The organism is Pseudomonas sp. 22515 (genome assembly GCF_052044625.1).
Classification (GTDB): domain Bacteria; phylum Pseudomonadota; class Gammaproteobacteria; order Pseudomonadales; family Pseudomonadaceae; genus Aquipseudomonas; species Aquipseudomonas alloputida.
The window spans coordinates 1-111264 of the sequence record NZ_JBQENN010000005.1 but is presented as its reverse complement, the minus strand read 5'-3'; the positions used below and the strand labels follow the sequence as shown (position 1 = coordinate 111264).

General features: G+C 61.1%; 104 protein-coding genes, 8 pseudogenes and 1 other annotated feature (1 of these 113 only partly in view). Of the genes and pseudogenes, 55 read left to right on the top strand and 57 right to left on the bottom strand.

Going from position 1 to position 111264, the window contains the following annotated elements; translation table 11 throughout:
- Positions 1 to 489: the 5' portion of a DUF4142 domain-containing protein gene (locus ACTJJN_RS07255; RefSeq protein WP_088513193.1), read on the bottom strand. Its footprint begins 12 nt before the window's first position; only the first 489 of its 501 coding nucleotides appear in the window; the start codon lies at positions 487 to 489; the stop codon falls past the left edge of the window.
- A gap of 152 nt (positions 490 to 641) precedes the next feature.
- On the opposite strand from ACTJJN_RS07255, the gene ACTJJN_RS07250 reads away from it, so the two are divergent.
- A complete protein-coding gene (locus ACTJJN_RS07250) occupies positions 642 to 2210 on the top strand; it encodes a sensor domain-containing diguanylate cyclase (RefSeq protein ID WP_440781158.1) in 1569 nt (522 codons plus the stop codon).
- A 43-nt stretch (positions 2211 to 2253) separates the two neighbouring features.
- Here ACTJJN_RS07250 and ACTJJN_RS07245 read toward each other — a convergent pair whose 3' ends face one another.
- Positions 2254 to 2757: a GNAT family N-acetyltransferase gene (locus tag ACTJJN_RS07245; RefSeq protein WP_047602828.1), complete on the bottom strand. Its 504-nt coding sequence runs from the start codon at positions 2755 to 2757 to the stop codon at positions 2254 to 2256.
- 17 nt (positions 2758 to 2774) lie between these two features.
- Positions 2775 to 3488: an MgtC/SapB family protein gene (locus ACTJJN_RS07240; RefSeq protein WP_004374444.1), complete on the bottom strand. Its 714-nt coding sequence runs from the start codon at positions 3486 to 3488 to the stop codon at positions 2775 to 2777.
- 397 nt (positions 3489 to 3885) lie between these two features.
- Here ACTJJN_RS07240 and ACTJJN_RS07235 point away from each other — a divergent pair, with 397 nt between their 5' ends.
- Entirely contained in the window at positions 3886 to 4353 is a 468-nt protein-coding gene (locus ACTJJN_RS07235; RefSeq protein ID WP_004374446.1) for a sterol desaturase family protein, read from the top strand.
- Between the two features lie 34 nt (positions 4354 to 4387).
- Here the strand turns inward: ACTJJN_RS07235 and ACTJJN_RS07230 are convergent, their stop codons facing one another.
- Positions 4388 to 5281: a bile acid:sodium symporter family protein gene (locus tag ACTJJN_RS07230; protein ID WP_012052327.1), complete on the bottom strand. Its 894-nt coding sequence runs from the start codon at positions 5279 to 5281 to the stop codon at positions 4388 to 4390.
- A 184-nt stretch (positions 5282 to 5465) separates the two neighbouring features.
- On the opposite strand from ACTJJN_RS07230, the gene ACTJJN_RS07225 reads away from it, so the two are divergent.
- From ACTJJN_RS07225 to ku, 10 genes and pseudogenes are all read left to right on the top strand, one after another.
- Positions 5466 to 6329, top strand: coding sequence for a Dyp-type peroxidase (locus ACTJJN_RS07225; protein ID WP_012052326.1), 864 nt, complete (start codon positions 5466 to 5468; stop codon positions 6327 to 6329).
- A gap of 89 nt (positions 6330 to 6418) precedes the next feature.
- A complete protein-coding gene (locus ACTJJN_RS07220) occupies positions 6419 to 7330 on the top strand; it encodes an aldo/keto reductase (protein ID WP_440781157.1) in 912 nt (303 codons plus the stop codon).
- A 4-nt stretch (positions 7331 to 7334) separates the two neighbouring features.
- Complete coding sequence (locus tag ACTJJN_RS07215; RefSeq protein ID WP_440781156.1) at positions 7335 to 8618, top strand: NTP/NDP exchange transporter; 1284 nt, start codon at positions 7335 to 7337, stop codon at positions 8616 to 8618.
- 204 nt (positions 8619 to 8822) lie between these two features.
- Positions 8823 to 8948 (top strand): annotated as a pseudogene (locus ACTJJN_RS07210) (general stress protein); the annotation flags it as partial.
- Between the two features lie 58 nt (positions 8949 to 9006).
- Positions 9007 to 9204 (top strand): hypothetical protein, encoded by a 198-nt coding sequence (locus tag ACTJJN_RS07205; protein ID WP_014756700.1) that lies wholly within the window; start codon positions 9007 to 9009, stop codon positions 9202 to 9204.
- A gap of 18 nt (positions 9205 to 9222) precedes the next feature.
- Positions 9223 to 10554: an iron-containing redox enzyme family protein gene (locus ACTJJN_RS07200; RefSeq protein WP_440781155.1), complete on the top strand. Its 1332-nt coding sequence runs from the start codon at positions 9223 to 9225 to the stop codon at positions 10552 to 10554.
- On the top strand, positions 10554 to 11507 hold the full coding sequence (locus tag ACTJJN_RS07195; RefSeq protein ID WP_440781154.1) for a methyltransferase: 954 nt from the start codon (positions 10554 to 10556) through the stop codon (positions 11505 to 11507). The genes ACTJJN_RS07200 and ACTJJN_RS07195 overlap by 1 nt, the downstream gene beginning before the upstream one ends.
- 6 nt (positions 11508 to 11513) lie before the next feature.
- Complete coding sequence (locus ACTJJN_RS07190; protein WP_440781153.1) at positions 11514 to 12620, top strand: carboxylate-amine ligase; 1107 nt, start codon at positions 11514 to 11516, stop codon at positions 12618 to 12620.
- Between the two features lie 56 nt (positions 12621 to 12676).
- Positions 12677 to 13264, top strand: coding sequence for a phosphorylase family protein (locus ACTJJN_RS07185; RefSeq protein ID WP_221100367.1), 588 nt, complete (start codon positions 12677 to 12679; stop codon positions 13262 to 13264).
- 85 nt (positions 13265 to 13349) lie between these two features.
- Positions 13350 to 14171: a non-homologous end joining protein Ku gene (gene ku, locus ACTJJN_RS07180; RefSeq protein ID WP_221100366.1), complete on the top strand. Its 822-nt coding sequence runs from the start codon at positions 13350 to 13352 to the stop codon at positions 14169 to 14171.
- 21 nt (positions 14172 to 14192) lie between these two features.
- Here the strand turns inward: ku and ACTJJN_RS07175 are convergent, their stop codons facing one another.
- From ACTJJN_RS07175 to ligD, 5 genes are read right to left on the bottom strand one after another with little or no spacing between them, the layout of a single operon-like run.
- A complete protein-coding gene (locus tag ACTJJN_RS07175; protein ID WP_440781152.1) occupies positions 14193 to 14852 on the bottom strand; it encodes a glycosyltransferase in 660 nt (219 codons plus the stop codon).
- Positions 14849 to 15448, bottom strand: coding sequence for a class I SAM-dependent methyltransferase (locus ACTJJN_RS07170; protein ID WP_012052318.1), 600 nt, complete (start codon positions 15446 to 15448; stop codon positions 14849 to 14851). The genes ACTJJN_RS07175 and ACTJJN_RS07170 overlap by 4 nt, the downstream gene beginning before the upstream one ends.
- A gap of 11 nt (positions 15449 to 15459) precedes the next feature.
- The gene (locus ACTJJN_RS07165) at positions 15460 to 16215 is read right to left on the bottom strand and encodes a PIG-L deacetylase family protein (protein WP_012052317.1); all 756 of its coding nucleotides are present in this window, start codon (positions 16213 to 16215) and stop codon (positions 15460 to 15462) included.
- Complete coding sequence (locus ACTJJN_RS07160; protein ID WP_012052316.1) at positions 16212 to 17255, bottom strand: acyl-CoA dehydrogenase family protein; 1044 nt, start codon at positions 17253 to 17255, stop codon at positions 16212 to 16214. Before ACTJJN_RS07160 ends, ACTJJN_RS07165 begins: the two co-directional genes overlap by 4 nt.
- Before the next feature lie 40 nt (positions 17256 to 17295).
- A complete protein-coding gene (gene ligD, locus ACTJJN_RS07155; RefSeq protein WP_440781151.1) occupies positions 17296 to 19797 on the bottom strand; it encodes a DNA ligase D in 2502 nt (833 codons plus the stop codon).
- Positions 19798 to 19924: 127 nt separating this feature from the next.
- On the opposite strand from ligD, the gene ACTJJN_RS07150 reads away from it, so the two are divergent.
- Both ACTJJN_RS07150 and ACTJJN_RS07145 read left to right on the top strand, forming a co-directional pair.
- Positions 19925 to 20389: a hypothetical protein gene (locus tag ACTJJN_RS07150; protein ID WP_012052314.1), complete on the top strand. Its 465-nt coding sequence runs from the start codon at positions 19925 to 19927 to the stop codon at positions 20387 to 20389.
- Complete coding sequence (locus ACTJJN_RS07145) at positions 20386 to 20610, top strand: metallothionein (protein WP_017148353.1); 225 nt, start codon at positions 20386 to 20388, stop codon at positions 20608 to 20610. The genes ACTJJN_RS07150 and ACTJJN_RS07145 overlap by 4 nt, the downstream gene beginning before the upstream one ends.
- Positions 20611 to 20700: 90 nt before the next feature.
- On the opposite strand, the gene ACTJJN_RS07140 is transcribed toward ACTJJN_RS07145, so the two are convergent.
- From ACTJJN_RS07140 to ACTJJN_RS07120, 5 genes are read right to left on the bottom strand one after another with little or no spacing between them, the layout of a single operon-like run.
- Entirely contained in the window at positions 20701 to 21117 is a 417-nt protein-coding gene (locus ACTJJN_RS07140) for a hypothetical protein (protein WP_012052313.1), read from the bottom strand.
- A 28-nt stretch (positions 21118 to 21145) separates the two neighbouring features.
- A complete protein-coding gene (locus ACTJJN_RS07135) occupies positions 21146 to 22099 on the bottom strand; it encodes a lysylphosphatidylglycerol synthase domain-containing protein (RefSeq protein ID WP_012052312.1) in 954 nt (317 codons plus the stop codon).
- Positions 22099 to 23301, bottom strand: coding sequence for a cardiolipin synthase ClsB (clsB, locus tag ACTJJN_RS07130; protein ID WP_440781150.1), 1203 nt, complete (start codon positions 23299 to 23301; stop codon positions 22099 to 22101). Before clsB ends, ACTJJN_RS07135 begins: the two co-directional genes overlap by 1 nt.
- Positions 23298 to 24071: an endonuclease/exonuclease/phosphatase family protein gene (locus ACTJJN_RS07125; protein ID WP_324736993.1), complete on the bottom strand. Its 774-nt coding sequence runs from the start codon at positions 24069 to 24071 to the stop codon at positions 23298 to 23300. Before ACTJJN_RS07125 ends, clsB begins: the two co-directional genes overlap by 4 nt.
- Entirely contained in the window at positions 24068 to 25120 is a 1053-nt protein-coding gene (locus tag ACTJJN_RS07120) for a DUF72 domain-containing protein (protein ID WP_440781149.1), read from the bottom strand. The genes ACTJJN_RS07125 and ACTJJN_RS07120 overlap by 4 nt, the downstream gene beginning before the upstream one ends.
- 124 nt (positions 25121 to 25244) lie before the next feature.
- On the opposite strand from ACTJJN_RS07120, the gene ACTJJN_RS07115 reads away from it, so the two are divergent.
- Positions 25245 to 25796, top strand: coding sequence for an ATP-dependent Clp protease proteolytic subunit (locus tag ACTJJN_RS07115; protein WP_014862002.1), 552 nt, complete (start codon positions 25245 to 25247; stop codon positions 25794 to 25796).
- A gap of 1 nt (position 25797) precedes the next feature.
- Here ACTJJN_RS07115 and ACTJJN_RS07110 read toward each other — a convergent pair whose 3' ends face one another.
- Positions 25798 to 26196: an NUDIX hydrolase gene (locus ACTJJN_RS07110; protein WP_012052307.1), complete on the bottom strand. Its 399-nt coding sequence runs from the start codon at positions 26194 to 26196 to the stop codon at positions 25798 to 25800.
- A 235-nt stretch (positions 26197 to 26431) separates the two neighbouring features.
- Between ACTJJN_RS07110 and ACTJJN_RS07105 the strand changes: the two genes are divergently transcribed.
- On the top strand, positions 26432 to 26641 hold the full coding sequence (locus ACTJJN_RS07105; protein ID WP_012052306.1) for a general stress protein: 210 nt from the start codon (positions 26432 to 26434) through the stop codon (positions 26639 to 26641).
- A 166-nt stretch (positions 26642 to 26807) separates the two neighbouring features.
- Positions 26808 to 27077, top strand: coding sequence for a DUF6555 family protein (locus tag ACTJJN_RS07100; RefSeq protein ID WP_004374494.1), 270 nt, complete (start codon positions 26808 to 26810; stop codon positions 27075 to 27077).
- Positions 27078 to 27155: 78 nt separating this feature from the next.
- Here the strand turns inward: ACTJJN_RS07100 and ACTJJN_RS07095 are convergent, their stop codons facing one another.
- The 16 genes and pseudogenes from ACTJJN_RS07095 to paaF all read right to left on the bottom strand — a co-directional run bounded on the left by ACTJJN_RS07095 (position 27156) and on the right by paaF (position 43062).
- Positions 27156 to 27326 carry a hypothetical protein gene (locus ACTJJN_RS07095; protein WP_181318761.1) on the bottom strand — a complete coding sequence of 57 codons (171 nt, stop codon included), beginning with the start codon at positions 27324 to 27326 and terminating at the stop codon, positions 27156 to 27158.
- Between the two features lie 244 nt (positions 27327 to 27570).
- Complete coding sequence (gene paaZ, locus ACTJJN_RS07090; RefSeq protein WP_047602813.1) at positions 27571 to 29625, bottom strand: phenylacetic acid degradation bifunctional protein PaaZ; 2055 nt, start codon at positions 29623 to 29625, stop codon at positions 27571 to 27573.
- Between the two features lie 37 nt (positions 29626 to 29662).
- Positions 29663 to 30895 carry an OprD family porin gene (locus ACTJJN_RS07085; RefSeq protein ID WP_004577384.1) on the bottom strand — a complete coding sequence of 411 codons (1233 nt, stop codon included), beginning with the start codon at positions 30893 to 30895 and terminating at the stop codon, positions 29663 to 29665.
- 39 nt (positions 30896 to 30934) lie between these two features.
- Positions 30935 to 32503 (bottom strand): annotated as a pseudogene (locus tag ACTJJN_RS07080) (cation acetate symporter); the annotation flags it as partial.
- Entirely contained in the window at positions 32494 to 32802 is a 309-nt protein-coding gene (locus tag ACTJJN_RS07075) for a DUF485 domain-containing protein (RefSeq protein WP_004374508.1), read from the bottom strand. The gene ACTJJN_RS07075 and the pseudogene ACTJJN_RS07080, both read right to left, overlap by 10 nt.
- 152 nt (positions 32803 to 32954) lie before the next feature.
- Positions 32955 to 34031: a 1,2-phenylacetyl-CoA epoxidase subunit PaaE gene (gene paaE, locus ACTJJN_RS07070; protein ID WP_179052854.1), complete on the bottom strand. Its 1077-nt coding sequence runs from the start codon at positions 34029 to 34031 to the stop codon at positions 32955 to 32957.
- Between the two features lie 15 nt (positions 34032 to 34046).
- Complete coding sequence (gene paaD, locus ACTJJN_RS07065; protein WP_161773755.1) at positions 34047 to 34580, bottom strand: 1,2-phenylacetyl-CoA epoxidase subunit PaaD; 534 nt, start codon at positions 34578 to 34580, stop codon at positions 34047 to 34049.
- The gene (gene paaC, locus ACTJJN_RS07060) at positions 34567 to 35325 is read right to left on the bottom strand and encodes a 1,2-phenylacetyl-CoA epoxidase subunit PaaC (protein ID WP_004374516.1); all 759 of its coding nucleotides are present in this window, start codon (positions 35323 to 35325) and stop codon (positions 34567 to 34569) included. Before paaC ends, paaD begins: the two co-directional genes overlap by 14 nt.
- An 8-nt stretch (positions 35326 to 35333) precedes the next feature.
- Positions 35334 to 35615, bottom strand: a complete 282-nt coding sequence (gene paaB / locus ACTJJN_RS07055; RefSeq protein WP_004374528.1) for a 1,2-phenylacetyl-CoA epoxidase subunit PaaB — start codon at positions 35613 to 35615, stop codon at positions 35334 to 35336.
- Positions 35616 to 35640: 25 nt separating this feature from the next.
- Entirely contained in the window at positions 35641 to 36630 is a 990-nt protein-coding gene (gene paaA, locus ACTJJN_RS07050) for a 1,2-phenylacetyl-CoA epoxidase subunit PaaA (RefSeq protein WP_004374531.1), read from the bottom strand.
- Between the two features lie 226 nt (positions 36631 to 36856).
- On the bottom strand, positions 36857 to 38176 hold the full coding sequence (paaK, locus tag ACTJJN_RS07045) for a phenylacetate--CoA ligase PaaK (protein WP_088513232.1): 1320 nt from the start codon (positions 38174 to 38176) through the stop codon (positions 36857 to 36859).
- Between the two features lie 121 nt (positions 38177 to 38297).
- Positions 38298 to 39518, bottom strand: a complete 1221-nt coding sequence (pcaF, locus tag ACTJJN_RS07040) for a 3-oxoadipyl-CoA thiolase (RefSeq protein WP_010954159.1) — start codon at positions 39516 to 39518, stop codon at positions 38298 to 38300.
- Positions 39511 to 39951, bottom strand: coding sequence for a hydroxyphenylacetyl-CoA thioesterase PaaI (gene paaI / locus ACTJJN_RS07035; protein ID WP_019751540.1), 441 nt, complete (start codon positions 39949 to 39951; stop codon positions 39511 to 39513). The genes pcaF and paaI overlap by 8 nt, the downstream gene beginning before the upstream one ends.
- Positions 39944 to 41461: a 3-hydroxyacyl-CoA dehydrogenase PaaH gene (gene paaH, locus ACTJJN_RS07030; RefSeq protein WP_440781148.1), complete on the bottom strand. Its 1518-nt coding sequence runs from the start codon at positions 41459 to 41461 to the stop codon at positions 39944 to 39946. Before paaH ends, paaI begins: the two co-directional genes overlap by 8 nt.
- Position 41462: 1 nt before the next feature.
- Positions 41463 to 42254 carry a 2-(1,2-epoxy-1,2-dihydrophenyl)acetyl-CoA isomerase PaaG gene (gene paaG, locus ACTJJN_RS07025; RefSeq protein ID WP_012052297.1) on the bottom strand — a complete coding sequence of 264 codons (792 nt, stop codon included), beginning with the start codon at positions 42252 to 42254 and terminating at the stop codon, positions 41463 to 41465.
- Positions 42255 to 42288: 34 nt separating this feature from the next.
- Positions 42289 to 43062 carry a 2,3-dehydroadipyl-CoA hydratase PaaF gene (gene paaF / locus ACTJJN_RS07020; protein WP_019751537.1) on the bottom strand — a complete coding sequence of 258 codons (774 nt, stop codon included), beginning with the start codon at positions 43060 to 43062 and terminating at the stop codon, positions 42289 to 42291.
- 346 nt (positions 43063 to 43408) lie between these two features.
- Here paaF and paaY point away from each other — a divergent pair, with 346 nt between their 5' ends.
- Together paaY and paaX are read left to right on the top strand one after the other, a co-directional pair.
- Positions 43409 to 44008 carry a phenylacetic acid degradation protein PaaY gene (paaY, locus tag ACTJJN_RS07015; RefSeq protein ID WP_004374546.1) on the top strand — a complete coding sequence of 200 codons (600 nt, stop codon included), beginning with the start codon at positions 43409 to 43411 and terminating at the stop codon, positions 44006 to 44008.
- Between the two features lie 77 nt (positions 44009 to 44085).
- Positions 44086 to 45009 carry a phenylacetic acid degradation operon negative regulatory protein PaaX gene (gene paaX, locus ACTJJN_RS07010; RefSeq protein ID WP_185968733.1) on the top strand — a complete coding sequence of 308 codons (924 nt, stop codon included), beginning with the start codon at positions 44086 to 44088 and terminating at the stop codon, positions 45007 to 45009.
- Between the two features lie 39 nt (positions 45010 to 45048).
- On the opposite strand, the pseudogene ACTJJN_RS07005 reads toward paaX, so the two are convergent.
- Together ACTJJN_RS07005 and fnrC are read right to left on the bottom strand one after the other, a co-directional pair.
- A pseudogene (locus tag ACTJJN_RS07005) lies at positions 45049 to 46286 on the bottom strand (MgtC/SapB family protein).
- Complete coding sequence (gene fnrC / locus ACTJJN_RS07000) at positions 46271 to 47092, bottom strand: Crp/Fnr family transcriptional regulator FnrC (protein ID WP_088513174.1); 822 nt, start codon at positions 47090 to 47092, stop codon at positions 46271 to 46273. The pseudogene ACTJJN_RS07005 and the gene fnrC overlap by 16 nt, the downstream one beginning before the upstream one ends.
- A 539-nt stretch (positions 47093 to 47631) precedes the next feature.
- Here fnrC and ACTJJN_RS06995 point away from each other — a divergent pair.
- Positions 47632 to 48558: a universal stress protein gene (locus tag ACTJJN_RS06995; RefSeq protein ID WP_004577372.1), complete on the top strand. Its 927-nt coding sequence runs from the start codon at positions 47632 to 47634 to the stop codon at positions 48556 to 48558.
- A gap of 29 nt (positions 48559 to 48587) precedes the next feature.
- On the opposite strand, the gene ACTJJN_RS06990 is transcribed toward ACTJJN_RS06995, so the two are convergent.
- Positions 48588 to 49136, bottom strand: a complete 549-nt coding sequence (locus tag ACTJJN_RS06990) for a GNAT family N-acetyltransferase (protein WP_012052291.1) — start codon at positions 49134 to 49136, stop codon at positions 48588 to 48590.
- 182 nt (positions 49137 to 49318) lie between these two features.
- Here ACTJJN_RS06990 and ACTJJN_RS06985 point away from each other — a divergent pair, with 182 nt between their 5' ends.
- The 4 genes from ACTJJN_RS06985 (at position 49319) to ACTJJN_RS06970 (ending at position 53024) form a co-directional block, all read left to right on the top strand.
- Positions 49319 to 50245, top strand: a complete 927-nt coding sequence (locus ACTJJN_RS06985) for a universal stress protein (protein ID WP_014756727.1) — start codon at positions 49319 to 49321, stop codon at positions 50243 to 50245.
- Entirely contained in the window at positions 50236 to 51603 is a 1368-nt protein-coding gene (locus ACTJJN_RS06980) for an MBL fold metallo-hydrolase RNA specificity domain-containing protein (RefSeq protein WP_004374564.1), read from the top strand. Before ACTJJN_RS06985 ends, ACTJJN_RS06980 begins: the two co-directional genes overlap by 10 nt.
- Before the next feature lie 158 nt (positions 51604 to 51761).
- The gene (locus tag ACTJJN_RS06975; RefSeq protein ID WP_004577369.1) at positions 51762 to 52268 is read left to right on the top strand and encodes a hypothetical protein; all 507 of its coding nucleotides are present in this window, start codon (positions 51762 to 51764) and stop codon (positions 52266 to 52268) included.
- Positions 52269 to 52331: 63 nt separating this feature from the next.
- Complete coding sequence (locus tag ACTJJN_RS06970; RefSeq protein WP_088513170.1) at positions 52332 to 53024, top strand: phosphoribosyltransferase; 693 nt, start codon at positions 52332 to 52334, stop codon at positions 53022 to 53024.
- Between the two features lie 149 nt (positions 53025 to 53173).
- Here ACTJJN_RS06970 and ACTJJN_RS06965 read toward each other — a convergent pair whose 3' ends face one another.
- Positions 53174 to 54541 carry an erythromycin esterase family protein gene (locus ACTJJN_RS06965; protein WP_440781147.1) on the bottom strand — a complete coding sequence of 456 codons (1368 nt, stop codon included), beginning with the start codon at positions 54539 to 54541 and terminating at the stop codon, positions 53174 to 53176.
- Between the two features lie 59 nt (positions 54542 to 54600).
- Positions 54601 to 55170 carry a GNAT family N-acetyltransferase gene (locus tag ACTJJN_RS06960; protein ID WP_004374572.1) on the bottom strand — a complete coding sequence of 190 codons (570 nt, stop codon included), beginning with the start codon at positions 55168 to 55170 and terminating at the stop codon, positions 54601 to 54603.
- A gap of 224 nt (positions 55171 to 55394) precedes the next feature.
- Here ACTJJN_RS06960 and ACTJJN_RS06955 point away from each other — a divergent pair, with 224 nt between their 5' ends.
- Entirely contained in the window at positions 55395 to 56126 is a 732-nt protein-coding gene (locus ACTJJN_RS06955) for a cyclic nucleotide-binding domain-containing protein (protein WP_029611845.1), read from the top strand.
- On the opposite strand, the gene ACTJJN_RS06950 is transcribed toward ACTJJN_RS06955, so the two are convergent.
- On the bottom strand, positions 56095 to 56829 hold the full coding sequence (locus ACTJJN_RS06950; protein WP_017148343.1) for a hypothetical protein: 735 nt from the start codon (positions 56827 to 56829) through the stop codon (positions 56095 to 56097). The genes ACTJJN_RS06955 and ACTJJN_RS06950 overlap by 32 nt on opposite strands.
- Positions 56830 to 57019: 190 nt before the next feature.
- On the opposite strand from ACTJJN_RS06950, the gene ACTJJN_RS06945 reads away from it, so the two are divergent.
- Both ACTJJN_RS06945 and ACTJJN_RS06940 read left to right on the top strand, forming a co-directional pair.
- Entirely contained in the window at positions 57020 to 57580 is a 561-nt protein-coding gene (locus tag ACTJJN_RS06945; RefSeq protein WP_012052284.1) for an Hsp20/alpha crystallin family protein, read from the top strand.
- Positions 57581 to 57909: 329 nt separating this feature from the next.
- A complete protein-coding gene (locus tag ACTJJN_RS06940; RefSeq protein WP_014756732.1) occupies positions 57910 to 60285 on the top strand; it encodes a phosphoketolase family protein in 2376 nt (791 codons plus the stop codon).
- A 7-nt stretch (positions 60286 to 60292) separates the two neighbouring features.
- On the opposite strand, the gene ACTJJN_RS06935 is transcribed toward ACTJJN_RS06940, so the two are convergent.
- The 3 genes from ACTJJN_RS06935 to ACTJJN_RS06925 are packed head-to-tail and all read right to left on the bottom strand — an operon-like array spanning position 60293 to position 63262.
- The gene (locus ACTJJN_RS06935) at positions 60293 to 60718 is read right to left on the bottom strand and encodes a potassium channel family protein (protein ID WP_088513168.1); all 426 of its coding nucleotides are present in this window, start codon (positions 60716 to 60718) and stop codon (positions 60293 to 60295) included.
- A 28-nt stretch (positions 60719 to 60746) separates the two neighbouring features.
- Positions 60747 to 62588 (bottom strand): ATP-dependent zinc metalloprotease FtsH, encoded by a 1842-nt coding sequence (gene ftsH / locus ACTJJN_RS06930; RefSeq protein ID WP_440781146.1) that lies wholly within the window; start codon positions 62586 to 62588, stop codon positions 60747 to 60749.
- A 26-nt stretch (positions 62589 to 62614) separates the two neighbouring features.
- Positions 62615 to 63262, bottom strand: coding sequence for a BON domain-containing protein (locus tag ACTJJN_RS06925; RefSeq protein WP_088513166.1), 648 nt, complete (start codon positions 63260 to 63262; stop codon positions 62615 to 62617).
- Positions 63263 to 63450: 188 nt separating this feature from the next.
- On the opposite strand from ACTJJN_RS06925, the gene ACTJJN_RS06920 reads away from it, so the two are divergent.
- The 4 genes from ACTJJN_RS06920 to ACTJJN_RS06905 all read left to right on the top strand — a co-directional run bounded on the left by ACTJJN_RS06920 (position 63451) and on the right by ACTJJN_RS06905 (position 68143).
- Positions 63451 to 63705, top strand: a complete 255-nt coding sequence (locus ACTJJN_RS06920) for an outer membrane lipoprotein OprI (protein ID WP_108078689.1) — start codon at positions 63451 to 63453, stop codon at positions 63703 to 63705.
- A gap of 6 nt (positions 63706 to 63711) precedes the next feature.
- A complete protein-coding gene (locus ACTJJN_RS06915) occupies positions 63712 to 65994 on the top strand; it encodes a heavy metal translocating P-type ATPase (RefSeq protein WP_440781145.1) in 2283 nt (760 codons plus the stop codon).
- 161 nt (positions 65995 to 66155) lie between these two features.
- Positions 66156 to 67046, top strand: a complete 891-nt coding sequence (locus ACTJJN_RS06910) for a universal stress protein (RefSeq protein ID WP_440781144.1) — start codon at positions 66156 to 66158, stop codon at positions 67044 to 67046.
- Positions 67047 to 67264: 218 nt separating this feature from the next.
- Positions 67265 to 68143, top strand: a complete 879-nt coding sequence (locus ACTJJN_RS06905) for a universal stress protein (RefSeq protein WP_012052277.1) — start codon at positions 67265 to 67267, stop codon at positions 68141 to 68143.
- Between the two features lies 1 nt (position 68144).
- Here the strand turns inward: ACTJJN_RS06905 and ACTJJN_RS06900 are convergent, their stop codons facing one another.
- Entirely contained in the window at positions 68145 to 68717 is a 573-nt protein-coding gene (locus ACTJJN_RS06900) for a bifunctional pyr operon transcriptional regulator/uracil phosphoribosyltransferase PyrR (RefSeq protein WP_012052276.1), read from the bottom strand.
- A gap of 315 nt (positions 68718 to 69032) precedes the next feature.
- Between ACTJJN_RS06900 and ACTJJN_RS06895 the strand changes: the two genes are divergently transcribed.
- From ACTJJN_RS06895 to ACTJJN_RS06875, 5 genes are all read left to right on the top strand, one after another.
- Positions 69033 to 70226: a cation:proton antiporter gene (locus ACTJJN_RS06895; RefSeq protein ID WP_221100353.1), complete on the top strand. Its 1194-nt coding sequence runs from the start codon at positions 69033 to 69035 to the stop codon at positions 70224 to 70226.
- 429 nt (positions 70227 to 70655) lie between these two features.
- Positions 70656 to 71093, top strand: a complete 438-nt coding sequence (locus ACTJJN_RS06890) for a YeeE/YedE family protein (RefSeq protein WP_017148341.1) — start codon at positions 70656 to 70658, stop codon at positions 71091 to 71093.
- A 1-nt stretch (position 71094) separates the two neighbouring features.
- A complete protein-coding gene (locus ACTJJN_RS06885) occupies positions 71095 to 71523 on the top strand; it encodes a DUF6691 family protein (RefSeq protein ID WP_012052273.1) in 429 nt (142 codons plus the stop codon).
- Between the two features lie 1953 nt (positions 71524 to 73476).
- Entirely contained in the window at positions 73477 to 74817 is a 1341-nt protein-coding gene (gene potE / locus ACTJJN_RS06880) for a putrescine-ornithine antiporter (RefSeq protein ID WP_004374854.1), read from the top strand.
- Positions 74818 to 74865: 48 nt separating this feature from the next.
- Entirely contained in the window at positions 74866 to 75774 is a 909-nt protein-coding gene (locus ACTJJN_RS06875) for an amino acid ABC transporter substrate-binding protein (RefSeq protein ID WP_012052272.1), read from the top strand.
- 225 nt (positions 75775 to 75999) lie between these two features.
- Here the strand turns inward: ACTJJN_RS06875 and ACTJJN_RS06870 are convergent, their stop codons facing one another.
- From ACTJJN_RS06870 to ACTJJN_RS06860, 3 genes are all read right to left on the bottom strand, one after another.
- Entirely contained in the window at positions 76000 to 76362 is a 363-nt protein-coding gene (locus ACTJJN_RS06870) for a histone-like nucleoid-structuring protein, MvaT/MvaU family (RefSeq protein ID WP_014756834.1), read from the bottom strand.
- A gap of 258 nt (positions 76363 to 76620) precedes the next feature.
- Positions 76621 to 77034: an alternative ribosome rescue aminoacyl-tRNA hydrolase ArfB gene (gene arfB, locus ACTJJN_RS06865; protein ID WP_012052270.1), complete on the bottom strand. Its 414-nt coding sequence runs from the start codon at positions 77032 to 77034 to the stop codon at positions 76621 to 76623.
- Between the two features lie 323 nt (positions 77035 to 77357).
- Positions 77358 to 78341: a TerC family protein gene (locus ACTJJN_RS06860; protein WP_012052269.1), complete on the bottom strand. Its 984-nt coding sequence runs from the start codon at positions 78339 to 78341 to the stop codon at positions 77358 to 77360.
- Between the two features lie 821 nt (positions 78342 to 79162).
- Here ACTJJN_RS06860 and ACTJJN_RS06855 point away from each other — a divergent pair.
- Positions 79163 to 79543 carry a hypothetical protein gene (locus ACTJJN_RS06855; RefSeq protein ID WP_012052267.1) on the top strand — a complete coding sequence of 127 codons (381 nt, stop codon included), beginning with the start codon at positions 79163 to 79165 and terminating at the stop codon, positions 79541 to 79543.
- A 42-nt stretch (positions 79544 to 79585) separates the two neighbouring features.
- Here ACTJJN_RS06855 and ACTJJN_RS06850 read toward each other — a convergent pair whose 3' ends face one another.
- Positions 79586 to 80104, bottom strand: a complete 519-nt coding sequence (locus ACTJJN_RS06850; protein ID WP_012052266.1) for a hypothetical protein — start codon at positions 80102 to 80104, stop codon at positions 79586 to 79588.
- Between the two features lie 148 nt (positions 80105 to 80252).
- On the opposite strand from ACTJJN_RS06850, the gene ACTJJN_RS06845 reads away from it, so the two are divergent.
- From ACTJJN_RS06845 to ACTJJN_RS06830, 4 genes are all read left to right on the top strand, one after another.
- Positions 80253 to 82040 carry a thiamine pyrophosphate-requiring protein gene (locus ACTJJN_RS06845; RefSeq protein ID WP_012052265.1) on the top strand — a complete coding sequence of 596 codons (1788 nt, stop codon included), beginning with the start codon at positions 80253 to 80255 and terminating at the stop codon, positions 82038 to 82040.
- Between the two features lie 98 nt (positions 82041 to 82138).
- Positions 82139 to 82666, top strand: a complete 528-nt coding sequence (locus ACTJJN_RS06840) for a (2Fe-2S)-binding protein (RefSeq protein WP_012052264.1) — start codon at positions 82139 to 82141, stop codon at positions 82664 to 82666.
- Positions 82663 to 83664, top strand: a complete 1002-nt coding sequence (locus tag ACTJJN_RS06835; protein WP_440781143.1) for an FAD binding domain-containing protein — start codon at positions 82663 to 82665, stop codon at positions 83662 to 83664. Before ACTJJN_RS06840 ends, ACTJJN_RS06835 begins: the two co-directional genes overlap by 4 nt.
- Complete coding sequence (locus ACTJJN_RS06830; RefSeq protein ID WP_440781142.1) at positions 83661 to 85859, top strand: xanthine dehydrogenase family protein molybdopterin-binding subunit; 2199 nt, start codon at positions 83661 to 83663, stop codon at positions 85857 to 85859. The genes ACTJJN_RS06835 and ACTJJN_RS06830 overlap by 4 nt, the downstream gene beginning before the upstream one ends.
- Before the next feature lie 467 nt (positions 85860 to 86326).
- Here the strand turns inward: ACTJJN_RS06830 and ACTJJN_RS06825 are convergent, their stop codons facing one another.
- Positions 86327 to 86485 (bottom strand): hypothetical protein, encoded by a 159-nt coding sequence (locus ACTJJN_RS06825; RefSeq protein ID WP_012052261.1) that lies wholly within the window; start codon positions 86483 to 86485, stop codon positions 86327 to 86329.
- A 207-nt stretch (positions 86486 to 86692) separates the two neighbouring features.
- On the opposite strand from ACTJJN_RS06825, the gene ACTJJN_RS06820 reads away from it, so the two are divergent.
- The 5 genes from ACTJJN_RS06820 (at position 86693) to ACTJJN_RS06800 (ending at position 90657) form a co-directional block, all read left to right on the top strand.
- A complete protein-coding gene (locus ACTJJN_RS06820; RefSeq protein ID WP_012052260.1) occupies positions 86693 to 87196 on the top strand; it encodes a CinA family protein in 504 nt (167 codons plus the stop codon).
- A gap of 319 nt (positions 87197 to 87515) precedes the next feature.
- The gene (locus tag ACTJJN_RS06815) at positions 87516 to 87761 is read left to right on the top strand and encodes a hypothetical protein (protein WP_041168594.1); all 246 of its coding nucleotides are present in this window, start codon (positions 87516 to 87518) and stop codon (positions 87759 to 87761) included.
- A 77-nt stretch (positions 87762 to 87838) separates the two neighbouring features.
- Positions 87839 to 89041, top strand: a complete 1203-nt coding sequence (locus ACTJJN_RS06810) for a zinc-dependent alcohol dehydrogenase (RefSeq protein WP_440781141.1) — start codon at positions 87839 to 87841, stop codon at positions 89039 to 89041.
- Positions 89042 to 89059: 18 nt separating this feature from the next.
- The gene (locus ACTJJN_RS06805) at positions 89060 to 89293 is read left to right on the top strand and encodes a PLD nuclease N-terminal domain-containing protein (protein WP_221100306.1); all 234 of its coding nucleotides are present in this window, start codon (positions 89060 to 89062) and stop codon (positions 89291 to 89293) included.
- A 35-nt stretch (positions 89294 to 89328) separates the two neighbouring features.
- Positions 89329 to 90657 (top strand): SDR family oxidoreductase, encoded by a 1329-nt coding sequence (locus tag ACTJJN_RS06800; protein ID WP_324736977.1) that lies wholly within the window; start codon positions 89329 to 89331, stop codon positions 90655 to 90657.
- A gap of 119 nt (positions 90658 to 90776) precedes the next feature.
- On the opposite strand, the gene ACTJJN_RS06795 is transcribed toward ACTJJN_RS06800, so the two are convergent.
- On the bottom strand, positions 90777 to 92240 hold the full coding sequence (locus tag ACTJJN_RS06795) for an efflux transporter outer membrane subunit (protein WP_440781140.1): 1464 nt from the start codon (positions 92238 to 92240) through the stop codon (positions 90777 to 90779).
- Positions 92241 to 92321: 81 nt separating this feature from the next.
- Between ACTJJN_RS06795 and ACTJJN_RS06790 the strand changes: the two genes are divergently transcribed.
- The 3 genes and pseudogenes from ACTJJN_RS06790 to ACTJJN_RS06780 form a co-directional block, all read left to right on the top strand.
- The gene (locus ACTJJN_RS06790; RefSeq protein ID WP_012052254.1) at positions 92322 to 92936 is read left to right on the top strand and encodes a TetR/AcrR family transcriptional regulator; all 615 of its coding nucleotides are present in this window, start codon (positions 92322 to 92324) and stop codon (positions 92934 to 92936) included.
- Between the two features lie 77 nt (positions 92937 to 93013).
- Complete coding sequence (locus ACTJJN_RS06785; RefSeq protein ID WP_012052253.1) at positions 93014 to 94117, top strand: efflux RND transporter periplasmic adaptor subunit; 1104 nt, start codon at positions 93014 to 93016, stop codon at positions 94115 to 94117.
- A pseudogene (locus ACTJJN_RS06780) lies at positions 94114 to 96972 on the top strand (efflux RND transporter permease subunit); the annotation flags it as partial. The gene ACTJJN_RS06785 and the pseudogene ACTJJN_RS06780, both read left to right, overlap by 4 nt.
- A 372-nt stretch (positions 96973 to 97344) precedes the next feature.
- Here the strand turns inward: ACTJJN_RS06780 and ACTJJN_RS06775 are convergent.
- From ACTJJN_RS06775 to ACTJJN_RS06755, 5 genes and pseudogenes are all read right to left on the bottom strand, one after another.
- Positions 97345 to 97650 carry a DUF6088 family protein gene (locus ACTJJN_RS06775; RefSeq protein ID WP_221036211.1) on the bottom strand — a complete coding sequence of 102 codons (306 nt, stop codon included), beginning with the start codon at positions 97648 to 97650 and terminating at the stop codon, positions 97345 to 97347.
- Positions 97651 to 97870: 220 nt separating this feature from the next.
- Positions 97871 to 97999: pseudogene (locus tag ACTJJN_RS06770) on the bottom strand (CopG family transcriptional regulator); the annotation flags it as partial.
- A gap of 67 nt (positions 98000 to 98066) precedes the next feature.
- Positions 98067 to 98546, bottom strand: a complete 480-nt coding sequence (locus tag ACTJJN_RS06765; RefSeq protein ID WP_010953884.1) for a hypothetical protein — start codon at positions 98544 to 98546, stop codon at positions 98067 to 98069.
- Positions 98527 to 99171 carry a DUF6036 family nucleotidyltransferase gene (locus ACTJJN_RS06760; protein ID WP_011005888.1) on the bottom strand — a complete coding sequence of 215 codons (645 nt, stop codon included), beginning with the start codon at positions 99169 to 99171 and terminating at the stop codon, positions 98527 to 98529. Before ACTJJN_RS06760 ends, ACTJJN_RS06765 begins: the two co-directional genes overlap by 20 nt.
- A 39-nt stretch (positions 99172 to 99210) precedes the next feature.
- Positions 99211 to 100209 (bottom strand): DNA-binding protein, encoded by a 999-nt coding sequence (locus ACTJJN_RS06755; RefSeq protein ID WP_010953882.1) that lies wholly within the window; start codon positions 100207 to 100209, stop codon positions 99211 to 99213.
- A 306-nt stretch (positions 100210 to 100515) separates the two neighbouring features.
- Here ACTJJN_RS06755 and ACTJJN_RS06750 point away from each other — a divergent pair, with 306 nt between their 5' ends.
- The 5 genes from ACTJJN_RS06750 to ACTJJN_RS06730 all read left to right on the top strand — a co-directional run bounded on the left by ACTJJN_RS06750 (position 100516) and on the right by ACTJJN_RS06730 (position 105640).
- Positions 100516 to 101361 (top strand): site-specific integrase, encoded by an 846-nt coding sequence (locus ACTJJN_RS06750; protein ID WP_208325339.1) that lies wholly within the window; start codon positions 100516 to 100518, stop codon positions 101359 to 101361.
- A gap of 426 nt (positions 101362 to 101787) precedes the next feature.
- Complete coding sequence (locus tag ACTJJN_RS06745; protein WP_256222126.1) at positions 101788 to 101994, top strand: hypothetical protein; 207 nt, start codon at positions 101788 to 101790, stop codon at positions 101992 to 101994.
- Between the two features lie 103 nt (positions 101995 to 102097).
- On the top strand, positions 102098 to 103597 hold the full coding sequence (gene istA, locus ACTJJN_RS06740; protein ID WP_219412205.1) for an IS21 family transposase: 1500 nt from the start codon (positions 102098 to 102100) through the stop codon (positions 103595 to 103597).
- Positions 103590 to 104393, top strand: coding sequence for an IS21-like element ISPst3 family helper ATPase IstB (istB, locus tag ACTJJN_RS06735; protein ID WP_011911830.1), 804 nt, complete (start codon positions 103590 to 103592; stop codon positions 104391 to 104393). Before istA ends, istB begins: the two co-directional genes overlap by 8 nt.
- 818 nt (positions 104394 to 105211) lie before the next feature.
- Positions 105212 to 105640: a YkvA family protein gene (locus tag ACTJJN_RS06730; protein ID WP_010953879.1), complete on the top strand. Its 429-nt coding sequence runs from the start codon at positions 105212 to 105214 to the stop codon at positions 105638 to 105640.
- Here ACTJJN_RS06730 and rloA3 read toward each other — a convergent pair.
- From rloA3 to ACTJJN_RS06705, 5 genes and pseudogenes are all read right to left on the bottom strand, one after another.
- Positions 105546 to 106116: pseudogene (gene rloA3, locus ACTJJN_RS06725) on the bottom strand (retropepsin-like aspartic peptidase RloA3). The gene ACTJJN_RS06730 and the pseudogene rloA3 sit on opposite strands and share 95 nt — an antisense overlap.
- Before the next feature lie 39 nt (positions 106117 to 106155).
- A protein-coding gene (locus tag ACTJJN_RS06720) for an IS3 family transposase (protein WP_088171445.1) occupies positions 106156 to 107369 on the bottom strand; the annotation gives its coding sequence in 2 pieces (ribosomal slippage) (positions 106156 to 107099 and positions 107099 to 107369; 1215 coding nt in all).
- Positions 106984 to 107100: a sequence feature (AL1L pseudoknot), on the bottom strand. (Overlaps the previous gene by 117 nt.)
- Before the next feature lie 52 nt (positions 107370 to 107421).
- Positions 107422 to 107783, bottom strand: a pseudogene (locus ACTJJN_RS06715) (transposase); the annotation flags it as partial.
- A 68-nt stretch (positions 107784 to 107851) separates the two neighbouring features.
- Positions 107852 to 109501, bottom strand: a pseudogene (locus tag ACTJJN_RS06710) (LTA synthase family protein); the annotation flags it as partial.
- A gap of 34 nt (positions 109502 to 109535) precedes the next feature.
- The gene (locus ACTJJN_RS06705; protein ID WP_031297681.1) at positions 109536 to 109922 is read right to left on the bottom strand and encodes a diacylglycerol kinase; all 387 of its coding nucleotides are present in this window, start codon (positions 109920 to 109922) and stop codon (positions 109536 to 109538) included.
- A gap of 140 nt (positions 109923 to 110062) precedes the next feature.
- Here ACTJJN_RS06705 and ACTJJN_RS06700 point away from each other — a divergent pair, with 140 nt between their 5' ends.
- Positions 110063 to 111100, top strand: coding sequence for an IS5 family transposase (locus ACTJJN_RS06700; protein WP_023082810.1), 1038 nt, complete (start codon positions 110063 to 110065; stop codon positions 111098 to 111100).
- Positions 111101 to 111264 lie beyond the last annotated feature (164 nt).

Sequence of the window (111264 nt, the reverse complement as noted above, 5' to 3'; positions counted from 1 at the left end):
CTTGGACTGAAGTGCCTTGGCATGCTCCAGGTGCTGTTCGAGTTTGGGCAACGTTTCGCTGGCAAAGGCCTTCAGTTCAGCCTTGTCGGACGATGCAGCCTCCTTCTTGAACAGTTCCACCGCTTTTTCGTGAGCGTCTACCTGGTTGTTGAGGTACGACTTGTCGAAGGACTCATCGCGCCATTCCAGGATCATTTTCTTGACCTTGTCGGTCATGGCGGCCTCATCCGGCACGGAAATGTCCAGCTTGCGGGCAATGTCGCCGAGTTTCTGGTTGGCCTGGGTGTGGTCGGTGACCATTTGCTGGGCAAATGCCTTGATCTCGGCGTTCTGGCTTTTCTCCTGAGCCAGATTGCCGGTCACCACTTCGGCAATGCCGGCCTCGGTGGCCGCTTCGACGAAATCATCGGAAGTCGCGGCCATTGCGTGCACCGATGCCAGGCCCAGCACCATGGAAAAACCGATGCGTCTGATGAAGAGGCTATTCATGCTTCACTCCTTTTAACCGTGGCGCGACCTCAGTGTCGCGTACGGTTGAGGGTGAAGGCATGGCAAAGGTTTAATCTTTTTTGCCGCCGGGTCCGATATTCGACGCTGAACTATAGTGAAAGGCGGCGAACGCGGTATGGCCAGGGATTCCAATGTGCGCAGCCCGGAAACAGGATAACGATGGGGTTTTCGCCATCAGTGGCGAGGGGCGCGCGGTGCCGCTGTTCCGCCTGGTACTGGCGTTCATGCTGGTGGTGATGCTGGCATTCGTGCTGGTGGAGGGCTGGCGCATCTGGCGTGACTACCGTTTTGCCTATAACAACGCCGAGAACATGGTCAGCAACCTGGCTCGGGCCACGGCACAGCACGCCGAGGACGCTATCCGCCAGGTCGACGTCATTACCGCGGCCTTGGCCGAGCGCCTGGAAGGCGACGGTTTCGATCACATCGACCGGCCGCGCCTGCATGCCTTGCTGGCGCAGCAAAAAAGCATCATGCCGCAGTTGCACGGGCTTTTCGTTTACGGCCCGGACGGCAGCTGGATCGTCACTGATCAGGCGGCCATCCCGCCCAACGCCAATAACGCCGACCGGGACTACTTCGTCTATCACCGCAGCCATACCGACCCCGGTGTACGTATCGGTTCGGTGGTGCGCAGCCGCTCCACCGGCGACCTGATCATTCCTATTTCCAGGCGCCTGGAGTATGCCGACGGCCGCTTCGCCGGCGTATTGCTCGGCACCATCAAAGTGGCGTGGTTCGTGCGTTACTACGGCGACTTCAAGATTGACGAACGCGGTGCGCTGGTGCTGGCCAAGCGCGACGGCACCCTCCTGGTACGGCGCCCGTTCGTGGAACAGGTGATAGGCCGAAGTCTTGCCAACAGTGAGATCTTCCGCAACCACTTGCCGTATGCCACAGAAGGGGTAGCGGAGGCGGTAGCGGTCGTCGATGGTACACCTCGGCTGTATGGCTACCGCGCGTTGTCCAGCTACCCATTGGTCGTGGAGGCGGGGCTGTCGCGTGAGTCCATTGTCGCGCCCTGGCGGTACGATGCGATCAAGTCGGTGGCGGTATTGCTGCTGTTGTTGGTCGGGCTGGCAGCGTTTGGCGGGGTGGTGCTGCGCCAACTGCGCGAGCGGATCGCCATCGAGCGGGCGCTGCTCCAGGCGCATCAGACGCTGAAAGCGTTGGCCTTGACCGACAGCCTTACCGGGCTGGGTAACCGTCGGCGGCTGGATGGGGTATTCGAACCTGAGCTGCGCCGTGCACGGCGCCAAGGCTACCCCCTGGCGCTGGTGATGCTAGACCTGGATTACTTCAAGGCCTACAACGACCGCTACGGTCACCCGGCTGGCGACCAGTGCTTGCGACGCTTTGCCGACGTGCTGCAGCAGGCCTTGAAACGGCCGGCCGATCTGGCGGTGCGCTATGGTGGGGAGGAGTTTACGCTGTTGCTGCCCGATACCGATGGCCGCGGGGCGGAACTGCTGGTGCAGGAGTTACAGCAGCTGGTGCGCCGACAGGCACTGGAACATGCCGCTAGCCCATTGGGGAGGGTATCATTCAGTGCCGGGGTCGCGGTGGTCGACCTGGCGCGGGAGGGCGTCACTGCCGAGGCGCTGGTCGCGGCGGCGGACAGGGCGTTGTACCAGGCCAAACAGCAGGGGCGGGACGGGTATTGCGTGGCGGGTAGTGTGGCGGCGGGGCAGGGTTGCTGACCTGGCTGGAGCGCGCGGGGGCGCCATGCGTCGCGATGAAACGCTAAAGCCCCAGGCGCATTGCACAACGCCCGCTGAGACCGTGAGCATGCTCGCTCGCGAGGATGCTCTGGAGTCGTTCGCAAAGCCGGCTTTCCTGAAGCATCTCGAACCCGAAACGTGCATAGAACGGCGCATTCCAAGGCACATCCACAAAGGTGGTCAGCGTCAGCTCGCGTACACCGGCGCAGCGGCCTGCATCGACCACTTGCTGCAGCAACCGGCGCCCGACACCTTGCCCTTGGGCCTCCTGGCGAACCGATATCTCATGAAGGTGCAATGCCTGATCCGCCAGCCGGGCGCAGGCAAAACCCACAATGCGCCCAGCCGGGTCCTGCGCCACCCAACTACCACCTGCCTCGACGAAAGCCCTGTGCGCCGCGCAATCCATGACTTCGCCTTGCGCCAGCCAGGCCAGTGCCGGCCAACTGGCAAAAGCCTGGGCTGCCGAGCGCTCGACGTCCGGCAGCGACGTGATGTCCCGGTCAAGGGTAGGGCGGATAAGCATGAGTCACTCCTGTCGTTCTAATCCGTCGCCAGCACCTGCGGCTGTAATTGCCAGCGCACCGAGCTTACACCTTTCTCCAGGCTGACCCTGCTGACCAGGCGCTCCAATTGCGCCGGCGCCTGCGCGGTGCCCAATAGCTCGGCGCGCACTTCCAGGCGCGCAGGGTTGTCCAGGTCCTGGCTCTGCAACGACTGCAGGCGCAGTTGTGGATCGCCCAGGCTGTGCAGCATCAGGCTACGCACCTGGATCTCGTCCTCGCCGCGGCAGACGATACGGACTTCGAAGTGCTGTTCCACCTCGCTGGCCGGCACCACGTCCTGACGGTCCAGGCGCTGGGCGATATCACGCAACAAGATGTTGGCGCAGAGCACCACCAGGCTACCCAGTGCCGCCTCCATCATCAGCCCTAGGCTGCACAGCACGCCGACCGCAGCCGTGCACCACAAGGTGGCCGCGGTGTTCAGGCCACGTACATTGAAACCATCGCGCATGATGACACCACCGCCGAGAAAGCCGATGCCCGACACCACATAGGCTGCGACCCGCGACGCATCGGCAGGCGCCATGCCTGGCACCGCCTGGGTCATCAATACGAACAGGCAGGCACCGGTACTGACCAGCGCATTGGTGCGCAGCCCGGTCAGGCGTTGCCGCAATTGCCGTTCGGCACCGATCAGCGCCCCCAGCACCAGGGCAATGCTGACGCGCAGCAGAAATACTTTCCAATCCATAGCAAACCTCTTCCGCAGGCACACGCCCGCATGAACGCCATCAGTTGGCGCGGTTGAAATAACCAGAAATTGCGCAGGACCACGCGGAGGGAAGGAGAAGCGGGGGTTACAGGAAACCACCGTCTTGCCAGAGCGGCCAGACAGTGCAAAACACTGCCGGGCTAGCGCGCCACGCGGGCCTGTCGCAAGCGACTGGGGCTACTGTCCAAGGCAGGTCTCCTGTTGAGGAAGGCAAAATTGCGTCGCGGACCATACGCCGCAGGGCAGAGCAGGTCAAGGGCAAAAACATGACAATGGCTTCATCCGAGAACGGCCTGCTGCCGGTCACGCCCACATGGAAAAAACCCTGGGCAGCCAGTAACCTTGCGCCTTCCTTTGCCATCACCCGGACCGTTCCATGCTGTTCAATCTCGCCATATTGTTCGGCACCCTGGTGGCCATGGAGGGCGTTGGTACGCTGGCTCACAAGTACATCATGCATGGCTGGGGCTGGTGGCTGCACCGATCGCACCATGAGCCACACCTGGGCATGCTCGAAACCAACGACCTGTACCTGGTGGCCCTGGGGCTGATCGCCACGGCGCTGGTGGCGCTGGGCAAAAGTGGTTATGCGCCTTTGCAGTGGGTAGGCGGTGGTGTGGCAGGGTATGGCGCACTGTATGTACTGGCCCACGACGGTTTCTTTCACCGGCATTGGCCGCGCAAGCCGCGGCCGGTCAACCGCTACCTGAAACGCTTGCACCGCGCGCACCGCCTGCACCATGCGGTGAAGGGGCGCACAGGGAGCGTGTCGTTCGGGTTTTTCTATGCGCCGCCGCTGAAGGTGTTGAAGCAGCAACTGCGCAGCAGGCGCAGCCAATCGTGACGCATCCCCGGCACCTGCCGGGCATTGGGTGACGTCAGTTCACGGTTTCACCTTTGGGCTCTGCCGCCACATGCCCGCGGCTCACCCACCAGCCAAACCCGGCCGCAGTAAAGAACATGATCAAGCTGTACAACGCAGCCGGCACCGCCATGGTCGCGTTGTTCAGCAGCGAAGGGCTCAACGCCAGGGCAATCGCCAAGGTCCCGTTATGGATGCCAATTTCCATACCAATGGCAATCGCCTGGCGCTTGGGAATGTTCAACAACCGCGGCACCCAATAGCCCACCGTCAGGCTCAGCAGGTTGAACAGCAGCGCCGCCAGGCCCACCACCGGTGCGTACTCGACCACTGTCTGCCAGTCCTTGGCCAGTGCCAGGACGATGGTGAAGGCCAGGAACAGCGCAGCCACCAGCTTCATCGGTTTCTCCATACGCGCAGCGAATGCCGGGGCAAAATGGCGAATCAGCATGCCCAGCGCCACCGGCAGCAAGACGATGGCGAACACCTGCATGACCTTGGCGAACTGCAGTGGAATAGCCTGGTCCGAGGCCATGAACCAGCTCAGCGACAGGTTCACCAGCAACGGCATGGTCAGGATCGCGATCAGTGAGTTGACCGCCGTCAGGGTGATGTTCAACGCCACGTCACCGTGGGCCAGATGGCTGAACAGGTTGGCCGTGGTACCGCCCGGCGAAGCCGCCAGCAGCATCAACCCCACTGCCAGGGCAGATTCCAGGCCAAAGCCGTTGGCGATCAGGAAGCACACCAGCGGCAACAGCAGGATCTGGCACACCAGGCCCACCACCACGGGCTTTGGGTATTTCACCACGCGAGCGAAGTCGGCCAGGGTCAGCGACAACCCAAGGCCAAGCATGATGATGCCCAGTGCAAGCGGCAGAAACGCAGTGAGCAGGGGCGAGGCGGTCATGAGGGGTATCTCGGGCGAAGGATCCGAAGCAGTGTAGGTCGGCCTTGATCGATAGCTAATTGCAAAGGGCCAGCTCTTGGTAACCGTTTGTTACCACGTGCAGCGGCTGGCGAGGCTGCATGCCGCATTGCAGCAGGCATGCAGGCGAAGTAGCATTCCGTTTTTACCTTAGGATTAGCCTGATATGCCGTTCCAGCAAGGTCTGCTTGCCACCCCGGTGCCGGTCCACGCCCGTCACCTGTTCTTCACCCTGCAGTCGCCCGAGGCGTTGCCTGCCGCGCTGGATGCCTTGCTGCCGCAGGTCGATGGCAAACAGTTGCTGCTGGGTGTAGGCGCCCCGCTGGCCAAGGCCCTGGGCCGTGAAATACCCGGCCTGCGCCCGTTCCCGCTGCTGGATGCCGCGGTGGAGAACCCCAGCACCCAACACGCCCTGTGGCTGTGGCTGCGTGGCGATGAACGTGGCGACCTGCTGCTGCGCGCCCAGGCTCTGGAGCAGGCGCTGGCACCCGCCCTGGGCCTGGCCGACAGCGTTGATGGCTTCCTGCACCGGGGCGGCCATGACCTTACCGGTTATGAAGACGGCACCGAAAACCCGGTAGACGAAGAAGCGGTGCAAGCGGCCATTGCCGCAGATGGCTCCAGCTTTGCCGCGTTCCAGCTGTGGAAGCACGACCTGCAATACTTCAAGTCGTTACCCCAGGCAGACCAGGACAACATCATCGGCCGTCGCTTGAGCGATAACGAAGAACTCGACGACGCCCCCGAGTCCGCGCACGTCAAGCGCACCGCCCAGGAAAGCTTTGAACCCGAGGCGTTCATGGTCCGTCGCTCGGTAGCCTGGGCCGACCAACGCGGCGCCGGCCTGGCCTTTGTCGCGCTGGGCAAGAGTTTCGAGGCATTCGAAGTGCAGCTGCGGCGCATGAGTGGCCTGGAAGACGGCATCATCGACGGACTTTACCGCTTTAGCCGCCCGCTGACGGGGGGCTACTACTGGTGCCCGCCAATGAACGAGACGGGTGTCGATCTGAGCCCCTTGCTGCGGGCCTGATCTCTAAACATCCAGATACAGAAACACCCGCAGGCGAGGGACAGAGCGGCTAGGCTTGAAAATTTCCGATTCATGACGGGAGATTTTCCATGTACGCACGTCGTGAAGTCCTACGCGCCGGTGCAACATTGGGGTTGCTGGCCGCCGCCAGCCCTTGGCTGCACGCTGCCGTGCCGGCGGGTTTGCTGGCCCGTAAAGTCCCGTCCACCGGTGAAGCGTTGCCGGTGATCGGTGCCGGTACTTCGGGTAGTTTCGAAGTAGAAAGCGGTTCGCCCCAATACCTTCAGCTCAAAACGGTGCTGAAGGCATTTTTTGAAGGCGGCGGCCGGGTGATCGACACCTCGCCCAACTACGGGGGCGCCGACAGCATTCTCGGCCAGTTGCTGGAAGAGGGCGGCTGGCACCGCCAGTGCTTCCTGGCCACCAAGATCGCCGCCAATAGCCGGGCTGAAGCCCAAGCGCAGTGGGCCGGCAGCCTCAAGAGCCTGCGTACCGACAAGGTCGACTTGCTGCAGATTCACAACCTGCGTGACTGGCAGACCCAGCTGCCTTATGCCCGCGAGCTGAAGCAGCAGGGCGGGGCACGTTATGTCGGCATCACCCATTACCTGAACAGTGGCCACGACGACGTCGCCCGTATCGTGCGCAGCGAGCCGCTGGACTTCATCCAGATCAACTACTCGGTCAACGCCCCTGATGCTGCCCGGGAACTGCTGCCGCTGTGCCAGGACAAGGGCGTTGCGGTGTTGATCAATCGGGCCTTTGACGATGGCCGGCTGTTCGCCCGGGTCAAGGGCCAGGCCTTGCCGGGCTGGGCCGCCGAAGCAGGCATCGGCAGCTGGGCACAGCTGTTTCTCAAGTTCGCCATCAGCCACCCGGCAGTGACCACGGTCATACCCGCTACCAGTCGGCCTGACCGCCAGCTCGATCAGCTCAAGGCCGGGCATGAGCCAATGCTCACCCCGGCGCAGCAACAGGCGCTGATCACGCAGTTTGCCTGACATCATGCAAGCCTGGCGGCGGCGCCTGGACCAAGGGCTGAATATCCAGCCTGGTGAGGGGCCGGCGGTCATCGCCGGCTTGTTGCTGTTCTACCTGCTGTTCACCGGTTACTTCATGCTGCGCCCGGTGCGCGAAACCATGGGCGTTGCCGGTGGCGTGGAAAACCTGCAGTGGCTGTTCACCGGCACCTTCATTGCCACGTTGGCGTGCCTGCCGCTGTTCGGCTGGCTGGCATCCAGGGTGCAGCGCAGGCATATCCTGCCTTGGACTTATGGTTTTTTCGCCAGCAACCTGTTGCTGTTCGCGGCACTGTTGGCCGGTAACCCTGACGATCTCTGGACCGCCCGGGCCTTCTACATCTGGCTGTCGGTGTTCAATTTGCTGACGATCTCGCTGGCCTGGAGCGTGCTTGCCGATCTGTTTTCCACCGCCCAAGGCAAGCGGCTGTTCGGTCTGCTGGCAGCCGGGGCCAGCCTGGGCGGGCTCAGTGGCCCCCTGTTTGGCACCCTGCTGGTGGCGCCGCTCGGCCATGCCGGGTTACTGGTGCTGGCGGCGGTATTCCTGCTGGGCAGTATCGGCGCGACACTGTTCCTGCAACGCTGGCGAGCCCGTCAACCCATTGCGATGCAAACCGAACATCAGGACGCGCGGCCACTGGGTGGCAACCCCTTTGCTGGCGCCACCGCCGTCCTGCGTTCGCCCTATCTGCTAGGCATCGCCTTGTTCGTGGTATTGCTGGCCAGCGTCAGCACATTCCTGTACTTCGAGCAGGCGCGTATTGTCAGCGAAACCTTCACGGACCGCACCCGACAGACACAGGTGTTCGGCCTGATCGACACGGTTGTGCAGGCCCTGGCCATCCTCACCCAGGTCTTTCTTACCGGGCGCCTGGCCCGTCGGCTGGGTGTCGGTGTGTTGCTGGTTGCAGTGCCGCTGGTCATGGCTGTCGGCTTCTTGTGGCTGGCACTGGCCCCGGTGTTTGCCCTGTTCGTGGTGGTGATGGTGGTGCGCCGGGCAGGTGAATACGCACTGGTACGGCCAGGGCGGGAGATGCTGTTCACCGTGCTGCCCGCCGAGGACAAGTACAAAGCCAAGAACTTCATCGACACGGTGGTCTACCGTGGTGGCGATGCACTGAGCGGCTGGGTCAAGCGTGGGTTGGACGTCATGGGCGAGCACCCGCAATTGGCGATGCTGATCGGCGCGCTGCTTGCCGTGGGTTGGGCCGCGACGGGTGGCTGGCTAGGCCGGCGCCAGGCGCGCATGGATCGCCCGCCGCACCACTGACACGCGCACCAAATACGGCGATGCCGTTTATTTAACGCCACCGGTCCGAACCTCTCGTAATAAAGCGAATCTGCCGATATCGCCGAACTCCGAATCTGTGTACGGCATCTTGCCGTGCATTCCGAAGTCATATGAGGTTTGAACACCATGGCCACTAAAGACAACAGCCGCACCGGCAATCAACAAGGCAGCCAAGGCGGTAACAAGAACCCGGGCAATTTCGCCAATGACCGTGAAAAAGCTTCCGAAGCCGGTCGCAAGGGCGGCCAGTCCTCGGGCGGCAACATGCCCCACGACCGCGAGTCGGGCCACAAGGGCGGCCGTTCGTAACTGACCAAGGCGCAGTGCCGGGGCGACCTGGCACTGCAATTATCCAAGGAGGTACTCCATGCGACTGACTCCACTGATCATCCTGATGGCCGCGCTGAGCTTGGTCGGCGGCTGTTTCGACCGCGACAATGACCACCCTGGTAAAGATTCCGACCCCAGCAAGCCTTCGCTGCAGATGCAGCAACCTGATTCCAAGCCTGCACCGCAGCCTGCGCCCGACCCCGAGCCGATGCCTGGCCAAAAGCCGAGCCAGTAAGAAGACAAGGAGCACGGCATGACGGTGATGAACCGCAATACTGCAAGAACTGCGCAAGTGGTCACCGAATCGACCAGCCTGCGACAACGCTACCAAGCAATGCTCGCAGGCCAGGATGCTGGCAGCGGCTCATGGCTCGAGGAACAACTGGCGGGGGCTGCGAGCATGCCGGACGACTTGCCCGACATACCGTCCGAGTTGCCGGCCTGGAGCAAGAAGCATACCGCCGAGGTCGCCAAGGCCTACACCGTTTACCGGGCACAACGCCGTCAAGGCATGCCCCGGCGTTACTTTTCCAACCGCGCCCACGCATTGTGGTTCCTGCAACAGGTTGCGCCGACCAAGGCCGTCGATGGCGCCTGGCTGCAGGGCACCCTGCATCACTGGCGCGATCCACGTTATCACGGGCTGATTCGCACCTATCTGGAAGAGCTCGGCAACGGTGATCCACGCTGCAACCATGTGCTGATCTATCAGCGCCTGCTTGGTCGCCTGGGTTGCGTAGAGGCCATGCCCCTGGATGACACGCGGTATCTGCAAGGGGCCCTGCAACTTGCCCTGGGGCAGCACTGCGACACTCACCTGCCAGAGGTGGTTGGCTACAACCTCGGTTATGAGCAGCCACCGCTGCATCTGCTGATCACCACGTACGAGCTGGCCGAACTGGGCATCGACGGGCAGTATTTTCAGCTGCACGTGACCATCGACAATGCCGCCAGTGGCCACGCCCGCCTGGCAATTCAGGCGCTGAATCAGCTAAGCCCCGCGCATGATCCGCAGGCGTTCTACGCCAGGGCGCGCTTAGGCTACCGCCTGAATGACCGGGGTATCGCCACGCCAGACCTCATCCGCCAGTTCGACCTGCAAGGCGAACTGTTTGCAGCTCTTGAACGCAAGCGGGTCTATGGCCAATTGATGCATGCCGACCATTGCCGCCTGCAGCAGCGTACGATCAATCAATGGCTGGCCGAACCCGGCGCCATGCCCGCATTCGTTGCCGCATTGCAGGCTCAGGGTTGGATCCGCAGAGGGCAGCCGCCAGCGAACAGCCGCTGGTGGACGCTGATCGACGGGCCGACCGCGGCGATGTTCGGGGTGTTCAACGCCTATGAAAAACAGCTATGGCATGACTGGATCGCCGACGATTGGCAGCCGTCCATCCGCCGTGTGTCACCTGGCAGTTGGGGGCTGCCCGACGAACCTGAAGACATACCCAATGACACCTTGAATGTGGCCGCCAAGGCCTTGATCCAGAGGATGGCCGGCAATCGCCACGCCACGCCGGACGGCTTGTGTGCCACGCGCGCCTACATGCGCGTAACCGGGCTGCGCCAGGAGGAACCGCGTTGATGATGCTCACTCACAGGCAAATGGAGGCAGACCAGGCGTTGCTACAACTGGGACAGCGCCTGCGCGCCGATGGATACCGCTTTACCTGCGTGACACCCGCTACCCACGCGCGCGTCAATGCCCGCGAGGGCTGCGGGCAGGCCAGCACCCTGCGCGATATATTCGGCTGGAGCCGACCTTTCGAGCCAGGTTTGCTGTCGGCAGATCAGTTACTGTTGCTCGAACGTGCGCAGGCGTTGGGTGCACAGGGTGAACGGCTGATCAGCACGGTACGCTGGTCCAGCCTGGATGATTTACTGTTGCTGCATTCGGCGTATCCAACCGACGCCAGCGATGCCGTGTTCTTCGGCCCGGACAGTTACCGCTTTGCCCAGGTCATTCGCGATCACCTCCAGCACTGCCCCGAGCGGGTCGAGCATGCAGTGGATATCGGCTGTGGCAGCGGGGTGGGCGCCTTGCTGATTGCCCGCGCCGCCCAGCACGCACAGGTCAGCGCCGTTGACATCAACCCCCTGGCGCTGCGCTATACGGCAATCAATGCAGCCCTGGCGGGCGTGAGTAATCTGTCGGTCGAGCCCGGTGACTTGCTGAACGGTATCAGCGGCACGTTCGACCTGATCGTTGCCAACCCGCCCTACATGCTTGACCCCAACGCCCGCATCTACCGTCACGGTGGCGGCGTGCTAGGCGCCGACCTGTCACTGCGTATCGTGGAGCAGGCTCGCGAACGGCTGAGCCGCCACGGTACATTGCTGCTGTACACCGGCGTGGCCATTGTCAAAGGCCGCGACGCCCTGCTCGAAGCCATCCGCCTGCGCCTGGCCGGTCCGGATTGGGCCTGGGTGTATCGGGAAATCGACCCCGACGTATTTGGCGAGCAACTGGCTGAGCCAGGCTACGAACAGGTCGAACGCATCGCCGCCGTGGCGCTCACCGTTACCCGCAGCCGCTGAGGCAGCATGATCCGGCCCTGTACGTTCGGCATCGAGGAAGAGTACCTGCTGGTGAACCTGGGCTCGGGTCAGGTTCCGGCCACACCGTCACTCGCGGTGATCGGGCGCTGCCGTGAAGCACTTGGCCGCTATTTCGCCCAGGAAATGTTCCGCAGCCAGATCGAGCTGGCGTCGCCGGTGTTCATCAACCTGCATGAAGCGCGTGAATTCTTCCAGCGCAGCCGTCAGCGGCTGCGCGTGGCATTGGCCGAAGAGGGGATGGGGCCATACGCTGCGGCCAGCCACCCCTGCGCCGCGTGGCTGCGGCAGAAGCCCGCGGCACAAGGGCACTATCAGCAGCTGTTCGATGACTACCGCCATGTGGCAAGGCGTAGCCTGCTCAATGGCCTGCATGTGCACGTTGGCGTGCCGCCAGCTTGTGACCGCATGCAACTGATCAACCGCCTTTTGCCCTGGTTACCGTTGTTGCTGGTGTTGAGCACTTCGTCGCCCCTGTGGGCTGGCCAGGCTACCGGGTACATGAGCTATCGCCGTGTGATCTGTGGTGAGTGGCCGCACATGGGCTTGCCCGAAGCGTTGCCGGATTGGGCCGCCTATCAACGCTACCGTACCCTGTTGCAGCGCACCGGTGCACTGGCTGCCGATGGCGACCTTTGGTGGGCACTCCGGCCTTCGCGGCGCTATCCGACAGTGGAGTTGCGCATCTGCGATGGCTGCCCGAATCTGGAAGACGTTCTGTGCATTGCAGCACTGTTTCGCCACCTGGTTGAACACAGCATTGCCTACCGCCATGACCCGCTACCCTGCAGCCGCGAATTGCGCTGGATCGCCCAGGAGAACTACTGGCGTGCCATGCGCCATGGGCGCCACGCACACTTCATAGGTTGTCACGAGCAGCAGCCGGTCACGGCGCAAGGCTGGCTCGCCCAACTGCAGGCCCAGATACCCATAGACAGCGCGGACGCCGAGCGCGCCTGCCAGCACGCCCTGCACGTGCTGCGCCATGGTACCCATGCCGATCAGCAATTGCGCTGCCTGGCACAGGCCAGGGCAGACGGGCTTGGCAAAGGGCAGGCGCTACGCGCCGTGGTGGCTGCCGGGACTTGCATTTAGCCCGGGTTGACCGACAATGGCCGCGCCCTTTGCAGCCACTCGGAAACACCTGCTCCATGATGCTGATCAAGCAATTCCCCGACATTTCCCTGAATGACACGCTGTTCGTCTTTGCGCTTGAGGCCGAGGCTGGCGATGTCTTTACCGAGGTGAACACCGTGTTCACCGGCATTGGCAAGGTCAATGCCGCAATCGCCCTGACCAAGGCGATCGCCACGCGCAGGCCCAAGCTTATCGTCAACTTGGGCTCGGCTGGCAGCCAGCGTCATGGCAAGGGCAAAGTCGTGTGCTGTAACCGCTTCGTACAACGCGACATGGATGTGACCGCGCTGGGCTTTGCCCGTTATGAAACACCCTTGTCCGACACCCCGGTGGTGCTCGAACACGGGGCGGCAATACCCGGCCTGGCTGTGGAAACCTGTGGCAGCGGTGACAGCTTCGAGATCAACCATGGCGACGCGCCTTACGACGTGGTCGACATGGAAGCCTACGTGCTGGCATTGATCGCGCGGGGCGAAGGTATCCCGTTCGTGTGCCTGAAATACATTTCCGATGATGCAGGCAGTGAAGCCGCAGGGGATTGGGCGGTACAAGTGCACCTGGCGGCCGAAGCGTTCAAGCGGGTGCTGTTCAGCCAGGCGTGACGGTTGCCGCAGGGCAGGGCAGCTAAACCTTTGTCGCCCGGCGCAGTCACTTCTGGTATCAGCAGGCAACCCTGGGAGCACCCTCATGGCTCGGGCAATCTGGAAAGGCGCCATCAGTTTTGGCCTTGTGCACATCCCCGTGGCACTCAATACCGCCGTGCGCACCGAGCGCGTGGACTTCGACTGGCTGGACAAGCGCAGCATGGAGCCGGTCGGCTACAAGCGGGTGAACAAAGTGACCGGCAAGGAAATCGACAAGGACAATATCGTCAAGGGCGTAGAGTTCGAGAAGGGCCGCTATGTGGTGATCAGTGAAGAGGAGATCCGCAAGGCCCGGCCCGAAGCGACCCAGACGATCGATATCTTTTCCTTTGTGGAAGCGGGCGATATTCCGCTGCAGCATTTCGATACGCCGTACTACCTGACCCCGGACCGCCGTGGCGGCAAGGTGTACGCCTTGCTGCGCGAGACGCTGGAAAAGACCGGCAAGGTGGCACTGGCCACCGTGGTATTGCATACCCGGCAGTACTTGGCGCTGCTGCGGCCTCTGGACCATGCGCTGGTGATGATCACCTTGCGCTGGCCTGAAGAGGTGCGCGGGCTGGAAACGCTGGAGCTGGATGCCAGCGTGACCGACAGCAAGGTGGAGAAGCGTGAGCTGGAGATGGCCAAGCGCCTGGTAGAGGACATGAGCGGGCCCTGGAAGCCTGAGGATTATCACGACGCCTTCCGCCAGACGATCATGGACCTGGTGGAAGAGAAGGCCAGCAAGGGCAAGATCGAGGCGGTGGAGAAGGGCGACGCAGGAGGGGCCGAGAAAGGTGCGGACATCCTCGACCTGACCGAACTGCTCAAGCGCAGCCTGGGTGGCAAGAAACCGGTGAAGAAGACGCGAAAGGCTTCATGAACACGGCCAATGCCATTGAGTTCAAGACTGCGCCTGCAACCCCGCCAGGTAATCACCAAACCCCTCGCGGGCGCGGCTGTCACGTCGACTGCTGGTGGCCACACTATGCCTGGCGGTCCAGACGATCTGGGCGCCGCTGGCCTGCAGGTCGCTGACCAGCTGCACATCTTCATGCGCCGCCAGGGGCTGAAAGCCACCCACACGCTCATAGGCATTGGCACATACCCCCAGGTTTGCGCCGTGCACATGCCGATGCCCTTCACACGCCTGGTAGCGGCTCTGGTACAGCTTGCGCAGCGCGGCTGTCTGCCAGGGTTGCCAGTACTCGACATGCACGGTGCCGCAAACCACCTCGGCGCTGCAGGCCAGCTGCGACAGCAGCCAGTGCGCCGGGACCCGGCTGTCCGCATCGGTGCACGCCAACCACGAGGCGCCCCGCTCGACCATGTGCGCCGCGCCCACGCGACGTGCCATGCCGACATTACCGGCATCCACCTCCAGTAGGTGTACGCCGAAACGCCGCGCCACGGCGGCGCTGCCGTCATTGCAGCGGTCCAGTACCACCAGCACTTCCACGTGCATTCCCGCATGCTGCGCCTGCTGGGCAGCGATCAGCACTGCCCGCAGGCATCGCCCAAGGCGGCGGGCTTCGTTGTGTGCAGGGATGACAACGGCAATCATGGGCACGTCTCGTCGAGATCGACAACGCTTGGCTGGCATGACCAGTACTCCAGCAAAAAGTCCGCCTCCTCATGGCGGAACTGCTGATGCAACGGCAAATGCCGGGTCAACAGGCGGTGCACGTCGCGACCGTCCTGCGGGCAACCCGCGATAGGGTGCTTCCAGTGGCATGCCAGTAACGCGCCGTCGTAGGTAAGGCTGGCCACCGATTGTTCGATCACCTGCAGCCAGTCGGTGGGATCAAGGTAGTAACCCACCTCGCTGAGCACGATCAGGTCAAAGCGGCCGCCGGGCCAGTCCCCCGGTAACCGGGCCCGTTCGACCGAAGCATTGTGCACGTGAGCCAGGCGTTCACGGGCCAGGCCTACGGCCGTCGGGTCCAGGTCCTGGCACAGCAGTTCGGCGCAACGCTCGGCCAGCAGCGCGCTGAGCTCGCCATTTGCGCAAGCTGGCTCGAACACGCGCTGATAGCACTGGCGTGGCAGGCTGGCCATCACCAGCTCGCGTTTGCGCCTCTCGTACCAGCGGGTGCGAAAGGCCCAAGGGTCTTCATTGGTGGCGTATAGCTCGGCAAAATACTGTGGATCGAGGCTCATGACAGCTCCATTCAAAGAAACACCAGTTCGAAAGGTTGCAGAAGGCAATCCAGCAGGTGCGGCGGTAGCACCGGCGGCTGCTCGCCGTCCGGCTGCAGCTGGCTGACGTGGGCGGCCAAGGCCTTGCGCTTGCGTGCCAGACGGCTTTCATCGAGCTGCACGCGGTGCGCACGGGGCCATGGCAGGCGCGGGTCGTCAGGCTCGGCCCAGTGCCAGGCCCAGACCGGTACCTCAGCCAAGTGCACCCCACGGGTTGCCGCCGCCTGCGCAGCGGCGCGGCCGACGGCCTCGTGATCGCAATGGCCATCACTGCGCCAGGTGGCCATCAGCAGGTCATCGGCGCGCAGTAACTGGGTGAGGTGACGGGTCAGAAACGCTTCTTCGCGCGGCAACTGGCCGTCCTTCAGATGAAGCCTGCGCCAGTCCAGGCGTTCAAGGTCCAGGTCGAGCTGCTGCAGGGCCAGTCGGCTTTCCTGGGGGCGCTGGCGGCGCAATCGATGTTCGGTCCAGTGACTGGAGCCGGGGTGGCTGCCTTCGCCGTCGGTGGCGGAGATCAGCACGAGCTCATCCTCACGCCCCTTGAAGCCTGCCAACAGGCCGCCGGCCATGAGAATCTCGTCATCCGGGTGCGGCGCAATCAATACCAGCCGGCGCCCCGGCGGGCACAGTTGGCGTGAGTCGAGCCAGGTCGCACGCGCCAGGTGCGCGCTTTGCTGCCAGGCTGCCCAAGGCGTGCCACCCGCGGCCTGGATCAGGTTCTGGCTCATAGTTGCCACACCCCGGCTGGCAACTGGGCCAACTGCTGGCCCAGCATCGCCAGATCGCGCTCGGCGTGGCTCTGACGCAGGAACACCGGCAGGTCGGCGCTCAGCCGGGCAAAATGACTGCTGCGACAGAACGGCGTGGCCCCCAAGGCACGCCCGACGTGACTGATAACCTGCTCTACGGCCTGTTCTACCTGGGCGCGGGTGCGGCGAACTTCGAAACTGGCATCCACACCGGGCTGCTGATCGATCCAGGCAGCACATTCACGCAATGACGCACGGGCGCCATGCAACGCAGCATCCACAGCGCCCAGATGCGCATCGGCATGCGGGTCTGGGCGGGGTTTGCGGCACTGTTCACGCAGGTAATCCGCCAGCGCCTCGGCCGCGCCGTACCAGCAGGCAGCGATACCTGCACCGCCTTGCCAGAAGCCAGGGCGCGAGAGGTATTGGCCCGGCGTGCCGATGAGCGTGCCTGGGGTATCGTTGAACGCCACCTCGACACTGGCGGTAGTGGCCATGCCAACGGCCTGCCAGTGCTCGATGTTCAGGCCCTGGCTCGGCTGCGACAGCTCGATTGCCACCAATTGCGGCTGCTCGGCCTCATCCCAGGCAGTAATCAGCGCGCGATCGATCTGCAAGGCACCGGAACACCAGGCCTTGGTGCCACTCAGGCGCACCTGGTCGCCTTCACGCGCAGTGATGTGGACCCGCGCATCGGGCGGCTCTGCCGCCCATACGCCCCAGATGCCGTCGTTGGCGTGGTGCGCTGCGCCGCATTCCGCCAGGATCGCCAAGGCATCGGTATGGCCCTCATAGAGCTTGGCCAGTGCCAGGTCACAGCCGGCCACCCGTGCCAAGGTCTGCCAGCGACGCAAGGTGTTGCCTTGCCCCGGCAACGGTAGCAGGTCGAGGTGATCAGCTTGCAGCGCCTGGATCAGTTGCGGCAATTGGGTATCGAGGTTGAGCGGTAGCTGGCGTTCGCCAAAGGCGCGTAAAAGGCGGTCAAGGGTGGTCAGGTTGAAGTCCTGAACGATGCTCATGGGCGTGGCTCCCGGGTCGTGTCCAATCGCAGGGGCATCATCATTCGAGCCCTAGCTGCTTGCGCATGCGCGCGGTGATCGACTGGCGTACCTTGCCCATGTCGGCCCAAGGGTCGTCGACCTCCGCCAGACGCTCGTGCAGGTTTGTGATGTTCCATTGGTTGGCGGCCTTGATTTGCGCCAGTTCCTCACGCCAGATAGGTACCGATACTGGCAGCCCGTCACGGGCTCGCAGTGAATAGGCGCACGCCGTGGTAGCGCCCTTGCCATTGCGCAGGTAGTCGATGAAGATGCGTCCCACGCGATTTTTCGGCCCCGACACCGCGCTCAGGCGCTCCGGAAACAGCTTGGCCAGGTAATTGACGATGGCGTGGCTGAAGTCCTTGACTTCGTCCCAGCCGGCACGCCGGGTCAAGGGCACAACCACGTGAATACCCTTGCCACCACTGGTTTTCAGGAACACCTTCAGGCCCAGTTCATCCAGCAGGGTGAGGGCCAGTTGGGTCGCCTCCACCATCGCCTTCCAGGGCAGCGCAGGATCAGGGTCCAGGTCGAGGACAAAACGGTCCGGCTTGTCGAAATCCTTGTCCGTGGCGTTCCAGGTGTGCAGTTCCAGCGTATTCATCTGCACCGCGCCCAGCAGCGTGTCCGGGCGATTAATGACCATCGCCGCCTGGCCTGCCTCGGCCTTTTCATAACTGAGTACGTTGGGTATGTGCAGCTGGCCCGCGTTTTTCTGGAAGAACAGCTCGCCACCCAGGCCGTCCGGGGCGCGCACCAATGCCACCGGGCGGTGCTTGAGCTGTGGCAGGATCCACTGGCTGATGCCAGCGTAATACTCGGCGACTTCGCGCTTGGTCACACCCGTGGTGGGGTCGATGACCCGGTCGGGGTGGGTCAGCCGCAGTTCACCCAGGTTCTCAGACGCCTTGGCCTGCTTGTTGCGGTTGGATACAGTTTTTGCGGGCATGGCGCGCTCCAGGTCAATGGCGGTGGCCGCCTTGTCATCGCGCAGGCCGTGGAACACCGAATGCCGCACGATGCCGTCACGGGTCATCTGGGCAAAGGCGACTTCAGCCAACAACTGCGGCCGCAGCCAGTGCACACCACGCGCTTCGGCTCCGGCAGGTGGCGAGGGCAGGGCAGGGCTGGCGATTTCCAAGGGCTTGAGCCGCGTGTGGATGCTGGCCAGTGTCGTGGTGTTGAAGCCGGTACCAACCTTGCCGGCATAGCGCAGCTCGCCACGCTCATTGTCGTGCAGGGCCAGCAGCAGGGCACCGAAGCCGCTGCGACTGCCTTTGGGGTCGGTGTAGCCGACGATCACGAATTCCTGGCGTTGCTTGCACTTGAGCTTGATCCAGTCTGGGCTACGGCGGCCGCTGTAAACACTGTCAGCACGCTTGCCGATCAGGCCTTCCAGCTTCAGCCGGCAGGCACTGTCGAGTAGCGATTCGACAGGTTCGTCGAAGTCGGCGGAATACTTGATGAAGTCGGAATGGTTGTGCTCAAGCAGTTGGCGCAACGTATCGCGGCGGTGCTGCAGCGGTAGCTGTCGCAGGTCCTGACCGCCCAGAAATGGCAGGTCGAACAGGTAATAGGTGATGCGTTCGTCGTGCTCGGTATCGAAGGCGTTCTGCAACGCCTGGAAGTCAGCCATGCCATTCTCATCAGCCACCACCATTTCGCCATCGAGCCAGGCCGAGTCGATACCGAGCGCGCGCAGGGCAGCCACCTGCCGGGGCATCTTGCTGCTCCAGTCATGGCCGTTGCGGGTGAACAGGCGGATGTCCTGGCCCTCGATTCGGGCCAGGATACGGTAGCCATCGAACTTGACTTCGTAGCGCCAGTCGCCGCTGGGTGGAGAATCCACCAACGTTGCCAGCTGTGGCTGTAGCTGTGCTGGCAAGGGTGCAGCCTGAACTTTGTCGGCGCGTTTACGGCTGCTGCGCGGGGCAGTGGCTTTTTTTGCAGCGGATTTGCGTGGCACCAGCGTGCGCTCGCTGAGCACGCTGTCGGGCAGGGCCTCGACAATGCTGTACTCGGTTTCGCTGCGCGCCTGGGCGTCGTGCGACTTGACCAGCATCCATTGTTCTTTCTTGCCGGCCAGGTGGGTGCGAAACAGGTTCCACACGCCGGCTAGCTTCTCGCCTTGCAGGCGGAAACGCAGCTTGCCTTTGACATAGGCTTCATGGGCATCGCCTTCAGGCTCCCAGATACCGCGGTCCCAGACGATCACATCGCCTGCACCATAGTGGCCTTCAGGGATATGGCCCTCGAAATCGGCGTAGTCCAACGGATGGTCCTCCACATGCACTGCCAGGCGGCGCACCTTGGGGTCCAGCGATGGGCCTTTGGGGATCGCCCAGCTTTTCAGGGTACCGTCGAGCTCGAGGCGGAAGTCGTAATGCAGGTGACTGGCGTCGTGCTTCTGGATGCAGAACTGCAGCGCATGGGCCCGCTTGCCACGTTTGCGTTTGCCGCTGGGCTCGGGCGTGGCGTTGAAGTCGCGCTTGCGCGCATATTCCTGCAGGGGCTTGGCCATGGCGGGCTCCGGGCAGATCACAGTCTCTAAGGTGGGAGGTGCCGGCCGAGGCGGTAGTTCAAAAAACTCTGAATCTTCCGTGAGCTGGCGTAGTCGACCGAATGAAGCCACCTGATGGAGAACGCACATGACCCGACCCGATGCACCTAAGCCATACACCCCCACCGAAGTCGATGACACTGAGGACCGCATGGGCAGCGTGCATGAACTGGATTTCGATGAACGCCTGGACGAACGCGAAGGGCGTGTGGGCGACGAGCGACCCGCCGCCGAGGTCGCCCGTGAGTTCCCACCCCAGCGCGTGGCACAAAGTGGCATGACCGGCGGCGAAACGCTGAGTGACAGCCTGCATGAGGACAATGTCACCTATGACGATTTGAGCCCGGACACCCTGCTGGACGAAACCGGCGCACGCGACCCCCACGAGCCGGGCGGCAGTGGCGGCCCGGCAGACCAGCGTTTGCGCCAGGTGGATGCCGACGAGATCGGTGGCGGCATTGGCCTGGACGAGGCCGAATTGGCCCGATCCGCTCCGCTGGATGGGGTGCCCTGGACCGATGAAGTGATTGACGACGAGGAGAGCAAGCCATGAACGATCAACGCTGCGCGTGTACGCACTGCTCCTGCACGGTGGATGCCAATGCCTTGCAGCGCGACGGCAAGGCCTATTGCTGCGAGGCCTGCGCCAGCGGCCACCGCAAGGGTGAGCCATGCCGGATGCAGGACTGCCATTGTGGTGATAAGCCGGGCGAGAGCGCGGTAGACAATGCGCTGGATGAAACCTTTCCAGCGAGTGATCCGATCTCGCCCTGAAGCAGATAGGCGGGCTGCCCTTGCAGGCGATCGCCCCGCCCTTTGATCTTATTCTGGGAGCGGGCTTGCGCTGGCTCCCAGCCTTTTGTACTAGTGGGTCTGCCAGACCCCGTTATTTCGCTCACAGTCGCTACGGGCCTGGCCGAGGCTCGGGGTGTCGTAATAGTAAGTGATCACCCGCGCATCCTTGGGTAACGCCGGCTTCTCGCCACCGATTGCCTTGGGATTGGCCAATGCCTCTGGGGTCAGGGGAGCGATGCAGCTGCCGACACTCCCATCGGCACACCGCGCTACTTTGCTCTTTTCGCTATTGAGCATGTCCTTGCTTTCGTTGCTGCATGACCAGTTGATCGCTTCGGCGGGCATGTTGCTGTAGCTGTAACAGGTGTGCCGCTCCACCGGCGTCACGGCGTCGCTGGAGGAGCGAGTCAGCACATTGCAAGCTTCGGCCCAGGCCTGGCCGCTGGCCAGGCTGGCAACCATCATCATCAAGGCAGGAACACGCATTTTCCACCTCCAGGGCACAAGGCCCACGTCAGGTCTGAGCAGGCTTGTCGCGCCGGCGCATGGCTTTGGCGCGCTTTTCCAGGATCAGGTAGGTCACCACTGCCAACAGCAGCGGAATCAGGTAGTACAACGTGCGGTAGCCGAGCAGGGCAGCCACCAGCGTGCCCTGGGCCATCTGCCCATGCAGCAGGGCCAGAAACACCGCTTCCAGCACGCCCAGCCCCGCAGGGATATGCGCCACCACACCGGCCACGCAACTGATCAGCAGGATGCCGAGAATCGATGGGTAGAACGCTTCGCCCGGCAGCAGCCAGAAGATCAGCAGCGCCATCAGTGCCCAGTTGCTGGCACCCAGCGCCACCTGGCACAGCGCCAGACGCAGCGAGGGCAGCGTCACCTCGTGGTCGCGCCAGCACCAGGTGCGCTTCTTGGCGAAACCACAGGCCAGCAGGTAGCCGCCCGCAATCGCCAGCAACAGCAGGCCGATCAGGCGCAGGCCTGTAGTGCCCACCGCCCAGTTACCGGGCATCTCCACCAGGCCCAGGGCGAATACGGTGCCGGCCAGCAGCATATAGCCCATCCAGTTGGTCAACAGCCCCAAGGTGAGGATTCGTGTAATGGTCGCGGTATCCAGGCCCAGCCGGCCATAAAGGCGGTAGCGCAAGGCAACCCCGCCTACCCAGGTCGTGAAATTGAGGTTGAACGCGTAGCACACGAACGCGACGGGCAATACCTGCCGGGCAGGTAGCGTGTGGCCGGTGTAAGCCCGGGCCAACAGGTCGTAACTGGCAAACGCGAGGTAGCTGCTCAACGCGATCGCCAAGCCGATGGCAAGGGTGCCAGGCTTGTAGGCCAGCAAAGACTGGCGCACTTCGTTCCAGTCCAGGTTGCGCGCCAGCAGGTACAACAGCACAGGGATCAGGATCAGAAACGCCAGTGTGAGCAGACGTTTGCCCCACGTTTGCCAGCTTTTGCGCGCCATCAGGAGTTGCCCTCGTGCAAGTTGCCATGAGGTTCGGCTTCCGGCTGCACCGAGCGCAAACGCTGCCGGTGCGCTGGGAACCAGCCCGCAATGCGCGGGAAGTGGCGGATCACGTGGAAGCACACGAAGATCAACGGTGCTCGCCACCAGTAGCCGCGAATCATGCGCTCCAAGGTGACCGGTTTGCATTGCTCGCTGGCCAGTGCCTGCAGATGCTGGTGCAGTTGCTGGTTGAAGGCCCGATCACGAATGAACAGGTTGGCCTCCAGGTTGAACGACAGGCTCAGGGGGTCGAGGTTGCTGGAGCCGACGGTGGCCCATTGGTCGTCCACCAGTGCCACCTTGCCGTGCAACGGCCGCTGGCAGTACTCATGGATCTTCACCCCGTCGCGCAGCAGGTAGTTGTACAGCAGGCGCGACAATGCGCGTACCCAGCGCATGTCGGGTTGGCCCTGCAAGATCAACTGAACCTCTACGCCACGCCGGGCCGCATTGCGCAGCTCGCGCATCAATCGGTAGCCTGGGAAGAAGTAGGCGTTGGCGACGACAATGCGTTGCCTGGCTTTACGAAACGCCTGAAGGTAGTGCGCCTCGATATCAGTGCTGCGCATGCCGTTGTCGCGCTCGATCAATACAGCACTGGTGCTTCCGGCGGGCTCGGTAACCGGGCGTACCGCACTGGGTGGCTGCAGAACAGGAGACATCAGGCGCTTACTGGCTGCATGTACCTGCGCCACTACCGGCCCAGTGACCTCCACGGCATAGTCCTGCTTGGCCATGGCACCAAAGTCGCCTAAATGGTCGGCGCTGTAGTTGATACCGCCGATGAAGGCCCGTTCACCATCAACCACCACGATCTTGCGGTGCAAACGGCGAAACAGGTTGGTGCGCATGCCCAACAACAGGGGCTGTGGATCGAACGCGTGAAAGCTTACACCCGCGTCGGTCATCGCTGAAATGAATGCAGCCGGCAGCTCGGCTGTGCCGTAGCCATCTGCGGCCACTTCCACGCGCACACCGCGCCGGGCCGCCTCGATCAACACCTGCTGCAATTGCTTGCCCACTTTGTCGTCGAAGATGATGAAGGTTTCCAGCAATATTTCTTCCCGCGCCTGGGCCATGGCCTCGAACACGCGGGGGTAGTACTGCTCGCCATTGATCAGCAACTGCACACTGTTGCCATCTACCCAAGGTCGGTTCACAGGTTGATCTCCGCAGCCAGTGGTACGTGGTCGGACAGATGCGACCACGGGTATTTGGACAGCACCTGGGCCGCGCCCGGCATCGCGTTTCGCAAGTAGATGCGGTCCAGGCGCAACAACGGCAGGCGCGCGGGAAAACTGCGCGCCGGGGTGCCGAAGGCTTCTGTCAGGTGTTCGCTGAGCACCGCGTCCGCCTTCAGCCGCCAGTCGTTGAAATCGCCGGCGATGATGACCGGCGCGTTGGGCGGCAGGCTGGCCAGCAGGTCCAGCATCAGCTTCACCTGGCGTTGCCGGTGTGCTTCGCGCAGGCCCAGGTGTACGCATACCGCATGCACCTCGTCATGGCCCGGCACCTCCAACTGGCAATGCAGCAGGCCACGTTGTTCATTGCCCTGCACCGACACATCCAGGTTGTTGAAGCGGCTGATGGGGAATTTCGACAACAGCGCGTTGCCGTGGTCGCCATGGGGATACACCGCATTGCGGCCATAGGCGAACTGCGGCCACATGCTGTCGGCCAGAAACTCGTACTGCGGTGTTTCGGGCCAGGCAGGGTGGCGCAAGGCGTGCTGCTGGTGACTGCCGTGCACCTCTTGCAAAAACACCAGGTCGGCGCCGGTGGCCCGTACGGCCTCGCGCAACTCGGGCAAGATGAAGCGCCGGTTGAAGAAGGTGAAGCCTTTGTGCACGTTCAGCGTCAACACATTGAGCCGGCGTACAGCGGTCACCTTGTCGATGATGCCGCGTGGGGCGGGCAGGGGCTTGTTCACAAGGCCACCTCCGGCACCACGCCTGGCTCGGTCATCAACTCATGGTCCAACGACAGCTTTTGCAGCAAGCGCCTGGCGTCGTATGGCGCGTGAACCTTCTGGTCGTTGTCGAAATAGCAGTACACATCCCGTGCGGCACGCCGAGGCGGCGGCCCCGGCACGACCAGGCGGGCATCGTCCGCCTGGTTACCTTCGCTCCATAGCTGGATACGCTGCTTCCAACGCCGCAGCGCGCGTGCGGTATATCCGCTGCTGTACAGCTCCACATCCCCGTGCAGGCGCATGTAGACGAAGTCGGCGGTCACGTCTTCGACACAGGGCCATTTGCCTGCGCTGTCGGCGACTACCAGCGCTACGCGATGCTTGCGTAAGAGCTTGATGAAGGCTTCGCAGAGGAAACTCTCGTGGCGGATTTCCACGGCGTGACGCAAGCGAGCATCGCCTTTGATGGCAAGGCTGCCATTACCCTTCAGGCGCTCGGCGCAGCCTTGGGCGCGTTCAAGGGCCGCTTTGCGGGTGTGTGGCAGCAGCGCCAGAAACCGGGAAAAACGGTCTTCATCGAACTTCATGTTGGGGGGGAACTGCCACAGGAACGGCCCGAGCTTTTCGCCCAACAGCAGCGGCCCGGAGGCGAAAAAATTGGCCACTGGCTCTTCGATGTCCTTCAGTCGCCGGACATGGGTGATATAGCGCGGCCCCTTGACCGCGAACACGAAGCCGTCCGGCGTTTCTTCACGCCAGCCCAGATACCGCTGGGGCGTTTGCAGGCTGTAGAACGAGCCATTGATCTCGATGCTGTTCACCGCCCGTGAAGCGAATGCCAGTTCATCGTCCTGCTTCAGGCCTTTGGGGTAGAAGTCCTTGCGCCAGGGGCCATAGCGCCACCCGGAGATACCGATGCGAATATCGCTCACGCTGCCGTCCTCACTGCCGGTTCCTTGTTCGGTCGCTCTGAAGGTGCGACCGGCAAAGGCCGGCGAGGGTTCACAACGCTTGACCAACGGAAATGCTGACGCCGAGTTGAACTTTGCGGCAGCTGGCGTCTCCACCGCATACCCGTTTCATGGAAGGGTGCCAGGATGACATTGGAGCGTTTCTCCCGTTGCCAGATGGCCGGGCTGGGCGACGATGTGCAAAAGCACAAGCAATGACCTGCCACCCGCGGAGGCAAGCATGGCCAGACATATCATCCACTTCACCGGGCCGATCAATTCGTCTACCTGCGGCAACCTGATCACGACCTGCTCACGGGCATTGCAACAGGGTGCCGAGCTTCTGCAACTGAACATCGCCACCATGGGCGGCGAATGCAGCTATGGCTTTACCCTGTACAACTTTCTCCGGGGGTTACCCGTGGAGGTGCATACCCACAACCTGGGTACGGTGGAATCCATGGGCAATATCCTCTTCCTTGCCGGAGCGCGACGCACGGCTTGCAGTTTCAGCAAGTTTCTTTTCCACCCGTTTCATTGGACCTTGCATGGTTCGGTGGACCATTCGCGGATGTCCGAGTATGCGATGAGCCTGGATTACGACCTGCGCCTGTATGCGCAGATCGTGGCCGAGCGCACGAAAGGCGCGGCCGAGGTCCTGGATGTACCGCGCTATCTAATGGCTTATCCAAGGATACTGGCGCCGCGGGAGGCGCTGGAAAACGGAATGATCCATGCAATCGACGAGATGCCGATCGCGTCAGATGCCGTTCAGTGGAGTGTGCACGCCTAGCTTACCGAACGGACGCCGCCGTGCCCGCGTCACAAGCCAGCAAGGAGCGGATCAGGGCCTTGATCTCGCCCTTCACCACAGCCACCTGATCCAGGTGGGCAAAGCGGCAGTCGGCAATTTCGTGCCGGGCCTTGGGCTGCGGTGCTTCGGCAAACTCCGCTGCGAACACGTAATGCACACGCTCTGACGTTTCGTGGCGCATCAACAACACCAGCGATTCAGCCTGTAGCCCAGTCTCTTCCAGCAACTCCCGCTGCGCGGCCTGCATCGGCGTCTCGCCGGGTTCGATCTTGCCGCCTGGAAGGGTCCAGGGCGCCTTCGGCTTTCTCACCCACAACCACTTGTGGCGCTGCTTGCCATGCCGGCAAATGATGGTGGCGCGATGCTTGACTGGTTTCATTCCGGCTCCTGGGCGATTCCTTTATTGCATGAAGTTTCGGCCCTGGCTGGCAATAAACGTTGCGTTGAAGCTGACGAACGGTCACTTCCATTACGCAAACAGCCTGCCTGCATGTTTTTAGTGCCACCGGTCAGCTGACTGTAAAACCATTGAGCACAGCGACCGATCGGGGGCTCGGAAGCTAGGCATGGCATCGATTGATGCGATCAGCCAATCCATCGCAAGGAGAAACGACATGGCGCAGGACCAAGAGCGAACCCGCCAGCGCGGCGGCACCAAGGAAACCAACCCAGGTAACTTTGCCAATGACCGCGAGAGGGCATCGCGCGCTGGCCACAAGGGTGGCCAGGCATCTGGCGGCAACTTTGCCAACGACCGCCAACGGGCATCGGAAGCCGGACGCAAGGGGGGGCGCAACAGCCACGGCGCAGGCCGCAGCCAGTGAGAGGGAGCTTTCGCTGAACGCCAGCTCCCCATAGGTGCCCAGCAGCGATTTCGGGGTAACCGCCCCGGAATCGCGCCATGACATTTTGTTGGACAAAATTTTGAATCTTCTGGCCACCGCCCGATCAATCAAAATGTCATCCATGGAGAAGAGGAGGCCCCCTGCGATGCCTAGTCCACAGCTGTACATAATCGATTACAAACTGCATGACCAGCCGCGCAGTTTCATCATTCGCCTGGAACGCCTGGACAATGCCGAGGCTTGGCATTGGGCAAGTTGTGATGCGGGCATCGGCATCATTCCCAAGTTCGGTCGCGAGAAAATCAGGAAGGTCAGTCGGCCGATGGCCGAGCGTTACGGCATTACCGCCGTGAGCTGGCGGATTTCGGGAAGCAAACCCAACCAGTCGGTGGGCGATCCGGCGGCGATGGTTTAATAGCTCGCCTGTAACCGGTAAAAGAAACTGCAGGAACGGACGTGCCCGCTCCTGCAGGATACGCTGATACTCACCGTGTCAGGCACCAGACTCAGGGTCGCTGGCCGGGACGCCGGGCCGGTTTTCCTCATCATCAGTCACATTGGGGTCGGTATCTGGGTCGTCTACCCGATCATTGCGTCGATCCGGCTCCAGCTCCGGCCAGTCATCTTCAACATTGCCGCCACCCATTCGCAGTAGGGAATCCATTGCGCAGTCCTCGTTGATGGTCCTCATGAATTGAGAGCTACAGGTGTACGCCAGAGGTTCACTGAGCATTGGCAGTCGCTGACCAACGGTTTAGATGCCTGCATGCTTCACTGCAGCCACGTACGTGTACTGATCCCAGGTGCCTTGAACCGCTACCGACCTCTTCGCGGGTGAACCCGCTCCTACAAGGGCGCTGTGCCGATCAGAGGCGGCGTGCCCATAAGAGGCCAGTAGCTTCAACCCCTCATTCTGGTTTTTTCAGCACCAAGGTCAGGATGTCATAGCTGGCCACCAACTCACCCAGCTGATTGGTCACCTCCACATCCCACGCCACCACCCCCTGCGGCTGCCCCAGCGGGCTGGTCTTGCCTTGGTCGATCTTGCGCTTGCAGGTCAGGCGCGCCTGGATGGTATCGCCAATGCCCACCGGGTTGATGAAGCGCAGGGTGTCCAGCCCATAGTTGGCCAGCACCGGTCCGGCACCGGGCGACACAAACAGCCCGGCCGCTGCCGACAGTACGAAGTAACCGTGGGCAATGCGCTTACCGAATTGCGACGCCTTGGCGGCGATTTCGTCGAAGTGCATGTAGAAATGGTCGCCTGACAGGCAGCCGAAATTGACCAGGTCAGCTTCTGTCACGGTGCGGCGATGGGTGAGCAGCGACTCGCCGATACGCAGCTGCTCGAAGTAGCGACGGAACGGGTGCACGTCGGTTTCGATAACTTCGCCGCCGCGCACGTACTCGCCGGTGACCGCCGTGAGCATGCTCGGCGAGCCTTGTACGGCGGCGCGCTGCAGGTAATGCTTGACAGCACGCAGGCCACCCAGCTCTTCACCACCACCGGCGCGGCCCGGGCCACCGTGCTTGAGCTGCGGCAGCGGCGAGCCGTGCCCAGTGGACTCCTTGGCAGCCTGGCTATCGAGCACCAGCAGACGGCCATGCCAGGCAGCAGCCACCGGGATAGCCTTGGCGGCCACCCTGCGGTCGGCGGTGACCAGGGTCGCCACCAGGCTGCCTTTGCCACGGGCAGCCAGTGCCAAGGCTTCGTCGAGGTCGTCATAGGCCATCAGCGTACTGACCGGGCCGAACGCTTCGATATCGTGGGCGCCGCCCTCGGCATGTGGGTCGCGGGCCTGCAACAAGGTTGGCGCAAAGAACGCGCCTTCAGCCACGCCTTCGCCACGCGGGGCAAAGCCATCGCTGGCGCCGAACAGCTGATCACAACTCTGCAGCAGGCTGCGCACCCGCTCGCCAACGTCGCGCTGCTGGTCATGGGAGGCCAGGGCCCCCATGCGCACACCTTCAAGCGACGGGTCGCCAACCACGACCTTGCTCAGGCGCTCGCGCAGGCGCGTGGCAACGGCATCCAGGTGCCTGGCCGGGACGATCGCGCGGCGGATGGCGGTACACTTCTGCCCGGCTTTAGTGGTCATTTCACGCACCACTTCCTTGATGTACAGGTCAAACTCTTCGCTGTCCGGTGTCACGTCCGGGCCGAGGATGGCGCAGTTGAGCGAGTCGGCCTCGGCAGTGAACGGCACCGAGTTGCGAATCAGGTTGGGCGTCACGCGCAATTTGGCAGCGGTATCGGCGGACCCGGTGAAGGTCACCACGTCCTGCCCCTGCAGGCGGTCGAGCAGGTCGCCGGTGCTGCCGATAACAAGCTGCAGGCTGCCTTCGGGCAGCAGGCCGGAGGCATTCATCAGGCGTACCACGGCCTCGGTCAAATAGCTGGTCGAGGTCGCTGGCTTGACGATGCAGGGCATACCGGCCAGGAACGTCGGGGCAAACTTTTCCAGCATGCCCCAGATAGGGAAGTTGAACGCGTTGATGTGCACCGCAACGCCTGCCCGTGGCACCAGGATGTGACTACCGGCGAAATGGCCTTGTTTGCCCAGCGGTATGGCAGGCCCTTCGTGCACCAGGTTACCCGACGGCAGCTCGCGGCTGCCGATGCCGGCATAGGAGAACAGCGTGGCGTTGCCGCCTTCGATGTCGATCCAGCTGTCGGCCCGGGTGGCGCCGCTGTGGTGCGACAGGGCGTAGAGCTGCTCCTTGTGCTCGGCCAGGTACAGGGCCAGGGCTTTGAGGCGTTGGGCACGTTGTTGGAAATCCATGCCCATCAGCGAGGCAAGACCGCGTGCACGCGCGTAGTCCACAGCTTCGGCGAAGTCCGGGCGCTCTTCATGGCTGTAGGCCAGTACGTGGCCGTCGAGGGCGCTGCGCAGGGCCTGGGCGCCGTGCTGGCCGAGCCAACGGCCGGCGATGAAACTTTGCAGAGTAGGGGCGGCAGACATGCTGTTCTCCATGCTGTTCAAAATGTGAGGGGTGCTGTTACCACAGCGCCAGGGTGTAGCCGATGATCAGGCGGTTTTCGTCCACGGCGTTGGTCAGGCCGTTGCCGGAGCGGAAGGTGACATTGCGCCAGCGCAGGCTGACGTCCTTGAACGGGCCACTCTGGATGACATACGTGATGTCGGTGTCGCGCTCGCGCTCGCGGCCATTGGTCACGGTGGCAGTTTCCGCGTGGCGACCGTCGGTATAGCGGGTCATGAAACTCAGGCCGGGGATGCCCATGGCAACGAAGTCGTAGTCGTAGCGCACTTGCCAAGCGTCCAGCCCGGCGCGGGTGAAGGTGTTGTAGGTGACCAGGTTGACGGTGAACGGGTCGCCGCCGTTGACGAACGGGAAGGCGCTGTCACCGGACATCTGCTGCCAGGTGGCGGTGAACTTGTGCGCCCGCACGCCCAGGGTGAACATGGCGTTGAAGTTACGGTTGTCGATGTTGCCGGCACGCTCGGCACCGTCGTTGCGGCTGTCGAAGTAGCGCAGGTCACTGCGCAGGCTCAGTCCTTCTGCCAGTGGGCGGGTGTCGATCAGACCGACGAACTGCTGACGGTAGATGTCCTGGAGCTTGGCGTAGTAATAGCTGACCGTGGTTTGCGGGGTGATGGCGTAGCTGCCACCACCAAAGTCCAGGTGGTCACTGCTGGCAGCGCCATAGCCGATGTCGTCGCGGCCAGACGAATCCCGCAGGTTGGCCTTGGTCAGGCGTCCGGCATTGAAGGTGAGGCCATCGAGGTCCTGACTGGTGAGCAGGCCACCCTGGAAGGTGGACGCCAGCAGGCGGGTGTCGTTGTACACCACCACCGGCAGGATCGGCTGCAAGGTGCCCAGCCGCAAGGTGCTCTTGGACACGCGTACCTTGCCGGTCAGGCCTAGCTCGCTGTAGTCATCGACCGGTTCGTGGCTGTTCGGGCCAAAAGGCAGCAGGCCGGTGTTGCGGCGGTCGCGGCTGGAGTCGAGCTTGATGCCCAACTGGCCCAGCGCGTCCACGCCAAAGCCGACCGGGCCCTCGGTAAAGCCCGACTCCAGCTTGGCGGTAAAGCCTTGGCCCCATTCCTCGGCCTTGGCCTGCGGGGCGTTGCTCTGGCGAAAATCACGGTTGATGTAGTGGTTGCGCAGCTCCAGGCGTGCATGGCTGTCGCCGATGAAGTCGGCCAGCGCGGGCATCGGCAGGGCGAAGGTGGCCAGCCAGGCGGCTGACAGGAAGTGTGTGCGGTTCATTGTTGTTGTTTTACCCGACATGTCTGTTCGTCCTTGAAGTCAGTGTTTGCTGGCGCCAGCCGCACCGATACCGGTCATGGAGCGGATGAACTGGCCCAGGTAGCGACCACGCTCTTCAACGGCACGTTCGGAGCTGTCGGTAACCGAGAACACCCAGGCACTGAGGAAGGCCAGGCTCATGGAGAACAGCGCAGGGTTGCTGTAGGGGAACAGCGCCGTTTCGTTGTGCAGCACGTTGACCCACACCGCCGGGCCCAGTACTACCAACAGCACCGCCGAGACCAGCCCGGCCATGCTGCCGCACACCGCGCCGCGGGTGGTCAGGCCTTTCCAGAACATGGAAAGGAGCAGCACCGGGAAGTTGACCGAAGCGGCCACCGCCAGCACCAGGCCGGAAAGGAAGGCAATGTTCTGCGACTCGAACATCAGGCCCAGGATCACCGCCAGCAGGCCGATGAGCAACGTGGCAATGCGTGACACGCGCATTTCCTCTTGCTCGGTAGCCTTGCCTTTGCGCATTACGCAGGCATACAGGTCGTGGGACACGGCCGATGCCCCGGACAGCGCCAGGCCGGCGACCACAGCCAGAATGGTGGCGAAGGCGACGGCAGAGATGAAGCCCAGGAACAGGTTGCCACCCACGGCCTGGGCCAGGTGCACGGCGACCATGTTGCCGCCACCGATGATGGCGCCGGTGGCGTCGCGGTAGGACGGCTCGGTGCCGACCATGACGATGGCGCCAAAGCCGACAACGATCAGCAGCAGGTAGAAGTAACCAATGAAACCGGTGGCGTAGAACACGCTCTTGCGTGCTTCCTTGGCATCACTGACAGTGAAGAAGCGCATCAGGATATGCGGCAGGCCAGCGGTGCCGAACATCATGCCCAAACCGAGGGAAATGGCGTCCACCGGGTTGGACAACAAGCCGCCTGGGGCCATGATCGCCTGGCCCTTGGCATGCACGGCCACCGCACTGGCAAACATGGCCTCGGTGCTGAAGCCGAAGTGCTTGAGCACCATGAAGGCCATGAAACTGGTGCCTGAGAGCAGCATTACTGCCTTGATGATCTGCACCCAGGTGGTGGCGAGCATGCCACCGAAGGTGACATAGGCAACCATCAGCACACCGACCAGCATCACGGCGTACAGGTAGCTGATGCCGAACAGCAGCTCGATCAGCTTGCCGGCGCCGACCATTTGCGCCACCAGGTACATCAGCGCCACCACCAGGGTGCCGAAAGCCGAGGTCAAGCGCACCGGGGTTTGCGCCAGCCGGTAGCTGACCACGTCGGCAAAGGTGTACTTGCCCAGGTTACGCAGGCGCTCGGCAATCAGGAACAGGATGATCGGCCAGCCCGCCAGGACACCGAGGGCATACAACAGGCCGTCGTAGCCGTTCATGAACATCATCGCGGAAATGCCCAGGAACGAAGCGGCACTGATCATGTCGCCAGCGATTGCCAGGCCGTTCTGCATGCCGGTCAAGCCGCCGCCGGCGGTGTAGAAGTCGCTGGCCGAGCGGGTGCGCAAGGCAGCCCAGCGGGTGACCAGCAGGGTGAAGCAGACAAACACCATGAACATCGAAATGGCGGTCCAGTTCATTGTGCGCACTCCTGCTTGACCTTGTCGTTGAGCGGGTCGAGCACGTTGTTGGCGCGGTGCACATAGATGCCGGTCAGGGCAAAGGACAGCAGCACCATCAACACGCCCACCAGCATGCCGACAGTGGTCACGCCGCCGCTGAGGGACTGGCCGAGGGTGCTGGGCGAAAACGCAACCAGCAGGACAAAGCCGTAGTAGACCACCAGCATGGCCAGGGTCAGGCTGCCGTTGAGGCGGCGCTTGCGCCGCACCAGGTGCTGGAAGTCGGGGTGGTTGGCGATGCTTTCTATGCGTTCGGGTGTCATGGCAAGCGATCTCTTGGTGTTGTAATTGTTGTGTTGAGGTCACGCGGGGTATTGCGTTGTTGCTTAGGCCCTCTTCGCAGGTAAGGATGCTGCCCTAAGGCCCTGCGCAGGCCCTGTAGGAGCGGGTTTACCCGCGAAGCAGTCGACTCGGTCTACAACTGGTCGAAGTCAAGCACCACCCTGTCGCTCACCGGGTAGGTCTGGCACGACAGCACATACCCGGCCGCCACTTCGTAATCTTCGAGGGCATGGTTGCTGTCCATCTCCACTTCGCCCTCGATCACCCGGCACTTGCAGGTGGAGCACACGCCGGCCTTGCACGAGTAGGGCAGCTCGGCGCCAATGGCGTTACCGGCGTCCAGCACGTTCTGGGTGTTGCGCGGCAGGTCGAAGCTCAGTGCCCGGCCGTCGCTGATCACGGTGATATGGCTAAGCGCCGAATCCACCTGACGTGCCGCCTCACGGGCTTCGCGGCGGGCCTCGCTGCCGGCGGCAGCGAACAGCTCGAAGTGAATGCGTTCCTTGGCCATGCCGTTGGCCTGCAGGCTGTCACGCACGGTCTCGGTCATCGCCTGCGGGCCGCAGATGAATGCCGCGTCCAGCCCGGCAACGTCCAGCCAGCGCGAAAACAGCTGGCCGCATTTGTCGGCGTCGATGCGGCCGTTGTACAGGTCAACATCCTGCTGTTCGCGGCTGAACACGAAAATCAGGTTCAAGCGGTCGAGGTAACGGTTTTTCAGGTCTTCGAGCTTGTCGCGGAACAGCGCCCCCGAACTGGAGCGGTTGCCGTACAGCAAGGTGAAACGGCTGTGCGGCTCGCTGGCCAGCGTAGTGGCGATGATCGACAGTATCGGGGTGATGCCGCTGCCGGCGGCCACACCCAGATAGTTGCCCTGGCGAGCCGGGTCCAGCGGCACGAAGAAGCTGCCCGATGGCGGCATTACTTCCAGCTGCTGGCCTTCCTTGAGCACTTCATTGGCAAACGCCGAGAAGCGCCCGCCCGGTACGCGCTTGACGGCCACGCGCAGTTCGCCGTCCTGTACGGCGCTGCAGATGGAGTAGGAGCGGCGGACTTCTTCGTTATCCAGCTGGGTGCGCATGACCAGGTACTGGCCCTGAGTGAAGCGGAACTGGTCCTGCAGGTGCTCGGGCACATCGAAGGCAATCGATACCGCATCACGGGTCTCATTGCGCACTTGCTTGATGGTAAGGCTGTGAAACTGGCTCATGGTGGTCTCCACGGCTCAAATGCATTTGAAATAGTCGAATGGCTCCAGGCACTCGCGGCAGCGGTACAGCGCCTTGCAGGCCGTGGAGCCGAACTGGCTGAGCAATTCGGTATGGGCGCTGCCGCATTGCGGGCAGCACACCTGGGGGGCTTCGCCGAGCAGGCTGCGCTTGCTGGCACTGCCTTGCGGCGGCGCAATGCCATAAGCGCGCAGGCGCTCGCGGCCCAGTTCGCTGATCCAGTCAGTGCTCCAGGCCGGGGTCAGCCGGCGCTCCAGCTCTGGCGCGGTGAAACCGGCCTGTTCCAGCGCCTGGCGGATATCCCCTTCGATGACTTCGGTGGCCGGGCAGCCAGAGTAGGTCGGGGTGACCACCAGGTGCAGGTGGCCGGCGCGCCAATCGACATCGCGCACGATCCCCAGGTCGACCACGCTGACCACCGGCACTTCAGGGTCCATGACTTGGCCCAATACCGCCCAGGCGCGAGCCATGTCGTCGCCTTGCTGTGCCCGCGCGCCGCGGTCGCCGGCAATCAGTTCACCAGGTTGCATCGGGGTAGGCCCTTGGCAGGAACTGCATTTCGGCCAGCAGCAGGCCCAGATGCTCGGTGTGCAGGCCTTTGCGGCCATCCAGGTAGAAGTGGCTGGCGGCCTTGGGCAGCGGCAGTTCGACCGAAGCAAACGTCGCGGTGACCTGCTTCAGCCAGGTGGCGCCGACGGTAGCTGGATCGGCGCCGATACCGCATTCGGCCAGACGGACTTCGTTGTCGCTGCCAGCGGTGAGCTCAACGGTGAAGCGCCACAGTGTCGGGATAGCGGCAAGCATGCGCTGGCGGCTGGCATCGGTACCACCGCCCAGACGTTGTACCCATTCGCTGGACCGGCGCAGGTGGTAGGTGACTTCCTTCAGGGCCTTGGCGGCAATACCGGCGATTCGCGCGTCGCTGGACTCGACCAGCTCCTGCAGCACGGCGAAGTGCCACGCGTCGTAAAGGAACTGCTTGGTCATGGTCACGGCAAAATCACCGTTGGGTTGCTCAACCAGCAGCAGGTTGCGGTAGGCGCGCTCGTCACGGCGGAACGCCAGGGCATCAGCATCTCGGCCATCGTCGAGCAGCTCGGCGGCATACTCCAGCCAGTTGCGGGCCTGACCGACCAGATCGAGACCGACGTTCATCAGGGCCAGCTCTTCCTCGATGGCCGGGGCGCGGCCACACCATTCACAGAGGCGCTGGCCCTGGACCAGGGCGCTGTCGCCGAGCAACAGCAGATAGGGGATAAGGGCTTCTTTATGCATGGCCCACCTCACATGTGTCCGACTTCGTCGGGCAGCTCGTAGAAGCTGGCATGGCGATAGACCTTGTCGTCCGAGGGGGCGAACAGCGGGTCTTTCTCGTCGGGGGAGGAGGCGGTGATCAGCGCCGAAGGCACCACCCACAGGCTCACACCTTCGCTACGGCGGGTGTAGAGCTCGCGGGCGTTCTCGATGGCCATGGCGGCATCGGCGGCGTGCACGCTGCCGACATGCTTGTGGTTAAGGCCGTGCTTGCTGCGCACGAACACTTCGTAGAGGGTCCAGACAGACATTTTCGATCTCCGCATCAATCGCCGCTCAGGCGGCGTTCTTGTTCTGTTGCTTGCGCGCATAGGCCACGGCCGCCTCGCGTACCCAGGCGCCATCCTCGATGGCCTTGCGCCGGGTGGCGACACGTTCCAGGTTGCACGGGCCATTGCCCTTGATCACTTCGTAGAACTCGTCCCACTGGATTTCGCCAAAGTCGTAGTGGCCGCGCTCGGCGTTCCACTTCAGCTCAGGGTCAGGCGCAGTGCAGCCAAGCAATTCCAGCTGCGGCACGGTCTGGTCGATGAAGCGCTGGCGCAGTTCGTCGTTGGTCTGGCGCTTGATCTTCCAGGCCATCGACTGGGCGCTGTTGGGCGAGTGTTCATCGCTCGGGCCGAACATCATCAGCGCCGGCCACCACAGGCGGTTGATGGCGTCCTGAACCATGTCGCGCTGGGCTTGGGTGCCCTGGCGCATCATGGTCAGGAGCATTTCGTAGCCCTGGCGCTGGTGGAAGCTCTCTTCCTTGCAGATACGGATCATCGCGCGGGAGTAGGGGCCGTAAGAGGTGCGCTGCAGCACCACCTGATTGACGATGGCGGCGCCATCCACCAGCCAGCCCACAGCGCCCATGTCGGCCCAGCTGAGGGTGGGGTAGTTGAAGATGCTCGAGTACTTGGCCTTGCCGCTGTGCAGTTTGTCGATCTCTTCGTCGCGGTCAGCCCCCAGGGTTTCCATGGCACTGTACAGGTACAGGCCGTGACCGGCTTCGTCCTGAATCTTGGCCATCAGCTGCAGTTTGCGCTTGAGGCTGGGGGCACGGGTGACCCAGTTGCCTTCGGGCAGCATGCCGACGATTTCCGAGTGGGCGTGCTGGGAGATCTGCCGGATGAGGGTCTGGCGGTAGGCCTCGGGCATCCAGTTCTTGGCTTCGATCTTGATTTCGGCGTCGATCTTTTCCTGGAAGTTGCGTTCCTCGGGGGACATTTCTTCCAGCGTCTTGACGCGCTTGACTCCGGTTTCCACTAGCTGTGCGTACATGTGCTGCGACTCCTGCTAAGGCATGAGTCATTTGTAAGCGATACAAAACACAACGTCAAACACATTTATGTGTATCAAGTAAGATTTGTGTATCGCATTGCCGGCCAAGGGGCTGTTGCAGCCCACTCTCGGCACAAGGCTGCGCCTGCATCAGCGCGTGCCAGAGGGAACGCAGGCAAAAAAAAGGCCCCGGGCAATGCCGGGGCCGAAATGGCAGCCGATTGGGTCAGCTGGCCAACCGTTTGTCGAACACATGGCACGCCTTGCCCTCGGAGCGCTTGAGCGTGCCGCAGGGTTGCAGGTGCACCTGGGTGCTGATGCCGATGTAAGTCTTGATCTGTTTGGTCAACTCCCCGACAACCAACCTGCGCTGGCCTTCGTCAAGGTGCTGGCACTCTGCGCGCAGTTCCACATGCACTTGGACACTGTCCAGGTTTCCATTGCGATACAGATGGATCTCATACAGCTCTGAAAGCTGTTTTATTTTTAGGACCTGTTCCTCGATCTGGGTCGGGAACACGTTGACCCCGCGAATGATCAGCATGTCGTCACTGCGGCCGGTGATCTTGCCGATCCGCCGCATTGGCCGAGCGGTGCCGGGCAGCAGCCGGGTGAGGTCGCGGGTGCGGTAGCGCACCATCGGCAATGCCTCTTTGCTCAGCGAGGTGAATACCAGCTCGCCCAGCTGGCCATCCGGCAGTACCTCGCCGGTGGCAGGGTCGATGATCTCGGGATAGAAGTGGTCTTCCCAGATGGTCGGGCCGTCTTTGGTCTCGATGCACTCCATCGCCACGCCGGGGCCCATGATCTCCGACAGGCCATAGATATCGAGGGCATTGATGCCCAGACGCTGCTCAATTGAACGGCGCAGCTCGTCGGTCCACGGCTCGGCACCAAAAATGCCCAGGCGCAGCTTGAGGTGGTGGGGGTCGATGCCCTGGCGCTCGATTTCATCAGCCAGGTTGAGCATGTAGGACGGGGTGACCATGATGATGTCGGGCTGGAAGTCGCGAATCAGCTGCACCTGCTTTTCGGTCTGGCCACCGGACATGGGGATCACGGTGCAGCCCAGGCGCTCGGCGCCGTAGTGCGCGCCGAGCCCGCCGGTGAACAGCCCGTAGCCGTAGGACACATGCACCTTGTCACCTTTGCGCCCGCCGGCCGCACGAATCGAACGGGCAACCACATTGGCCCAGGTGTCGATATCGTTCTGGGTGTAGCCGACCACCGTCGGCTTGCCGGTGGTGCCACTGGAGGCATGCAGGCGCACCACTTCTTCCTGGGGCACGGCGAACATGCCGTAGGGGTAGTTGTCGCGCAGGTCGTTCTTGCCGGTGAAGGGGAACTTCGCCAGGTCTTCCAGGCACTTGAGGTCATCGGGGTGGGCGCCGCACTCGGCAAAGCGTTGGCGGTACAGCGGCACATTGTCGTAGGCGTGCTTCAGGCTCCAACGCAGACGCTCCAGCTGGTGCTGGCGCAGGGCGTCGACGCTGGCGGTTTCCATCGGGTCCAGCAGGGCACGATCGGCATCATGGTACATGTTCATGGCTTCACTCGAATTGTTCTTGTACGCCGCGCGCCAGCGGTTGCAGGCCACGCGGTGAGTGTCATGGAGGCAGCATATACGGCTGCGTTCAGTTCGGTAACAAGCGCAGGGCCCGAACCGCTCAGAGGCGCTCGATGATCATGGCGATGCCTTGACCTACACCGATGCACATGGTGCACAGGGCGTAGCGGCCGGCCGTTTCTTCAAGCTCGTGCAAGGCAGTGGTCACCAATCGAGCACCGCTCATGCCCAGTGGATGGCCCAGGGCGATGGCGCCGCCGTTGCGGTTGACTCGCGGGTCGTCGTCGGCCAGGCCCAGCTCGCGCAACACGGCCAGCCCTTGGGCGGCAAAGGCCTCATTGAGTTCGATGACATCCAGGTCAGCCAGTGCCAGGCCGGTGAGCGCCAGCACCTTGCGGGTCGCAGGCACCGGACCAATGCCCATCAGCCTGGGCTCAACCCCGGCCACCGCCATGCCGACGATGCGACCGCGGGCCTTCAGCCCATGGCGGCGGGCCGCGGCGCTGCTGGCCAGCAGCAGGGCGCAAGCGCCGTCATTCACGCCGGAGGCATTACCCGCCGTTACGCTGCCGCCTTCACGAAACGGCGTCCCGAGCCGAGCCAGCTGCTCCAGGGTCGTGTCGCCGCGCGGGTGCTCGTCATGCTCGACCACTTTGGCTGGGCCTTTGCGTTGCGGGATTTCGACCGGCACGATTTCCCGCGCCAGGCGGCCGCGGGCCTGAGCTGCTGCGGCTTTGTGCTGGCTGCGCAGGGCAAAGGCATCCTGGTCGGCGCGCGAGATGCCGAACTGTTCGGCCACGTTTTCAGCCGTTTCCGGCATCGAATCGATGCCGTAGGCGGCCTTCATCAGCGGGTTGACGAAACGCCAGCCGATGGTGGTGTCGAACAGCTCGGCCGCACGCCCGAATGCCTGTTCCGACTTACCCATCACAAACGGCGCACGCGACATGGATTCCACACCACCGGCCAGCATGAGCCCCGCTTCACCACAGCGCAGGGCACGTGCCGCATTGCCGATGGCATCCAGGCCGGAACCGCACAGGCGGTTGATCGTGGTCCCTGGTACTTCGAGTGGCAGCCCGGCCAGCAGGCTCGCCATGTGGGCCACGTTGCGGTTGTCCTCGCCGGCCTGGTTGGCGCAGCCGAAGATGACGTCATCAATGGCTTTCCAGTCCAGTTCGGGGTGGCGCTGGATCAAGGCTTTGAGCGGGATGGCCGCCAGGTCGTCGGCGCGCACACTGCTCAGGGCCCCGGCATAGCGGCCAATGGGGGTACGCACGGCGTCGATGATCAAGGCATCGGCGTGGGTCGGTTCATTCATCTTGCGTCTCCTGCGCCAGCACGGTGCCGCGCACTTTGTAGGATTTGCCATGGAACATCGCCACCAGCTCACCGCGCTGGTTGTCGATGCGCACGTCGTACAGGCCGGTGCGGCCTTTGCGGCTGACTTCGCTGGCGTGGGCGGTGAGCACGTCATCGCGCAGCGCCGGGGCCAGGTAGTCGATGGTGCAGCCCAGCGCCACCGTGGCCTGGTCGTAGCTATTGCAGGCGAAGGCGAACGCCGAATCGGCCAACGCGAACAGGAAACCGCCATGGCAGGTGCCATGCCCCTGGATCATGTCGGCACGCACTGGCATGCGCAGGCTGGCCCGGCCTGGGCCGGCATCCAGCAGGCTGATGCCCAGGCCCTGAGTGGCCGGGTCGCGGGCGTACATGGCGTCGGCACAGGCTTGTGCCAGTTCCACTTCAGTCATGCAGGGTGCCTCCTTTGGCTTCACAGCGGCGCAACAACAGGGAAGGGCGGTAGCGGCTCTCGCCGTAGCTGCGCTGCAGGTTGTCGAGCACGCGCAGGGTATGGGCAATACCGATGTTCGCCGCCCAGGCCAGCGGGCCGCAGGGGTAATTGACGCCGGCGCGCATGGCCAGGTCGATGTCGGCGGCGCTGCCGACGCCCTGAAGCACCGCATCGGCGGCCTCGTTGGCGAGCATTGCCACGGTGCGCAGTACCACCAGGCCGGGCAGGTCGGCGACACCGGTCACTTTCAGGCCGGCACGCTGCAGCAAGGCTACGGCTTGGTCGCGGGCGCTGTCAGTGGTATCGGCGGACCAACTGATGGCAAGGCGGGTGGCGCTGCTGTAGTCCAGCGCCAGGTCGAGCAGCACAAGGTTGCGCAGGCCGTCTTCGCGGGCACGCTGGCTGGCCAGGCGGCCATCGGACAGGGCCAGGGTGGCATCGCCCACCTGAATCAAGCCACTACCGGCGCGCTGGGTCACGGCAATGCCGCTTTGGCGCAGGCGCTCGACCAGCGGCTGCATCACCCCCAGGTTGCCCTCGACAACGCAGGCCTCTGCGCCGGCGGAGCTGTGCAGTTCGGCCGGCTGCGGGCGCTCGACGCCTTCGGCATAGCGATAGAAGCCTTGGCCGGACTTGCGCCCCAGGCGACCGGCGTCCACCAGTTCCTTCTGCACCAGCGAAGGCTGGAAGCGGAAATCGCCATAGAAAGCATCGAATACTGAACACGTGACAGCGTAATTGACGTCATGGCCAATCAGGTCGGTCAGTTCGAACGCCCCCATGCGAAAGCCGCCAGCGTCACGCATCAGCGCATCCAGGCTGGCGCAATCGGCGGCACCTTCCTGCATCAGGCGCAGGCTTTCGGCATAGAACGGCCGCGCTACACGGTTGACGATGAAACCCGGTGTAGAGCGCGCATGGACCGGCTGCTTGCCCCAGGCCTGGGCAGTGGCGTAGATGCATGCGGCCACTGCCGGGTCGGTTGCCAGGCCCGACACCACCTCGACAAGCGCCATCAGCGGTGCCGGGTTGAAGAAGTGCATACCCACCACGTGCTGCGGGCGTTCAAGGCCAGCGGCGAGGCTGGTGATGGACAGTGACGAAGTGTTGCTGGCAAGGATACAGTCGGCTGCGCACAGGGTTTCGAGCTGGCTGAACAACGCCTGCTTCACCTGCAGGTTTTCGACGATGGCTTCAATGACCAGGCCGACATCTGCCAAGGCGTCGAGTGTATCGACCGGGCACAGGCGGGCATTGATCGCTTCGCGTTCAGCGGCCAGCAACGTTCCTTTGTCCACCAGCCGGGCCAGTTGGCGATCGATACCCGTCACCGCCTGGGCGGCAGCACCCGGGCGGTTGTCGTAGAGCTTGACGGGGTGGCCGGCCTGGGCCGCAACCTGGGCGATACCGGCGCCCATGGCGCCGGCACCGATCACCGCCACCTGCACATTGCTTGCGAGTGCGGCCATTTCAGCGCCCCTTGAAGGCTGGCGTGCGTTTGTTCATGAAGGCGCTTACGCCTTCGCGGTAGTCCTCGCTGCGCCCGGCCAGGCGCTGCAGGTCGCGCTCCAGCTCCAGCTGCGCCTCAAAACCGTTGTCGAAACTGGCATTGAGGCTGCGCTTGATCAGTGCCAGGCCGTAGGTGGGCTGGGCGGCGAGCTGGCGGGCGAGGGTGAGGGCTTCGTCACGCAGCGCGGCATCATCCACCACGCGGTGGATCAACCCCCATTGCTCGGCCTGTTCGGCGCCAAGGCGCTCGCCCAGCATGGCCAGCGCCTTGGCCCGGGCCATACCGACCAAGCGCGGCAGCAGCCAGGTACCGCCGGAGTCCGGCACCAGGCCGATCTTGCAGAAGGCCTGGATGAAACTGGCCGAGCGGGCGGCCAGCACCAGGTCGCAGGCCAAGGGAATGTTGGCACCGGCACCGGCCGCCACGCCGTTGACCGCACAGATCACCGGCAAAGGCAGGTCGCGCAGGGTGCGTACCAGCGGGTTGTAAAACGTGTCGATCGATTGGCCCAGGTCCGGCATTTCGGCGCCTGGGGCAACGTTGCGGTCGGACAGGTCCTGCCCGGCGCAGAAGCCGCGGCCTTCAGCCGTCAGCAGCAGCACCCGCGCGTCACTGCTTTGGCGCACTTGCTTGAGCGCTTCGCGCACCTCCAGATGCATGGCCGTATTGAAGCTGTTCAGCTGCTCGGGGCGGTTCAATGAAAGGAAGGCAACGCCGTCCTCGATGGAAAACAGGATGTGCTGGAAAGTCATGACAGACTCGCTCCGTCAGTCGAGAGAATGATGATCAGCGCCCCTGGAAACGGGCTTGGCGCTTTTCCTGGAAGGCGCGGATGCCTTCATCGCGGTCGGCGGTGCCAGCCAGCAGGGTGAAGGCATGGCGCTCGAAGCGCAGGCCGCTGGCCAGGTCGGTATCACCGGCCTTCAGTAACGCCTCCTTGGCCAGGCGCACGGCCAGCGGCGCTTTGGCGGCGATGCTGCGGGCAACCTGCATGGCGCGTTCTACGGTGAGTTCGGGCTGGGTGATTTCGCTGACCAGGCCGGCCTGCTGGGCGCGGTGGGCAGTGATGGCTTCCCCCGTCAGCACCATCTGCATGGCCAACGGCTTACCGACGGCACGCAACAGGCGCTGGGTGCCGCCAGCACCGGGGATGATGCCAAGGTTGATTTCCGGCTGGCCGAAACGGGCGTCGGTACCGGCGATGACGATGTCGGCGCACATTGCCAGTTCACAGCCGCCACCCAGGGCATAGCCGTTGACTGCGGCAATCAGCGGTTTGGCGAATGCGGCGATGCTTTGCCAATGCGCTACGCGCGGGTCATTGAGGATGCCGACCAGGTCGCGATCAGCCATCTCGCGGATGTCGGCGCCTGCGGCGAATGCTTTGGCACTGCCGGTAATCACTGCGGCCCGGACATGCTCGTCGTCCCCGGCAGCCTGCAGCGCAGCAGCCAGTTCTGCCAGTAGCTCGGTGCACAGGGCATTCAAGGCCTCGGGCCGTTGCAGGGTAATGAGCTGAACGCCGTGTTCGGGCGCCTGCACATCGATATATCGCGGCATGTCGGGTTCCTCTGGCTGCACGCACGGCACATCGCGTGGCCGGCATTTTTTGGAATTGTTTGCAGGGGCGTAATGCGGGATCACGACCAGGTGAGATCAGTATATGCTCTATGTGATACATCAATGCAAGGTTCAAAACGCATTCGCGTATCTCTTTTTTATTTTCCAGCGGCCAAAGCCGCAGAGCAATGCCTGCAGAAGAATCGGTTCATCTCGTTATTTTCTGGTATTTAAGGCTGGTTTTTGCCTGGCAGAATCAAATCAACACAAGTGATACACGATTGACGACCAAACAGCTTCTGATACAAGATCGAAAGAAATTTCAAATCATTTCAGGAGTGATGCCATGCCTTGCTATCGACTGGACGGCCTGACGCCCGTGGTTCACCCGACAGCCTACGTGCACCCCAGTGCAGTCCTGATCGGCGACGTCATCGTTGGCCCCCGCTGCTACATCGGCCCACTGGCATCGCTCAGGGGCGATTTCGGCCGCATCGTGCTGGAGGAGGGCGCCAACTTGCAGGACACCTGCGTGATGCACGGTTTCCCGGGTGGCGACACCGTAGTAGAGCGTAACGGGCACATCGGCCATGGCGCCGTGCTGCACGGCTGCCGAGTGGGCGAAGACGCGTTGGTCGGTATGAACGCCGTGGTGATGGATGGCGCCCATGTAGCACCACGTTGCATTGTCGCGGCCACTGCCTTCGTCAAGGCAGGCTTCGAATGCGCGGCGCAGAGCCTGGTGATGGGGTCGCCAGCCCAGGTCAAACGCCCACTGACCGATCAGGAGCTGGCCTGGAAACAGCGCGGGACGGCGGAGTACCAGCACCTGGCGCAGCGCTGCATGAACAGCATGGTCGAATGCCCGCCGCTGGCCGAGGCAGAGCCGGGACGCCCGCGCATGGAAGACACCGGGGTCAGGCCCAAGGGCCAGGCGAGCGCATGAGCCTGGCAGCGACACGCAATGGCCAGGCGGCCCGCCGCACAGGTATAGTCGGTGCTTTATCCGCGCACAGTTCGCCCATGAGCACTCTTGCCCCACTGAACCACTTGATCACCCGTTTTCAGGAACAGACGCCGATCCGTGCCAGTTCCCTGATCATCACGTTGTACGGCGATGCCATCGAACCGCACGGCGGTACAGTCTGGCTCGGTAGCCTGATCAACCTGCTGGAACCGATCGGCATCAATGAACGGCTGATTCGCACGTCGATCTTTCGCCTGACCAAAGAAGGTTGGCTCACTGCAGAAAAGGTGGGTCGACGCAGTTATTACAGCCTGACAGGCACTGGCCGTCGGCGTTTCGAAAAGGCCTTCAAGCGCGTCTATAGCCCAAGCCAGCCAGCCTGGGACGGGGCCTGGACGCTGGTGTTGCTGTCGCAACTCGAGGCGGGTAAGCGCAAGGCCGTGCGTGAAGAGCTGGAGTGGCAGGGGTTTGGTGTCATGGCGCCGAACCTGCTGGGTTGCCCACGGGCAGACCGTGCCGACCTGGTGGCCACGTTGCGTGACCTTGAGGCCGGCGACGACAGTATCGTCTTCGACACCCACACCCAAGAGGTGCTCGCGTCCAAGGCGATGCGCGCCCAGGTGCGGGAAAGCTGGCGTATCGACGAACTGGGGCAGCAATACAGCGAGTTTATCCAGCTGTTCAGGCCACTGTGGCAAGGTTTGAAAGAGCAGCCGTTGCTGGAGGCTCAAGATTGCTTCCTGGCACGCACGCTGCTGATTCACGAGTACCGCCGCCTGCTGCTGCGCGACCCGCAACTGCCCGACGAACTGCTGCCAGGGGACTGGGAGGGAAGGGCTGCGCGGCAGTTGTGCCGTAACCTCTACCGACTGGTGTTTGCCAAAGCCGAAGAATGGTTGAATGCAGCACTGGAAACAGCAGATGGCCCATTGCCGGATGTGGGCGAGAGTTTCTACAAACGTTTTGGCGGGTTGGCTTGAGGGTAAGTCACCTACTACCAGCAGGCAGTTCTTGTGTCGCTATAGGAGCAACCCCAACCACATTGCCCCCAGGATGAGCAGTTGCCCTGGAATGAGGTATCGCGAAAAGCTGAAACCTCCGTTGCTCAAGGCCAGAACACATTTGCTTAATGTGTTCCCCGTCAATGCGAGCAACCCCGGTATGACGATTTCATTCGCACTGATTCGTCCGGCAGCGACCAACGAGGCGATCGAGGCCGTGGCCGCATGAGCATCGGCCAGGCCGCCGACGAAAGCCGCGAGATTGACGCCATTGGGGCCCAGAAGCTGAAGCAGAAATGCCGAGAACAAGGCGATGCCGGTTATCGCAGCGGTGATCGCCAGTGCTGTCCAGAGACTGAACGCGCCATCACTCGGATGTGTGGCGGATCCTCCATGAGCAGCACGCCAAGGGGCTAGCAGAAGCACGCCATACACGAGTGTGACCAGTGCCCCCAGCGCAATCGATGACCAGAAAGGGTCGAGCAAGCGACGGTCGACGATGCTCAGCACCAGTGCAAATTGGGTGATGCTGGCGAGATTGGACAATACGGCAGCGCCGGCAAATGGCCTGGCAGCAGCGCCTTGCTGTCTGACGCGGTGCGCAAGCAGGGCAATGGTGGCAGAACTTGAAGCAAAGCCCGATGCGATCGCGCTCAAGGGCAGGCCATAGCGAGGTCCCATCAGGCGCATGACGATGTGTCCTAAAGCACCCACGGCCATCAGCAACACCACCAGGTTACAAATCGTGCGCGGGTTGAGTATGTTGTAGGGGCCTAGAAACTGGTCCGGTTCAGCGGCAGTACCACCAAGGCCACCGTGGACAACATCAGGCCATCGCGCAACTCTTCCTCGCTCAATTGTTGCAGCACGAAATGATGCAGTTCGCGTCGCAGCGCCAACAGCACGGTGAGCACCACGCCCACCGCTGCGGCGAGCTCAGGCTCATGGTGGCTGAGCGCTCCGAGTGTCAGCACCAGCAGCAGGGCAATTTCACTGGTCACTTCAGGGTCTTTATCGGCATGTCTGCGGTAGTGCATGCAGAGCATCAGCACCAGGCCCAGACTCGAAACCGCGACCAGCACCGCACCGGCCAGCAACATGCTGACGTAGCCCAGCAATGCAGTGATGGCGAAGGTCCTGAGTCCGGCGGCCGCGTGGTCTTCGTTACGCCCCTTCTTACGCTCGCGCTCCAGCCCCACCAGCATGCCGATACCCAGCGCCACAGCGCCGTGGCCAACATTCAAGGCGTCGAGCATGGTGCCTTTAGCGGGACCTTGACCTCACATTCCCCGCCACCTTGTTCCAGTGCCATGAGTGCAGGCATATCGAGAATTTCTACCAACCTGCCATGCAGGTCGACGATACCCAGCGCGCGCAGACGGGCGACGGATCGGCACACGGTTTCCAGGCGTAACCCCAGGTACGAAGCCATGTCTTCACGAGACATGCGCAACATGAAGCCATGGGCAGAGTAACCGCGGCTGACGAAGCGTCTGGAGAGCCCCACCAGGAAGCTGGCCAGCCGCTGCTCTGCTGTCAGGTTGCACAGCATCAGCACGCGCCCGTGCTCACGCACGATCTCGCGGCTCATCAAGCGATTAAGGCTCTGCTGCAGCTCCGGAAACTCACGCGCCAGGGTTTGCAAGCGACGATAGGGGACGGGGCAGACTTCGCTGTCTTCCAGGGCAATGGCGTCACAGACATGGTGCTCTGTGGCAATGGCATCGAGGCCGAGTACATCCCCCGGCATCCAGAAGTTGATCACCACGCCTTGCCCCTCGGCGGTGTTCAGGCTGGTCTTGAAACTGCCGCAACGTACGGCATAGAGCATGGTCAGCGGATCGTTGGCATTGAACAGCGCGGCACCCTTGCGAATGCGCATGCGTGGGCCTATCAACGCGCCCAGGCAGCTGTTGTCGTCAACCGGCAGACCCGTGGGGAGGCACAGGCCGCTGACCCGGCAATCCATGCAGTGGTTCACCAGCGGTTTCAGGTGAATAGGGTTTGCCTTGGACAATGCGTTGGGTGAGTCGAGCAGGGTGACCTTCAGCTGGCCAGGCATTTTCAGGCCTCCTTCGCATTTTGGAGGCCGCTTTGGGCCCCTGCGCCATGACGCGCACCGAGCCCGACGGTCACCCCGGTATGGGGCGACCAATCTGCAAGCATGTCACGCGAGTGGGGGGCATTGAGGCGGCTTGTAAGCCGTTCAACAAACCGCTCGGCTTCGGCAGCCGTCCTGAAACCCACCCGCCAGTCATCCATGTGTACCCAACAGCGTCCCTGCTCTGTGTTCTTCTCCACGTAAACGTTCATCAGGGCCTCCAAAGCATGTATCGGTAGACAATGCAGAATGAAGGCGTCCCTGCCGGCAGTGCAGGTGAAACTCAGGGCGGTGTCGCCATGGCACGCCTGCGGGGCCTGAAGTGGCTGTGATCTGGGTACAGGGTGCGCCGGCGAAGTCCCGAGGTATTGATCCGCGTCAAGTTCTTGCGCCATGGGCAATGCCACTGGTCGGTAGGTGCCTCCAGTTGATAAACATCAAGTTCGCAACACGTAGGTGACAGATGCTTTACGTACGTATCGCAACCTCAGAGGTGTGCCATGGAAACTCCGCAAAGATTGCTGCTGATCGCCTCCCCCCTGATGCGCCGAACCCCGGCCTATGACCGGGCCGCTGCGCTGGCCAAGGCCAAGGGGATGGCGCTGCACATCGTCGCTTTCGACTACGTGGAAGGGCTTGCCACGGCGGGCTTGGTGAATGATCAAGCGCTCGCAGTCATGCGCGAGGGTTACGTGCAGCAGCACCGCGCATGGCTGGAAACCCAGGCGTTGCCGATGCGGCGCAATGGCGTCACCGTCACAACCGAAGTGGTGTGGGTGCAGCAGCCCTTGAATGAGATCCTGATACACTTGCGTGAGCAACCGTTTGCCATGCTGATCAAAGAGCTTGAGCATGAACCTTGGTGGATGCGCGCAATGTTCACCTCGCTGGATATCCAGTTGCTGCGCGAAACGCGAATACCCTTACACTTGGTACACAAGGCGAGCCATGCGTTGCCACGCAGGATTCTGGCGGCGGTGGACCTGTCCAGGCCTGAGGATCAGTTTGAAGGTTTCAACGACCAGATCATCAGCGAAGCGCTGAAGCTGACATTGCAGTGCAATGCCCAGATCGAATTGCTGTACACCTACGACTTGGGTTCCATGTACCTGGACGCCGGCGGCAGCCGGGAACATTCGTTCCTGTTCGATTCGAACCGTGCCCAGACCTTGCATGACGTTCAGAGCGCTGCCTTCCAAGAGCTTGCCGAACGCAACGGGATCGCCGTCGAACACCGCCATATGCGCATCGGCGACCCGGCAAAGGCCCTGGCCATGTTCATGGATAACAATGATATCGACGTATTGGTCATGGGCAGTTATCACCACCATGGCATCGGCTGGTTCATCGGCAGTACTGCCGAGCGCGTTTTGCATCGGTTGTCCAGCAGTGTGCTGGTGATTTCTCCAGAACGCTCCAAAGGCTGAAGCACAAGGCCCGCAAGGGCCTTGTTTTTTCAAGGCCGCAGGTCAAGTTCGTGCAGGATCTCGCTCACATCCCCGCCAGGGTATCTTGAGGTGAAGCCCAGTGCCTTGACCAGCCGGTGCATGCCATAGTTGCTGGCCAGATCCCTGGAGACCATGCACTGAAAGCCATTGCGTCGTGCGGCTTCAATCAGGTGTTGCATCAGGCGCTTGCCCAACCCCTTGCGCTGCCAGTCTTCGCTGACCGCCACAGCACATTCGCACCGCTGACTGCCAGGTATGCCTGCATAGCGGCTGACGCCGATTTGTTGCAATTGACCGTCTACATGAACCAAGGCGACATAGGCCATGCGTTGGTGATAGTCCACGGGCATGTCTTGCGTGTCCAAGCTAGGCAAGCCGCCGCTGAGCCCGGCAATGAAACGAAAACGCCGTGATTCATAAGCGATTGTGCTCAGAAAACGCTTGTCCCGTTCGCGGTCTTCCTCGCGCAGTGGGCGGATCAGCACCGCCGAACCGTCCTCGAGGTTTTCGACCCAGTGTTCGCAGGTCTGTGGCTGTGCTGTTTGCTGTCCGTTCATGACGCCTCCCGTTGCTTGATCAGTACCTGGTGCAGCCGTTTTAACGTGGCGGGCCGTTTCGGTTCTGACAATCATCAAGTTCAGCCTGGGTAGCGGTTTTCTGATCTGCATCAAGCAGCAGCGGTCCTGTGCGCGGAACATCGTCAGCATCACACCCACTCACGAAAGCGCGGAGGTTCACCATGGGGCAATATCGACAATTGCTGGTGCTGCTGACCGAGGTAGAACCGCATTCCGCCGCTTTGCGCAGAGCCCTTGCCTTGGCGCATGTCAGCGGCGCCAGCGTGCATGTACTGGGCTTGTTCGAGCCAAGCGAGGAGCACCTTCTGCGCGAAGAGCGGCTGAACGAGGCCGATATCAAGCGCCAGTACGAGCACTATCGCGTTCAGTTGACGGGATTGGTCGAGCGGCATCGCGGCAGCGGTGTAACGCTGACGGTCGACAGCCTGAATGCGGAGGATATCCGCAGCCAGGCGATCGATTACATCAGTGAACTGCAGCCCGATATGGTCATCAAGGACAGCGAAGCCGCGTCGGCCCTGGTGCGCGTGTTCGGCACCCCACTGGATTGTGCGCTGATGCGAGGTTTCAAAGGCGTCAGCCATTTCGTGCCGGCGGGGGCCATCTCATTGCCGCGGCGTGTGCTGGTCGCAGTGGATACGGCGTTCAGTGAGACGCCTGCCGTTCAGGCGTGCTTCAATCGTGGTCTGGTTCGTGCTGCCCAGGCGCTGGCGTTGCAGTGTGACGCGCACCTGCATCTGCTATCGGCCTACAACCTGGCAGGGGTATTTGCCTCGGACATGAATGTCACCCAGGCGTGGATCGACGAGATGCGCGAGGCACTGCAGGAACCTTTCGAAGCGCTGGCCGATGCCGAAGGCGTCGCACCTGACCGCCGACATTTCATGGAAGGAGGCCCGGTACAGGTGATCCGTGAACAGGTCGCGGCCCTGGACATCGACGCGGTGGTGATGGGCGTGGTGCAACCCAAAGGCCTGGACAAACTGTTGGGAGACACCACCGAGCGTATCGTCAGCCGCCCACCGTGCAGCGTGCTCGCCGTTCATCCCCAAATAGCCGAAAGTTGGGAGCCTTGGCCATGCAACTGACATTTCTTGGCGGCACCGGCACCGTGACCGGCAGCAAATTCCTGTTGACCCGTGACAGCACGCGGGTATTGGTCGACTGCGGACTCTTCCAGGGTTTCAAGCAACTGCGCCTGCGCAACTGGCAGCCACTGCCCCCGGCGCTGCGGGCGCTTGATGCGGTGGTGCTGACCCACGCCCACCTTGACCACAGTGGTTATCTACCGGTGCTGGTTCGGGAAGGCTACCGCGGGCCGATCTACGCCACGCCGGCGACGTGCGCCTTGGCGGAAATCCTCCTGCTCGACAGTGCACGGCTGCAGGAAGAGCAGGCCGAACATGCCAATCGCCACGGTTACTCCAAGCATGCGCCGGCGCAACCGCTCTATACCGAGCAGGATGCCAAACGTGCCCTGGCACTGTTTCGGCCCGTGGCGTTACATCAGGTGACCATGATCGCCGAGGGCATGGAGTTACTGTTGCGTACCGCCGGACATATTCTGGGGGCAGCCACGGTCCAGATCAGCGCCGAAGGGCAGACCGTGCTGTTTTCGGGTGACCTCGGCCGCCCTCAGGATCCGATCATGCGTGCGCCTGAGCTGGTCAGAACGGCGGACGTGCTGTTGATCGAGTCTACCTATGGGGACCGCCAGCATCCCGCCGAATCGACCGAGCAGTACCTGGCCAAGGTCATCAACGAAACGCTCCTGCGCCACGGCATTACCCTGGTACCCTCGTTCGCCGTCGGCCGTGCCCAACTGCTCATGTATTACCTGTACACGCTCAAGCGCGACCGGTTGATCCCTGATGTCCCGGTCTACCTGAACAGCCCGATGGCCACCGACGCCACCGCCTTGTACCAGCAGTACCGCAGTGAACATCGGCTGACCGCAGCCGAGTGCGCCGCGATGTGCAGAGGCACGCACATCGTCCGGACAGTCGATGAGTCCAGGCACCTGGACCAGCTGCGCGAGCCCGCAGTGATCATCGCCGCCAGTGGCATGGCGACCGGCGGACGGGTGCTTCACCACCTGAAGGCGCTGGCCCCCAACCCACGCAACAGCATTCTGTTCTCGGGCTTTCAAGCCGGGGGTACGCGGGGTGCCGATATCGTCGCGGGCGCCCACAGTGTGCGGTTGCACGGCGAGGATGTGCCCATCCGTGCACAGGTGCATGCGATGGAGAATCTTTCTGCGCACGCCGATGCCGATGAAATCATGGAATGGTTGCGCGGGTTCACCCGGCCACCCCGTCAGACCTATGTCATCCACGGCGAGCCACACGCTGCCGACACCTTGCGGCGGCGAATCAGCCTTGAACTCGGCTGGCAGGTGTGCGTACCTGAGTATCAGGAAACGGTTGCCATCGACCCTGTGCGCTAGCCGGGCGTGGGAGGTGAATCATGAGTACACAAGCAAGGGCGAAACTGCGGGCCTGGTTGCATAGGCCCAGGGGCAGCCTGGGTTGGATCGTGACTATCGTCGCTTTACTCGTCGCCGCGTCCGTCTATCGCGCCTTAAGCGCTAGCTGGCGCATGCCCATGCGTGATCCGGCGGTACTCCTTGGCCTGCTGGCGTTGAGTGTCGCGCTGGGATGGGCGGTGCAGCGGGGCGTCAAGCGCACGGTCGGCAAGGCCATTTTCAATGGCCAGCAGACGGGTTGGCAGGCCAGGCTGGCGTTGCTGCGTTCAATCACCCGGGAATCGAACACGTTGATAAGCGTGTTGCTGCTCCTGGTCCTACTCGGTGCTGGCACCGTGTGGCTGGCGGGGCGCTCCGTGGCGCAGATTGTAGAAAATTGCACGGCCAACCTGCAGGCCCAGGTGGAGGTGCCTGAGGATGACAAGCTTGCTGCGCTGGTCGGCAAACCCGTGTGCACGTGCCTGGCACAGACCTTTCTGGAGCGCAATGGGGTGCTGCGCCTGGCCCTGTTCGAAACGCCCATGCAGGAAGTGAGCGGTCTGAAGGCGCTGACTCCTGCTGATGAGCAGCGTTGCCTCGCGCAGTTCGACCTGCTGCCCGAGGCGGGGCGTGCAGCCACGCCTTGAAGCCATCAACGGCTCCATCGGCAGCTGAAATGACCGGCGCCCATCGCGGCGCGGGAGGTGTTCATGTCCCATGATCTTGCCTTGCCAACTGTGTTTGTCGACCGTACCCAGGCTGGACGTTGCCTGGTAGAGCCACTGGCCCGGTATGCCGGCAGGCCCGACGTGATCGTGCTTGCACTGCCGCGTGGTGGTGTTCCGGTGGCCTATGAAGTCGCGACTGCCCTCAACGTTCGCCTGGACCTGCTGATGGTGCGCAAGCTCGGTATGCCGTTTCAACCCGAGTTCGCCATGGGGGCGATAGCCAGCGGCGGAGTAACCTTCCTCAATGACGACATGTTGCGGGCCTATCCGGTAGATCGCGCGGTGTTCGACGCCGTGGTTGCCAGGGAAACCGAGGAACTGGCGCGGCGCGAGCGGGCTTACCGGGGAGGGCGGCCAGCCCAGCAACTCAAGGATCAGGTGGTGATTCTCGTTGATGACGGCCTGGCGACCGGTGCCACGATGAGGGCGGCGATACAGGCTGCACGAGCCCAGTCACCGGCGCGAATCGTCGTCGCCGTCCCGGTCGCACCGCCAGAAACGCTCGAAGCGCTGTACGGTGAAGTGGATGAGCTGGTGTGCCCGCGCGTGCCTGAGCGGATGGTCTCGGTTGGCTATTGGTACCAGGATTTCCCGCAGACGTCGGACGAGGAAGTCATGACGCTCATGGCGCAAGCTGATCAGCAAGCACTTTGCCGGAGTGCCCCCCATGACTGAGCGCAGGGGTGAAGTTCGCACGCAGACGATGAAGCTGGCAAGTTGCGCATCGGCTTGTTCGGTGCAGGCACGGGGGCCACTGCGCTTGCCGGCGACGGGTTTGTGAAGTCCCTGCAGCGCGTATCCGCCTGATAGCGCTTCGCCGAGGCTCATACACCAAATGGATAGGTTTCGTCCTCAGGCTCAAGGTGCTGTTGTTTCGGCAAGGGCAGGGCAGTCACTGGCTGGGTCTGTTCGAACCAGAGCAGCGCATCGAACTGCTCGGCCAGCACCGCCTCGAAGTAGTGGCTCAGCCGTTCGCTCTCGGGGCGATAGATGACGCCGATGGCGCGTTCGAGTAGCGCCGTGGACAACACATGGCGCAACGCCTTGCGCCGTGGGTCGCGCCAGTCGCTCAGGCTGGCTGGCACGCCTGCGAGGCGGAACTGGTGCTCCCAGCTGTCGCTGCGCGAAGGACGGATTTCCTTGATCTGCATGTCGCCGTCCCAGTCATCGGCGGCGGCCACCTGGCCGCGGTCGGTGGCCATGCCGATCAGCACCGCGTCGTGCCCGAAAGCGCTGCGGCAAAGCTGGCCGATGGTGAACTGGCCTTTCCAGCCCATTTCCGTGGCTCCGGCATTGCCGATGTGTGAATTGTGTGCCCAGACCACGGCCTTGGCGTGGGGACCACGGTGTTCCAGCAGTGCGCGCAAGGTATCGAACATGTGCCGGTCGCGCAGATTCCAGGAAGCCGTCGAACCTCGGTAAATGGCGCGGTAGTACTGTTCCGCAGCGATGATTACACGGGCGTTCTGCGTTGCGTTGAAGAAGGCTTCATCATTGCGGACAAGCCCTGACAGTTGCTCGGCGAGCATGACATTCAACTGCTGGATCACCGGTTGCTCACAAGGCATGACGCCACCGCGCTCGACAAAGTGCCCGTACAGCGCGGGGTCGTCCTGCCACGGCGTCAGGCAACCGTAACGGCGGCGGGCTTCATGGGCCAGATGCGGATCGACCCGGTCCAGATAGGCCAGGACTTCATGGATGGAATTGCGCAGGCTGTAGACATCCAGGCCGCGGAATTCCACGCGGTGGTCGGTGGGCAGCAGGCGGTTGTGCCCGTGAAGCCATTGGGCGAAGGCTTTGACTTCGCTATTACGCCACATCCATGTAGGAAAACGGCTGAAAATATGGCGTTTCCACGCCGAGTGCGCCAAGCCTCGGACGTACTGATCGACATGCCCGGCATCCGGCCAGTCGGCCTCGACGGCGACGATGTTGAAACCATGCTGTTCGATCAGGCGCCGGGTGATCGCCGCGCGGGCGCGAGAGAACTCACTGCTGCCGTGGCTTGCCTCGCCCAGCAGGATGACGCGCGCGTCAGCATAGCGGTCGAACAGCGCTGCGAATGCCGGCGTATCCAGGTCCGGCAAAGGTTCGGCGTACTGATGAAGCACCGGGGCAATATCGGCAGTGTCGACCTGATACTGCTTGCCGTAGAGTTTTTCCATCAATGTCTTCGAAGGGCCGCTCATGGAAAGCCTCCCGTAATCGGGCCGCCGCGCATTGACCCGTCAGTGCGACGGCCCAGGGTTCAGATCAGGGAGAGCCGGTGGATGACCTGGCTGGGATCATCCGGGTCAGCGACGGTGGTGAACCCCGCCGCTTTGGCCAGCTCGCGCATCGCTTGGTTGGCTGCTGCATCAACCGAATACATCTGCCGCAAGCCCTTGGCCCGGGCATGGTCGACCAGGTGCTTGAGCAGCAGGCGACCCAAGCCATGGTGCTGCCAGCTGTCCATGACGGTAACGGCACACTCGCACTCGTCCTTGCCGCTAGCAGTGGCGTAGCGGGAAATGCCCACTTCCTGCAATTCGCCATCCACGTGGGCAAGGGCGACGTAAGCCGCCTGGCGATCCTGGTCGACCTTCATCAGCTGGTCGAGCATGGCTTCACCGGGCTCCCTGAGCTGGCAGAGGAAGCGGAAATGCCGCGATTCGGGCGACAGCCGTTCGATGAAGGCTTTTTCGCGTTCTCGGTCCTGGGCTTGCAAGGGCCTGATCAATACGTGAACGCCGTTTTCAAGGGCTTCGATCCAGTATTCACCCGAAGGTTTTGGGAACGAAGGCGTTTTATGCTCACGGGAAGTCTCGGCGGGCGCCATGGCAATGTCCTCTATGTCGAATGAACAAGGAAGTTCAGTTTCGGCAGCGGGCCCATCGCTGACTTGACAGTTGTCAATTGCTTCCCACATGACTTGTCAAACCGATAGAAAAAAGCGGGTATAGCCGGGGGTAGCGTCCAACCCTTGGTCGGACAGACCGCTAACGTTTAGTGGAACCGCTAACTTCAATAGATACACGCCTGCAAAAAAGCAGAGGCATCCTCATGTCAGGCCCTGCGGAAATGGGAGCAAAGCTCCAGGTCAAGTGCCTTGCGTGCTCGTTGAGCCGGCTTTGCCTGGCAGCCAGCCTCAGTGCCGACGAAGTGGCCAAGCTGGAGCGAATTGTCCGCCGTAACCGGCCGTTGAAGCGGGGTGAGTACCTGTTCAAGGCCAATGAACCCATGGAGCACGTGTATACCTTGCGCTCCGGGGCGATCAAGAATTTTCTGCTCGATGCCGAGGGCACCGAGCGGGTGATTGGCTTTCTCCTGCCGGGGGAAATGCTCGGGCTGGACGCTATTGGTGCCAGTTGTTACCGAAGCTTTGCCGTTGCCCTGGAAGTCTCGCTGGTCTGCGCCATCAGGCTGGACCAACTGGTGGACCTGTCCGGCCAGATTTCAGGGCTGCGCTATCAGTTGCTGCACATGCTCAGCCTGGGGATCCAGGGCAAGGACGAGCACCTGCGCTGCTGCCATGGGCGTGCCGAACAGCGGTTGGCGATCTTCCTGCTGGGCATGTCCGCGCGTTACCAGGCGCGAGGCTTGCAGGCTGATGTGTTCAACCTGCCCATGTCCCGTGGTGATATCGCCAACTACCTGGACCTCACGCAGGAAACGGTCAGCCGACTGTTCAGCCGTTTCGTCCATGCAGGTTTCATGCTGTGCGCCGGGCGTGAGGTCAGGCTCATCGACATGCAAGGCCTGGTCAACCTGACCCGCCTGGAGGAGCCCACTTGAGCGCGGCAAGCACCCGGTCATAGCGTTGCACAGGCCAGCTTTCGGGGGAGTGCCCCACCCAGATCGGGCGTGACACATGGTCTGTGCGTATCCAGATACGCTGCGCGGCTACGCCAGTTTGCCAGCACAACCGTGCCACTTGGCGCGCCACCTGTGGCGGCGCGCAACAGTACACCGTGTCCGGGCGGAAAGTGGTCAGCAAATGCCTGGTCTGCCACCAGCCACTGCTGTAGTCACGCGACAATGGCGACAGTGCCGACAGCCAGGTTCGACAATCGTCTGGCAGCAGTTCGGCCGCAATGCCGTCATGTGACAGCTGCAATTGTAACCAGGGCAGCCAGCAGCGAATCTCATCCAGCGCACCCAACAACGGCAGCAGGCCGTCGGCGCGACTGATGGCCAGCAACCTTGTGCTTTGCAGGGGCAACGGCCAAGCGCTGCCAAGCGGCCCGGAATAGTCGAGCAGCTCCCCCGCACGGCCCACGGGCTGCGCGCTCTGGGTGCTGACGATAAATTGCCCGGCCACGCCAGGTAGGGTCACGTAACTGCACGGCCAGCACTCGGTACGACCACTGAGCACGCAGTACTGGCCAGCCATTGCCTCGCCGCATGGCTGGCTGCAAAGGGCCAGGCGCACGAATTGCTGGATACCCAGGCCGGGCAATGTCTGGAGCAAGCGAACGCTGGCACCCTCGCGGTCCATGACTGCCTCGCACTGTAAGGATGACTTGCTGTAATCAGCCTAGACCGTGGGCAATCCGGCACTTTGATCAGGATCAAACCAGCGGGCGGCAGGGACTTCACGTTGTTGATAAAGGTCAAATGGGCTGCTGCCCCACGGCGCATGATCGAAGCGTCTCCCTGGGAGGCATTACTCATTCGAGGAGGTCGCCATGTCAGAAGTTGCCAAGAAAGTGCCTGTTACCCCCGCCGCCCCCCAGCCAACCAAAGCTTCGCCGCCCAGCGTCGAACCTTCGGAGCTGTGGCGGCCCTTCCAGCAATTGCGCCATCAGATCGACAGCCTGTTCGAGGATTTTGGACGGCGGCCGATGCGCATGCCGTTCAGCCACACACCGTTCGATGTCGAACCTTTCTGGCGGCGTGACCTGTTCACCCACGGCATGCCGGCCATGGACATCAGCGAGCTGGCCGAGGAGTACCGCATCAGCGCCGAGTTGCCTGGCGTGGATGCCAAGGATATCGAGATCAAGCTCGTCAATGGCAACCTGTTGATCCGGGGCGAGAAAAAGGAAGAAGTGGACGAAAAACGCAAGGAATATCACCTGTCCGAGCGCCATTACGGCAGCTTCGAACGGGTTTTCCAGCTGCCCCGTGGAGTCGACGCCGAGAAAATCGACGCCCAGTTCAACAAGGGCGTGCTGCTGGTGCACCTGCCCAAACGTGCCGAAGCCATCCATCCGGAAAAGGTGATTCCGATCAAGAGCGGTAAATGATCACCCACCCTCACTGCATCGAGGAGCAAGGAGGCTCCGCGTGTGGAGGTAGCCCATGATGTCCATTGGCAAATACTGCAAACGGGACGTGGTCACCGCATTACCCGGTATCTCCATCTATGCCGCGGCGCGCCACTGTCCGACGCATTCCGGTCGTCGATGATCTCGGTCTGCTGGTCGGAATCGCCACGGCGGACGACCTGATGGGCCTGCTGTCGGACCACCTGTACGAACTGTGACTGCTGATCCGTCAACAGAGCCGGCGGGAGGAAGATCTTCGCGGCGAAGACCTTTGAGCGCCCCGTGCGCGATGACGAAAGGAGGCTGGCATGAGTGATTTCCCCGGTACTGAAGAGCTCGAAAGCCTGGACGCCTATTGGCGGGCGGCGAACTACCTCACCGTTGGCCAGATCTATCTGCAAGGCAATGCCTTGTTGACCAGGCCCTTGACCTTGGCCGATGTCAAACCGCGGCTGCTCGGCCACTGGGGGACGTCCCCGGGGCTCAACCTCATCTATACCCATCTGAACCGGTTGATTCGCCAGTACAGCCTCAATGTGCTGTTCGTCACGGGGCCTGGCCACGGCGGTCCTGCCCTGGTCGCTCAGGCCTACCTCGACGGTACCTACACCGAGCTCAACCCATCGGTCGAGCGCAACGCACTTGGAATGGCCCGGCTCTTTCGGCAGTTTTCCTGGCCTTATGGCATTGGCAGCCATGTCGGCCCCCATGTGCCTGGCTCCATTCACGAAGGGGGCGAACTGGGCTATTCGCTGGCCCATGCCTATGGTGCCGCCCTGGACAATCCGCAACTGATCGTGGCGTGCGTCATTGGTGATGGTGAGGCCGAAACCGGGCCACTGGCTGCCAGCTGGCACTGCAACAAGTTCCTCAACCCCGCCCGCGACGGCGCGGTGCTGCCCATCTTGCATCTGAACGGTTACAAGATCGCCAACCCCAGCGTGCTGTCGATGATCAGCGAGGAGGAGCTGACCAGCCTCATGTATGGCTATGGTTATGATCCGTATTTTGTCGAGGGTGACGAGCCGATGGAGGTCCATCGCGCGTTGGCCAGGACGCTGGATGTCATCTACGAGAAGATCAGCCAGATCCAGCGCCTCGCGCGGCATGCCGAAGACCCGCAGGTGGTCGACAGGCCCTTGTGGCCGGTGCTGATTCTTCGTACCCCCAAAGGGTGGACGGGCCCCAGGTACGTGGATGGGCAACGCGTAGAGGGCACCTGGCGGTCCCATCAGTTGCCGTTGGCGGACCTTGGCAAACCGCCGCACCTGATGCAGCTGCAACAATGGCTGGAAAGTTACCGTCCCCATGAGCTTTTTGACGCACAGGGTACGTTGTTGCCTGAACTGGCCGCGCTGACCCCAACTGGCCGGCGACGCATGAGCGCGAACCCCCATGCCAACGGCGGTCTCTTATTGCGGGCCCTGGATTTGCCGCACTACGCCGATTACTGCGTGCCGATGCCGGGCCCTGGTCAGGTGCGGGCCGAGGCGACCAGAGTGCTGGGTGGTTATGTACGCGATGTCATGAAGAACAGCATTGCGTCGCAGAATTTCCGCCTGTTCGGCCCTGACGAAACGGCGTCCAACCGTCTGGATGCGGTATTTGAGGTGACCGACAAGGTGTGGCTGGATGCTCGGGCCAGCGATGATAGACACCTTTCGGCACAGGGGCGGGTCATGGAGATCCTCAGTGAGCACATCTGCGAGGGCTGGCTTGAGGGGTACCTGCTGACGGGCCGCCATGGCCTGTTTTCCTGTTACGAAGCTTTCATCCATATCGTCGATTCGATGATCAACCAACATGCCAAATGGCTCAAGACAGCTGCCGAGGTGCCTTGGCGCAAGCCGATCGCCTCATTGAATATCCTCCTGACTTCGCATGTCTGGCGGCAGGACCATAATGGTTTCTCGCACCAGGACCCGGGCTTGCTCGACCTGCTGGCAAACAAGAAGGCCAACCTTGCGCGGATCTATCTGCCACCTGACGCCAACTGCCTGTTGTCGGTGGCTGAGCATTGCCTGCGCAGCCGTGGGTACATCAATGTGATCGTTGCCGGTAAGCAGATGGAGTGGCAATGGCTCGATTGCGAAGCGGCCGCCGTGCACTGCCAATCAGGTATCGGGCGCTGGGGCTGGGCCTGCCATGATGACGAGATGCCCGAGGTGGTGCTTGCCTGCGCGGGCGATGTGCCGACACTGGAGGTACTGGCGGCGGTTACACTGCTGCAAGAGCAGGCTCCAGACGTGCGTGTGAGGGTGGTGAATGTCGTTGACCTCATGGCGCTGCAACTGTCGCAACAGCACCCTCACGGGCTGTCCGACAGCGATTTCAACGGGCTGTTTACCGAAGATCGACCGGTCATCTTTGCCTTCCACGGCTATCCGGCGCTCATCCACCGCCTCATCTACAAACGCGCCAATCCGCAACGGTTTCATGTCCGGGGATTTCGCGAAGAGGGCGCAACGACCACGCCGTTCGACATGGCAGTCATCAACAATCTGGACCGCTACCAGCTGCTGCTCGATGTGTTCGAGCGCGTGCCACGTTTGCAGCCCCAGCTCGAACAGGCCCGCGCCCGCTATTGGGCCACGATGGAGAAGCACAAGCTCTACCTCATCGAACATGGCGAAGACATGCCTGAAGTTGCGCAATGGCGCTGGACATCAGCGTCGCGAGCCTGAGCCCGCCTTACTTGGCCTTCCAGTACTTCTGCATTTCCAGGAACAGGAACGAGGCGGTCCAGGTGATCAGCACCAGGCCCGTCAGCGCCTGCAGGCCGGTGAGGTACTTGAGGTGGCCAGTGGGGGCGATATCGCCGAAGCCTATGGTGGTGTAGGTGGTGAAGGAAAAATACACGCAGTCCAGGAAACTGCCGTCGAAATTGCCGCTGAGCGTACCCCAGCCTGGGGCATGGGCCATCAGGTAATAGGCCAAGGCAAAACACCACACCTCCAGGGCATGGGCCAGCAGCGCGCCGAACACGCCTGCGACGATGCGAAAGCGGCTCCAGAGCTTGAGCCGAGGTAGCCAGTCATTCAGGCGCAGCAGGCATTCGTAATGAATGATCACCACCAGGATCACCACCAGCATATTGATCAGCGTGACAAAGAGCATCGCAGGTACCCTGGCCAGGATCGGCGGTTCATTTCGTGGCATCGACCAGCACATAGGTGGCGGGCTCATTGGCTTGCGGTTGCAACGCCGGGAATTCTTCGGGGGTGATGGTCTCCTTGGCCAGCAACAGACGCGCGCCTGCATCCAGGTCGTCGCGGCGCTGCTCCAGCAAAGCCCGGGCGCGGCCATAGGCTTCTTCGAGCAAGCCGCGGACAGCGAGGTCGATCTCGCGCGCAGTTTGCTCCGAGTAGTCCTTGCGCTCCTGACGCAACAGCGAGTCACCCAGATAGCCGGCTTGCTGGCGCTCAAGGACCGCCTGGCCCAGTACCGGGCTCATGCCGAAGCGGGTGACCAGCTGGCGGGCGATATCGGTGGCGCGCCCGAGGTCGTCGGCGGCCCCCGTGGAGACCTGGCCGAACACAAGGTGCTCGGCGGCGCGCCCGGCCATCAGCACGACAAGGCGGTCACGCAGCATCTGCGTGCTGATCAGGTAGCGGTCATCGGTCGGCCGTTGCAGGGTGTAGCCCAGTGAACCCGCGGCGCGGGGAATGATCGACACCTTGTGCACCGGGTCCATCGCCGGCAGGCTACTGGCGGCCAGGGCATGGCCCATTTCGTGGTACGCCACTACCTGGCGCTCGTCGCTGCGCAATACGCTGCCTTTGCGCTCGATGCCCGCCACCAGTCGCTCGACCGCAGCGGTGAAGTCCTGCAACTCGACCCACTGGCTGGACCGCCGGGTGGCAACGATGGCAGCCTCGTTGACCAGGTTGGCCAGGTCGGCGCCCGTCAGGCCCGGGGTGATCTCGGCAATCCGCTCGCAGTCCAGGTCGTCCTTGTAGATAATCTTGTGCAGGTGGACTTTCAGGATCGCCAGGCGGCCCTTGCGGTCGGGCCGGTCGATGAGAATCTGCCGGTCGAAGCGCCCGGCACGCAGCAGCGCCGGGTCCAGCACTTCAGGGCGATTGGTCGCCGCCAACAGCACCACGCCTTCCCGTGGGTCGAAGCCGTCAAGCTCGGCGAGCAACTGATTGAGGGTTTGCTCTTTCTCGTCATTGCCGCCAAAGCTGCCGACGCCGCGCATCTTGCCCAGGGCATCCAGCTCATCGATGAAGATGATGCAAGGCGCCGCTTGGCGGGCCTGGTCGAACAGGTCACGCACCCGGGCGGCACCCACGCCCACGAACATCTCCACGAACTCCGAGCCGGAGATCGAGAAAAATGGCACCGCCGCTTCCCCGGCGATGGCCTTGGCGACCAGGGTCTTGCCGGTGCCGGGTGGGCCTACCAGCAGCGTGCCCTTGGGCACATGGGCGCCAAGGCGCGCATACCACGCCTTGTTTTTCAGGAAGGACACGATCTCGGTCAGCTCGCCCTTGACGTCGTCGATACCGGCCACGTCGGCGAAAGTCACCTGGGTGTCGTGTTCGACGTAGACCCGCGCACGCGACTTGCCCACCCCCATCAACCCGCCCAACCCCTGTTTCTGCCCCAGGCCATGAAACAGGAAGTACCACAGCACCAGCATCATCAACAGCGGCATCAACGCGCCCATCACGGTCGCTACCGTGTTGTCCTCGACGACGCCAGAGAACGCGACTCCAGAGCGTCCCAGCTGCTCGCTCAGAGCCGGGTCGACGCGAACGGTGGAGAATACCGAGTGGCCATCGATCGGCTCCTGCAGCCTGCCGAGGATCCGCTCGTGCTCGATATGCAGGTCGCTGACCTTCTGCTGATCGAGTAATTGCAGGAACTGGCTGTAAGGAATGGCTTGCACGGCCGGCTGTCTGAACAGGCCGAACTGCACGGCAGCGAGCACTGCCAGGCCAACTGCCAGGAGGTAGAGCGTCCAGGGCTTATCCTTGTTCATGGCCATCGGTCCTCGGCGCGGCGGCGCTAGGCGATCAACAGATAATCTTCGACCTTACTGACGCCCGGCACCGACCAGGCCGCACGCTCGACCACTTCTCGCTCGCGCAGCAAGTGCACCTTGCCTTCCAGCTTGACCACACCACCGTCGACCGTGACGCGGATGCCTTCGGCCTCGATTTCGGCGCTGCGCTTGAGTGCGTCCTCGATGTGGCGCTTGATATCGACCACGTCGGCCCGGGCTTTGAGGGTGATGCGGTTGTGTACGCCAACCACACCCGACAAGCGCCAGATTGCCTGTTCGATCACTTCCTTCTGGTATTGCCAATCGAGCTGGCCTTCCAGGGTCACCGTCCCTTTTTGCACGGTGACCTGGATGCCCTCCACGTTGGCGTCAGAGCTCCAGGCGATGATGTTCAGGGCACGGCTGGCAATCGTGTCGTCAGCGGTACCTTCGAGCTTGTTCAGGCGTACCTCTATCTCCTCAGCCAGGCCGCGCACGCCTTTCATGGCCTTGACCGTGCGCTCGGCACTGACTTTCTGGGCGTAGCTGTTGACGTGCCCGGAGAGGGTCACCACGCCGTTCTGCACCGTCACACCGATGCTGGCTGCATTGATATCGGGTTTGAATTCCAGCTCTTCGAGCACAAGGTCTCGCAGGTCAAGGTCGTTCATGATCGGCTCCGGTAGCAGATAGGGTAGGGGCGGTGCCCTGAGTCTTTGTTTCTACCCTTGTGCCCCCCAGCGCGATTGATAAAGGTCAAACCGGGTGAACAGGCCGCTCGCGGTTGACAAATGTCAGGCGTTCGGCGCACGCCGCCATCGATACTTAGCGTGTCCTGGCCATGCACGAGGGTACCGACATGCGACGTTATGTGCTTTGCGGGTGGGCAAGCCTGTTGCTGGTTACCGCGTCCGGCTGCACGGCGTGGCGCGCCGAGGAATACGATGCGCGCCTGGAATCAGCGGAGAACAACGCCGCCACCGCAAGGTTGCGCGCCGATCAAGTGTGTTACCGCATCGATCTGGTCGAGCAGACCGCCAACGAGGCCCTAAGGCGGGCAACCCAGGCTCAGGACGAGGTGCGGCAACTGCGCCAGCAGGCCAGACGCAAGTAGCCCGCCATGCCACGTCGATGGCTCGACCTCGCACTGCTGGTGGTCTGCACGCTGGCCCTGCTGACTGGCGGCGTGGCCTATGCGGCGCAGCGGCCTGCCTGGGCCGCGCTGGTCTGGGCAACTGGTGGCCTGGTCATGGCCGGGGTCCTGGCGGTGGAAATGTTCAGGCGCCTAGCCCGGGGTGAGGCGGGTATCGACCTGATTGCCTTGCTGTCGATCACCGCCGCCCTGGCCCTGGAGAACATGCTGGTGGCTGCGGTGGTCGCGCTGATGCTGGCCACCGGCCGAGCACTTGAAGCGTTCAGCGTGCGTCATGCCGAGCGCGAATTGCGGGCGCTGATCGATCGAGCGCCGCAACGTGCCTGGATCCAGGAGCAAGACGGGCTGCGCGAAGTTGCGGTGGATCAGGTCAGGCCAGGGCAGGCCGTGCTGGTGCGCCTGGGTGAAATCGTGCCCGTGGACGGGCGCCTGCAGAGTCCCCAGGCCACCCTGGACGAGGCGGCGCTGACCGGGGAATCGTTACCCATCACTCGTCATTGCGGCGAGCCGGTGGCCAGCGGGGTGTGCAACGCCGGCGCGCCGATGGTGCTGGTGGCCACGCAGACTGCGGCACAAAGCACCTATGCCGGCATCGTGCGCCTAGCCGAGGCGGCACGCCAGTCACGGGCGCCCTTCGTGCGCCTGGCTGACCGCTACGCGCTGGCGTTCATCCCGCTGACGTTGCTGATCGCCGCGCTCGCCTGGTGGGCCAGTGGCGACCCGCAACGCGTGCTGGCGGTGCTGGTGGTCGCCACACCTTGCCCCCTGATATTGGCGGTGCCGATTGCCGTGCTGTCGGGCATCTCGCGAGCGGCGCGGCGTAGCATTCTGGTGCGCGATGGCGCGGTACTGGAGGCGCTCGCCGGGATCCGCCAGGTTTTTCTCGACAAGACCGGTACCTTGACCAGCGGCCATGCTCGGCTGCAATCGATCGAGCTTAACGGGGAGGGCGCGCCGCTGCAGATCTTGCAGTGGGCCGCGTCATTGGCCCAGGCATCCACCCACCCGATCGCTCGGGCTATTGTCGATGCGGCCCTCGCGCGGGGCCTGAGCCTGGCGGCGCCGCAACAGGTGCAGGAGGCGCCAGGCCAAGGGTTGGCCGGCCAGGTACAAGGCAAAGCCGTGCGCTTGGGGCTGCTGGCTTACGTGCAGCAGGGCAGGGATGCGGGCCCTTGGGCACAGGTGTGCTTGCAACAGCTGGACTATCTGGCCAGCAGTGGCAGTTTCGTAGCCGTGGACGGTGAATTGAAAGCGATGCTGCGGCTGGCCGACGATGTGCGTCGGGAAACCCCTCAGACCCTGCGCCGGCTTCGAGCCCGCGGCATCGACCAGATTGTCATGCTGACTGGCGACCGCCCCCAGACGGCGCAAATGATCGCGCTGACAGCGGGTATCGATGCGCTTCACTCTGGCCTCTCACCGCAGGACAAGGTCCGCCTGGTGCAGGAAGGTTGCCGAAAAGGTCCCACGCTGATGGTCGGGGATGGCATCAATGATGCGCCAGCACTGGCTGCCGCCGATGTCGGGGTTGCCATGGGCGCGTCCGGCGTGACTGCTTCGGCACAGTCAGCCGGCGTGGTCTTGCTGGTCGACAGGCTGGATCGTCTGATCGAAGCGCTCGACATCGCCCGACACACCGTGCACATCGCCCGGCAAGGCGTGTGGGTGGGCATGAGCCTCTCGCTGCTGGCCATGCTGTTCGCTGCGGCCGGCTACCTGCCTGCGGTGATGGGGGCGGTACTGCAGGAAGGCATCGACCTGTTGATCATCCTCAACGCCCTTCGCGCCCTCGGCCCGGTTGCGGGCGATGGCCACAACGGGTTGCCGACCGAGAGCCTGCAGCGCATGCAGGACGAGCATCGACAACTGGACGGGGTGTTGACCGACCTGAGCCAGATGGCGCGGGACTTTGCCAGCCGCCCTGCGGAGCAGGCGCGGGCCGACCTCGGGCGCCTGGTCGCCGCCCTGCATGGCTCGCTGGAGCGCCATGAGCGGGACGACGAGCAGCAGCTGTACCCCCTGTTGAGCCGCTACATGGGAGGCGAGGATCCGCTCTCGCCGCTCAGCCATACACACCGGGAAATGTTCAGGCTGATCCATTTGCTGACGCGCATGAACGAGGATTTCGCCCAGGCCGCCGCCAACCCGAGCGCCGACGAAATCCAGCACCAGCTCATACGCCTGGATACCTTGGCAAAACTGCATTTCGACCAGGAGGAGGCCTTGTACCGTTACCTTGACCAACATTGAACACCGCTGCAGGCATTTGCACGCTTGATAAAAATCAAGCGCCAAGGGCGGCGTTGACCGGATGCTGGCAGCAGCGGTCAATCACTGCCGGCCGAAAAGCCCCGTCTCGATGCAACCCGAGCGACCTGAGTGATCAGGCCGGCCCACCGTTGGAGGCCATCATGAGTCACTATCAACGGCTGTTGCTGATCATGCGTCCAATGCTGCACCAGGCGGTCGCCCTGGAGCAGGCTGTTGCACTGGCCAGATCGGCATCGGCCAGCCTGCACATCGTCGCCTTGCTCGAGTCATTGGACAAACTCTGGCTGCTGGAGTCCGGTAAGCATCAAGCGGAGCGGGAGGCTTATCGGCTTGCTCAGCATGAACAGCTGGAAGCCCAGGCAAACGCACTGCGTGCCTCCGGCGTGCAGGTGACGACCGAGGTGGCCTGGAGTAACGACCTGCAGGATGACATTCTGCAGCACGTGCTGGAGATGCAACCGGACCTGCTGCTCAAGCAGGTCGAGCATGAGCCTGCGCTCAAGCGCGCCTTCTTCACGCCGCTTGACTGGCAACTGTTGCGCCACTGCCCGGTCCCGGTCTACTTGCTCGGTGCCAGCCAGCCGGCGTTGCCGCGCCAGATCGTGGCGGCGGTGGACGTGGCCGACACCTCGCCAGAGGGGCAAGCCCGAAATGACAGCATCGTCCAGCAGGCCGGTGCTTTGGCCTTGCAGACAGGGGCGCAACTGGACCTGCTGCACGCCTGCGATCTGTCGATGGCCTACATGGGCGATATGGGGTATGCCGCCTGGGCCATCGGTGACATTGCCGAGCCCATGCGCCAAGCGCTGGAGGATGATTTCAGGAAACTGGCCGAACGCTTCGGCGCACCACCGCAACGTTGCCATTTCGTGCTGGGGCGCCCGGTCGCGGTGCTCAGCGCATACGTCGAATCACAGCCGGTGGAGGTACTGGTCCTGGGGCGGCCCATCGCACGGGGACTGGACCGTCTGTTCGGCAGTACCACCGAACATGTGTTGTACCAGGTACCTTGCAACATCCTGGTAGTGTAGGAACGTGCGGATGACTACGCCATGGGCGTGAGGCGCTCGGCGACCAGGGCGCTGGTGGCGACGATGTCCAGCCGGGCCTGGCAAGGGGCGGGCAGGCGAAAGGGCTTGATGCTGTCGGCGACCAGGATGCGTTCGAATATCCCGTTTTGGAACAGCGCCCCGCGCTGCTGAAGCTGCGGCGGCGTAGGCTATCCTGCAGCCGCACCGGGAGGTGCCCGATGAGCCCGTATCGCCGGATTTTGCTGATCATGACCAAGGCTCAAGCCAATGCCGCGCTGGACCGGGCCATGGCCCTGGCTGCGGCGTCTGGTGCTTCCCTGCACGTGCTGGGTATTCATGAACCCGGCGAACTGCGCCTGCGCCACGAGTTGCCGACACCCCCGCTGCCTTGCGTTTCATTCGTGCACTTCAGCACAGCGCTCAAGGCGCTGCTCGATGAACAGCCGGCAAGGGGGGCACGCCCAGGTTTCGAGGCCGTGGAAACCTCCGATCCCCGAGACCTGGTGCCGGCCTGCATTGCCCGCTATGCGCCTGACCTGGTGATCAAGGACTGCTCGGGCTGTTCCCTGATCGATCAGCGGGCCCGGACTTCACTTGACCAGGTACTGTTGCATGGGAGCGAGGTGCCGTTGATGTTCGTACCGGCGAATGCCCCAGCCATGCCAGCTAGCGTGCTGGTCGCGGTGGATGTATCCCACGCCTCGCCGCTCAATGACGCACTGGTGATGGCCGGTCAGCAACTGGCAACACAATGCCAGGGCCCGCTGAACCTGCTTTCGGCTTACGACCTGCCAATCGCCATGCTGGCAAATCCTGACCTCGCCGGCCCTTGGGCGGATGAGGTGCGGGAATCGCTGCAGTTGCCGTTCGATGCGTTGGCCGATGCCCACGGCATCGCCCACAACCATCGATTCTTCAGCGAAGGTGCGCCGTTGCGTGTCATCAAGTCTCATATCGCAGCGCTGGGAGCCGATGTGGTGGTGGTCGGCGCCGTGCAGGCCAGGCGTTGGGCCAAGCTGATCGGCGATACCACCGAGCGGCTTGTCAGCCATGCGCCGTGCAGCATCCTGACGATCAGGCCTGCACCTGGCAGTTGAATCAGGCGGTATCGCCTGTTCGGCCATGGCGCACCACCTCCACGCAGAATTGACCTTCGTAGGGGGGCACATGGCATTCGACGATATCCTGCGCCGCGACCTGCAGATGAATGCCGACGATATCGGCATGCACCGGTTGGTGGCAGACGTGGCGGTCGACGAGCACCGCGCTGATGATGTGGCGCGCACCCAGTTCGGCGAGGTAGGCGCAGGTGCGTAGCAGAGAGTGCCCTTCGTAGAGCACGTCATCGACCACCAGCAAGGTGGTTGCGGCAAGGTCGAGCTTGGCGAGTTCAGGGTTTTCGGTGAGTTGAGTATGGGCATGCAGGAGGCTCAGGTCGTCTGCATAACGCTTGACCTTGATCGGGTAGAGCGGCAAGGGCGCAGCACCGGTGAGTGCCTGCAGGTGCAGTTGCAAGCGCTGCGCCAGCGGCTCACCACGCCGCTGAATGCCTACCAGTGCCACTTCGGACGCAGGCAGACAGGCCATGGCCTGGCGGGCCATCGAACGCAGCACGCTGTCCAGATCGTCTTCGTCATACAGGCGGACCCTCGATGGAGCGGGGCGATTCATGGTGTTTCTCCTTTATTGGATATCACTGGGCGGGAGCCTACCCGGGCACCTTGAGGTGGGCTTGATAAAAGCCAAGTGATAGCCAGCCGAGTCCGGGCCAGGAACCTGAGTTTCAGTGCATCGCGGATTACTGCATCTACCAGACGGGCGCAGGCACCCATATCCTGCTGATGACACTGATGGGCCATGGCCGGCACGCGAGATCTTTATTACCCGCATAGTTGACCTAAGATAACTTCTGCCGCCTTTCAGATCGTCGCGTTGCGCGGGCAGTGATAGCGTTGCTACATACGCTTTTGATCCCGAGGCGTGGCCATGTATCAGAACCTGGCTGTTCTGGCCGCCTTGCTGGTGCTGTACGCCAGCCTGGCCGGTGCGCTTGAGTCCAAACCTGTCAATGGGCCGCTGTTGTTTCTGCTGGCAGGCCTGGTGGCAGGCCCCTCTGGGCTCGGGTTGTTGAACCTTTCGCTGGACCGCAACGATCTTCGCTTGCTGGCCGAGCTTACCCTCTCAATCGTCCTGTTCAATGATGCCGCCAAAGCCAACCTGGCCCAATTGCGGCAATCCCGTAGCCTGCCCTTGCGCTTGCTGACCCTGGGCCTGCCGCTGACACTGATTGCGGGCTGGCTTGCCGCCTGGCTGATGTTCCCACGGATGCCCTGGCTGGAGATGGCGCTGTTGTCGACCATACTGGCCCCGACCGACGCCGCCCTCGGCAAGGCCGTCGTGAGCAACCCCGACGTTCCGGCCGATGTGCGCGAGAGCCTAAATGTCGAAAGCGGCTTGAATGACGGCATTTGCGTGCCGGTACTACTCTTGCTGTTGGCATTGTTGACGGAGGCTCACTCGACGATGCCTTTTGCCTTGGCGGGCTACTTCTTCCTGGAGGAGTTGGGTATCGGAGTTCTCACGGGGGCGGCGCTTGCGCTGTTGGTAGGCGGGTTGTTACGTCTGTCGCAACGCCATTGCCTGCAGATCGAGGCCTGGCAGCAACTGGTGATGCCCGCGCTGGCATTACTGAGCTTCGCCAGCGCTCAGGCACTGGGGGGCAGCGGTTTTATCGCCGCGTTCTGCGCAGGGCTGCTGACAGGTTACCTGTTCAAACGGGAAACCCAGCCGTTGATCGTCACCGGCGAGTCGTGCGGTGAAGCGCTGTCGCTGCTGACCTGGGTGGTGTTTGGCGCCTATGTGGCGCCCAAGGCTTCGCAGATCATGGCGCCCTCCGTCTGGTTCTACGCACTTTCGAGCCTGTCGCTGGTGCGAATGCTGCCTGTCTGGCTCAGCCTGGCGGGGAGCACACTCAGCGCCGAGAGCCGCTTGTTCATTGGCTGGTTCGGCCCTCGTGGGCTCGCGTCCATCGTGTTCGCGATACTGATACTGGATGCGCCGTTGCAAGAGGCTGGCACGATCATCGCGTGCACCATCGCTTGCGTTCTGCTCAGCGTGGTATTGCACGGCATGAGTGCACTGCCGGGGGCGCGGCGGCTGGGGCGCAGCGCACGAGAATGAGGGTGTGACAGGGGACCGACCGGTTTCATCAAGGCATGTACGCGCAGAAGCGCAGAAGTCATCCAGCAAAGAAAATGGGCTTGGTGGCTGGCAGGGGCGGTCATACTGATCTTGTTTACCACATTGGCCAATCTTGGCGGCTCCTACATTATCGGCTGGCTGGGAGCCATCAGTGTATGGGGCGTGATTGAACCCGTTGCCGGTCTGAGCCTGATCGGTTGGTACTGGGTCAGCCCCACGCGCTTTCAAGAGGCCTGGAACCCAATGCATATACCCGTCGCACAGGCTGTTACCAGCAGCATCCCTCTGACGCTATCGGTGGCTGGCCATGGGCCCGAAGGGCCGTCGCGATGGGGTGGATTCCAGCGGTGCAGGCTCAGCGTTAAGATGGAACCGGTTCATTTCTGCAGTTGGATAGGGAGCACTGAAATGGTGGTTGATATGGCTGCCTTCACACCGTGGTCGGCTCTGGCAGGCGGAGCACTAATAGGCCTGGCCGCCGGGCTGTTCGTGGTGGCGAACGGGCGCATTGCCGGTATCAGCGGTTTGCTCGGCTCGCTATTGCAGCGCACGGGAGAAGGGCGTGGCGAGAAACTGTCGTTTCTGCTGGGCATCATCGCGGCGCCACTTTTGTGGCGAGCGTTCTCGGCGATGCCCACGGTACATTTCAGTACGGCCCCCTGGTTGCTCATGGTCGCAGGGCTTCTGGTGGGCGTGGGTACCCGCTATGGCAGTGGCTGTACCAGTGGCCATGGTGTGTGTGGCCTTTCTCGCCTGTCCCCTCGCTCGGCGGTGGCCACGTTGTGCTTCATGGCAGCCGGCTTTGCCACCGTCTTCGTGGTTCGCCACCTTTACCCAGGAGCATGAAATGACCCGGATCAGCGCATTCATCGCGGGGTTGCTGTTCGGCATGGGGTTGTTGCTATCGGGCATGGCAAACCCCACCAAGGTACTGGGGTTTCTCGACCTCGCGGGGCAGTGGGACCCGTCACTGGCACTCGTCATGGCGGGCGCCATCGGTGTTGCACTGCTGCCGATGGCGTGGGCGCGTCGGCACGCTGTGTCCTTGCTCGGCGGCGCGATGCAGTTGCCTGCCCGACGCGACATTGACCGACGGCTAGTGGGTGGCAGCCTGATCTTCGGCATTGGCTGGGGGCTAGCCGGGGTGTGCCCAGGGCCGGCCCTGGTGCTGCTGGCCGGGGGGTTTTGGCAAGGCTGGCTGTTTGTGGCAGCGATGCTGGCCGGCATGGCGCTGTTCAATGGGCTGGAAGTGCTTAGTAAACGCCGCCAGGCGTAAAGCAACCTGCGGCCGTGCCGCGTAGACAACAGCGGGTGGGTTTCATTGGGTGAGGGCAGAGGAGACAACCCCGTTGCCCTTACCGGCGACATGGAACCACCAGTTACCATTGCCATCTCGACGAAAGTCGCCCATTGAAGGCGGGTGAGGGCGGGGCCAGTTGCATAGTCGTCTGTAACCCTCGGCCGCGCTCAGGGGGCGGGGAAGGAGGCCAGGTAGGCTCGCACCCTCGGCTGTTTTTCGGTCAGCTGCTGGAAATTCAGCATCAGGAAGCACCGGAACTTTCGAAGACAGGGTGGTCACGATGAAATGGGACAACCTGAATAAAGAACGGCGCTGAGGAATACACAATATCCCGGCCTGAGAGTTATCGGATATTGAGGGAAGCGTGAAGGGCACTTTCCAGACAGGCTATGCGTATAACTCAACTAAATATTCATTTAGTCGAGTTGGGTCGCGCGCTTACATAAAAGAAGGGTAGTTTGGTATTTATTGCTCGACAATGCAACCGACTGGCTTTATCTCAGGTTCTCTGGGTTGTCGGGCTGCGGGCGCACGCTGATATCGGACAGCTTCGTGGCAAACTGAAGCGCTCAGGTAGCCTGGAGTTGGGCTTTGAGGATACAGAATGGCTGGCGTGCACCCGCGCGCCAGGCAAATTAAACGGGTGTACTGACTGAGACAGAGCTGTACAGGGCGATTATTTCGACCGATTTTATCGTTTATTGAGTGAGTAAACCGCTCTAGGTTGAGAGGTTGCCAAGGTTAGGCGACAGCATCTATTGGGATTGATCTGGGCATTAGGCTACTGAAAGGTCGTGGCGTCTGTGCAAATCAGAGCCAAATGCGATTGGACAAACCCGGTTCTACAAATATCTCATGCTTTATTGCGTGTTCGGAACCGTACAGGATTGACAGCGCAACCGCAGTCACTCGAGGCCATCGCGCTTAAAGTTTCTTCTGATTTCACAGGTTCGACCTCTGGTCAGAAAAAGGAGTTCGCGCCGATGCTTGTGTTTTCATCGATGAGTAAGCATACGCGGCCTTCGCAAGTCTTCAGAAATAGCAAAGGCGCTGGCACGGTTGCTTAACGCAGTTTACGTGGCTGCAGTAACACATAGACGTAAATCGACACCTTAATGACGAGGCTCGTCGCGCCAGGAAGCGCCTTGTATCCATGGCATCGGGGGACAGAAGCGTTGAATGGGTCTGCGGCTGTGAGAGCGATCCGAGCAGCAAGATGGATTGGAAGGAGGCAAAAAATCGGCCTAGGTCGATTTACTTTCGAGATTAGGGTAAGAGGCTTCCGTGTACCGTCACAGCTGGAAAGGCGCCTGAGCTGTCATGTACCTGGCTTTAAATCTGCCCACCCAGCGGTACCGGTGACTAATACGCAGTTATGCATAATGCATATTATGTTAAATCGAATGTTATGTCAGATCGATGCGCGGCCCGTGTCTGTTTCCGCTAACCTACACATCGGAGTTTTTGTTCATACTGGTACTGTTCTCTCTTGCCGAAACAGGCGTGGCGCCGCAAGCCCCTGTGATCACCGTACCCGCTAACTGATGTGACAGTCATTATCCATAACCCGCCAAGGTCATATCAAAGGCGCTGCCGGTTGGACGAAGTGAAATAGGCAAGGATCATTGATCTTTATCAATTGTTAACGGTTAATCGAGTTCACGCTGATAACGACGCAACGCCGCACCGCCACGGCGTACCCGCCGTAAGCAATCCATCGTCGATTACCAGTTGGCGATAGCACTGTTCGATGGCCCTTTCCCGGGCTTTGAACCTGCCAACCTGCTGTCAAGATCAAGCGAGACTGCCAGGTGCGCCCACCCTGCAGAGTTTACGTAGTCAAGCATTGAACATTAGCCCCCTATTCGGCCACGCGTTGCACGTTGCCGGACCAAGGTTCAAAACATTGAACGCGGCAAGGAGTTTGCGATGGCTGATTCAAGCAAAAAAATGAGCCTGGTCGGGCTCACGACGCTGGTGACAGTCAACATGATGGGTTCGGGGATCATCATGTTGCCTACCAACATGGCTCAACTGGGTGCCGTCTCGCTGTTGTCGTGGCTTTTCACGGCAATCGGCTCGATGGCCATCGCTTATTGTTTTGCCCAGTGCGGCGTCTTCTGCTCACGCTCTGGCGGGTTGTCCGCCTACACCGAAGAGGCTCACGCGAAGTCGGGTTTTTTCCTCTGCTCGTACCTGTACTTCCTGTCTCTGGCCATCGCCAACGTAGCCGTGGCCATCTCTGCGGTGGGCTACATGACCGCTTTCTTGCCCTGGCTGGGTAGTGGTGCCATCCCGTTGTGCATAGGCACCATCGGGCTAATCTGGCTGACCACCTTCGCCAACTTCGGCGGCCCCGGCATCACCGGCAAGATCGGTGCTTTCACGGTCTGGGGCGTGATCATTCCGGTAGCGGGCCTTTGCATCATCGGCTGGTTCTGGTTCAAGCCCGATGTACTGGTCGCCGCCTGGAACCCTAACGATCTGCCGATTTCCGAGTCCATCGCCAAAGCCATTCCTCTGACCCTGTGGGCGTTCCTGGGCATGGAGTCGGCGGCCCAAGCCACCGATGCCGTGGAAAACCCCAAGCGCAACGTGCCACTGGCCTGCCTGTTCGGCACCTTGGGGGCTGCCGGTGTCTACATACTGTCGACCACCGTCATCCAGGGCATCATTCCCAATGCCGATCTGGCCAAGTCCACGGCGCCCTTCGCGCTGGTCTACGCCACGATGTTCAATCCGTTGGTAGGCCATATCGTCATGGCCCTGGCGGTCATGGCGTGTGTCGGCTCGCTGCTGGGGTGGCAATTTACCTTGGCACAAACTGCCAAGATGACCGCCGACCAGAACCTGTTCCTCAAGTTCTTCAGCAAGGTCAATGCCATGAACGCCCCTGTCGTCGGCATGATCGTCTGTGGCGTGCTGCAAACCTTGATGGCCCTGTCGACCATTTCACCGGATGCCGCCGCCCAGTTCAGCAAGCTGGTCAACCTGGCGGCGGTGACTAACCTCATCCCATATTTAACCGCGCTGACTGGTCTGCTGGTCATCATGTACAAGGCCGGTGTCTCAACGACGATCTACGCGCGCAACCTGGTAGTGCTGCTGGTTGCGGTGACGTACTCCTTGTATGCCCTGTATGCCTGCGGCAAGGATGCGGTCATGGGCGGCACCCTGGTACTGGCCTTCGGTTATCTGCTCTACGGTTTCCTCGCCAAGCGTTTCACCGACACGCTGCCAGCCGAACAGGCCGGGGCCGGCAATCCTTAGGCGCGGCAGCCAGGACTGCACAGACATCTGCATACGGGGAAACCGGACATGAACGTACCATTCATCAAAACCACCCGTTTTTTGCTCGCTCTGGCGTTTTTGGCGCTGCCTTTGATGGCCAGTGCCTCCACACTTGAACGCGTGCGCAGCAGCCACAGCTTCACCATGGGCTACCTGCCAGACCTGGCTCCCTTCAGCACGCAGGAAGGCGACAAAGCCAGCGGCTATGCCATCGAGCAATGCCTTAAAGTTGCAGACAAGCTCAAGCGCGAACTTGGCCTGCCGGACCTGCAAGTGCGCTACCAGCCGGTTACGGTTTACGACCAGGTCAGTGCGGTGAGCCAGGGGAAAGTCGATATTCTCTGCACGCCGACTCCGCCCACTCTGGAACGGCGCAAGACGATCAGTTACGCCATACCGATCTACACCGCCGGTCTCTCTGTCGTGGTGCGCAAGGATGCCCCCGAATCGCTGCTTAATGTACTCAATGGCAAAGTCGCCAATAGCGGACCGACCTGGCGAGCAAGCATCAACAGTGGTCTGGCCAACCACACATACGCCACCATTGAGGGCGGTATAACCGAAGACTGGATTCGCGAAAGGATGCGCCTGCTTGGTGTAATCGCTTCACTGGTTACAGTGGCCAACAACGATGAGGGCATCAAGCTGGTCGCCGACGGCAAGGCGGACGCGTTCTTTGCCGAGCGTATGTTGCTGAAAAACCAAATAGCCAAGGAAGGGGCTCCCAAAAACCTGATGCTCATGGACCGCATATTCGAGTACTCGCCGGTGGCGATGATGGTGGAGCGCAATGACGAAGACTTCCGCCTGCTGGTCGATACGGCCTTGAGCGAAGCCTATCGTTCGGGCTCCATTGAAAAGGACTACGACAAATACTTGGGAGGGACCAACGATATCGTGAAAAAATTGTTCAGGGTGTATGCGTTGCCCGAGTGACATCCATCGCTACAGGCCGTCTGCGAGCAGCCTTCCAGGCACTGCATGAAAAGCCGTCTCAAGGCTTTTCATACAGACGCTAACCTTGGCCGCAGGTCAGTAGCAGATACGCCATTTCCTGAGCGCGGCAAGTGTCGAGGAAACCATGGGGGATTCAGCCTGCTCATCCACAGGCAAAAGAAACGGCCTTTGAGGTCGTTTCTTTTTTTGCGTCTTTGATCGAACTTAGGAAACCCAAGACTCGACCACATCAGATCCATATTGAGCCTTCCACTCCTTCAGCAGTTTGTGGTTGCCACCTTTGGTCTCGATGATCTCGCCGTTGTGCGGGTTCTTGTACTGCTTAACCTGACGAGCGCGACGAGGTGCTTTCTCTGCGGCAGCAGGTGCGGCACGGCGACTGGCCTGTGGATCCAGAAGGTTGATGATGTCACGAAGGCTATAGCCATATTTGCCCAGCAGATCGCGGAGTTTGGTCTCAAACTCGATTTCTTTCTGAAGCTCACGGCTGCCTTTCATGGCCTCCAGTTCGGCCAACTGGGCGGCCAATTTTTGCTCAAGTTGTCTAAATTCTGCCAGACGCGACATGGGGATACTCCGAAGTTGGACAGGTGACCTTTAGTGCATCCTAACGCAGTTTAAATTCAAACCGAAATGAAAATCAGGGCCACCTGCCCCACTTGCCTGCTGCAGAGCAAGCGCCACACCGCCAATTTCTCATTTAGAGATGCCTGAATTTGAAACCCTCCAGCCTGACCTTGGCGAGTAGAAAGTTATCTACGCTGACACGCGCCAGCGCTGCATGGTCCACTCAGCCGACATTACGACTACCGCAACTGACAGAGCCTAGAACTCCACCCTCCCCCGACCCGCCTTGACAGCGCTGCGCCTGGCTTTTCCTTCGAGGCGGCGGGTCTTGGAGCCCAGGGTCGGCTTGGTGGGGCGACGTTTCTTATCGGTCTTGCCAGCGGTGATGATCAACTCGGCAAGACGCGCCAAAGCGTCCGCACGGTTCTGCTCCTGTGTGCGGTACTGCTGGCCCTTGATGATCAATACGCCGGCGCCGGTGATTCGACTGTCATGCAGCGCCAGCAGCCGCGCCTTGTAAAACTCGGGCAACGATGAAGACGGGATGTCGAAGCGCAGGTGCACGGCGCTGGACACCTTGTTGACGTTCTGCCCGCCCGCGCCTTGCGCGCGGATGTAGGTGAGTTCGATTTCGGCATCCGACAGATGCACGTTGTTGGAGATGGTCAACATGATAGGGCCCTTTTCATTCCCCATTATCACAGACTGCGCCGCTGTCCCATAGGACAACACATAATGCTCTGTTCGTTCAGGGTCATCGTGAGCGCCACAACGCAGAAAGCTGCACCTGAGCGCTAGGCCAGCGCGTACAAACTGAACCTGCGGGGACAACTGACCGAGTGTGAAGGCCCAAGAGGCGGTCGTTACTGGATTGCCTCGACCACTGACATCACCCTCTCGGACGAGTCCCCATGGCGTTCGTAATCGGACGCGCAGGCCACGATGCCATGCTTGCGGAGCGTGTCCTTGCCCAGCCGTTCAGCGAACGTAATTATTCAATGAGCGTTAGCGGACGCTCGGGTTTTCCAAAGCGAAAGCAACACGCCGCCAATCAGAAGGCCGATGGTAACGCTCAACGATATTTCGGCGGGTACTTTACCCACCACGTCATGAAGGAAGATTTTAGCGCCGATAAAGACAAGCACCAGAGCCAGCGCGTACTTAAGGTAAACAAAGCGACTGATCATCGCAGCCAATGCAAAATAGAGCGCTCGCAAGCCGAGAATAGCAAAGATGTTCGACGTATAAACGATGAACGGGTCCTGTGTGATTGCAAATATTGCAGGCACGCTGTCAACAGCAAACACTAAATCTGCACATTCAATCAGGACAAGTGCAAGGAATAGTGGCGTCACCCATAGCGTTCTTTTTCCTGATATGTCAGGCAAGCGAACCACAAAGCGTTGACCGTGCAATTCTTTGGTAATGCGTAGGTGTGTGCGCAGGTATCTGACGAAACGGTTGTTTTCCAAGTCAGGCGCATGATCGACGCGAGCGAATAGCATCTTTACCCCGGTGAAGACCAGGAACGCGCCGAAGCAGTAAAGTATCCAACTAAACTGGGCGATGAGCGCAGCCCCGAGGCCGATCATGATAGCCCTCAAGACGATGACCCCCATGATCCCCCAAAACAATACTCGGTGCTGGAACTCCCGAGGAATGGCCAGAAAACTGAAGATCAGCGCAATAACGAAAACGTTATCCATTGACAGGGATTTTTCAATCAAGAAACCTGTCACATAGTCCATGCTGGCGTCGCTGCCTTTCTGGAAATACACCCAGACCGCGAACAGAAGGCCCATACTGATGTAGCCCGCAGACAGCAACAAGCTCTCTTTGACTCCAATTTCCCGATTGCCGCGATGGAGCACACCTAAGTCAAGCGCCAACAGTGTTAGCACAACAGCGAAAAAGGAAAGCCAAAGCCAGAGGTCAGTACCAAGAACGTCTTGATTGAGATACGCATTAAGGGCAGACATGAGCCCCTCCTGTATAGTCGTAGTTCAACAACTATGACTCCGACATGGCGGTATAACCGTCAGAGGGGCCCGGCGTCACGAAGAAAGAATTTATCGGGCGCGAGTAGGCTGCAAGTAGAAAACATTTACAAATCATGTCCATGACAAGCTAAAACGCATGTAGTGGAAAACTCATTTCGGACACCTGATAGCACCCGGCTCAATGATGCCCCGCACGTTATCAGCGCTTCATTGGAGCAAAGCGGCATTTGCTCGCGATCAAGCGCCACTTCACGGTCAACCCGATGCAGCGCCTTCCGTCGCTCAGCGGGCACCCGCTACGCACGCCAGTGCCGAACATTGGGTGAACAATCCAAAAAGGCATTTCACCATGACACCAGCAAAACCTTTTACGTTACTGCTTGCACTCTGCCTGGGCTGCGCTTCACCACTTGCTTCGGCCGCCACAGACCTGAACCATCAGCGCGCCCCTGGCATGCAATCGAACGACAGTGGACAAATGAACGACCAAGGCGGAGCGACTGGCTCGGGAGCACCCGCCGATGGAATGGGTACGGGTGATGGCGGCACTGACGACAATGGGACGAACAATACCGGAGGTGACGGTACCGACAGCGATTCGGGAACCGGCAGTCATGGCGCTGGTAGTAACGGCACAGACGCGGGGGTTGGTGGCAGTGGCTCAAACGGAAGTGGATCACGCGCAGGTTCCGGCACTTAGCTGATAGGGCCGATCGCCAGGGATCACCTGTCCATCACCCGGAGCGTCAGTTCTACCCTGGTTTTCAACCGTTCATGCAACCCATGCAGGAGTAAATACCATGCCACGCGGGGACAAAGACAAGTACACGGACAAGCAAAAACGCAAGGCCGAGCACATCGAGCAATCTTACGAGGACAAGGGCGTGGGCAAGGATGTAGCCGAAGCACGCGCCTGGGCCACCGTCAACAAGCAATCCGGAGGCGGTGAAAAACACGCAGGCTCGGGAAGCAGGACACCGTCGCACGCGAAGAAGACCGCACGCTCGGATTCGGCCAAGCGCGCCGCTGAATCTCGCCAGGGGCATTCGCGGACGTCGCACGCGTCGCTGGAATCGCAAAGCAAGGAAAGCCTTATGAAAGAGGCACGCAGCAAAGACATCAAGGGGCGCTCGACCATGACCAAGGCACAGCTGATTGAAGCCCTGCAGAAACACGGGTGACTGCAGAGAATCGTCATAGCGCAAGGCCCGCGAGCCGCGCACTCATCGCCAATGCGTCATTAACGCGCCCCTGATGCCGCTGACCGGGTCTTGCTCGGGGAGCGGAACCTTGGCGATGCGCGCCAACGCGCGATTGTGCGCGGCACTGTCGGGCCGCTGAATGTCATAGTCCTCCTGCCCATGAGGATAGGCGCCAACCACCAGGAAGTCATCGCTGCATTCGATGCGGCGATGACCAGTGCCTGCCGGCAGTACCAGCACGTCCCCACGTTTCACGCTCACGCTCTGCCCGCACTCTCCGCCCAGCGTCAACCGGGCCCACCCGCAAGCAATGCCCAGTGCCTCATGGGCGTTAGGGTGAAAATGGTGATAATCGAAGATCCCCTCGCGCCAGAGCGGGGTCCATTCGTGCGCTGCAAACAGGACCTCGAAGGCACTGGCCCCCGAGGGAACAAGCGGCAGCCGGTAGAACAGTACGGGAAAACGGCTATTGGGCGTCGCGCCGTCGTCTTCGAAATACAAGGCCTGCAGGCTGACATCCGCTGTATCCATGAGCGTCATAGTGCGCACCCTGATCATGTCATCGGTTCACTTTCGAACCCGTCGCCTGTCGTCGGGTTCCAACTGGCAGATCGGTGCACATACCGTTGAAACTTTCGCCGCACGTGCCAAGTCCAGACGCCTATCAACAACTGAACGGGAGCAGGTAATGACCGGCACGGTAGGCGACTTTTTGGTGGAGCGTCTGTATCAATGGGGAGTGCGGCGCATCTTCGGTTACCCCGGCGATGGCATCAATGGGATGTTTGGCGCGCTGGGTCGGGCCAATGGCAAGATTGAGTTCATCCAGGCCCGCCATGAGGAAATGGCCGCTTTCATGGCCAGCGCCCATGCCAAGTTCACCGGCGAGCTTGGCGTTTGCATCGCCACCTCTGGCCCAGGCGCCTCGCACCTGCTTACCGGCCTGTACGATGCACGCATGGACCATCAGCCGGTGCTGGCCATCGTCGGCCAACAGGCCCGTGCCGCACTGGGTGGGCACTACCAGCAGGAGCTGGACCTGCTGTCGATGTTCAAAGATGTAGCCGGCGCGTTCGTCCAGCAGGCCTCTACACCGGAGCAGGTGCGCCACCTGCTAGATCGCGCTGTTCGTACGGCCATCGGCGAACGCCGCGTCACTGCCGTCATCCTGCCGAACGACCTGCAGGACCTCCCCTACAACGAGCCACCGAGGGCTCACGGTACCGTGCATTCGGGCATCGGCTACAGCAAGCCCAGGGTGTTGCCGTTCGACGAAGACCTGCAGCGCGCCGCCGATATACTCAACACCGGGCACAAGGTGGCGATACTGGTGGGTGCCGGTGCGCTGCAGGCGACAGAGCAGGTAATTGCGATCGCCGAAAAGCTCGGCGCAGGGGTGGCCAAAGCATTGCTGGGCAAGGCTGTGCTGCCGGACGATCTCCCTTGGGTCACCGGGTCTATCGGCCTGCTCGGTACCGAACCCAGTTATCAGCTGATGACCCAATGCGACACATTGCTGATGATCGGCTCCGGCTTCCCCTATTCCGAGTTTTTGCCCAAGGAAGGCCAGGCGCGTGGTGTGCAGATCGACCTGCAACCAGACATGCTCAGCTTGCGCTACCCGATGGAGGTCAACCTGGTCGGCGACGCCAGCGAGACACTGCGTGCCCTGTTGCCCTTGCTCGAGCACAAGACCGAACGGCGCTGGCGCGAAAAGGTCGAGACCTGGCGCGCGCAGTGGGACAAGACCGTGACCAAACGCGCACTGGTCAAGGCTGACCCGATCAATCCGCAACGCGTGGTCCATGAGCTGTCCCCTCGCCTGCCCGACCGCGCCATCATCACCAGCGATTCCGGCTCCTGTGCCAACTGGTTTGCCCGCGACCTGCAGATTCGCCAGGGTATGCAGTGCTCGCTGTCCGGTGGCCTGGCCTGCATGGGCGCAGCCGTGCCCTATGCGATTGCGGCCAAGTTCGCCCACCCGCAGAGCGCCGTGCTTGCCCTGGTGGGCGATGGGGCGATGCAGATGAACAACCTGGCCGAACTGATCACCGTGGCCAAGTACTGGCAACAGTGGGAGAACCCGCAATGGATCTGTGCAGTGTTCAATAATGAAGACCTCAACCAGGTGACCTGGGAGCAACGGGTCATGGAGGGCGACCCCAAGTTCGACGCTTCGCAGTCGATTCCTGACGTGCCCTATCATTTGTTCGCCATTTCCATTGGCCTGCAAGGTATCTATGTCGATCGCGAAGAGGACGTTGCCGCCGGGTGGGAGCGCGCGCTAGCTGCTGATCGGCCGGTACTGATCGAGTTCAAGACCGACCCGAACGTGCCGCCCCTGCCACCCCACATCAACCTGGGCCAAGCGAAGAAGTTTGCCAGTACCTTGCTCAAGGGTGATCCCGACCAGGCGGGCATTATCGTGCAGACAGCCAAGCAGGTGCTCGGCTCGGTGCTGCCGGGCAAGAAATGATCGGCACATCGGCGAGCCGGCTGAACGTTTACTCAGCCGGCCCGGTCGCACAACAGAGACGCAGCCGACTGCGCAAACCCTGACCGTGAGGACCTACCATGAGCGCGATCTCTCCCAATGGGGTTGAAGAACACCCCATCGGCCTGACCCTGAATGGTCAGCGACTGACACTGCAGGTGAATCCCTGGACCACACTCCTCGACCTTCTGCGCGAGCAGTTGGACCTGGTCGGCACCAAGAAGGGTTGCGACCATGGCCAGTGCGGGGCCTGCACGGTGCTGCGCGATGGCAAGCGCATCAATGCCTGCCTGACCTTGGCCATCATGTGCGACGGGGCCGAACTGGTGACCATCGAAGGGCTGGTCAGCGGCGACGTTCTGCACCCCATGCAGCGTGCATTCATCACCCACGATGCTTTCCAGTGCGGTTACTGCACCCCGGGGCAGATCTGCTCCGCAGTCGGGCTTGCCCGCGAAGGGCGCGCCTACACCCGCGAGGCCATTCGCGAACAGATGAGCGGCAATCTTTGCAGGTGCGGTGCATACGGCAACATCGTCGCGGCGGTGGAAGAAGCCCTCCCGATGATGACGGATCTGGCCCAGCCACCACGAGGGCCGAATCCATGACGCCTTTCAGCTACCACAAGCCCGCATCCATCAGCGAAGCCGTGAGCCTTGCTGACGCTAGCTCGCACTTCATTGCCGGAGGCACCAACCTCGTCGACCTGATGAAAGAAAACGTGGTTCGCCCCCAGCGCCTGATCGACATTTCCGGGCTTGGGCTGAACCGCATCCAACCCACGCCAAACGGAGGCTTGCTGATCGGCGCATTGGTGAGCAACGCCGACCTGGCCTGGCACCCGATGATCGAGCAGCACTATCCATTGCTGTCGGACGCGATCCTGGCAGGGGCATCACCGCAATTGAGGAACATGGCCAGCACCGGTGGCAACTTGCTGCAACGTACTCGTTGCTACTACTTCTACGACACCGGCACCCCCTGCAACAAACGTGAGCCCGGCAGCGGATGCCCGGCGCGTACTGGCTTGAACCGTATCCACGCGATTCTCGGTGCCAGTGATGCCTGTGTCGCGACCCACCCCTCGGATATGTGCGTGGCATTGGCAGCGCTCGAAGCCGTGGTGCATGTGCAGGGGCCGCGCGCAGAGCGCCAAATACCTTTTGCGGCGTTTCATCGCCTCCCCGAGGACACCCCGGAGCGAGACAATCAGCTGGCAGTCGATGAACTGGTGGTCGCCATCGAGCTGCCGCCTCCGGTGTTCGAACAACATTACCGTTATCTGAAAATTCGCGACCGCGCCTCCTACGCGTTCGCGCTGGTGTCGGTCGCCGCAGCCTTGAGCTTCGATGGCCAGGTGATCCGGCAAGCTCGCCTGGCGCTGGGCGGCGTTGCCCACAAACCGTGGCGAGACCCGGTTGTGGAGCGCATGCTGGCCGGCCAGGCGCCTTGCGAAGCGCTTTTCACCCGGGCCGCAAAAACGTTGCTGCAAGGTGCAAAACCTCTGAGCCACAACGGTTTCAAGGTCACGCTCGCCCAGCGCGCCATTGTGCGGGCATTGGATGACGCGGCGCGCGGCGCCGGTAACGGGGGGACACGACCATGATCAAACCCACACCGGTATCCGGCACGTCCCTGGACCGCGTAGACGGCGTGGCGAAGGTCACCGGGCAGGCGCGTTACGCGGGCGAATACCCCGAAGTGGACCTGCTCCATGGCAGCGTCGTGTCCAGTACCATCGCCCGAGGTCGGGTACTCAACATCGACAGTGCGCAGGCGATGCGCGTGCCCGGGGTGGTCGCCGTGCTCGACCATGACCAACGTCCGCATATTTCCAGTTATGACGACGACTACAGCGACGCCGATTCCGCGAATGGGGCGCCGTTTCGGCCCTTGTTCAATGATCGAGTGCTCTACAACGGGCAACCGCTGGCGCTGGTGGTCGCCCAGACCCTCGAGCTGGCGCGGTATGCAGGTTCGCTGATCAGGATCGAGTACGCCGAGGAGCCCCACCAGACAGACCTGGGCGCATGCCAGCAGTCGCATGCGGCACCCGCCGAAACACCGGCGCCGCGTGGCGACTTTACCGCGCAGTTTTCCAGGGCCCCGGTGCAGGTGGATGCCACCTACCTGACTGCCAACGAGTACCACAACCCCATGGAGCCGCATGCATCGACCGTGCTCTACAAGGCCGACGGCACACTGGAAATCCACGACAAGACCCAAGGCACGCAGAACTGCCAGGACTACCTGCACAAGGTGTTCGGCCTGCCCAAGGCAAGCATCCGCGTGCGCGCGGCGTTCGTCGGCGGTGCCTTCGGCTCGGGCTTGCGTCCGCAGTACCAGTTGCCGCTGGCAGTGATGGCGGCATTGCACCTGCAGCGCTCGGTGCGCGTCACGCTGACTCGCCAGCAAATGTTCACCTTTGGCTACCGGCCGCGCACCGAGCAACGCCTGCGCTTGGGCGCGGACGTAAACGGGCAGTTGCTAGCGATCGCCCACGATGCACTTGGCCAAACCTCCCGCTTCGAGGACTTCACCGAGCACGTGGTGGAATGGAGTGGCATGCTCTACCAGTGCGACAACGTTGCCCTCAGCTATCGCCTGGCCTCGCTCGACGTGTACACCCCGCTGGACATGCGTGCGCCTGGTGCCGCGTCGGGGATGATTGCCCTGGAGTGCGCCATGGATGAACTCGCCTGTGCAGCGCAGATAGACCCGCTTGAACTGCGCCGGCGCAATTTCACCGCCAACAATGCCAACGAGGGCAAACCCTACTCCAGCAAGGAACTGCTGGCGTGCTACCGGCAAGGTGCCGAACGTTTTGGCTGGCAAAACCGTAATCCGCAACCGCGCAGCATGCGCCATGGCAATCAACTGATCGGCTGGGGGATGGCCGGCGGCGTCTGGGAAGCCATGCAGATGAAGGCCAGCGCCAAAGCACGCTTCGATGCCCAAGGCCACCTCACCGTCTGCAGTGCCACCACCGATATCGGGACCGGCACCTATACCGTCATGACGCAGATCGCAGCCGACGCGGCTGGCGCCAGGGTGCAGGATGTCACCTTCGTGCTGGGAGACTCTTCACTGCCCACCGCACCCCTTCAGGGCGGATCGTTTACGGTGTCGTCGGTCGGTTCGGCCGTGCGCCAGGCCTGCCAGGTACTGCGCACCAAAGTGCTGGAACATGCGCGCAGGATGTACCCCCAAGTGGCCAGCACGGCCCGGGAGCAGATCATTTTCGCCGATGGCTACCTGCACGCGGGCAGCCATCGCCTGGCCTTGGCGGACATCATCGCCAGCGCCCCCGAAGGTGAGTTCGAGGTGCAAATCGACGCCGAGCCCGGCGCTAGGCGCCAGCCGTTCTCCACCGCCACGCATTCGGCGGTATTCGTGGAAGTCCACGTCGACGAGGGCCTTGGCACAATCAAGGTAGTACGGGTAGTCAGCGCCGTGGCAGCGGGACGGGTTATCAACCCGAAAACCGCACGCAGCCAGATCTTGGGAGGCGTGGTATGGGGGGTGGGTATGGCCCTGCACGAAGCCGCGTTGACCGATCATCGGTTGGGCCGCATCGTCAACCACAACCTGGCGGAGTACCACATCCCGGTCAATGCAGACAGCGGGGATATCGAGGTGATCTTCGTTGAAGAGCACGACGATATCGTCAACGAGCTGGGGTCCAAGGGTGTGGGCGAAATCGGCGTCGTTGGAGTGGCAGCCGCCGTGGCCAATGCGGTCTACCATGCCACGGGCAAGCGTGTGAGGGAGTTTCCGATCACGCTCGACAAGGTGCTGTGATCCGGCGGGGCCAAGGCCCCGCTCGCTGCCTGCGTCGAGACGGGCTCTTTAGGCTGATCGCATACCGACTGCTTTTCGCCAACTCCAGGTCCTTGGCGGGCAGGCCCAGGGTTGAACGGGCGGTTCTGGTTCAGGCCCAGCCAGACCAGGCCCACGCGGTCGACCATCTAACAAGGGCTCAGGCGCTCCTGGTGGCCTGTATATGATCCTGGGTGCTGCCAGGTTGAGCGGTCGAGCTTTGATTGGTGTTGTCCATCGTTATGCCCTCGAGCCTGATGGGTCAGCGAATGCCTTATTGGTTGGGCATTCATTCGGGAGACGCAGGGGTGAAGGCGGAGGTTCAGCCCTTATGACCTATGACATTCACTCGGACTACCAAAGGAAACAGCGCGATAAACGTTCAACGTTTAAACCGGTGCAACGGCTTTAAACGTAACGGTAATCCGCACCAGGCAGCCTTCAGAGATTCACCGCTGGCGACGATCCTGATCACGTGCCGCTTTTTGCGCGGTGGAATCATGCGATGTTCCCGTGGATCCATCCGGGCGATGCGCATCGTTGTCCCGTTCTTCCTCGCCGTGGGATTTCTGTGAACCTGACTTTTTTGAAAGGACTTCTTTGGTCATGATGTTCTCCTACTCTTCGCTGTGATCAGGAGAGCTCGGCCCAGTGCGCCAACACGTTAGCGCTGCTGCCCCTCTACATGAAGGAGGGCTGGGAACTGAACAAAGTTCAGACAGGTTTCAGGGAAGGGACAGGCGGACAAGACATGCGCTGAACGAAAAGTCCCAGGATTGCGTCCACCGCTAAAGATCACGCGAGTGGATACCCTTATGGCGACCGAACCTGTATTAGCTGCGCTCGGCTACCTCAAAGAGAACCGGTTGATCCTTTCCACCGCCGAATCATGTACCGCAGGTTGCATGGTCGCCTTGTTGGCGGCGGTGCCCGGCACCGGAGAAGTACTGGAAAGTGGCTATGTCGTCTATTCGCCCTGTGCGAAAAAACGCTTGCTGGGGGTCAGCGCCGAGACAATCGAGCGATACGGTCTCACCAGCGAAGCCGTGGCCTGGGAGATGGCTTTGGGCGCGTTGAGAGACAGCAGTGCGAACGTGGTGATTGCAACGACAGGTGTTGCAGGGCCCAACCCTGAATCCGGGGTGCCCCCGGGGACGATGTGCTTTGCCTGGGCCTTCGCCGGCGAGCCTGTAGCCGTATTTACACGTACCCAACGTTTCTTTGGGGAGAGGTCGGATGTGATGCGGCAGGGCGCGCTATTCGGGCTGACGCGCCTGGCCCATTACCACCAACGCTGGCTTCGCGGCGAACGCGCCTGAGGGCAAGTGAAAAGCGGACGACGAGCTGATTTCCAGACGTTATCCCATCCGGGAAGACATGCCCATGCAAAAGCGAGTTTGGCGCTTCGAGCGTGTAGGTTGGTATGTGCGGGTGATCATTGTCCTGCTGGCTCTGGCCGGGCTGTCGGTAATGACCCGTTGAGCGACGCCCAATCGATAAGCCAGGATAGTCGACTAAAGACAGCGCGCAGCCTGGACGCTCCATAATTCCGGCGGCCGCGAGTCTCGGCCAAGCGTTCTGAACCAGGTTATGTGCTCGCCAGTCCTACTTCCAAACGCAATCAGTTGGGTACGCGTGATGAATGACTGGATCGACTTTCTCGAATGGCCTGCCATGGTCCTGACCGTGCTCGCTGCCTGGTGCATCGGCTCAGGGCGCCCAGGCCGGCGCAAACTGGGCTTCTGCTGCTTCATTGCCAGCAATGTGCTGTGGGCAATCTGGGGATGGCAGGCGCAGGCCTGGGCACTGATCATCCTGCAGGTTTTCCTGTGCGCCATGAACCTGCGGGGCTGGAAGAAAAACGCCGCGATGCAACCGGGCTGATCGCTTGAACTTTTCCCTCCCTCTTGGCTTCCCCTGCATACCCATCACGGAAATACACGGCTGCAGGAGCAAATTCCATGAGAGCATTGACCTACCACGGCGCAAACGATGTCAGGGTCGATACCGTCCCGGACCCCATCATTCAAGATCCGGACGATATCATCCTTCGGGTAACCGCAACCGCCATTTGCGGCTCGGATCTACACCTTTATCGGGGCAAGATCCCGCAGACCGAGGCGGGTGATATTTTTGGCCATGAGTTCATGGGGGTCGTCGAGGATACCGGCAGGGCCGTTACCAACCTGCAGATCGGCGACCGCGTGGTGGTTCCTTTCGTCATTGCTTGCGGCAGTTGCTTTTTCTGCCAACACGACCTGTTCGCCGCCTGCGAAACTACCAACACCGGTCGCGGGTCACTCATCAACAAAAAAGGCATCCCGCCCGGAGCCGCACTCTTCGGATATAGCCATCTGTATGGAGGCATCCCCGGAGGACAAGCTGACTACGTTCGAGTGCCGAAAGCCAATGTTGGCCCGTTCAAGGTGCCAACCGCGCTGGCTGATGACAAGGTGCTGTTTCTCTCCGATATCCTGCCAACCGCCTGGCAGGCAGTCCTCAACGCCGAGATCGGCCAGGGCTCTTCATTAGCCATTTATGGCGCGGGGCCGGTGGGTCTGCTGACTGCCGCCTGCGCGCGAATGCTCGGTGCCCAGACCATCTTCATGGTCGATGACAACGACTACCGTCTGACCTATGCCCAGGACGCTTACGGTGTCACCGCGATCAACTTCGAGCAGGATGACGACCCTGCCTACAGCATCATCCGCCAGACACCAGGCATGCGCGGTGTCGACGCGGTCATCGATGCCGTTGGCTTCGAGGCCAAGGGCAGCACCGCCGAAACAGTCATGACGGCATTGAAGATCGAAGGCAGCAGTGGCAAGGCCTTGCGCCAGAGCATTTCAGCTGTGCGCCGCGGAGGCATTGTCAGTGTCCCCGGCGTGTATGCCGGCTTCATCCACGCCTTCATGTTCGGCGACGCATTCGACAAAGGCCTCACGTTCAAGATGGGCCAGACACATGTGCAGAAATACCTGCCAGAGCTGCTTGAGCACATCGAGGCCGGTCGTCTGCAACCCGAGCGCATCGTCACCCACCGCCTCGCCCTGGAGGAAGCGACCATGGGCTACAGGATGTTCGACCAGAAACAGGACAACTGCCGCAAGGTCATTCTGGTTCCCGGCGCGGCATCCGGCACCTTGGGCCCCGAATACGTGTAAGCCACAGGAGAGAAGCCTATGAACGACCTTGCCATGTATTTCTGGATTGCAGTGGCGGCCATTCTGTTGCTCATCGACTTATGGGCCATCGTGAGTGTGTTCAGAAGCGACCAGTCCGACGCCTGCAAAGTGCTATGGACCTTGGTGATCGTCGTGCTTCCGATCGTGGGCCTGGCCATCTGGGGCGTTGCCGGGCCGCGCGGTATCAAGCGCGGAACCGGGCCGACATCCGACGAACACAGCAAAGGTTGAACGTTTTGCAACGCACATCGAAAGGGGTCATTACCATGATCGATCAAGCGACAGGCATGAAACCAGGCGAACGTTACCGCGTGGAGAACGTCGAGCGCGCCCATCAATTCCCCGGCTTTTTTCTGGACGGTAGATATTACCTTGGCCCCGAACTGCTGACGGCTGTCGGCTGGCTTGAAGGCACGAAGTTCATTTATGACAGCCTGGATGCGGAGGGTGAGCCGGTATTCCCCGATCGGGTGGCCGGCACCATCGAGGGGCTGAAATTGGTGCTGGTCGACGGCACCGCCCTGGAGCTCTCGAGGATAGAAGCCCGTGCTTTCCTCGAATCTGCGACTGACGCGTTCGAGCAAGATTCACCGCCGGCCGAGCCTTCATGCTCAGCACAGGTAAAAGGCCCGTTGCGCGGCAAGGTCGTGGTCATCACCGGCGCTTCAAGTGGCATAGGGAGGGCCACCGCGCATGCGTTTGCCTGCAAAGGTGCTCGCCTGGTCCTGGCCGCACGGGATGAAGAAGCGTTGTTCGAGGTGCTGGACGAGTGCACCGATTGTGGGACGGACGCCGTGGCAATCACCACCGACGTTACCAGCAGCGATCAAATGCAAGCGCTGGCCGCACGGGCTGCCGAATTTGGCCATGGCCGGATCGATATCTGGGTCAACAACGCCGGCGTTGGTGTGGTCGGCAGCTTCGAGAAAACGCCGCTGGAAGCCCATGAACAGGTCATTCAAACCGACCTGGTCGGTTACCTGCGCGGCGCTCATGTGGCCCTGCCCTACTTCAAGGCGCAGCGCAGCGGCATCCTGATCAACACGCTGTCACTGGGCAGCTGGGTTGCCCAGCCCTATGCAGCGGCCTACTCGGCAAGCAAATTCGGCCTGCGTGGCCTGACCGATGCGCTGCGGGGAGAGTTGACGGAATTTGCCGATATCCATGTCTGCGATATCTATCCAGCGGTCATGGACACGCCAGGGTTCAGGGATGGCGGTAACTACACCGGCCATGCCCTCACCCCGCCTGGGCCGATCTACGATCCAGAACGGGTGGCAAAGGCCATGGTCGCATGCGCCATTTCCCCTCGTGCACACACCACGGTCGGCACCGCCGCCCGCCTTGCCCACCTGGCCAGCTTCCTCGTTCCAGGTCTACCGCAGGTTTCGGGATGGCTGACACGCTGGGGCATACACCGCAGTCCCCGTGCAACCATTTCCTCGGGCAATCTGTTCGAACCGCCGAGTGGCCGACGCCGCGTGGACGGTGGCTGGCGAAGCCGCAAAAACAACACACCGTTGTGGGTGGGTGCAGCTGTCCTGGGCATTATTGCCGGGCTAGTCATTACTCGCACGCAACGCAGGCGCCGCTGATGAGCGCGAGCACAAGTCATGCACGAGGGCGACCTCTACAGACTGACCCGACCGGTCCATTATCTGCGTGGGGGGCGCACCTGAGGGATACGTCTACGGCGCTAACCAACGGAGCGACATCAAGTTTTTCTTTCTCGTATCGCTGCCATTGAAGAGGGGGACCACCCTCCTCCCAATGCGCGATACGTAGCGATTGCAGCACGGGCCGCCTCTGTTTGCGCGACCGCTCGTGAATCTGAAGCCCTAAGCAGTTGTTGATCAGCGTTCAGGACGTTCAATAGACTTGCAGCGCCTTTCTGGTAGGCCGCAAATGACGATTGTCGCGCTTGCGCAAGGGATGCCTCCCCCTCGCCCAGGGACTGTGCCTGCTGCTGGCGGTTGACCAGTGCAGATAATGCGGTCTCGACGTCTTGCGAAGCTCCCAGCACGGCCTGTCGATAATAGGCCAAAGCTTCAGCCTCACGCCCTTTCGCCTGCTGGATTTCTGCATTGATCCGGCCAAAATCAAAAAGTCTCCATCGCAAGCCAAGAAACGCAGCCGCCTGGCTTGCCCCACCGGTGAAAAACTGACCGCCTGAGGTCGAAGCAGCGCCAACGAGTGCTCCCAGCGAAAACGTTGGATAATACTCACTGATTGCACTGCCAATAAGCGCGTTTGCAGACATGACTCTTCGCTCGGCAGCGATCAGATCAGGCCTGCGGCGCAGCAATTGGGCCGGCTCGCCGATGTCAGATAACTGAGGGGCCTTTGGAATGTGCGAGGGTGCTGCCATTTGAGTTCGATGGGTGCCTGGACTGCTGCCAAGCACAACGTCCAAGGCATTGAGTGCAGCATCAAGGTTTGCTCGCAAGCCCGGGATTGTTGCGTCAACTTGCGAGAGCTCGCCTTCGGTTTGGCGAACCTCATAGTCTGCCGCCAGCCCCTTTTGATTGAGCAGTTTGACTTTGCCCAAAAGCTCCCTCTGTGTTCTTGCCTGAGCTTGAGCAATGGCGAGACGAGCCTGAAGACCTCGAACGGTGATATAGATGTCGGCAGTCTGGGCCGCAATGGCAAGACGCGTCGCGACCGCACCGGCCTCGTACGCTTGGTACTGCGCCATAGCTGCCTCACGATTGCGTCGCAGCCCTCCAAACAGATCGATTTCCCAGCTTGCATCGAGATTCAGCTCGTAACTGCTCCCGTAGCGGTCGTAGCCCGGTGTTGAATTCAAGACCTGACCTAACGGTGTCTCGATCGATTGACGTGAACGAGCTGCTTGGCCATTCACGCTCGCCGAAGGCACGAGTGCTGCAGTAGCGGAACCGAGGGTGGCCCGAGCTTGCACAACGCGGGCCTGGGCTTGGGCAAGCTCAAGATTTTGCCCTATCGCTTCAGTCACGAGTGTGCTCAGCAGCGGATCTCCAAACCCATCCCACCAATTATCGAGTTTGTCGGCCCTCGCGCCTGGCGTGGCAGCCAGCCCGGCACTACTGATGTAATGATGGGCCAGCGGTGCGTTTGGCTGTTTATAATCCGGGCCAACCATGCACCCTGCAGAGAGGCTGGAACTCAGCAGCAGAGCAATAGTTCGGTAGGGAAGCATGATGATTCTCGTAGACCAAGAGCGGCAGTGACCATATCATGATTTGGTCACAGCCTGTCAACCCGTTCCAGGACGCTTCCAATGACTAAACCTTCTCCACCCTCGCCGGCGCGAGGGCCTGCTGACCACGATGTGAGGGATCAGATCATCCAGGCTGCGATGGAGCACTTCGCCCACTATGGGTATGACAAAACCACTGTCTCGGATCTGGCAAAATCAATCGGCTTCTCAAAGGCCTACATCTACAAATTTTTTGAATCCAAGCAAGCGATCGGCGAGGTGATCTGCTCCAGTCGGCTGGCGCTCATCATGCAACGCGTCGAGGCGGCCACTGGCAATGCCCCCAGTGCCTCGGAGAAGCTAAGGCGTCTATTCCGTAATATCGCAGAGGCTGGGGCTGATCTTTTCTTCCAGGAGCGAAAACTCTACGACATAGCCGCAGTGGCATCGCGTGACCAGTGGTCGTCGGTCAAATCCCATGAAGCCAATATCAGCAGGTTAATTCAAGAGATCCTGATACAGGGCCGCAGCGCGGGAGAATTCGAACGCAAGACACCAGTGGATGAGGCGACGCTGGCCATCTTTCTGATCATGAGGCCCTACGTAAATGCCGCGCTCCTTCAGCATAACCTGGACACGCTTGAGGATGCGGTCATCCAACTGCCGGCCTTGATACTCAGAAGCCTCGCCCCCTAGCAGATTGTGACCATTGACAATATTGGTCACCAGTAGAAAAATGGGATTCCTACATCGCCTTTTGAGAAAGGGATCCCATGCGCCTGCGTCCTGCCGCCTTAGTCGGTTGCTTACTGCCACTCGCCCTCGTAGCTTGCGGGGACTCTTCACCTGGAAAGGACCCGAGAGATAAACCGCCAGTCGTGAAAGCGGTCTCAGTGCAGGACGCGTCAGAACTTGCACGTTCGTTTTCCGGGGTTGTGGTAGCTCGCACGCAGAGTGACCTCGGCTTCCGAGTATCCGGAAAAATCTTGCAGCGCCTGGTCGATACCGGACAAACAGTCAAACGCGCTCAGCCCTTGATGCGCCTGGATCCGGTGGATCTGAATCTGCAGGCGCGCGCGCAGCAAGAGGCAGTAACTGCTGCTCGGGCACGGGCCAAGCAGACCAGTGACGACGAAGCTCGCTATCGAGGGCTGGTGGCCGAGGGCGCGGTCTCGGCATCGTCTTACGACCAGATCAAAGCTGCGGCTGATGCCGCCAAGGCGCAACTCAGTGCCGCGCAAGCTCAGGCTGACGTTGCCAGGAACGCCACTGAATATGCGGTCTTGCTAGCCGACGCCGACGGTGTAGTGATGGACACGCTGGCCGAACCGGGCCAGGTCGTCAGTGCTGGCCAAGCAGTTGTAAAACTGGCCAGGGCTGGGCAACGTGAAGCTGTCGTCTACTTGCCAGAAACGCTTCGACCGGCGCCTGGCTCGACTGCACTCGCCACGCTATTTGGCAAGCCTGCACAGGCCGTACCTGCTCATCTGCGCTTACTTTCAGATGCTGCAGACCCGATTACGCGCACATTCGAGGCCAGGTACGTGCTCACTGGGCCTTTGGCGAGCGCGCCATTAGGTGCAACCATTACGCTTGATATTCCAAATACTGATACGCATTTTGACGCAAAGCAGATACCCATCGGCGCACTCTTTGACCCGGGTAACGGAGCCGGGGTCTGGGTGATAGCTGGCCAGCCGGCCAAGGTGTCGTGGCGCGCGGTAGAAGTGCTGAGTGTCAGTGACGAAAAAGCTGTCGTGAAGAGTGATCTGAACGCTGGCGATCGGATCGTGGCACTGGGTGCGCATCTGCTGCGCGATGGTGTTGAGGTCATGGAACAGGCTCAAACAGCTCAGGTCACGGAGCACCAGCCATGAGCCAGCTTCGTTTCAACCTGTCCGCGCTCGCAGTACGCGAGCGATCAATCACCCTCTTCCTGATTGTGCTGATCGCCTTCGCCGGAACGCTGGCCTTCTTCAAATTGGGCCGTGCAGAAGATCCGCCCTTCACCGTCAAGCAGATGACGATTATCACTGCCTGGCCCGGCGCCACTGCACAAGAGATGCAAGATCTGGTGGCCGAACCGTTGGAAAAACGCATGCAGGAGCTGCGTTGGTATGACCGTACCGAAACCTACTCCCGGCCCGGGTTGGCATTCACGATGGTTTCGCTGCAAGACAAGACCCCGCCTTCGGCGGTTCAGGAGGAGTTCTACCAGGCCCGCAAGAAAGCGGGTGATCAGGCCAAGCTCATGCCAGCGGGCGTGATTGGCCCAATGCTCAATGATGAATTCTCGGACGTGACATTTGCGGTCTACGCGCTCAAAGCCAAAGGCGAACCGCAGCGCCAGCTGGTACGCGACGCCGAAACACTGCGCCAGCAGCTGCTGCACGTGCCGGGCGTCAAGAAGGTCAACATCATCGGGGAACAGGCTGAACGGATATTCGTGTCCTTTTCTCATGACCGCCTGGCCACACTCGGCATCACGCCACAGGACATTTTCTCGGCCCTGGACAACCAGAATGCCCTGTCACCGGCGGGTTCGGTGGAAACGCAAGGGCCACACGTGGTGGTCAGGGTTGACGGCGCCTTCGATCAACTGACAAAGATTCGCGAAACCCCTGTGGTCGCCCAGGGCCGCGCCCTGAAACTGTCGGATGTGGCCGACGTTGAACGCGGCTATGAAGATCCCGCGACGTTCCTGGTACGCAACGATGGCGAACCAGCCTTGCTGCTTGGCATTGTCATGCGCGAAGGCTGGAACGGCCTCGACCTAGGCAAGGCCCTGGAGGCCGAAACAGCCAAAATCAACGAAAGCATGCCTTTGGGCATGACGCTCAGCAAGGTCACCGATCAGGCAGTAAACATTACGTCCTCCGTCGACGAGTTCATGATCAAGTTTTTTGTTGCCCTGCTGGTCGTGATGCTCGTCTGCTTCCTCAGCATGGGCTGGCGTGTCGGCGTTGTCGTCGCAGCCGCGGTGCCACTGACACTGGCGATCGTATTTGTGGTGATGGCCGCAACAGGCAAGAATTTCGACCGGATTACGCTGGGTTCGCTCATCCTGGCCTTAGGGTTGCTGGTCGACGACGCGATCATCGCCATCGAAATGATGGTCGTTAAGATGGAAGAAGGTTACGACCGCATCAAAGCTTCGGCATATGCCTGGAGTCACACGGCAGCCCCCATGCTGTCCGGCACACTGGTTACCGCCATCGGATTCATGCCTAACGGTTTCGCCCAGTCCACTGCCGGCGAATACACGAGCAACATGTTCTGGATTGTCGGCATCGCCCTGATCGCATCCTGGGTGGTAGCGGTAGCATTCACCCCCTACCTGGGCGTGAAGTTGTTGCCTAGGATCAAGACGATTGAAGGTGGTCATGCCGCTATTTACAACACCCGTCATTACAACCGATTCCGCACTTTGTTGGGCTGGGTGATCGCACATAAATGGCTAGTGGCAAGCACCGTCGTTTCGACATTTGTGGCCGCCGTGCTTGGCATGGGACTGGTAAAGAAACAGTTCTTCCCGACCTCCGACCGCCCCGAAGTGCTTGTGGAGCTGCAGATGCCTTACGGCACCTCCATCGAACAGACAAACGCCACTGCGATCAGGGTTGAGTCCTGGTTACGTCAGCAAGAGGAGGCGAAGATAGTCACCACTTACATCGGCCAAGGCCCACCCCGCTTTTTCCTGGCAATGGCCCCTGAGTTGCCCGACCCGTCCTTTGCCAAGATTGTGGTCCTGACCGGAAACCAGGGCGCTCGTGAGGCCCTCAAGCATCGTCTTCGGGAGGCGGCCTCCGAAGGTCTGGCACCCGGCGCTCAAGTGCGGGTAACACAACTGGTATTCGGGCCCTACTCCCCCTACCCGGTCGCCTATCGGGTGATGGGTCCGGATGCCTCGCAACTGCGCCAGATTGCAGCACGCGTCCAAAGCGTGCTGCAGGCGAGCTCCATGATGAAGACCGTCAATACCGACTGGGGCCCGCTTGTTCCCACGCTTCACTTCTCCCTGAATCAAGATCGCCTGCAGGCGGTTGGCCTGACGTCCGCCTCGGTGTCGCAGCAGCTTCAATTCCTGCTGACCGGTGTGCCGATCACGTCGATCAGGGAAGATATCCGCTCTGTGCAGGTTGTAGGGCGTGCCGCTGGCCAGATCAGACTCGATCCTGCCCAGATCGAGAGTTTCACCCTGGTAGGCTCGAACGGTCAGCGCGTTCCTGTTTCGCAGATCGGTGATGTGAGTATTCGTATGGAGGATCCCATCCTCCGCCGCCGCGACCGAACGCCCACCATGACAGTGCGGGGTGACATCGCCGAAGGGCTGCAGCCGCCTGATGTATCCACGGCGATCTGGAAAGACCTCCAGCCCATCGTCAGGCAGCTGCCTGCGGGCTACAAAATCGAAATGGCAGGCTCTATCGAGGAGTCGGCCAAGGCCAGCCAGGCTATCGTCCCTCTCCTGCCGATCATGATTGCCCTGACGTTGTTGATCATCATACTGCAGGTGCGCTCTATCTCGGCGATGGTCATGGTGTTTCTGACTTCACCGCTGGGGTTGATCGGCGTAGTACCCGTATTGCTGCTGTTCGGCCAACCGTTCGGCATCAACGCGTTAGTCGGCTTGATCGCGCTCTCCGGGATTCTGATGCGCAACACCCTCATCCTGATCGGGCAGATTGACCACAACCAGTTTGAAGGACTTGCCCCCTTCGACGCTGTGGTCGGGGTCATGCCGAGATAAGGCAAAAATTAGGACATTCGTTCTCTAAGCTATTGTATTTAAACGAGTAGATTAGAAGCCCTGCTCAGCAAAGACTGCTTCGCGCCCAATCGCTTCAGCCATCCATTGAGGAAGGTTTGATCTATGCGATATCAAAATCTGCCAATCGTTACTCGACAGGCACGTGCGCAGCTTGGCGACTGCCTCTTGGGCGTGAGGTTTCCCCAGCCAGGCAAGCGCACGTACAGCGTCGCCAGCAATGGTCGCTCCGAGAGCGATTTGCCACTGCGGCGCATGCTCGATTATTACCTGAGCCTTGCCTAACTGCAGGGTTCTCGGCCGTCCGCCGGTAACAAATACTTCCCTAATCGACACCTATTGCGTTAGCCCTAGAAGGTTCGCTGCGCGGGCACCGCTTAAAGCGATTACCTGATGGCTTTTCGAAGCTATCGCACTAATGACCTTCTCCGTCGCCGGCGCACGTTTGCCGAAGCGCCCAGTGACCGGCGCCACATAGAGGCCACGTGAGATTCGCATCAACTCCCCTCCTTTGGCTAATCGAGAGAATGCTTGGTCCACCGCTGCGCGGCTAGCCAAATGAAGGAATTCGTTTGGTGCAAGAATGCCTCCTTCAGGGAGAAGCCTGCAGTGTTCGACGATGGTCTCGGGAAGGGATTTCATGGTCATGGCTAATTTTATTGAAATATGTCAGAAACCTAGCAACGATTCTGACACTGAACAAACGAAGAGCGGCCTCGTACAGGTATAGGGGGCATGCCGAGATAAGATGAATATTCACTCACTTCGTTTCTATCTTATTTAAATATTTATGCGGTTGCTCCACGCGCACAGGGCAAGCCTAGATAAGGCAAAAATGAGGATGAGTTCAGCCTGGTGCGAATTAAGTAGGCCGATCTGGAGTAGGTAAAGACACTGAGGTATCGGTATCAAGGCTCTGGGCCCAAATCTCGACCAATTCGTGATCAATCACCAAACCCGCGCTCACGTCAGCTAATGCCTCGCGCGTTAGATCAGCGAATCGTCGGTCGTCATTTGTTGAGTTGGTCATTCCGAGTCCATTTTGCCGTGCCCTGCTGCTAACCGACGGGCGCTGTCTCTGAATAGCCCGTCTTCACGCCCTGAGAGGCAGCGTAATGGCGAGTTTGGAAAGCCAGAACATCCTGCATCTGCTTGCTGACGTCTTCCTCCAGCCCCCACTCATAGGCCAGCTTGTCGAGCTTGTAGCGAGAGACCAACTGGGTCGCCCGCGGCGAGCGTTCAGCCGGTTTCAGGTTCGACCAACTGCTGACAAAGCCTTTTAGGCGCGCGGCTTTTTCCGTTGATACACAGGGAAAGCGACGCAGCAGGTCGACCAGATAGAGGGCTCGCAGCTTCTGTTCAGGCTTGCGCAGCTTGCCCGCCACTTCACGCTGCAGGACCGGCACGAGGTCGCGCTCTTCGTACCACAACTGCTTGGCGAGCTCCACAAGAGCATCGGACGCAACTTGGCTAAGGCGCTGCTGGGTGACAGTCTCCAGGAGCGCGCCAAAGCTTTGTTTACGATCCAGGCGTGGCATCTCGCCTATCCTCCAGGTACTTCGCTGTGACCAATTTTAGGCAGCCTTGCATTGCACTTCGGTTGCCCACGGCATAATCGATTGCCTCTGTTGCCAGTGTAACAAACTGGCCGACATCGACACGGCCGCACTCGATGAGCTGTTCGATATCAGATTGATCGTTTTCCGTAAAGCGGCCGAGTTTGGATATTGCTAGATCCACGCCGGCGGCAACGAAGATGTGCAGCGGCTGCTCACCCTCGAAACCCTCCATGGGGATGGCGCGCTCGCGGTAGTCCTCGTGCAGTGGCCCGAGGGCATTGGTGTAGTTCTGATCCAGGTAAACCTGCAAGTCGCGGCCGTCGCTGTCCTCATAACCCTCTGGCGGTGTGTAGACGGCCATGATCTCGTCCTTACGCAGCACGCGGGCCGCCTCGATCTCCGCATCGATGTCCGCACTACCACGCGCATGGGTGAGCAGGTGCACCGCGCAGCCGCCGAAGACGAAGACCTTGAGCGAGCCTGGAGGGTTGCCATCCAGTAGCGGCAAGGCCCGGGCGAACAGATTACCAATGGCCTGGCCTAGCGGTGTAGTCAAACGGACAGGTTCCGCGGCCCCCTCATTGGCAGTCTCAATTAGTGTCATCTTCACCTCCACTCAGCACATGGACTCATGTGTGCCGGTTCATGTGCTCGGTGCGCCATCGCTGTTCGCAAGTGGTGCCCTGAGTAGCTTCAACTGTGTATTGGCTTCGACCAAGCGCTCCTGCAGGCCCTGCGCTTGTTGCGCCAGAGTCGCGGAGGCTTCGCCCAGCCGGGACACCTCCTCCTGCAGCGTGCGACAACGCTGTTCAAGGGCTTCATTCGAGCGTTCGGAACCGGCCAGTACGCTCTGCAAGGCCTCCATGGCCTGATTTTTCTGCGCCAGTAGCTGTTGCTGCGCATGTTGCTCTTTTTGTAACTGCCGCGCCTCGGTGAGCAAGCGTGCATTGTCGCGGTTCAGCTGCGTCAGTTCGTCCTGCTTGATTATCAAGGTCTGCTGCAGTTGCCGCAGTTCCAGTTGCAGTTGTTGCACCTGCGACTCGTGTCGACGCTGTTCCTGCTCGCGCTGCTCCTTGCTGGCCTGACGATAGTGCTCCAAAGCATCACGGGCATGTTGATGCTTTTCCTCCAGCGAGCGAATTTGGCTGTCGCGATCCTGCAGGCGCACCTCCTGATCGCCGTTAGCCTGCGCCAAGCGGGCATTCTCAACCTCGGTCTGTTGGCGTTGCTGCTGTTCCTGCTGTAGCGCTTGCTGAACAGCCTGAAGCTGTTCCGTGAGCCCGCTGCTCTGACTTTCCAACTGCTGGATTCGGCTTTCGGCCAGCCGAGCTTGGTTCTGGTAATCGAGCCGTTCGCGTTGTAGTTGTTCGCGCTCCTGGGCCACGGTGGCCTGCGCATCCTCCTCTAGCTGATCTGCCAGTTGGCCGACCAGGTTGGCCAACTGTTCGCTGAGCGGTATCGCGGCGGTATTTCGGCCGCGCTCGGCGTCTTCGAGTTCTTTCAGGTAGCGGTGAATGGTGGTTTTCGAGCCGGTATTGCCAAGTTCGACCCGTACCGCGTCGATGCTTGGGTTCTCGCCCCGCGCCAGGATCGCCTGTCGCGCCTTCTGAACCAGTGCCTTGTTGATGCCGCCGCGGGCCATGGTCTGCTCCTACGATTTCGTAGTAGATTACATAGTATGTATTTACATACTAAATTTGATTGATGTAAAGCCAGTTAAAAGCAAATAAATCAGATAAAATAATGGAGTGTTATTCAATACGAAAGGCAAAAACGGTCGTTTGGCAGCCGTTTTCCAGTACACAAAGGGCAACCTCGGGCGATGAAAGACGTCGGGCGCTATCTACAAGCTGGTACGCGGGAAAACACCCGCCGCAGCTACCAATCGGCCATCGAGCACTTCGAAGTGACGTGGGGCGGCTTCCTGCCCGCCACCAGCGACAACATCGTGCGCTACCTGGTGGAATACGCCGACACGCTGAGCCTCAGCACGCTCAAACAGCGCCTGGCCGCCCTGGCTCAATGGCATATCACCCAAGGTTTTCCTGATCCGACCAAGACACCCACAGTGCGTCAGGTGCTCAAAGGCATCCGCACATTGCATCCGGCGCAAACGAAGCAGGCTGCGCCGTTGCAGTTGCAGCACTTGGAGCAAGCAATTCAATGGCTGAGTCGGGAAGCCGAACAGGCTCAGCAGTCCGGCAATTTGGCAAGCCTGCTTCGCAGCCGGCGCGATGCGGCGTTGCTGCTGATCGGCTTCTGGCGGGGTTTTCGTAGTGACGAACTCTGTCGGCTGCAGGTCGAACATATCCAGGCCGAAGCCGGTGCGGGCATGAGCCTGTTCCTGCCACAAAGTAAGGGTGACAGGGACAACCTCGGCACGACTCATTACGTACCAGCCTTGAAGTGCCTCTGCCCGGTGCAGGCTTATCTCGACTGGATCAGTGCCGCCGGCATTGCCCGTGGTGCAGTGTTCTGTCGCCTGGATCGCTGGGGGCACCTGAGCGACGAGGCCTTGCATCCCGGCAGCCTGATCAGCTTGTTGCGCCAGATCCTACAGCGCGCCGGTATATCGGCCGAGCTGTACACCAGCCATTCGCTGCGCCGTGGCTTCGCCTCTTGGGCCACGGCAAATGGCTGGGATCTCAAGGCCTTGATGACCTATGTAGGCTGGAAAGACATCAAGTCTGCCATGCGCTACATCGACCCCGCCATATCCTTTGGCGGCCTTGCAGCTAAACCTGTCCTTGAGCTTCATGCTGGCCCTTTGGGTCAACTTTCAGCTTCTCATTAATATCGGCACACCCCAGGGACGATGGCGCAACATGAAGTGTAATCGGGCTCTCTCAACACATACAGGCAGTTGAGCCGCTCTAGAATGAGCTTTATAGATCTTTATAGTTTAATTATAGAGCGATTATAAAATCCCTTGCTGAGCGCCCGATTCACGCTGCCTACAGGGGCGTCGGCCAGGCAGAACCATCTCAGACAAATGGTTGGATGAACCGCACGGTCGTTGGTGCGGGGCTAACCAGCACCCTTGGTGATTTCTGCTATGAAACTACCACAGTGATCTTGCCCAGCTTCATCGCTGTACTGGTGTGGGATGCAAATAAAGTTTCATCCGTTTTAATAAAGCATCATCCTTGCAAATAAAGTTTCATCCTGAGCCTGTATCTGCTATGTTGAGGTCATCGACACAGGGGGTGCAGGCTTTCTCATGTCTGGAACATTCAAGGGGCTGACCCAGGCCCAGATCGATAGAAGGCTCAAGGACGGGCGTGGCCAAGGCCAGGGATCAGACTACAAGCCGTTCATCTACACTAGGGACGTGTCCTCGCTGGGGCGCTCCCACCGCCTGCCTGGCAGCAAGACCCGGCGTTTACACCATCTTCTATCCGATCTTGAACTGGCCTGTTGCCGCTGACCGAAAACTGACCCAGTAGAGGCTGTTCTGCCGACTGAAAACTGACCCAGGTGTTCAACTGCTTCTGCTCAATTTTTGAGCAGGAGAACACAGGGTGATCAGTATGGAAATGATGGGCAAAATTCGCCGGATGTATTTCCGCGACAAGCTGTCGCTGCATGAGATAGCCAAGTGCACCGGGTTGGCGCGCAACACGATTCGCAAGTGGGTCAGAGCACCTGAGGCCAAGCCGCCGGTCTACCAACGCCGCGCGATCTTCAACAAACTCAGCCCTTTTCACGCCACGCTGGAGCAGGCGCTAAAAGCCGATTCGCTGCGGCCCAAGCAACAGCGGCGCAGTGCCAAGGCGCTGTTGGCGCAAATCAAAGCCGAAGGTTATGACGGTGGCTACAGCCAGCTCACCGCGTTTATCCGTGCCTGGCGAGGGGGACAGGGCAAGGCGTCGCAGGCCTTTGTGCCGCTGACCTTTGCTCTTGGCGAGGCGTTTCAGTTTGACTGGAGCGAGGAAGGCTTGCTGGTCGGCGGCATTTACCGGCGTATGCAGGTGGCACATCTGAAGCTGTGTGCCAGCCGTGCGTTCTGGCTTGTGGCGTATCCGAGCCAGGGCCATGAGATGTTATTTGACGCCCATACACGCTCGTTCGGCTCCTTGGGCGGCGTGCCGCGCCGGGGCATCTACGACAACATGAAGACCGCCGTCGACAAGGTCAATAAGGGCAAAGGCCGGGCGGTGAATGCGCGCTTTGCGGTGATGTGCGCGCATTACCTGTTCGATCCGGACTTCTGCAACGTCGCCGCTGGTTGGGAAAAGGGCATCGTTGAAAAGAACGTGCAAGACAGCCGCAGGCGTATCTGGCTAGACGCCCAGGACTGCCAGTTTCACTCCTTCGAGGAACTCAATGCCTGGCTGGGCCAGCGCTGCCGCGCGCTTTGGAACGAGCTGACGCACCCTCAATACAGCGGGCTCAGTGTGGCCGAGGTACTGGAGTTGGAGCGCGCCGAACTGATGCCTATGCCCGCGGCCTTCGACGGTTACGTCGAGCGGCCTGCGCGGGTCTCCAGCACCTGCCTGGTCAGCGTCGGGCGCAACCGTTACTCGGTGCCGTGTGAGTACGCGGGTAAGTGGGTCAGCAGCCGTTTGTATCCGACCCGCATCGAGGTGGTGGCCGATGATGCGCTGATTGCCAGCCATGCGCGCTTGCTGGATCGCGAACAGGTCAGCTACGACTGGCAGCACTACATCCCGCTGATTGAGCGCAAGCCCGGCGCGCTGCGCAACGGAGCGCCCTTTACTGATCTGCCAGCGCCGCTGCGTCAGCTTAAGCACGGTCTGGGGCGTCATGCCGGCGGTGACCGGATCATGGCGCAAGTCCTGGCTGCCGTACCGGTCGCCGGACTCGATGCCGTGCTGGTAGCCGTTGAGCTGGTACTGGAGAGCGGCAGCCTGAGCGCCGAACACATCCTCAATGTCGTGGCACGGCTGACAGCATCCGAACCACCACCCAGCGTCGAAACCCACTTGTCGCTCAAGGAAGCCCCCGTCGCTAACACGGCGCGCTACGACCGCCTGCGTGGCCAGGCCGAGGAGGTCGGTCATGCGTGATTTGATGGCGGAACTCAAGGAGCTGCGCCTGCACGGCATGGCCACGGCCTGGGCGGAGTTAACTGCACAGGGTGAGTCGAACACAGCCTCGTCCAAGTGGCTGCTCGAACACCTGCTGGAACAAGAGCACACAGATCGCGCCATGCGCTCGGTGAGCCACCAGATGAACATGGCCAAGCTGCCGATGCACCGCGATCTGGCCAGCTTCGATTTCAACGCCTCTAGCGCCGACGCACGCCTGATCAGCGAGCTGGCCAGCCTGGCCTTTACCGACACCGCGCAGAACGTGGTGCTGATCGGTGGGCCAGGCACCGGTAAAACCCACCTAGCCACCGCGCTGGCCGTGTCCGGCATCACCCGGCACGGTAAGCGCGTGCGCTTCTACTCCACGGTCGATCTGGTCAATCTGCTGGAGCGCGAAAAACACGACGGCAAAGCCGGGCGGATCGCCCAGGCACTGCTGCGCATGGATCTGGTCATCCTCGACGAACTGGGTTATCTGCCGTTCAGCCAGGCTGGCGGTGCGTTGCTGTTTCACCTGCTGTCCAAGCTGTACGAACACACCAGCGTGGTGATCACCACCAACCTGAGCTTCGCCGAATGGTCGAGCGTGTTCGGCGACGCCAAGATGACCACCGCCCTGCTGGATCGGCTGACCCACCACTGCCACATCGTCGAAACCGGTAACGAGTCCTATCGCCTGCAACACAGTAGCTTGGCGGCCCAGGCCAAGATCAAATCACGGGAGCGAAAGCGTAAGGGCGGCCAAGAACCGGAGGACGATGAGCCGTTCTGATTTCATGGCGACGACGGCCTGCTACATGGCTGCGTGTGGCAGGTCTTAAACAACTGAACTGGGCTAGCGAAGGAGTGGGGGCAACAGCAGCTGCGCTGGTAGACTTATCCACAGTTGCTGGTAACAAAATCAGCAATCCGCCCTGGGTCAAATTTCAATCGGCAGGGTGGGTCAATTTTCCATCAGCGCCAACACGTAGGGTCGCTCAGCGACTCGCGTCGATAGCATCTGGCTCGCCACCGAGCCCTTGGACATGCGTTCCGGCACTGAAACCGCGTTGGCCCGCGTGGTGGGACACACCGAAGGTCGGCGCTACGACGTAACTCAGCCCTGGGACTTGAACGGACATTCACAAGGCAGAGGTCAATCGAGCTTGCCCAGTACCTATGCGTTGCTCCTCCTTTGTTCTGCATGATTGTCCTCATGGTCGACATCTCCGGGGTCGCCAAGGAGATCTCCATGGAGGATATCCACCGATCAGGCATCAACTGAGGCCGGCGGTACTTCGTAATGCATGCAAGATCAGGATGAAACTTTATTTTCACGGTTTACACCCCTTTTGGCTGTATGCCATTTCTTAGGATGAAACTTTAAGCACCTTTGCTAATCATTGCCCCTCGTAAAATGGGCGTTACGTGAGGTTATTAGGATGAATCTTTATTTTTATCCCACAACTGGGCATTCCGGCGGCGGCACTTGGCACCATCGAAGATATTGCTGATGCATTGGCCAGCTACACCAAGATGGCCTCCGGCTACGTCGCCGACAAACTCGGCCACCGCAAGCTATTGGCGCTGGTTGGCTACGGATTCTAGAAAGTGAGTAACGTATTGCAACGAGTTCGCGGCTGGGCCAAGGCCCTGAAACAGCAAGTTATGATGCTGTGGTTTAGTTGCCGGCATCCGCAAACGCCATGGTTGCCGAAGGTTATAGCGATGATCGTAATCGCTTATGCCCTAAGCCCAATCGATCTGATTCCAGACTTCATTCCGGTCCTTGGCTACCTGGACGATGTGATCTTGCTACCTTTGGCCATCTGGCTAGTAATCAAGCTGATGCCCGATCACGTACTGGACGAATGCCGCCAGCAGGCCCTTGAATGGGAAAGCACACAGCAACACCGCCCAGTGAGCCGGGGCGCTGCGCTGGTGGTCATCTTGCTCTGGCTGGCTCTGTTGATCGGAGCCTGGAAACTCTATACCCGCTCTGCGCCGGGTCGGCTTTCTCGCACTTGGGCTCCTGAGTGAAGGTGCGTGATACATCCACCGCTCCTAGGTGCTCCAGTGCTCGACGGCCGATCAAAACCGGATGGAGCATTTTTTCCCGGTTCTTCAGGGAGAATTGTTCGTTGTAAAAGCTGGTTGCCAATGCACATCTTCATCACTACCACGGGGCGGTGCTCAGCGCCGCCAGCACCACGGACTTTGACGTTACGCTCGACCCTTCGCTCGAAAGGGATGCTGGCTGCTCTGCCTGTGTCACTGTCTTTCACTTCAACTTTGAAACGCACCCATTTCTCGCCATTCCTTTCGAAACGCTCCAAATCTTTGGCATCCATAGACGATGTCAGTGCGCCGGTATCCAGCTTGATTTTCACCGAGACTTTTTCAGGAAGCAGCAGCCCCTCCTCAATCCAGCCAAATACCCTGGATGGATTCGCACCTGCGGTATTACACAGTGCAAAAATTATCAGGACCAGTGCGCTAGCAGCTATCCGTCTAATTGAACCGCCCCGGGTTTCGCGGAGGCTGTTTTGTTTGAGTCAGGCAGCAACCGATATGGTTGCCTGACTCTGTTCATATAGTGCCTCAAACTCGGCCGGTGGCCTATTTCCAATTGGCTCCAGCAGGCGCTGATGGTTGAACCAGGTCACCCACTTCAGCGTTTCCCACTCCAGACTGTCTACGCTTTTCCACGGCCCTCGCTTATGGATCAGTTCGGTCTTGTAGAGGCCGTTGATGGTCTCTGCCAGTGCGTTGTCGTAGCTGTCACCGGTATTGCCAACCGAGGGTTCGATGCCAGCTTCGCCCAGCCGCTCGCTGTAGCGAATCGACAGATATTGCGAGCCCCTATCGCTGTGATGAACCAGCCGGTGGGGCTCAGGCCGACGAGTGTGAAGCGCCTGTTCCAGAGCATCCAGAACAAACTCTGTGCGCATGTGTCGGCTGACACGCCAGCCTACGATAAACCGTGAGTAGACATCGACGATGAACGCCACATAAGCAAATCCCTGCCAGGTTGAAACGAATGTGAAATCGGCGACCCAGAGCTGATTGGGACGTTCGGCCGTGAACTGGCGCTTTACCAGATCCCTGGGATTGGCATTGTCAGGATCGGGTTGTGTGGTTTTCACCGTTTTGCCCCGCGTTACGCCGCAGAGCCCCATTTCACGCATCAACCGTTCCACTGTGCAGCGCGCAACCACCTGGTGTTCGCGATGCATCTGCCGCCAGACTTTCCTAGCCCCGTAGACCTCGTAGTTTTCCTGCCAGACACGGTGAATTTGTACAGCAAGTTCCTCGTCACGGATCGCTCGGGCGGAGCGTCGTGAGCGGTCACGTAGCCGTGCAGCATGGCGCCGGTAAGCCGATGGAGACACTTGCAACACGCGGCACAGTGGCTCGACTCCAAAGCTTTGCCGGTGCTTGTCGATCAGCTGCCAGATCACTTCAAACGGCGGTCGAGCTCCGCCTGGGCGGAAAAAGCGCTGGCGACCTTGAGGATTTCGTTGGCTCGCTTGAGCTCACGAACCTCGCGCTCCAGTTCCTTGACGCGGGCATCAGTGCCCGAGGCGGAGGGGGCCGCAGGCGCAGCCGCCTTCCGAATCCAACTGCTCAACGTCTGGGCGGTGCAGCCGATCTTGCTGGCCACGGCCTCAATGGCGGCCCACTGCGATGTGCGGGACTCCCGGACCTCATAAACCATACGGATGGCCCGGTCACGGACTTCAGGGGAAAATTTGGTGTGCTTGCTCATATGGGCTCCATTCTCTCAAAGGGTGGAGCCTCCGCGAAACCCGGGGCGGTTCAGTCGTGCTGATACCAAACGACAGGCACGCTAATTTGATACTGGCTTTGCCTGAACGAACCGCCTGCTGCGCCATCTCGCGCCGCTGAGATGGCTTTACCACTTTTTTGCCATGGCCTCCTGGATGATCTCGGCCTTGAGGCGCTCCTCGGCGTACATCTTCTTGAGCCGACGGTTCTCCTCTTCCAGTTCACGCAGCCTGGTCATCAATGATGCATCCATGCCGCCGAACTTGGCACGCCACTTGTAGAAGGTCGCCGAACTGATGCCATGCTCGCGGCACAGCGCCGGAACTGGGCTGCCGGCTTCAGCCTGCTTGAGGATGGCGATGATCTGGCTGTCCGAAAAACGCGATGTCTTCACGCAAAATTTCCTTGATCCGATTAGGAGAAAATTCTACTTCTGACGAGGGCTGATTTCAGGGGGGATTACCGGTACAGATCCATCTCGGTTAACTGCTCTTGAGCACCAAAGCCATGGTCACCCACGACCACGAATAGGGTGTCTTTGAAATAAGGCGCTTTACGAGCCTTTTCAAAAAATCGTCCCAGAGCCCAGTCAGAATAACGCATAGCTGTCAGGTGCTGATCAAGCGAACCTTGCCCTGTCACGGGCTCAACAGGCAACACACCTGGCAGCGCGTAAGGCGTATGGTTTGAAAGCGTTTGCAGGAGTGCATAGAAGGGTTTCTTCGGGTCTTGCTTGAACAGTTCTTCTGCAGCGCGATCAAACATATCCTGGTCAGCCACTCCCCATGTCGGGTCAGATACCACGGGGTCAACAAAGTCATTACGACCGATAAACCGTGTCATGCCCTGGTTGCTGAAAAAGCCACGTTGGTTATCCCAGGCAAAATCGCCGTTGTAGACATACAGATCGTCGAAGTCGCGAGTGCTAAGCAACTGAGCCAGACCGGAGAATTGGTGGCCTCCTTCCGGAGTCTGCATCAAGTACTCGAAACCGGGTAAATTTGGGAAACAGGCCATGCTGGCAAACATGCCTTGATGGGTATGGGTGCCATTAGCGAAGAAGCGGCGAAACAGCACACCCTCCTGAGCCAGTCGGTCGAAGTTCGGTGTGATGCCAGCTTCGCTGCCGAGCGCGCCAACAAAGTGCCCAGCAAAACTCTCCATCAGAATCACTACGACATTGCGGATCGGCAGGCGCCTGTCTTGTGGGGGCTGGAAATCGCGGCGGATCGCTGCTGTGTTCTGGTCTGCTAGGCGGTCGTGTTCGGTGAATAAGAGATCGCGTGTCAGGGTCGTCGCTTGATCTGCGGGCATGCGGCTCTTCCAAACCTTGTCGGCGCGATCACCTGAGTAGTGGTTCTTGGCCGCGGCATAAAGGCTCAAGGTGCCATTGAGGCCTAGGTGGTTGGCAAACATTGAGTCTGTGGTAAATGCATCCCCCCAGCGTAGTGGCGGCCCTTGCCGCAAAGTACCTCGCGCCACAACGACCGATATAGCCAGACAAAGCAGCAGCGCCATACCATGACCGAGCTTATTCATTGTTCGGCGCGACTCGACGGTTGAGCGGCCCTTGCCACGAGTGCGTATATCCAGCCAACCCAGCAGTACGAAAAAGAGAGCGCTCAACGCCAGCCAGGCACCCAGTAGGCGCAGCACTGGAAAGCCATACCAGAGCATGCTCAGCACAGTTGCCGGGTCTTCTTGCAAATATTGAAAGACCAATGCGTTGAGACGCTGATGAAACTCTCGATAGAAGTTCAGTTCAATCATGCCGAGCAGGATAGCTACCGCTGCGCAAGTCCCCAGCCAAATGCGTTGCCATGTCCGGCAGACCATTGCCGGGCGATATGCCAATGCCAGGGTCAGTGGTGCGCAGATATAGACCACTAAGCGCAAGTCGAAACGCAGGCCATTAAAAAACGCTTCTGCCAGGCTGGTCCACGCGGTAGCTCCAATCAGCTCTCGGTTGAAAAGTAATAGGGCCACGCGTAACAGGGTCAGCAAAGCTACTAACAGCGCTGCACTGCCAAAAAGGGAGGCCAGGTGTTCGCTAAGGCCAAGTTTTTCTTTCGCATTGGAGGCATCAGCGGACGCTGGTATGCGGGGAGGCATAATGGGTAGCCTTTTATAATTTAAGAATGGGGAGCTATAACAGGATCAAACCCCAAGTAAGGGCAATCAGTATCAGTGCAATGAGTTGCGCCGCACTTCCCATATCCTTGGCTTGTTTAGACAGTGGGTGGATGCTCAGGGAAATACGGTCAACAGTGCTCTCTATGGCTGAGTTGAGTAGCTCCACTATCAACGCCAGCATCGGCACGAGTATCAGTAACACGCGCTCACTGGGCGTTGCATCCACCAGACAAGCCAGCGGCAGAAGCACTGCATTTAATAACAGCAGCTGCCTGAAAGCGGCTTCGCCTTGAAACGCTGCCCGCAAGCCTGCCAGCGAGTATCTAGTGGCATAAATAATGCGGGTAAAGCCACTGCGGCCTTTCAACGAGAGGGCATCCAATTCGTCGCTCTGTGGCATGTTGCTCATGGCTGCAACACTCCAGCAGGGTCGTTCAGCGCTTGCTGATAGGCCTGGTGGATAAAGGGCACCTCGAAAAACCTCGGCCCCCTGCGATTGGTAAAATTGCGTTGTCCTGATTTCGTTCTCTGACACCAGCCATGAAGAAGCGCACTGCCATCAAGACGGACCTGTTCGCTGACGAACATCATCGGAAGAAGATCGACACGCTTGGAGATCCGCTGGCCCAGATCGAGTCGTACATCGATTTCGCGGCACTTGCGGCGGAAGTCGATCGGGTAGCGCCGCGCCCTGTCAGCCCTCAAGGCGGTCGCCCGCCGTATCCGACGGAGACGATGGTGCGGATTCTGGTGCTCAAGCGGCTGTACAACCTGTCGGATGAACAGATGGAGTACCAGTTGCTTGACCGGATGAGCTACAAGCGATTCTGCGGGTTGGCCAGCGCGGTCAATATTCCGGATCGAACGACCGTGTGGACGTTCGAGAACCGCATCGGCGACGCCGGCGCGAAGGTCCTGTTCGACGGTGTCACGGCCCAACTGCTCCGGCACGGATTCATCGCCCGCGGCGGCCAAATCGTCGATGCCACGCTGGTGCCTGCTCCCAAGCAACGTAACAGCCGTGAGGAGAACAAGCTGGTCAGGGAAGGCGCGATGCCGGCTAACTGGAAGCCAGCCAAACGGCGCCAGAAGGATACGGATGCCACCTGGACGCAGAAGCACGGCAAGAACCACTTCGGCTACAAGCTCTCGGTCAACGTGGACAAGAAGTACAAGATCATCCGCAAATTCGAGACTGATACGGCCAGCGTCCATGACAGCAAGCACTTCGATGCGCTCATCGACCGGAGCAACACGAGCCGCGATGTCTATGCGGACCGAGGCCACACCAGCGCAGACCGGGAGGGCTGGCTCAAGGATCACGGCTATCGTAATCAGATCCAGAGGAAGGGGTACCGCAACAAGCCCCTTTCCGAGTGTCAGCAACGGCGCAACCACCGCATCGCCAAGACGCGTGCCCGAGTGGAGCACGTGTTCGCGAGCATCGAGCAGATGGGCGGCAAGTTGATCCGTACCATCGGACAGGGGCGCGCGAACTTTGCGATGACGATGATGGCGGCCTGCTACAACTTGAAGCGGCTGGTGTACTTCCAGAAGGCGGGAATCAAGGCCTTCTGACGCCCGGAGTGGGCCGAATCGCCGCTGCAGAGGGCGATTCGGAAGAAAAACGGGGCGACACCGCCCAGAAAGCGGTGATTCGCCGCAGAAATCGAACCGAATTCGATCATGGCCATCATTTGGCGGTCGGATTCACTGAAAACCTCGCGTTATTCGAGGTGCCC

Coding starts and splice junctions, on each gene's coding strand:
- ACTJJN_RS07195 (WP_440781154.1), top strand. CDS start 10,554: ATGATGCTCACTCACAGGCAAATGGAGGCAGACCAGGCGTTGCTACAA.
- ACTJJN_RS06810 (WP_440781141.1), top strand. CDS start 87,839: ATGAGAGCATTGACCTACCACGGCGCAAACGATGTCAGGGTCGATACC.
- ACTJJN_RS07170 (WP_012052318.1), bottom strand. CDS start 15,448: ATGAGCCTCGATCCACAGTATTTTGCCGAGCTATACGCCACCAATGAA.
- ACTJJN_RS06870 (WP_014756834.1), bottom strand. CDS start 76,362: ATGTCGCGTCTGGCAGAATTTAGACAACTTGAGCAAAAATTGGCCGCC.
- paaB (WP_004374528.1), bottom strand. CDS start 35,615: ATGTCTGTCTGGACCCTCTACGAAGTGTTCGTGCGCAGCAAGCACGGC.
- paaE (WP_179052854.1), bottom strand. CDS start 34,031: ATGAGCCAGTTTCACAGCCTTACCATCAAGCAAGTGCGCAATGAGACC.
- ACTJJN_RS07190 (WP_440781153.1), top strand. CDS start 11,514: ATGATCCGGCCCTGTACGTTCGGCATCGAGGAAGAGTACCTGCTGGTG.
- istA (WP_219412205.1), top strand. CDS start 102,098: ATGGAAATGATGGGCAAAATTCGCCGGATGTATTTCCGCGACAAGCTG.
- ku (WP_221100366.1), top strand. CDS start 13,350: ATGGCTCGGGCAATCTGGAAAGGCGCCATCAGTTTTGGCCTTGTGCAC.
- paaD (WP_161773755.1), bottom strand. CDS start 34,580: ATGCAACCTGGTGAACTGATTGCCGGCGACCGCGGCGCGCGGGCACAG.
- ACTJJN_RS07165 (WP_012052317.1), bottom strand. CDS start 16,215: ATGAGCCAGAACCTGATCCAGGCCGCGGGTGGCACGCCTTGGGCAGCC.
- ACTJJN_RS07085 (WP_004577384.1), bottom strand. CDS start 30,895: ATGAACCGCACACACTTCCTGTCAGCCGCCTGGCTGGCCACCTTCGCC.
- fnrC (WP_088513174.1), bottom strand. CDS start 47,092: ATGCCTGGCCAGCTGAAGGTCACCCTGCTCGACTCACCCAACGCATTG.
- ACTJJN_RS07200 (WP_440781155.1), top strand. CDS start 9,223: ATGACGGTGATGAACCGCAATACTGCAAGAACTGCGCAAGTGGTCACC.
- ACTJJN_RS06795 (WP_440781140.1), bottom strand. CDS start 92,240: ATGCTTCCCTACCGAACTATTGCTCTGCTGCTGAGTTCCAGCCTCTCT.
- ACTJJN_RS06995 (WP_004577372.1), top strand. CDS start 47,632: ATGGAAACTCCGCAAAGATTGCTGCTGATCGCCTCCCCCCTGATGCGC.
- ACTJJN_RS06910 (WP_440781144.1), top strand. CDS start 66,156: ATGAGTCACTATCAACGGCTGTTGCTGATCATGCGTCCAATGCTGCAC.
- ACTJJN_RS06840 (WP_012052264.1), top strand. CDS start 82,139: ATGAGCGCGATCTCTCCCAATGGGGTTGAAGAACACCCCATCGGCCTG.
- ACTJJN_RS06825 (WP_012052261.1), bottom strand. CDS start 86,485: ATGACCAAAGAAGTCCTTTCAAAAAAGTCAGGTTCACAGAAATCCCAC.
- ACTJJN_RS07205 (WP_014756700.1), top strand. CDS start 9,007: ATGCGACTGACTCCACTGATCATCCTGATGGCCGCGCTGAGCTTGGTC.
- ACTJJN_RS07145 (WP_017148353.1), top strand. CDS start 20,386: ATGAACGATCAACGCTGCGCGTGTACGCACTGCTCCTGCACGGTGGAT.
- potE (WP_004374854.1), top strand. CDS start 73,477: ATGGCTGATTCAAGCAAAAAAATGAGCCTGGTCGGGCTCACGACGCTG.
- paaY (WP_004374546.1), top strand. CDS start 43,409: ATGCCTTGCTATCGACTGGACGGCCTGACGCCCGTGGTTCACCCGACA.
- ACTJJN_RS07075 (WP_004374508.1), bottom strand. CDS start 32,802: ATGACACCCGAACGCATAGAAAGCATCGCCAACCACCCCGACTTCCAG.
- ACTJJN_RS07135 (WP_012052312.1), bottom strand. CDS start 22,099: ATGGCGCGCAAAAGCTGGCAAACGTGGGGCAAACGTCTGCTCACACTG.
- ACTJJN_RS07100 (WP_004374494.1), top strand. CDS start 26,808: ATGCCTAGTCCACAGCTGTACATAATCGATTACAAACTGCATGACCAG.
- ACTJJN_RS07110 (WP_012052307.1), bottom strand. CDS start 26,196: ATGAAACCAGTCAAGCATCGCGCCACCATCATTTGCCGGCATGGCAAG.
- ACTJJN_RS07160 (WP_012052316.1), bottom strand. CDS start 17,255: ATGAGCATCGTTCAGGACTTCAACCTGACCACCCTTGACCGCCTTTTA.
- ACTJJN_RS07220 (WP_440781157.1), top strand. CDS start 6,419: ATGTACGCACGTCGTGAAGTCCTACGCGCCGGTGCAACATTGGGGTTG.
- ACTJJN_RS07240 (WP_004374444.1), bottom strand. CDS start 3,488: ATGGATTGGAAAGTATTTCTGCTGCGCGTCAGCATTGCCCTGGTGCTG.
- paaF (WP_019751537.1), bottom strand. CDS start 43,062: ATGCCGCGATATATCGATGTGCAGGCGCCCGAACACGGCGTTCAGCTC.
- ligD (WP_440781151.1), bottom strand. CDS start 19,797: ATGGCCAAGCCCCTGCAGGAATATGCGCGCAAGCGCGACTTCAACGCC.
- pcaF (WP_010954159.1), bottom strand. CDS start 39,518: ATGAATGAACCGACCCACGCCGATGCCTTGATCATCGACGCCGTGCGT.
- ACTJJN_RS06875 (WP_012052272.1), top strand. CDS start 74,866: ATGAACGTACCATTCATCAAAACCACCCGTTTTTTGCTCGCTCTGGCG.
- ACTJJN_RS06805 (WP_221100306.1), top strand. CDS start 89,060: ATGAACGACCTTGCCATGTATTTCTGGATTGCAGTGGCGGCCATTCTG.
- paaA (WP_004374531.1), bottom strand. CDS start 36,630: ATGTACGCACAGCTAGTGGAAACCGGAGTCAAGCGCGTCAAGACGCTG.
- ACTJJN_RS07105 (WP_012052306.1), top strand. CDS start 26,432: ATGGCGCAGGACCAAGAGCGAACCCGCCAGCGCGGCGGCACCAAGGAA.
- ACTJJN_RS06945 (WP_012052284.1), top strand. CDS start 57,020: ATGTCAGAAGTTGCCAAGAAAGTGCCTGTTACCCCCGCCGCCCCCCAG.
- paaI (WP_019751540.1), bottom strand. CDS start 39,951: ATGACTGAAGTGGAACTGGCACAAGCCTGTGCCGACGCCATGTACGCC.
- ACTJJN_RS07115 (WP_014862002.1), top strand. CDS start 25,245: ATGGCCAGACATATCATCCACTTCACCGGGCCGATCAATTCGTCTACC.
- ACTJJN_RS06745 (WP_256222126.1), top strand. CDS start 101,788: ATGTCTGGAACATTCAAGGGGCTGACCCAGGCCCAGATCGATAGAAGG.
- ACTJJN_RS06790 (WP_012052254.1), top strand. CDS start 92,322: ATGACTAAACCTTCTCCACCCTCGCCGGCGCGAGGGCCTGCTGACCAC.
- ACTJJN_RS06785 (WP_012052253.1), top strand. CDS start 93,014: ATGCGCCTGCGTCCTGCCGCCTTAGTCGGTTGCTTACTGCCACTCGCC.
- ACTJJN_RS07230 (WP_012052327.1), bottom strand. CDS start 5,281: ATGACCGCCTCGCCCCTGCTCACTGCGTTTCTGCCGCTTGCACTGGGC.
- ACTJJN_RS06905 (WP_012052277.1), top strand. CDS start 67,265: ATGAGCCCGTATCGCCGGATTTTGCTGATCATGACCAAGGCTCAAGCC.
- ACTJJN_RS06820 (WP_012052260.1), top strand. CDS start 86,693: ATGGCGACCGAACCTGTATTAGCTGCGCTCGGCTACCTCAAAGAGAAC.
- paaK (WP_088513232.1), bottom strand. CDS start 38,176: ATGAACATGTACCATGATGCCGATCGTGCCCTGCTGGACCCGATGGAA.
- ACTJJN_RS06765 (WP_010953884.1), bottom strand. CDS start 98,546: ATGCCACGCCTGGATCGTAAACAAAGCTTTGGCGCGCTCCTGGAGACT.
- ACTJJN_RS06705 (WP_031297681.1), bottom strand. CDS start 109,922: ATGCCACAGAGCGACGAATTGGATGCCCTCTCGTTGAAAGGCCGCAGT.
- ACTJJN_RS06775 (WP_221036211.1), bottom strand. CDS start 97,650: ATGAAATCCCTTCCCGAGACCATCGTCGAACACTGCAGGCTTCTCCCT.
- ACTJJN_RS06855 (WP_012052267.1), top strand. CDS start 79,163: ATGCCACGCGGGGACAAAGACAAGTACACGGACAAGCAAAAACGCAAG.
- paaX (WP_185968733.1), top strand. CDS start 44,086: ATGAGCACTCTTGCCCCACTGAACCACTTGATCACCCGTTTTCAGGAA.
- arfB (WP_012052270.1), bottom strand. CDS start 77,034: ATGTTGACCATCTCCAACAACGTGCATCTGTCGGATGCCGAAATCGAA.
- ACTJJN_RS06835 (WP_440781143.1), top strand. CDS start 82,663: ATGACGCCTTTCAGCTACCACAAGCCCGCATCCATCAGCGAAGCCGTG.
- ACTJJN_RS06700 (WP_023082810.1), top strand. CDS start 110,063: ATGAAGAAGCGCACTGCCATCAAGACGGACCTGTTCGCTGACGAACAT.
- ACTJJN_RS06990 (WP_012052291.1), bottom strand. CDS start 49,136: ATGAACGGACAGCAAACAGCACAGCCACAGACCTGCGAACACTGGGTC.
- ACTJJN_RS06975 (WP_004577369.1), top strand. CDS start 51,762: ATGCGTGATCCGGCGGTACTCCTTGGCCTGCTGGCGTTGAGTGTCGCG.
- ACTJJN_RS06860 (WP_012052269.1), bottom strand. CDS start 78,341: ATGTCTGCCCTTAATGCGTATCTCAATCAAGACGTTCTTGGTACTGAC.
- ACTJJN_RS07215 (WP_440781156.1), top strand. CDS start 7,335: ATGCAAGCCTGGCGGCGGCGCCTGGACCAAGGGCTGAATATCCAGCCT.
- ACTJJN_RS07245 (WP_047602828.1), bottom strand. CDS start 2,757: ATGCTTATCCGCCCTACCCTTGACCGGGACATCACGTCGCTGCCGGAC.
- ACTJJN_RS06920 (WP_108078689.1), top strand. CDS start 63,451: ATGCGACGTTATGTGCTTTGCGGGTGGGCAAGCCTGTTGCTGGTTACC.
- ACTJJN_RS06800 (WP_324736977.1), top strand. CDS start 89,329: ATGATCGATCAAGCGACAGGCATGAAACCAGGCGAACGTTACCGCGTG.
- ACTJJN_RS06755 (WP_010953882.1), bottom strand. CDS start 100,209: ATGGCCCGCGGCGGCATCAACAAGGCACTGGTTCAGAAGGCGCGACAG.
- ACTJJN_RS06890 (WP_017148341.1), top strand. CDS start 70,656: ATGGTGGTTGATATGGCTGCCTTCACACCGTGGTCGGCTCTGGCAGGC.
- ACTJJN_RS07150 (WP_012052314.1), top strand. CDS start 19,925: ATGACCCGACCCGATGCACCTAAGCCATACACCCCCACCGAAGTCGAT.
- paaG (WP_012052297.1), bottom strand. CDS start 42,254: ATGACTTTCCAGCACATCCTGTTTTCCATCGAGGACGGCGTTGCCTTC.
- paaC (WP_004374516.1), bottom strand. CDS start 35,325: ATGCATAAAGAAGCCCTTATCCCCTATCTGCTGTTGCTCGGCGACAGC.
- ACTJJN_RS07095 (WP_181318761.1), bottom strand. CDS start 27,326: ATGGATTCCCTACTGCGAATGGGTGGCGGCAATGTTGAAGATGACTGG.
- ACTJJN_RS06760 (WP_011005888.1), bottom strand. CDS start 99,171: ATGACACTAATTGAGACTGCCAATGAGGGGGCCGCGGAACCTGTCCGT.
- ftsH (WP_440781146.1), bottom strand. CDS start 62,588: ATGAACAAGGATAAGCCCTGGACGCTCTACCTCCTGGCAGTTGGCCTG.
- ACTJJN_RS06885 (WP_012052273.1), top strand. CDS start 71,095: ATGACCCGGATCAGCGCATTCATCGCGGGGTTGCTGTTCGGCATGGGG.
- ACTJJN_RS06850 (WP_012052266.1), bottom strand. CDS start 80,104: ATGACGCTCATGGATACAGCGGATGTCAGCCTGCAGGCCTTGTATTTC.
- ACTJJN_RS06895 (WP_221100353.1), top strand. CDS start 69,033: ATGTATCAGAACCTGGCTGTTCTGGCCGCCTTGCTGGTGCTGTACGCC.
- ACTJJN_RS07140 (WP_012052313.1), bottom strand. CDS start 21,117: ATGCGTGTTCCTGCCTTGATGATGATGGTTGCCAGCCTGGCCAGCGGC.
- ACTJJN_RS06830 (WP_440781142.1), top strand. CDS start 83,661: ATGATCAAACCCACACCGGTATCCGGCACGTCCCTGGACCGCGTAGAC.
- ACTJJN_RS06970 (WP_088513170.1), top strand. CDS start 52,332: ATGTCCCATGATCTTGCCTTGCCAACTGTGTTTGTCGACCGTACCCAG.
- ACTJJN_RS06955 (WP_029611845.1), top strand. CDS start 55,395: ATGTCAGGCCCTGCGGAAATGGGAGCAAAGCTCCAGGTCAAGTGCCTT.
- ACTJJN_RS07250 (WP_440781158.1), top strand. CDS start 642: ATGTGCGCAGCCCGGAAACAGGATAACGATGGGGTTTTCGCCATCAGT.
- ACTJJN_RS06980 (WP_004374564.1), top strand. CDS start 50,236: ATGCAACTGACATTTCTTGGCGGCACCGGCACCGTGACCGGCAGCAAA.
- ACTJJN_RS06845 (WP_012052265.1), top strand. CDS start 80,253: ATGACCGGCACGGTAGGCGACTTTTTGGTGGAGCGTCTGTATCAATGG.
- ACTJJN_RS06965 (WP_440781147.1), bottom strand. CDS start 54,541: ATGAGCGGCCCTTCGAAGACATTGATGGAAAAACTCTACGGCAAGCAG.
- ACTJJN_RS06960 (WP_004374572.1), bottom strand. CDS start 55,170: ATGGCGCCCGCCGAGACTTCCCGTGAGCATAAAACGCCTTCGTTCCCA.
- ACTJJN_RS06815 (WP_041168594.1), top strand. CDS start 87,516: ATGAATGACTGGATCGACTTTCTCGAATGGCCTGCCATGGTCCTGACC.
- ACTJJN_RS06900 (WP_012052276.1), bottom strand. CDS start 68,717: ATGAATCGCCCCGCTCCATCGAGGGTCCGCCTGTATGACGAAGACGAT.
- ACTJJN_RS06925 (WP_088513166.1), bottom strand. CDS start 63,262: ATGAACGACCTTGACCTGCGAGACCTTGTGCTCGAAGAGCTGGAATTC.
- ACTJJN_RS06940 (WP_014756732.1), top strand. CDS start 57,910: ATGAGTGATTTCCCCGGTACTGAAGAGCTCGAAAGCCTGGACGCCTAT.
- istB (WP_011911830.1), top strand. CDS start 103,590: ATGCGTGATTTGATGGCGGAACTCAAGGAGCTGCGCCTGCACGGCATG.
- ACTJJN_RS06950 (WP_017148343.1), bottom strand. CDS start 56,829: ATGGACCGCGAGGGTGCCAGCGTTCGCTTGCTCCAGACATTGCCCGGC.
- ACTJJN_RS06935 (WP_088513168.1), bottom strand. CDS start 60,718: ATGCTCTTTGTCACGCTGATCAATATGCTGGTGGTGATCCTGGTGGTG.
- ACTJJN_RS07235 (WP_004374446.1), top strand. CDS start 3,886: ATGCTGTTCAATCTCGCCATATTGTTCGGCACCCTGGTGGCCATGGAG.
- ACTJJN_RS06915 (WP_440781145.1), top strand. CDS start 63,712: ATGCCACGTCGATGGCTCGACCTCGCACTGCTGGTGGTCTGCACGCTG.
- ACTJJN_RS07185 (WP_221100367.1), top strand. CDS start 12,677: ATGATGCTGATCAAGCAATTCCCCGACATTTCCCTGAATGACACGCTG.
- ACTJJN_RS07225 (WP_012052326.1), top strand. CDS start 5,466: ATGCCGTTCCAGCAAGGTCTGCTTGCCACCCCGGTGCCGGTCCACGCC.
- ACTJJN_RS07175 (WP_440781152.1), bottom strand. CDS start 14,852: ATGATTGCCGTTGTCATCCCTGCACACAACGAAGCCCGCCGCCTTGGG.
- ACTJJN_RS06985 (WP_014756727.1), top strand. CDS start 49,319: ATGGGGCAATATCGACAATTGCTGGTGCTGCTGACCGAGGTAGAACCG.
- paaH (WP_440781148.1), bottom strand. CDS start 41,461: ATGGCCGCACTCGCAAGCAATGTGCAGGTGGCGGTGATCGGTGCCGGC.
- paaZ (WP_047602813.1), bottom strand. CDS start 29,625: ATGTCTGCCGCCCCTACTCTGCAAAGTTTCATCGCCGGCCGTTGGCTC.